This is a genomic window from Synechocystis sp. FACHB-908, assembly GCF_014698595.1.
Classification (GTDB): Bacteria; Cyanobacteriota; Cyanobacteriia; order Cyanobacteriales; family Microcystaceae; genus Synechocystis.
The window spans coordinates 1-90,848 of sequence record NZ_JACJTH010000038.1 but is presented as its reverse complement, the minus strand read 5'-3'; the positions used below and the strand labels follow the sequence as shown (position 1 = coordinate 90,848).

Annotated in this window: 75 protein-coding genes, 1 tRNA gene and 2 pseudogenes; 35 read left to right on the top strand and 43 right to left on the bottom strand. The window is 49.0% G+C overall.

Translation table 11 applies throughout. From position 1 onward, the window contains the following. Nucleotides 1-112: pseudogene (locus H6G46_RS14945) on the bottom strand (IS4 family transposase); the annotation flags it as partial. Nucleotides 113-187: 75 nt separating this feature from the next. After that, nucleotides 188-1,261, bottom strand: coding sequence for a dynamin-like GTPase family protein (locus H6G46_RS14940; RefSeq protein ID WP_010873295.1), 1,074 nt, complete (start codon nt 1,259-1,261; stop codon nt 188-190). A 234-nt stretch (nt 1,262-1,495) separates the two neighbouring features. On the opposite strand from H6G46_RS14940, the gene H6G46_RS14935 reads away from it, so the two are divergent. From H6G46_RS14935 to H6G46_RS14870, 14 genes are all read left to right on the top strand, one after another. Beyond that, nucleotides 1,496-2,080, top strand: a complete 585-nt coding sequence (locus H6G46_RS14935; RefSeq protein WP_010873294.1) for a TIGR04376 family protein — start codon at nt 1,496-1,498, stop codon at nt 2,078-2,080. A gap of 408 nt (nt 2,081-2,488) precedes the next feature. Continuing rightward, nucleotides 2,489-7,570 carry a hypothetical protein gene (locus tag H6G46_RS14930; protein WP_010873293.1) on the top strand — a complete coding sequence of 1,694 codons (5,082 nt, stop codon included), beginning with the start codon at nt 2,489-2,491 and terminating at the stop codon, nt 7,568-7,570. Beyond that, on the top strand, nt 7,498-9,114 hold the full coding sequence (cobA, locus tag H6G46_RS14925; RefSeq protein WP_010873292.1) for a uroporphyrinogen-III C-methyltransferase: 1,617 nt from the start codon (nt 7,498-7,500) through the stop codon (nt 9,112-9,114). Before H6G46_RS14930 ends, cobA begins: the two co-directional genes overlap by 73 nt. Further along, nucleotides 9,095-9,589 (top strand): hypothetical protein, encoded by a 495-nt coding sequence (locus tag H6G46_RS14920; RefSeq protein ID WP_010873291.1) that lies wholly within the window; start codon nt 9,095-9,097, stop codon nt 9,587-9,589. The genes cobA and H6G46_RS14920 overlap by 20 nt, the downstream gene beginning before the upstream one ends. 88 nt (nt 9,590-9,677) lie before the next feature. Continuing rightward, nucleotides 9,678-10,013 carry a hypothetical protein gene (locus H6G46_RS14915; protein WP_010873290.1) on the top strand — a complete coding sequence of 112 codons (336 nt, stop codon included), beginning with the start codon at nt 9,678-9,680 and terminating at the stop codon, nt 10,011-10,013. A gap of 187 nt (nt 10,014-10,200) precedes the next feature. After that, on the top strand, nt 10,201-12,345 hold the full coding sequence (locus H6G46_RS14910; protein ID WP_010873289.1) for an IMS domain-containing protein: 2,145 nt from the start codon (nt 10,201-10,203) through the stop codon (nt 12,343-12,345). Nucleotides 12,346-12,550: 205 nt separating this feature from the next. After that, nucleotides 12,551-14,461 carry a molecular chaperone DnaK gene (gene dnaK / locus H6G46_RS14905; RefSeq protein WP_010873288.1) on the top strand — a complete coding sequence of 637 codons (1,911 nt, stop codon included), beginning with the start codon at nt 12,551-12,553 and terminating at the stop codon, nt 14,459-14,461. Nucleotides 14,462-14,629: 168 nt separating this feature from the next. Next, nucleotides 14,630-15,748: a glycine cleavage system aminomethyltransferase GcvT gene (gene gcvT, locus H6G46_RS14900; RefSeq protein ID WP_010873287.1), complete on the top strand. Its 1,119-nt coding sequence runs from the start codon at nt 14,630-14,632 to the stop codon at nt 15,746-15,748. Nucleotides 15,749-16,133: 385 nt separating this feature from the next. Further along, the gene (locus H6G46_RS14895; protein WP_010873286.1) at nt 16,134-16,592 is read left to right on the top strand and encodes a hypothetical protein; all 459 of its coding nucleotides are present in this window, start codon (nt 16,134-16,136) and stop codon (nt 16,590-16,592) included. A 61-nt stretch (nt 16,593-16,653) separates the two neighbouring features. Next, nucleotides 16,654-17,712 (top strand): virginiamycin B hydrolase Vgb, encoded by a 1,059-nt coding sequence (locus tag H6G46_RS14890; RefSeq protein WP_010873285.1) that lies wholly within the window; start codon nt 16,654-16,656, stop codon nt 17,710-17,712. Between the two features lie 41 nt (nt 17,713-17,753). Next, nucleotides 17,754-18,608 (top strand): ABC transporter substrate-binding protein, encoded by an 855-nt coding sequence (locus H6G46_RS14885; protein WP_010873284.1) that lies wholly within the window; start codon nt 17,754-17,756, stop codon nt 18,606-18,608. A gap of 44 nt (nt 18,609-18,652) precedes the next feature. Then, nucleotides 18,653-20,275: an NAD(P)/FAD-dependent oxidoreductase gene (locus tag H6G46_RS14880; RefSeq protein WP_010873283.1), complete on the top strand. Its 1,623-nt coding sequence runs from the start codon at nt 18,653-18,655 to the stop codon at nt 20,273-20,275. A gap of 619 nt (nt 20,276-20,894) precedes the next feature. Then, nucleotides 20,895-21,218 (top strand): metal-sensitive transcriptional regulator, encoded by a 324-nt coding sequence (locus H6G46_RS18515; protein ID WP_020862211.1) that lies wholly within the window; start codon nt 20,895-20,897, stop codon nt 21,216-21,218. Nucleotides 21,219-21,238: 20 nt separating this feature from the next. Then, on the top strand, nt 21,239-22,567 hold the full coding sequence (locus H6G46_RS14870; protein WP_010873280.1) for a recombinase family protein: 1,329 nt from the start codon (nt 21,239-21,241) through the stop codon (nt 22,565-22,567). Here the strand turns inward: H6G46_RS14870 and H6G46_RS14865 are convergent. The 3 genes from H6G46_RS14865 to H6G46_RS14855 form a co-directional block, all read right to left on the bottom strand. Beyond that, the gene (locus H6G46_RS14865; RefSeq protein WP_010873279.1) at nt 22,564-23,031 is read right to left on the bottom strand and encodes a CBS domain-containing protein; all 468 of its coding nucleotides are present in this window, start codon (nt 23,029-23,031) and stop codon (nt 22,564-22,566) included. The two genes, H6G46_RS14870 and H6G46_RS14865, sit on opposite strands and share 4 nt — an antisense overlap. A gap of 59 nt (nt 23,032-23,090) precedes the next feature. Then, the gene (locus H6G46_RS14860) at nt 23,091-23,618 is read right to left on the bottom strand and encodes a tetratricopeptide repeat protein (RefSeq protein WP_010873278.1); all 528 of its coding nucleotides are present in this window, start codon (nt 23,616-23,618) and stop codon (nt 23,091-23,093) included. A gap of 227 nt (nt 23,619-23,845) precedes the next feature. Continuing rightward, the gene (locus H6G46_RS14855; RefSeq protein WP_010873277.1) at nt 23,846-24,487 is read right to left on the bottom strand and encodes a hypothetical protein; all 642 of its coding nucleotides are present in this window, start codon (nt 24,485-24,487) and stop codon (nt 23,846-23,848) included. On the opposite strand from H6G46_RS14855, the gene H6G46_RS14850 reads away from it, so the two are divergent. Continuing rightward, entirely contained in the window at nt 24,486-24,668 is a 183-nt protein-coding gene (locus H6G46_RS14850; RefSeq protein WP_020862212.1) for a hypothetical protein, read from the top strand. The genes H6G46_RS14855 and H6G46_RS14850 overlap by 2 nt on opposite strands. Nucleotides 24,669-24,678: 10 nt before the next feature. Here H6G46_RS14850 and H6G46_RS14845 read toward each other — a convergent pair whose 3' ends face one another. Both H6G46_RS14845 and H6G46_RS14840 read right to left on the bottom strand, forming a co-directional pair. Continuing rightward, complete coding sequence (locus tag H6G46_RS14845; RefSeq protein ID WP_014407129.1) at nt 24,679-26,610, bottom strand: DUF4114 domain-containing protein; 1,932 nt, start codon at nt 26,608-26,610, stop codon at nt 24,679-24,681. Nucleotides 26,611-26,683: 73 nt separating this feature from the next. Beyond that, entirely contained in the window at nt 26,684-27,754 is a 1,071-nt protein-coding gene (locus tag H6G46_RS14840; RefSeq protein WP_020862213.1) for a Gfo/Idh/MocA family oxidoreductase, read from the bottom strand. Nucleotides 27,755-28,006: 252 nt separating this feature from the next. On the opposite strand from H6G46_RS14840, the gene H6G46_RS14835 reads away from it, so the two are divergent. Together H6G46_RS14835 and H6G46_RS14830 are read left to right on the top strand one after the other, a co-directional pair. Next, nucleotides 28,007-28,519, top strand: coding sequence for a hypothetical protein (locus H6G46_RS14835; protein WP_010873274.1), 513 nt, complete (start codon nt 28,007-28,009; stop codon nt 28,517-28,519). Nucleotides 28,520-28,554: 35 nt separating this feature from the next. Next, nucleotides 28,555-29,757, top strand: coding sequence for a DNA double-strand break repair nuclease NurA (locus tag H6G46_RS14830; RefSeq protein WP_010873273.1), 1,203 nt, complete (start codon nt 28,555-28,557; stop codon nt 29,755-29,757). A 26-nt stretch (nt 29,758-29,783) separates the two neighbouring features. On the opposite strand, the gene H6G46_RS14825 is transcribed toward H6G46_RS14830, so the two are convergent. Both H6G46_RS14825 and H6G46_RS14820 read right to left on the bottom strand, forming a co-directional pair. Then, a complete protein-coding gene (locus tag H6G46_RS14825; RefSeq protein WP_010873272.1) occupies nt 29,784-31,973 on the bottom strand; it encodes a hypothetical protein in 2,190 nt (729 codons plus the stop codon). A 273-nt stretch (nt 31,974-32,246) separates the two neighbouring features. Then, complete coding sequence (locus H6G46_RS14820) at nt 32,247-34,937, bottom strand: phycobilisome rod-core linker polypeptide (protein ID WP_010873271.1); 2,691 nt, start codon at nt 34,935-34,937, stop codon at nt 32,247-32,249. A 308-nt stretch (nt 34,938-35,245) separates the two neighbouring features. Here H6G46_RS14820 and H6G46_RS14815 point away from each other — a divergent pair, with 308 nt between their 5' ends. Beyond that, entirely contained in the window at nt 35,246-36,034 is a 789-nt protein-coding gene (locus H6G46_RS14815) for a hypothetical protein (protein WP_223211276.1), read from the top strand. Nucleotides 36,035-36,165: 131 nt separating this feature from the next. Here H6G46_RS14815 and H6G46_RS14810 read toward each other — a convergent pair whose 3' ends face one another. From H6G46_RS14810 to H6G46_RS14795, 4 genes are all read right to left on the bottom strand, one after another. Then, complete coding sequence (locus tag H6G46_RS14810; RefSeq protein ID WP_010873269.1) at nt 36,166-36,420, bottom strand: hypothetical protein; 255 nt, start codon at nt 36,418-36,420, stop codon at nt 36,166-36,168. Nucleotides 36,421-36,703: 283 nt separating this feature from the next. Further along, nucleotides 36,704-37,036, bottom strand: a complete 333-nt coding sequence (locus H6G46_RS14805) for a hypothetical protein (protein ID WP_010873268.1) — start codon at nt 37,034-37,036, stop codon at nt 36,704-36,706. Between the two features lie 64 nt (nt 37,037-37,100). Beyond that, complete coding sequence (locus H6G46_RS14800; protein ID WP_010873267.1) at nt 37,101-37,421, bottom strand: SH3 domain-containing protein; 321 nt, start codon at nt 37,419-37,421, stop codon at nt 37,101-37,103. A gap of 178 nt (nt 37,422-37,599) precedes the next feature. Continuing rightward, nucleotides 37,600-39,177, bottom strand: a complete 1,578-nt coding sequence (locus tag H6G46_RS14795) for an NAD(P)H-quinone oxidoreductase subunit 4 (protein ID WP_010873266.1) — start codon at nt 39,175-39,177, stop codon at nt 37,600-37,602. 368 nt (nt 39,178-39,545) lie between these two features. Here H6G46_RS14795 and psaC point away from each other — a divergent pair, with 368 nt between their 5' ends. The 5 genes from psaC (at nt 39,546) to H6G46_RS14770 (ending at nt 42,334) form a co-directional block, all read left to right on the top strand. Beyond that, nucleotides 39,546-39,791 (top strand): photosystem I iron-sulfur center protein PsaC, encoded by a 246-nt coding sequence (psaC, locus tag H6G46_RS14790; RefSeq protein ID WP_002764973.1) that lies wholly within the window; start codon nt 39,546-39,548, stop codon nt 39,789-39,791. A 266-nt stretch (nt 39,792-40,057) separates the two neighbouring features. Further along, nucleotides 40,058-40,327, top strand: coding sequence for a helix-turn-helix transcriptional regulator (locus tag H6G46_RS14785; protein ID WP_010873265.1), 270 nt, complete (start codon nt 40,058-40,060; stop codon nt 40,325-40,327). Between the two features lie 51 nt (nt 40,328-40,378). Then, nucleotides 40,379-40,939 carry a Uma2 family endonuclease gene (locus H6G46_RS14780; RefSeq protein WP_010873264.1) on the top strand — a complete coding sequence of 187 codons (561 nt, stop codon included), beginning with the start codon at nt 40,379-40,381 and terminating at the stop codon, nt 40,937-40,939. A gap of 188 nt (nt 40,940-41,127) precedes the next feature. Further along, a complete protein-coding gene (locus tag H6G46_RS14775; protein ID WP_010873263.1) occupies nt 41,128-41,715 on the top strand; it encodes an NYN domain-containing protein in 588 nt (195 codons plus the stop codon). Between the two features lie 115 nt (nt 41,716-41,830). Beyond that, a complete protein-coding gene (locus H6G46_RS14770; protein WP_223211275.1) occupies nt 41,831-42,334 on the top strand; it encodes a DUF2062 domain-containing protein in 504 nt (167 codons plus the stop codon). A 13-nt stretch (nt 42,335-42,347) separates the two neighbouring features. Here the strand turns inward: H6G46_RS14770 and H6G46_RS14765 are convergent, their stop codons facing one another. The 4 genes from H6G46_RS14765 to H6G46_RS18300 form a co-directional block, all read right to left on the bottom strand. Beyond that, on the bottom strand, nt 42,348-43,331 hold the full coding sequence (locus H6G46_RS14765; protein ID WP_010873261.1) for an ROK family protein: 984 nt from the start codon (nt 43,329-43,331) through the stop codon (nt 42,348-42,350). 88 nt (nt 43,332-43,419) lie between these two features. Then, nucleotides 43,420-43,893: a low molecular weight protein-tyrosine-phosphatase gene (locus H6G46_RS14760; protein WP_010873260.1), complete on the bottom strand. Its 474-nt coding sequence runs from the start codon at nt 43,891-43,893 to the stop codon at nt 43,420-43,422. A 49-nt stretch (nt 43,894-43,942) separates the two neighbouring features. Then, nucleotides 43,943-45,616, bottom strand: coding sequence for an ABC transporter permease subunit (locus H6G46_RS14755; protein ID WP_010873259.1), 1,674 nt, complete (start codon nt 45,614-45,616; stop codon nt 43,943-43,945). Nucleotides 45,617-45,683: 67 nt separating this feature from the next. After that, the gene (locus H6G46_RS18300) at nt 45,684-45,986 is read right to left on the bottom strand and encodes a hypothetical protein (RefSeq protein ID WP_242018645.1); all 303 of its coding nucleotides are present in this window, start codon (nt 45,984-45,986) and stop codon (nt 45,684-45,686) included. A 191-nt stretch (nt 45,987-46,177) separates the two neighbouring features. Between H6G46_RS18300 and ribE the strand changes: the two genes are divergently transcribed. Together ribE and H6G46_RS14740 are read left to right on the top strand one after the other, a co-directional pair. Beyond that, the gene (gene ribE, locus H6G46_RS14745; protein ID WP_010873257.1) at nt 46,178-46,858 is read left to right on the top strand and encodes a riboflavin synthase; all 681 of its coding nucleotides are present in this window, start codon (nt 46,178-46,180) and stop codon (nt 46,856-46,858) included. A 260-nt stretch (nt 46,859-47,118) separates the two neighbouring features. Next, nucleotides 47,119-47,628, top strand: a complete 510-nt coding sequence (locus tag H6G46_RS14740; protein WP_010873256.1) for a pentapeptide repeat-containing protein — start codon at nt 47,119-47,121, stop codon at nt 47,626-47,628. A 90-nt stretch (nt 47,629-47,718) separates the two neighbouring features. Here the strand turns inward: H6G46_RS14740 and H6G46_RS14735 are convergent, their stop codons facing one another. The 5 genes from H6G46_RS14735 to era are packed head-to-tail and all read right to left on the bottom strand — an operon-like array spanning nt 47,719 to nt 56,501. Beyond that, on the bottom strand, nt 47,719-48,204 hold the full coding sequence (locus tag H6G46_RS14735; RefSeq protein WP_010873255.1) for an MEKHLA domain-containing protein: 486 nt from the start codon (nt 48,202-48,204) through the stop codon (nt 47,719-47,721). A 47-nt stretch (nt 48,205-48,251) separates the two neighbouring features. Beyond that, the gene (locus H6G46_RS14730) at nt 48,252-49,136 is read right to left on the bottom strand and encodes an ABC transporter permease (protein WP_010873254.1); all 885 of its coding nucleotides are present in this window, start codon (nt 49,134-49,136) and stop codon (nt 48,252-48,254) included. Further along, nucleotides 49,129-52,257 carry an alpha-mannosidase gene (locus H6G46_RS14725; protein ID WP_010873253.1) on the bottom strand — a complete coding sequence of 1,043 codons (3,129 nt, stop codon included), beginning with the start codon at nt 52,255-52,257 and terminating at the stop codon, nt 49,129-49,131. Before H6G46_RS14725 ends, H6G46_RS14730 begins: the two co-directional genes overlap by 8 nt. Beyond that, nucleotides 52,257-55,544 carry a hybrid sensor histidine kinase/response regulator gene (locus H6G46_RS14720; protein WP_010873252.1) on the bottom strand — a complete coding sequence of 1,096 codons (3,288 nt, stop codon included), beginning with the start codon at nt 55,542-55,544 and terminating at the stop codon, nt 52,257-52,259. The genes H6G46_RS14725 and H6G46_RS14720 overlap by 1 nt, the downstream gene beginning before the upstream one ends. A 9-nt stretch (nt 55,545-55,553) precedes the next feature. Continuing rightward, a complete protein-coding gene (gene era, locus H6G46_RS14715) occupies nt 55,554-56,501 on the bottom strand; it encodes a GTPase Era (RefSeq protein ID WP_010873251.1) in 948 nt (315 codons plus the stop codon). 460 nt (nt 56,502-56,961) lie between these two features. Between era and H6G46_RS14710 the strand changes: the two genes are divergently transcribed. Further along, nucleotides 56,962-57,999, top strand: coding sequence for an RNA polymerase sigma factor, RpoD/SigA family (locus tag H6G46_RS14710; RefSeq protein WP_010873250.1), 1,038 nt, complete (start codon nt 56,962-56,964; stop codon nt 57,997-57,999). 40 nt (nt 58,000-58,039) lie between these two features. On the opposite strand, the gene H6G46_RS14705 is transcribed toward H6G46_RS14710, so the two are convergent. After that, nucleotides 58,040-59,635: a photosystem II high light acclimation radical SAM protein gene (locus H6G46_RS14705; protein ID WP_010873249.1), complete on the bottom strand. Its 1,596-nt coding sequence runs from the start codon at nt 59,633-59,635 to the stop codon at nt 58,040-58,042. A 145-nt stretch (nt 59,636-59,780) separates the two neighbouring features. On the opposite strand from H6G46_RS14705, the gene H6G46_RS14700 reads away from it, so the two are divergent. From H6G46_RS14700 to H6G46_RS14685, 4 genes are all read left to right on the top strand, one after another. Beyond that, the gene (locus H6G46_RS14700; RefSeq protein WP_010873248.1) at nt 59,781-60,275 is read left to right on the top strand and encodes a DUF1830 domain-containing protein; all 495 of its coding nucleotides are present in this window, start codon (nt 59,781-59,783) and stop codon (nt 60,273-60,275) included. Nucleotides 60,276-60,478: 203 nt separating this feature from the next. Further along, nucleotides 60,479-61,912 (top strand): glycogen synthase GlgA, encoded by a 1,434-nt coding sequence (gene glgA, locus H6G46_RS14695; RefSeq protein ID WP_010873247.1) that lies wholly within the window; start codon nt 60,479-60,481, stop codon nt 61,910-61,912. Between the two features lie 159 nt (nt 61,913-62,071). Further along, nucleotides 62,072-62,143, top strand: a tRNA-Lys gene (locus H6G46_RS14690). A 200-nt stretch (nt 62,144-62,343) separates the two neighbouring features. Continuing rightward, nucleotides 62,344-62,634, top strand: coding sequence for a hypothetical protein (locus tag H6G46_RS14685; protein WP_010873246.1), 291 nt, complete (start codon nt 62,344-62,346; stop codon nt 62,632-62,634). Here H6G46_RS14685 and lipB read toward each other — a convergent pair. Beyond that, nucleotides 62,615-63,298 carry a lipoyl(octanoyl) transferase LipB gene (gene lipB / locus H6G46_RS14680; RefSeq protein ID WP_010873245.1) on the bottom strand — a complete coding sequence of 228 codons (684 nt, stop codon included), beginning with the start codon at nt 63,296-63,298 and terminating at the stop codon, nt 62,615-62,617. The genes H6G46_RS14685 and lipB overlap by 20 nt on opposite strands. A 446-nt stretch (nt 63,299-63,744) precedes the next feature. On the opposite strand from lipB, the gene raiA reads away from it, so the two are divergent. Beyond that, complete coding sequence (gene raiA / locus H6G46_RS14675) at nt 63,745-64,320, top strand: ribosome-associated translation inhibitor RaiA (protein ID WP_010873244.1); 576 nt, start codon at nt 63,745-63,747, stop codon at nt 64,318-64,320. A 228-nt stretch (nt 64,321-64,548) separates the two neighbouring features. Here the strand turns inward: raiA and H6G46_RS18760 are convergent, their stop codons facing one another. From H6G46_RS18760 to H6G46_RS14640, 7 genes are all read right to left on the bottom strand, one after another. After that, complete coding sequence (locus H6G46_RS18760) at nt 64,549-66,696, bottom strand: peptidoglycan DD-metalloendopeptidase family protein (RefSeq protein ID WP_010873243.1); 2,148 nt, start codon at nt 66,694-66,696, stop codon at nt 64,549-64,551. Nucleotides 66,697-67,261: 565 nt separating this feature from the next. After that, a complete protein-coding gene (trmL, locus tag H6G46_RS14665; RefSeq protein WP_010873242.1) occupies nt 67,262-67,723 on the bottom strand; it encodes a tRNA (uridine(34)/cytosine(34)/5-carboxymethylaminomethyluridine(34)-2'-O)-methyltransferase TrmL in 462 nt (153 codons plus the stop codon). Nucleotides 67,724-67,881: 158 nt separating this feature from the next. Next, on the bottom strand, nt 67,882-69,051 hold the full coding sequence (gene gshA, locus H6G46_RS14660) for a glutamate--cysteine ligase (RefSeq protein ID WP_010873241.1): 1,170 nt from the start codon (nt 69,049-69,051) through the stop codon (nt 67,882-67,884). Nucleotides 69,052-69,160: 109 nt separating this feature from the next. Beyond that, a complete protein-coding gene (locus H6G46_RS14655) occupies nt 69,161-69,922 on the bottom strand; it encodes a YebC/PmpR family DNA-binding transcriptional regulator (RefSeq protein ID WP_010873240.1) in 762 nt (253 codons plus the stop codon). 32 nt (nt 69,923-69,954) lie between these two features. Then, nucleotides 69,955-70,428: an FHA domain-containing protein gene (locus H6G46_RS14650; RefSeq protein WP_010873239.1), complete on the bottom strand. Its 474-nt coding sequence runs from the start codon at nt 70,426-70,428 to the stop codon at nt 69,955-69,957. A 242-nt stretch (nt 70,429-70,670) separates the two neighbouring features. After that, the gene (locus H6G46_RS14645; RefSeq protein WP_010873238.1) at nt 70,671-73,013 is read right to left on the bottom strand and encodes a cation-translocating P-type ATPase; all 2,343 of its coding nucleotides are present in this window, start codon (nt 73,011-73,013) and stop codon (nt 70,671-70,673) included. A 304-nt stretch (nt 73,014-73,317) separates the two neighbouring features. Then, nucleotides 73,318-73,956 (bottom strand): DUF3318 domain-containing protein, encoded by a 639-nt coding sequence (locus H6G46_RS14640; protein ID WP_010873237.1) that lies wholly within the window; start codon nt 73,954-73,956, stop codon nt 73,318-73,320. A gap of 210 nt (nt 73,957-74,166) precedes the next feature. On the opposite strand from H6G46_RS14640, the gene H6G46_RS14635 reads away from it, so the two are divergent. Further along, entirely contained in the window at nt 74,167-75,468 is a 1,302-nt protein-coding gene (locus H6G46_RS14635; RefSeq protein WP_010873236.1) for a dihydrolipoamide acetyltransferase family protein, read from the top strand. Nucleotides 75,469-75,628: 160 nt separating this feature from the next. Here H6G46_RS14635 and H6G46_RS14630 read toward each other — a convergent pair whose 3' ends face one another. From H6G46_RS14630 to kaiC, 7 genes are all read right to left on the bottom strand, one after another. After that, nucleotides 75,629-76,414: a matrixin family metalloprotease gene (locus H6G46_RS14630; protein ID WP_010873235.1), complete on the bottom strand. Its 786-nt coding sequence runs from the start codon at nt 76,412-76,414 to the stop codon at nt 75,629-75,631. Between the two features lie 236 nt (nt 76,415-76,650). After that, entirely contained in the window at nt 76,651-76,884 is a 234-nt protein-coding gene (gene secG, locus H6G46_RS14625; protein WP_010873234.1) for a preprotein translocase subunit SecG, read from the bottom strand. A gap of 64 nt (nt 76,885-76,948) precedes the next feature. After that, nucleotides 76,949-78,547, bottom strand: coding sequence for a 2,3-bisphosphoglycerate-independent phosphoglycerate mutase (gpmI, locus tag H6G46_RS14620; protein WP_010873233.1), 1,599 nt, complete (start codon nt 78,545-78,547; stop codon nt 76,949-76,951). Nucleotides 78,548-78,641: 94 nt separating this feature from the next. After that, entirely contained in the window at nt 78,642-80,258 is a 1,617-nt protein-coding gene (locus H6G46_RS14615; protein WP_010873232.1) for an alpha/beta hydrolase, read from the bottom strand. A 235-nt stretch (nt 80,259-80,493) separates the two neighbouring features. Next, nucleotides 80,494-81,489: a glycosyltransferase gene (locus H6G46_RS14610; RefSeq protein WP_010873231.1), complete on the bottom strand. Its 996-nt coding sequence runs from the start codon at nt 81,487-81,489 to the stop codon at nt 80,494-80,496. Nucleotides 81,490-81,541: 52 nt separating this feature from the next. Then, a complete protein-coding gene (locus H6G46_RS14605) occupies nt 81,542-81,718 on the bottom strand; it encodes a PCP reductase family protein (RefSeq protein WP_010873230.1) in 177 nt (58 codons plus the stop codon). A gap of 38 nt (nt 81,719-81,756) precedes the next feature. Further along, entirely contained in the window at nt 81,757-83,274 is a 1,518-nt protein-coding gene (gene kaiC / locus H6G46_RS14600) for a circadian clock protein KaiC (RefSeq protein ID WP_010873229.1), read from the bottom strand. 121 nt (nt 83,275-83,395) lie between these two features. Here kaiC and H6G46_RS14595 point away from each other — a divergent pair, with 121 nt between their 5' ends. After that, on the top strand, nt 83,396-83,875 hold the full coding sequence (locus H6G46_RS14595) for a TspO/MBR family protein (protein ID WP_010873228.1): 480 nt from the start codon (nt 83,396-83,398) through the stop codon (nt 83,873-83,875). A gap of 112 nt (nt 83,876-83,987) precedes the next feature. Here the strand turns inward: H6G46_RS14595 and H6G46_RS14590 are convergent. The 3 genes and pseudogenes from H6G46_RS14590 to H6G46_RS14580 form a co-directional block, all read right to left on the bottom strand. Continuing rightward, nucleotides 83,988-84,287, bottom strand: a pseudogene (locus tag H6G46_RS14590) (family 10 glycosylhydrolase); the annotation flags it as partial. A 49-nt stretch (nt 84,288-84,336) separates the two neighbouring features. Beyond that, on the bottom strand, nt 84,337-85,770 hold the full coding sequence (locus H6G46_RS14585; protein ID WP_048908414.1) for a collagen-like protein: 1,434 nt from the start codon (nt 85,768-85,770) through the stop codon (nt 84,337-84,339). A gap of 106 nt (nt 85,771-85,876) precedes the next feature. Further along, a complete protein-coding gene (locus tag H6G46_RS14580; protein ID WP_010873225.1) occupies nt 85,877-87,886 on the bottom strand; it encodes a M48 family metallopeptidase in 2,010 nt (669 codons plus the stop codon). 284 nt (nt 87,887-88,170) lie between these two features. Here H6G46_RS14580 and H6G46_RS14575 point away from each other — a divergent pair, with 284 nt between their 5' ends. Further along, nucleotides 88,171-88,848 carry a lysophospholipid acyltransferase family protein gene (locus tag H6G46_RS14575; protein ID WP_010873224.1) on the top strand — a complete coding sequence of 226 codons (678 nt, stop codon included), beginning with the start codon at nt 88,171-88,173 and terminating at the stop codon, nt 88,846-88,848. An 87-nt stretch (nt 88,849-88,935) separates the two neighbouring features. Here the strand turns inward: H6G46_RS14575 and mtnA are convergent, their stop codons facing one another. Further along, complete coding sequence (gene mtnA, locus H6G46_RS14570) at nt 88,936-89,991, bottom strand: S-methyl-5-thioribose-1-phosphate isomerase (protein WP_010873223.1); 1,056 nt, start codon at nt 89,989-89,991, stop codon at nt 88,936-88,938. Nucleotides 89,992-90,070: 79 nt separating this feature from the next. Between mtnA and H6G46_RS14565 the strand changes: the two genes are divergently transcribed. Beyond that, the gene (locus tag H6G46_RS14565; RefSeq protein ID WP_010873222.1) at nt 90,071-90,706 is read left to right on the top strand and encodes an aromatic ring-hydroxylating dioxygenase subunit alpha; all 636 of its coding nucleotides are present in this window, start codon (nt 90,071-90,073) and stop codon (nt 90,704-90,706) included. A gap of 10 nt (nt 90,707-90,716) precedes the next feature. Here H6G46_RS14565 and H6G46_RS14560 read toward each other — a convergent pair. Next, nucleotides 90,717-90,848: transposase (locus H6G46_RS14560; RefSeq protein ID WP_190759818.1), on the bottom strand; the 132-nt coding region annotated here is incomplete at its 5' end.

The following is a 90,848-nucleotide window of genomic DNA, read 5'->3' as shown; positions in this document are numbered from 1 at the left end:
ACACTAATCCTAACCAGATACTCACAAACTTAAATGTGTCTAATACTGGGTAGTCATCTTTAGGAAAATTAGATAGATAAGTTTTGACAATATGTCCAAAATTTGATATCATCTCTTCAATTATTCTAATATTTCTGCCCTTTATTCTATCATTTTAAAGGGCTTTTTTTCTCTTTATAACTATCGTTCAACACTTCTGCTTCTGAGCAAATGATAAACTAAGATGTGTAAACCACGAAAAAAGCTTAATATCTTCACTTTCCAGGGCTTTTATTTGTATGATTTCAGAACTTTTTATTAAAAGATTTTTTATAAAGTCAGATTTAAATTTCTCATGACAATTTAAAGAATTATCAGTAAAATTATATCCCCAAGCACATTGAGCATTATATAAAAGAAGAGCATTTAACGGCATAATATATGGCTTACTAGACAGTTTTAAAGTTGATTTAATTTCATCTTTCAATAGATTTACGCGTTTATTTAGTGGAAAATCATCAGAGCTTCGACGATCAATTCGATTAAGTATAAAAATCATTGATTCAGTAGAGCCATGTAGATATTCAACAACGTCTTTTAGCTCATTTAATAAAACTTGCCTATGCTCCTCATCTACATGAGAATAATCAAGAGCAACAAGACAGAAAGCATTTCCAACTAAAGACTGGATTACTTTAAGATTTTTGCTATCTTTGATAGATTTTAATCCTGGTAAATCAACAAATTCAATAGCTAGTTCTTCAGGTAAACCTGATAATGCTCTGTCATAACCAGGTAAAAGTGGTAATCTAACTTCGATTTGAGGTGAAATGTAAATTTTCCTTTTTTTAGTCTCATGGTACTTCTGCATGACTTGATGGATGCGGTTATAAATTTCCTCATCGCTCAAACCTGACCATTCTCCCGTTTCCCAGACTGCGCCCTCCGTTTCCTCAATCTTTAAGTGACTGCCTTCACCATGTTTAATCCGTAAAACACCGCCGCTCATCTCCCCCGCTTCAATAGGCGCAATCCGTCGGCCAATTAAAGCGTTAACAATCGTTGACTTTCCCGAAGAAGTTGTGCCGATCATAGCAATACGTAAACTCGGATTAGCCAAATCCAGCACTGCCTGATCATAGGCTCGGCGAAAATCTGCCAAATCCTGCTTGAGCTTCTCATCCTCAAATACTTCTGACGCAACCCCCACCAGATCAGAAATGGCATTACCCAATTCATCCAGCCAGGAGCGAGCTTGACTTAGCTTAGCTTCAATATTCATCGTGTACCTGTTCTAACGCCGGAAAGCTCAGACTTAACCGAGTTTGCCTATCAGGATAATTCAGATTTTAGGGAAAAGTATCTTTGGTACATGAATTTTTATGAAGTTTGGCGATCGCCAAAAAAGAGTCAGGAGCTTGGTTAATTCCCAGCGATGGGGGAAGAAAAAACAAGGTATCTTGGAGTAGGACAAAGCTTTTAAGGCACCTACTAGATTTTTGGGAAGATTGTAGCAATGGGCTTGTTTGACGATGTCGGCCGTTTTTTAGAAGACCGTCTGGAAGAGTTTTTACAGAACAACCCCCATTTGGAGTTGGAAGCTCTGTTGGAACAGTTGAAAGAACAGGAAGCCGACGCTCGCCGCCTACTGACAGATTTACAGCGGAAAAAACAAGATCAAGAAGCCCAGATTCTCAACCTAGCTCAGGATATTCAGGCTTGGCATAGCCGCATTCAACAGGCTAAAGCTGCTGGCCGAGAAGATTTAGCCCAAAGGGCCCAGGAAAGGGAAGCTACCTTACTGCGTCAGGGCAATCAGGTGTGGGGACAAAGGGTGGGGACAGAACAACGGATTAGCCAAGCCCAAAGTTTGCTCCAGGAAATTCAGCAACGGCAAAAGGAAGTACAACAAAAGGCTAAACAAATGGCCGCCGAGCAAAAAGCATCCGAGGCCCAAAGAAGGGCGGCGGACACCATGGGCTGGAATCAAGGCAGTACCGGGGAAACCTATCGCCGGGAGTTAGACCCCCTGGAAGCGGAATTTAAAAAGTGGGAATTGGAAAAGGAATTGGAACGCTTAAAACGCAACGCCACTAAATAGTTTTCTTGTTCTTAGAATTGACTGTGGCAAATGTGACCAGAGATGGTTAGTTAGGTAGCCAAAGCCTTGGTAGTAAAGAGAAAAATATACAGCCCAGCCATTTTTGTCAGAGATGAAATGCGGAAAAAGCCGCCCGAATTTGTTTGGTAAAAACTTTGCCGCCTGGTTTGATGGCAAATTCGGGATAATGAGCCGGGTTATTAGTGGTGATTTAGTCCCCCCTATCCCCGTCCCTGGCAGTGTCAACGCTGACATATTGTCACTAGAATTGAAGCTAACGCCTAGGGCTTTCCTCGCTATTTTTGACTAGGCTTGCCCAGTCTTGTCACAGTGCCCACCGTCAATTAAGCAAAATGTTACAGGTCGAATAGGCTTTTCCCTGCCCATAATTGTACTAACTTCACACCGATGACTGTTATGTTATCTTGCCTCACCCAGCAACAAGAACTTTTGCAATCCCTCGCTGACCGGGTTGGGCAACCAGCGATCCAGGATAACCTTTACTTTTGCCTAGCTGGTCAATTCACGTGGGTGGAAGATTGGTACACAACGGCGATCGCCGGTGACGTCTTAATTTTTGATGCGGGGGAAAAGGAGCAACTGGCTAGGGTTTTGCAACAATGGGAGCAGTTTACGGGGCATGTTATCCTGATCACCGGCTTGACGGAAGAGCCCGATCCCCAAACTTTTTTAACCCAATTAGCCCTGGGAAAACAACAACGGTGCGGAGAAAGACATTTCCATTGGATCGTACTAGTTGACCCCACCATTGAAGAAGCTTTTCGCGGCCTACAGACTTTCTTGGACGGCAAAAGCCATTGGTTAGATCTGCGCCTGGGGGTGGGGGATCTGGAGCAGTGCACCGATGAACTCTGGCAGTGTGTGTGGTTAGAACCATCACCATTGGCTCCGGAGAAACGCCAGGAAATGCTGGTCAATTTACCCCATTGGTTGGCCGAAATTGTTGACCAAAAACAAAACCTCGAACTAGAACCGATTAGCCTTCTGCAGGCGAAATTATCCCTTCTCCAGGGTTTAGCGCGGGAAAGCCGGGGAGAAATGGGCCGAAAACAGGCCCAGTGCCACTATCGGGAGAGTTTGGATGTCTGGGAACTGCTGGGAGATACGGAGGCAATTATTTGGCTGAGTCTGCGGCTGGGCTATCTTTTCCTACTCCAAGCCTACGGAGAAAAAAGTCGCGGCCATCAACTTTGGCAACAAACCCGCAATTATGCCCAAACGGCGATCGCCGCCCTGGAAAACCAGCAATGGCACTTCACCCATGGGGAAACCCTCAACCTATTAGGAGAAATCCTGCGAGGACTAGAAGACTGGGAGCAACTGCGGCAGGCCGCCGAAAACAGCCTGATTTTTTTCTATCAACTTTCCCCCTTTGCCGCCACAGACACCACCCCGGAGCGCAATCAGGAAAAGCTTTGGACCGAATTGGAATTACAGGGGCTAATTTCCCTAGCCCACAGTTACCTTTGTGAAGCCTTGGTGGAGCAATGGAAATTTGATGAGGGCAAGGAAGCTTTAAAAAGAGCCTTTGAAACCAGGCCTAAGCAGGTTGAAGAGCGGGATTATCGCCCCTGCTTGGCAAATTTGCATTACCTTGCCGGTCGGGTACAGTTAGCCAATGACCAGATTAGGGAATCCTTAATGACTCTGCGCCAGGCCCAAACCCTGGTGTCCTTTGAAGATAATCCCCGGCTATACTTAGCCATTCTGGTGGAATTAAGGGAGTGTTACTTGCAGTTGGAAGATTGGCTGGCGGCCCTGGCCATTGACCAGGAATATCAAGCCAGGGAATACCGTTTAGGTCAGCGGGCCTTCATTGGTCCAAAGCCCCTTCCCTGTTGGCCAGAACAACGCATTTGCCGCCATCCCCTAGCACCAGAAAAAATGTTGGGAGGTGGGGCGGAGGCTCGGTCTGCTGTGCAGTCAAAAACGATGGTTTCCCTTACTTGGCAGGACCTGCAAAAGGTCTGGGAACAAAAGCCCACGCCAGTTTTGGTGCTAACGGGGGAGCCGGGGGTGGGCAAAACTTCTTGGTTGGCGGGGGAAGTGTTGCAACAAATGTCCCCGGAGCGGGTGCTTTTGGTGGATTTTACTCCCCACTGGGCAGAAAAGTTATGGGTCCACCTAGGGGAAAGCTTTAGTCTGCCTTCCTTGGGGCAAGCTACAACCCCGGAGTTGGTGTCTGCCCTGCAAGCTCTACCAATTTTGGACTTGCTGTTGGTATTGGACGGAGAAAACGGCTCCCTACCTTGGCAAAAAAGTCCTTCCCTACGTCAGCAGGAATTGGCCCAAGTACTGTGGCAATGGCTATTGACCACCAGTCCGTCCCAGGGTGTGCGTTTGTTAATTTCTGTGCCCCCAACGGCGATCGCCGACCTCTATGAAGAGTTGAAGGGACAACTGGGGGAAGAACATTCCCTGCCCCCCCTGCAATACCAAACTCTCTCTCCCCCCACCCTAGGGCAGGCCGAGAATTGGCTAACCCAAGCCATGGCCCAATGCCGCCATCCGTGGCCCCCAAGCCTACAGTCCCAGTTTTTGGGAGATCTAGCCATGGAAGGCAATGGAGAACAGCAGCCCTGGCTCCATCCCATTGATTTGCAACTGTTGGGAACCGTTTTGGAACAGGAGCAGGTAACTAAGTCAGCGGATTACCAGGGTAAAAAGTTAGATGAATGGTTGACCTTGGCTGTGCAAACCTATTTGGCTTTTTTACCCCCCCATCTGCTCAAAAAGGCCTTGCAGTTACTCAAAAGCCTGGCCGATGGACAGCAAGCTCTTTGTCTCAAAACCGAATATCAGTTACTAGCCGCGCTCTATTCTGCCCCTGAACCGGCCGCGGATAACCCGCCGGAGTTTGCCCAAGAAGACATTCAGCAATTGCAGTTACTGCTGACCCTATTGCTCCGGGGCAGATTAATCATTGTGATTTCCCAGGCCACATTACCCTATTACCGTCTCAGTACGACTCATTTAGCCCATGCTCTCCAGGGGAAAAGTGCCGTTATTTCTACCCCCGCACTGATTAATGCTGGCCGCCGCGGTAGTAAATCCAATCCTAATTTAATCGCCCCATCCCCTGGCGATCGCCAACAGGGCAACGAGGATTTGATCGCAGAGTTGGAGGCCGGCTCCAGTGCAGAGGAACAGGTGGTCGCCCAAAAATTGAAAGCGGCCCAATTGCAATACCAAAAATTAGTGGCTGGGATCAACCTGGAAAAGCAATGCCAGTTTATTCTCAAACAATTTCTCGTCTATCCCCTAGAGGCTCTGCTGGCGGCGGTCAAAACTGGGCAGGATTTACAAAAATTAGTCACACCGGAAACCCCTCTGGTGCAATATCCCAGCCTGGCTCCCTGGCTTTCTCTCCACAGCATTTTGGCTCGGATTAATGAATGTAACCGTTGCCACCATGAGGGGCCTGTTACGGTTCTGCGCATTAGCCCTTCCATGGAAAACACTCCCCCCTTAGTGCTCACCGCCACCACCAATGGCATCGCTTACCTTTGGTCTTTTCACGGCGAACTGATTAACGTTTTGCGGGGACATCAAGAAGCCATTACGGCATTGGACTGGAGTGCCGATGGTCAATACTTTGCCACCGCTTCTGCCGACCACACCGTTAAACTTTGGCAACGCCATGGGGAAGAAGTTGCAACCCTCAGGGGCCACGAAGACTGGGTGAGGAGTGTGCATTTTAGTCCCCATCATCAGTTTTTAGTTACTAGTGGTCAAGATAACACTGCACGCATTTGGAATTTTGCTGGGGAACAACTCACCCTCTGCCAGGGCCACGCCGACTGGGTCCGCAATGCTGAATTCAATTGCCATGGACAGATTTTACTCACTGCCTCGCGGGATGGCACGGCTCGGTTATGGGATCTAGAAGGTCGGGAAATTGGCCTCTGCCAGGGGCATACCAGTTGGGTCCGCAATGCCCAATTTAGCCCCGATGGCCAATGGATTGTGACCTGTTCTGCCGATGGCACTGCCCGGTTGTGGGATCTGAGTAGTCAATGTTTTGCTGTTTTAAAAGGGCACCAAAACTGGGTTAACAATGCCCTTTGGAGTCCCGATGGCCAGCACATCATCACGTCTTCTAGTGACGGCACCGCTAGGGTTTGGAGTCGCCATGGCAAATGCTTGGGCACCCTCCGGGGCCATGACCACAATATCCATGGAGCCCGTTTCAGTCTTGACGGCCAAAAAATTGTCACCTATTCCACCGACAATACGGCCCGACTTTGGACTAAGGAAGGCACTTTGCTCACCATTCTGCGGGGCCACCAAAAAGAAGTTTACGACGCTGATTTTAGTGCTGATGGTCGCTTTGTTTTCACCGTCTCCGCCGACCAAACCGCCCGTCAATGGGACATTTCCCAAAAAGATACCATCACCCTCACTGGCCACAGCCATTGGGTACGCAATGCCCATTTCAATCCCAAAGGCGATCGCCTGTTGACTGTTTCCAGGGATAAAACGGCCCGTCTCTGGACCACAGAGGGGGAATGCGTTGCCGTGTTAGCAGATCACCAAGGCTGGGTGCGGGAAGGTCAATTTAGCCCGGACGGCCAATGGATTGTCACTGGATCGGCGGATAAAACTGCCCAACTTTGGAATGTACTGGGCAAAAAATTGACTGTTCTGCGGGGGCACCAGGACGCGGTGTTGAATGTGAGATTTAGTCCCGATAGCCAATACATTGTCACCGCCAGCAAAGACGGCACCGCACGGGTTTGGAATAATACCGGCCGGGAATTAGCGGTGTTGAGGCACTACGAAAAAAATATTTTTGCGGCGGAGTTTAGTGCCGACGGCCAATTCATTGTTACCGCGTCGGATGACAATACTGCAGGCATCTGGGAAATTGTCGGCCGGGAGGTGGGCATATGCCGGGGCCATGAAGGACCAGTGTATTTTGCTCAATTTAGTGCCGACAGTCGTTACATACTGACAGCCTCCGTGGATAACACCGCCCGGATCTGGGATTTCCTTGGTCGCCCCCTATTAACCTTAGCTGGCCATCAAAGTATTGTTTACCAGGCCAGATTTAGCCCCGAGGGAAATTTGATCGCCACCGTCTCCGCCGACCATACCGCTAGGCTTTGGGACCGCAGTGGTAAAACGGTAGCGGTACTATACGGCCATCAAGGTTTGGTGGGTACTGTGGATTGGAGTCCTGACGGACAAATGCTCGTCACGGCTTCCAACGATGGCACTGCGAGGCTTTGGGACCTTTCGGGAAGGGAGTTGCTCACCCTGGAGGGCCATGGCAATTGGGTCCGGTCAGCAGAATTTAGTCCTGATGGTCGCTGGGTTTTAACGTCCTCCGCCGATGGTACGGCCAAGCTTTGGCCGGTGAAAACGTTGCCCCAACTCCTGAGCCAGGGTGGACAATGGCTGAAAAACTACCTCACCCACAATGCCTTGGTGTCCCCGGCCGATCGCCCCGGCGCGAAAGTAACCTAATTTTTACAATGCTAAGTACAGATTCCAGAGCCAAAGTTTATCTGATGGGGGCTGGCTTGGGGCCCGTGGCCTACCTGACTCAAAGGGCGATCGCCGTGTTGGGTAGGGCAAATGTGGTAATTTATGACGCCTTGGTGTCCCAGGAGCTTTTTGATCTCCTGCCGCCAGATTGTGAGCGAATTTTCGTCGGCAAACGGGGGGGACAACCCAGCACTCCCCAGGCCAAAATTAATCAGTTATTGGTGGACCATTACCGACGGGGCAAACAGGTAGTACGGCTGAAAAGCGGTGATCCCTGGATTTTTGGCCGCATTATGCCGGAATTGGCAACCCTAGTGACCCACCATTGTGCCTATGAAGTAGTACCAGGAATTTCCTCGGCGATCGCCGGGGCAGGACTAGCAAGCATTCCCCTCACAGCCAAAGATAGCGGGGCGGGTTTTTTTGTCATGGACGGCCATGATCCCCACCGTTGGCCTTGGCCTGCCCTGGCCCAATTGCCCACTTTGGTAATTCTCATGGGGACCAAAAATTTGTCGTTGTTGGTCAATGAGTTAGTCCGAGCAGGTAAATCTCCCCACACCCCCATGGCAGTGATTAAAAATGCCGGCAGACCGGAACAGCAAACCTGGGAAGGAACCCTAGCTGATATGGTGGAAAAAACCCAAGGACAGTCCCTCGCCCCAGCGGTAATTGTCATTGGAGATGTTGTTAGTCAAAGGATTATTCCCGCCTTGCCTCCCCTGCCCCTGACCGAAAAAACTATTCTGGTTACCAGGGCCGCCGACCAAGCGAGCCAGTTTACCGAGCTTTTGCACCAGCAAGGGGCCACCGTCTTAGCCATGGCTGCCCTGGAAATTGTGCCCCCCAAGGACTGGCAACCCCTCGACCAGGCGATCGCCAAGTTGGGGGATTTTGACTGGCTAATTCTGACTTCCGCCAATGGGGTGGAGTTCTTTTTTCAAAGATTGCAACACCACGGTTTGGACAGTAGGGCCCTGGCGGGATTAAAGTTGGCGGTAGTGGGCAAAAAGACCGCCCAAAGCCTAGAAAAATTTGGTCTCAAGCCAGATTTCATTCCCCCGGATTTCATTGCCGATGCCCTGGTGGAACATTTTCCCCACTCCCCAGCAGGACTAAAAATACTTTTTCCCCGGGTGGAAAGTGGTGGCCGGGCCCAATTAGTCCAAGAATTGAGCCAAAAACAAGCCTTGGTTACGGAAGTCCCCTCCTATCAATCCGCCTGCCCTGGCCATATGCCCGAAGAAGTGTGGCAAAGTATCGTTAATCAAACGGTGGATGTGATCACCTTTGCCAGTTCCAAAACCGTCAGCCATTTTCGGCAACTGTTGGCCCAGACTAGCCAAGCTAACGGTTACCAAGATTGGCGTTCCCTAATTAACCATTGCCAAATCGCTTCCATTGGCCCCCAAACTTCCGAACGCTGTTTACGGGAATTGGGTCGGGTGGACATTGAAGCAACGGAGTACACCCTAGAAGGCCTAACCGGGGCCATTACTAATTATGTTTACCAAAATCCGTGACCTTGCCTCTCCATTGCCATTGATGGCGGCCATGGCCGCCTTGGGGGGGATGCTGTTTGCCCCCGTCGTCCGTAGCCAAGAGACAATTTTTCAAGAAAGTGTCCAAAGCCAAACCACCTTTGCAGCTCAGCAATGTTCAGTCAAACTCACCGATCCCAGTGAAGAAATGGCCATGGACTGTAATCAGCTTTCCATCACGGAGGGGGACGGCACTATTAATTTCCACTACGACGATGGCGATGTCATGGGTTTTTCTTTCGTGCTGGAATACAATGACGACCCCATACTGGTCAATGGCAAAATCAATAGCAATCAGTACAATGTCATTGGTACTTTTCTCTGGACTGCGGAAGATGGCATTGTTGACGAAACTTTAACGGAGGCCACAGGGAACTGTCGGGCCACCCCAGCCCAGGTGGTTTGTCAGGCTACCATTGACAACACCATGAAGGTGGAAGCGGTGGTGGATTTCTAGTTTGTTTAGGTTAATTTTTGAGCACCATTGAGCTTATTCCCTCTACTTTTCCCTGATCTTCCGTAGTTGCACTGTTTCCTTAGTTGAGGTGTTGATGAAATGTTGGTTAGCGGCGGCGGATTTGCTGGTGATTGCCGCTGAAGATTTGCCAGCTTACAAAAAAGGTGGTTCCATTGTTCGGAATAATTATTTTTGGGCCCTCCAGGCGATCGCCTGTCACAGCGGGCGGGGTCGAGATTGGGAGTTCGACGAAGTGGTGTGGGTAGCCCTGGGGAGACTATTGCTGTTTTTTCTTAATTCTGGTTATCTGATGACATCCGAAACCCTGCTGGAATTTCCCTGTGATGAAGTTATTCCCCTTAGCCTGCGGTCGGTGGCCACCTGGCAAGCTCCCGGGGACGATGGAGGACTAGAATCGTTTTGAGGGCGCGATTTAGGCTGGCAAAGCAGGTTTTTGGTTTTTTTTGGAATTATTAGTCACAAAAAAGCTGTCGTATAGTATGGTATTAGCCTTTAACATGTCTTCCGACTCCCCAGAAACCGTCAGTGCTATTCCGTGCTATTTCCCCATAAGCTTTTAAACTGAACCTGTCCTGCCAAGGCTTTTTCCGGTGTTTATCCCCCTCGACTTTTATCGTATTTTAGGCATTCCTCCCCAGAGTGGTGGGGAAACCATTGAGCAGGCCTACCAAGATCGCCTTTTACAATTACCCCGGCGAGAATTTAGTGACGCCGCAGTTACTCTCCGCAATCAATTACTGGCGATCGCCTATGAAACCCTGAGGGATCCGGAAAAACGTCAGGCATACGACCAAGAATGGTGGGGAGCCATGGATGAAGCCCTGGGGGAGGCCTTACCCCTCACTACCCCGGAGTTGGAATGTAGCCCAGAGCAAGAAATTGGAGCCCTGTTGATCCTGTTGGATTTGGGGGAATACGAACTCGTGGTTAAGTATGGTGAGCCAGTACTCCACGATCCCAACCCTCCGGCGGGAGGCCTGCCCCAGGACTATTTGCTTTCGGTAATTTTGGCCCACTGGGAACTGAGCCGGGAACGTTGGCAACAACAGCAGTATGAATTTGCCGCCACCGCCAGTCTTAAGGCCCTAGCTCGGTTGCAACAGGATAATGACTTCCCCGCCTTGGAAGCAGAAATTCGTCAGGAACTATACCGTCTGCGACCCTACCGTATCCTCGAACTTTTGGCTAAGGAGGGGCAAGGGGAGGAGCAACGTCAGCAGGGTCTAGCTCTGTTGCAAGCGATGGTGCAGGACCGGGGCGGCATTGAAGGTAAGGGGGAAGATTATTCCGGATTGGGAAATGATGACTTTCTAAAATTCATCCACCAACTACGCTGTCACCTCACAGTGGCCGAGCAAAACGCCCTATTTTTGCCCGAAAGTCAACGGCCATCTTTAGTAGCAAGCTATTTGGCAGTACATAGTCTGATGGCTGAGGGAGTGAAGGAACAGGACCCCATGGCCATTGTCGAAGCAAAATCTTTGATTATACAGTTGGAAAATTGTCAAGATTTGGCCCTAGAAAAGGTAATTTGTGAATTATTATTGGGTCAAACGGAAGTTGTTCTGGCGGCGATCGACCAGGGAGATCCGAAAATAGTAGCTGGCCTCGAATCTAAGTTAGCGACGGGGGAAGACCCCTTAACTGCTTTTTATACTTTCACTGAGCAGTGGCTAGAGGAAGAAATTGTCCCCTACTTTAGGGATCTTTCTCCGGAGACCCTTTCCCCCAAGGCCTATTTCAATAATCCCTCCGTTCAGCAGTATCTAGAACAACTAGAGCCGGATTCCTTCACCACTGACAATTCTTTTGCCTCCCCTGCCCTCCTTAGCACCGCAACGGAATCGGAAACTCCCATGGTACATAGTTCCGCCGCCCTTCCCGATCGCCCTTTGACCTCCACCGTTCCCTCACGACGGGGACGCAGTCCAAGACGTTCCCGAGACGATGTTTTCCCCAGCGCCGACAATTCCAGTGGTTTGGCCGTCACCACCCTATCTCCGGCGATCGCCTACGACACCCACTCCTTGGGCACCAACGGTATTGGCGGGGATAGCACTAGCAACGGTTTTTCCAGTAACTCCGCCCCAGAATCCACCAGTAAACATAAATCTCCCCGGCGACGCAAAAAACGGGTGACCATCAAGCCGGTGCGCTTCGGCATTTTTCTGCTTTGCCTAGCAGGCATTGTGGGGGGGGCAACTGCCCTAATTATCAATCGTACTGGCGATCCCCTAGGTGGGTTGCTAGAAGACCCCCTAGATGTTTTCCTGGACCAACCTTCAGAATTTATCCCCGATGAAGCCACGAGCCGGAATTTGATTCTCAGTCAACCCAACTTCAATCAGCAAGTGGGTCAGATGGTAGTACAAGGCTGGCTTGATAGTAAAAAGTTAGCCTTTGGCCAAAACTACGATGTCGGGGCATTGCAGAGTGTTTTAGCCCCCAATCTCCTTGCCCAACAACGGGGTCGGGCCCAACGGGATCAAGCCCAAAAGGTCTATCACCAATACGAACACAAGTTGCAGATTTTAGCCTATCAAGTTAACCCCCAAGACCCCAACCGAGCCACCGTTACTGCCCGGGTAGAAGAAATTAGCCAGCCCTTTACCCTAGGTAATCAACAGCAGAAGGGCTCCGCCACCAAAGATGACTTGACTGTGCGCTATCAGCTAGTACGACACCAAGGGGTTTGGAAAATTGACCAAATACAAGTGGTAAATGGCCCCCGTTAGTGCGTGGCGTTAACTCCCCTTTTGACCAATGGCATACGGCTAGATGCCCCCATAGGTACGGAAACCTGCACTTCCGAGAACTAAGCCCCTACCGTCACTATAAGAGTGTGAACGTGTCGGCCCCAGGCAATGGATTGGAACCATGGCTTTTCGGCCCATCGTTGTGTCTTATATTCTTACTTGTTAACGGGAGTTAATTAAAATTATGGGAAAAGTTGTTGGGATTGACCTCGGTACTACCAATTCCTGTGTGGCTGTAATGGAAGGGGGTAAACCCACTGTTATCGCCAATGCAGAAGGTTTTCGCACGACCCCATCGGTGGTTGGTTATGCCAAAAATGGCGATCGCCTAGTGGGGCAAATTGCCAAGCGTCAAGCGGTGATGAACCCGGGCAATACTTTTTATTCTGTCAAACGATTCATTGGTCGTAAATTTGATGAAATTACCAATGAAGCCACCGAAGTTGCCTACAGCGTAGTTAAAGACGGCAACGGCAATGTGAAACTAGATTGCCCAGCCCAAGGAAAACAGTTTGCCCCGGAAGAAATTTCTGCCCAAGTGCTGCGGAAATTGGTGGACGATGCCAGCAAGTACCTAGGGGAGACCGTTACCCAAGCCGTCATCACCGTTCCTGCCTACTTTAACGACTCCCAACGGCAAGCCACCAAAGATGCGGGTAAAATCGCCGGGATCGAAGTCCTGAGAATTATTAACGAGCCCACCGCTGCCTCCCTAGCCTACGGTCTGGATAAAAAGGATAACGAAACCATTCTGGTGTTTGACCTAGGGGGCGGTACTTTTGACGTCTCCATCCTCGAAGTAGGGGAAGGGGTATTTGAAGTATTAGCCACCTCTGGGGATACCCATCTGGGAGGGGACGACTTCGACAAAAAAATTGTCGATTTCCTGGCCGGTGAATTCCAGAAGGCCGAGGGCATCGACCTCCGTAAGGATAAGCAAGCTCTACAACGGTTAACCGAAGCGGCCGAAAAAGCCAAAATCGAACTTTCCGGCGTGAGCCAAACGGAAATTAACCTGCCCTTCATCACTGCCACCCAGGATGGGCCTAAACATCTAGACACCACCCTGTCCCGGGCCAAGTTTGAAGAAATTTGCTCCGACCTGATTGATCGTTGTGGTATTCCCGTGGAAAATGCCATTCGGGATGCCAAAATCGATAAATCTGCCCTGGATGAAATCGTTCTTGTTGGCGGTTCCACCCGGATTCCCGCCGTGCAAGAAGTGGTAAAGAAAATTCTTGGCAAAGATCCCAACCAAGGAGTTAACCCCGATGAAGTAGTGGCCGTCGGAGCTGCTATCCAAGGGGGTGTACTTTCTGGGGAAGTCAAAGACATTCTGCTCCTGGATGTTTCTCCCCTCTCCTTGGGCGTAGAAACCCTAGGGGGCGTCATGACCAAAATCATTCCCCGCAACACCACCATCCCCACCAAAAAATCTGAAACCTTCTCCACCGCTGTGGACGGTCAAAGCAACGTGGAAATCCATGTGCTCCAAGGGGAACGGGAAATGGCCAATGACAATAAGAGCTTGGGAACCTTCCGCTTAGATGGTATCCCCCCTGCTCCCCGGGGCGTACCTCAAATCGAAGTTACTTTCGATATTGATGCCAACGGTATTTTGAATGTCACTGCTAAAGACCGGGGTACGGGCAAGGAGCAGTCCATCAGCATCACCGGGGCTTCCACCCTGCCTGATACGGAAGTAGACCGGATGGTGAAGGAAGCTGAATCCAACGCCGCCGCTGACAAAGAACGTCGGGAGAAAATTGACCGCAAAAACCAAGCGGATTCCCTCGTTTACCAAGCGGAAAAACAAATCACCGAGTTGGGCGATAAAGTGCCCGCCGCTGATAAAATCAAAGCGGAAGGTTTAATCAAAGACCTGAAGGAAGCTGTAGCCCAGGAAGATGATGCCAAAATCCAAACGGTGATGCCGGAACTACAACAGGTTCTCTACAGCATTGGTTCCAATATGTACCAACAGGCTGGAGCAGAGGCTGGGGTAGGCGCTCCCGGTGCTGGCCCTGAAGCGGGAACTAGCAGTGGCGGTGGCGATGATGTCATCGATGCGGAATTCTCTGAGCCGGAGAAATAGGTCTGGGTTTTAAAACCTGTATTGAAAGTCCCCTAGCCCCCAATACTGGGGGAATCAGATTCGATAATCCTCCTTTAACCAGGGGGATTTTTTGTGCTTTTTTTAGGAAAAATCTATTATGCAGAAAGGACTTGCTGATTTCTTTGATTTTTGATTCCTGGAACCATTGTGGCCAATCTTTTCCCTGCCTTGCGTACTCCCCTTTACAACCTCATTACGGAACAAACTACCAAGCTCACAACCTTTGGGGGTTGGGAAATGCCGGTACAATTTGCTGGGCTAAAACAGGAACACCAAGCGGTGCGGGAAAAGGTGGGGATGTTTGATATTTCCCATATGGGGAAGTTTGTCCTGACTGGACAGAAGGTTTTGGCAGCATTGCAAAGTTTAGTGCCTTCAGATTTAGACCGTTTAACTCCCGGTAAAGCCCAGTACACTGTGTTGTTGAATGCCCAAGGGGGAATCATTGATGACATTATTGTTTATGACCAGGGCAAAAACCCAGAAGGACAAGAACGGGTAACTTTAATTGTTAATGCCGCCACGACGGTCAAGGATAAGCAGTGGTTACTGGAGCATTTACCTGAAGAGATTGATTTTCAAGATTTATCCAGGGAAAAGGTTTTAATTGCCCTCCAAGGCCCAGAGGCACTTACAATTTTGCAGCCTTTAGTGGATCAGAATTTAGGTGAATTACCCGCCTTTGGCCATTTGGAAGCAGAATTTCTCAGGGAAAAAGCCTTCATTGCCCGTACTGGTTATACCGGGGAAGATGGCTTCGAAATTATGGTTTCCCCAGAAGTGGGAAAACAACTCTGGCAAACTTTCGGGTCAAAAGGTGTTACTCCCTGCGGTTTAGGAGCCAGGGATACCTTACGGTTGGAAGCTGGCATGGGTTTGTATGGACAGGATATGAATGACGAAACAACGCCCCTGGAAGCAGGTTTGGGTTGGTTGGTACACCTTGATAGTAAAGGGGATTTCATTGGTCGTGCGGTGTTGACAGAACAAAAAGCCAATGGAGTGGAAAAACGTTTAGTGGGCTTGGAGATGTTGGCAAAACAAATTGCCCGCCATGATTATCCTATTCTCCACAACGGCGAAATTATGGGCATTGTCACCAGTGGCACCCTTTCTCCTACCCTGCAAAAGGCGATCGCCTTGGGTTACGTCCCCACGGAACTGGCCAAAGTGGGCCAGGAATTGGAAGTGGAAGTTCGGGGTAAAACTTATGGCATAAAAGTTGTGAAAAAGCTCTTTTATCGTTCCGAGCAAAAACCTCGTTAACCTGAGTTTTGGGTAAGGCTAAAAATGAGAAAGCTCAGTAAATCAAAGACTTTGTTTGATCCCTAAATTTATTTAGTTCGCCTTGAACCCATGGTGGGAGCGTGTACGAATAAAATTGACAATGTTGGGATTTGCTGGCTCTATTTCGGTTGCCCCGAGAAAGCGTTTAAAAAGTTGAGTTTTGGCTGTTTAATCCCCCCTAGCCCCTCTTGGAAAGGGGGGAACTGTGACAAAGGTCCCCCTTTTTAAGTGGGATTTAGGGGGATAAATACCTAGTCTTGCGCTTTTCAAACACGTTCTGAGAGGAAAACCTTGATTAAAGACAAGGCTTTCAGTAAGTCCTAATCTCGAACTCACGTCAATTTAAGGTACATTATTTCTTTCAATGAAAATTAATTTAATTTTTATGATCTGCGCTGTATTATTTGCTGGTACAGCCGCCGCCGAAACCTGTGCACCACTTCCTCCCCAGGTATCTTCCACTGCGGGCAACACCGTTCGAGTGACCATCGGCCCTGAGCTTGGTTTTAGCTCCCATGGCAACACCTATTTTCTGATTACTCGCCCAATATCTACCGTTACGATCAAGCTCACCCCTGTGACAACCGATGGGGCTAGTTATCCAACCCAGTTAATTGCTCGATATTCAGACGACACCATTTTTGAGTCCGGTGCCCCAATTTTCGTCCCAGACTCCACCAATCCAATTGTCTGGGGGCCGTTACAAGTTAATCAGCCTGGGAAAGTTCTGGATGTGTTTAATGTCAAGATTCTGGAAAATTATCGCCTTTATCCCCAGTCCAAAGGGTTTACCTACGACCTAGAAGCCATTGGCTGCGGTTAGTTTGCCCATCGTTTCCCGCCCATCGTTCATAACAACCATTACAGTAACTGAGATAACTGCCATGAGTCCCTTTCCAGCTAAATCCCTACTAATTGCCCTAGTTCTTTCTTGGCCTGCTAGTTTTGATGCCGCCCTAGCGGCTCCCGTGCCGGCCTCAACCTACAAAACATCTGGGATTCCAGCACCAGAGGCGATCGGCAATGATGCCAGTCGTTATAAAGTTACCATTTATCCCACTGTTCCCGGCATTGGTACCCGGGATGTTGCCCCAGATCCCGATGGGTCGGTTTGGTTTAATGGGCAATGGTCTGGTGTCATTGGGCATCTCAATCCTAAAACCGGCGAAGTAAAACTTTATCCATTGGGGACTGGTTCCCATCCCCATGGTGTAGTTATGGGCCCGGATGGAGGACTTTGGATCTGTGATGAATCCAATGCCATTCGTCGGTTTGACCGCAAAACCCATGAAGTTAAGACTTTTCAACTCCCTCCCTTCTCCGGCAGTATGGGTTACGGCAATTTAAATACCCCAGTATTCGATGGCGAGGGGATTCTCTGGTTTACGGCTCAAAATGGCTATTACGGACGCTTAGATCCGAGTACTGGAGATATGAAAATTTTCCCTGCTCCCCAGGGATTTGGTCCCTATGGAATGACTGCAACTCCCAAGGGGGAAGTTTGGTACACTAGTTTGGCGGGGAATTACATTGCTCGGATTGATACGAAAACCTATCTCCCGGAAGTTTTTCCGATTCCGGATGATAAGGCCAATGGCTCCCGCCGAATTTGGTCTGATTCTCAAGGTCATATTTGGATCACAACTTGGGGAAATGGGGCTTTGATGCGCTTTAACCCCCAAAATAAGAGTTGGGATTCTTATAAACTGCCAGGCTTAGGGCCCCGGGGCTATTCGACCTATGTGGATAACCAAGACCGGGTCTGGAGTTCTGATTTTGGAACGAATTCAATCCATCAATTTAATCCAGAGACGATGTCATTTACGGTTTTTCCTGGCAATAAACAGAATGTACAGACTCTACAGATGAACGGTGTTGGAGACAAAATTTGGGCTGGACAGCAGGGTGTTGATCAAATCGTTTTATTTGAACGTATTCCCTAAACATTCACCGCTGCTCATCACTTATGCCAAGGTGATCGCCTATGAATTTATTTCGGAAATGTTTACTAATCCTTGGCCTAGCCAGTCCGCTCTATCTTGGTTTGGGGCAAACCTCTGCCCATGCTGAGGCTGTCCCTCCCCTTGCGCCGACGACTTGCCAAGCAACCAATTTGCCTCAGCCATCTACTGCGGCCATTCGGGAGCTAACTCCCACAGGGACACTCCGGGTTGCCATTAATACTGGCAACTATGTTCTTGCAACCGAAGCTGATGACTTTGGCCCTTTTGGTATCTCCGTTGATATTGCCCATTTACTGGCAAAAGGGCTAGGGGTTCCCAGTGAATTTACCGTAGTCCAAGCTGCGGCTGTTTCCTTTGAAAGGGTAAGTAAAAATTTATCTGATATTGGCTTCTTTGGGGTGGATCCTTGGCGGGCTGAAAGTGTAGATTACACCAACCCCTACATTCAAATTGAAGGTGCTTATATCGTCAGACAAGATTCCCCAATCCTAACCCTGGCTGATGTGGATCGTGCCGGCATTCAGATAGTTGTTGGCAAGAACAGTGTTTATAACCTTTTCTTGGATCGGAATATTCACCATGCCCACCTCGTCCAGGCCCCGACATCTCCCGAGGTAACAGGTTTTATGCTCGCCCACAAATTTCCAGTTGGGGCAGGAATTCGCAACCAGTTGGTGGCGGACATGAAGCGCTATGGTGGATTAAGGATTTTATCAACATCTTTTATGATTATTCATCAGGCCATGGCCACAGGAAAAGGCCGCCCCCAAGGGCTAAGCTATCTCCAGTCTTTTATCAGTGAACTAAAAAAAAGTGGATGTATCCAGGAATTGATCACAAAGTATGCGGTCGATGATGCGGTTGTTTCTCCATAAACAGACTGAGTTCAAAAAAAATGCCTATTCAGTAAGTTTCTTAAATGTTACGCATTAGTGAAATCAAACTACCCCTAGACCATGACGATATAGCTTTGGAAGAGGCTATCTTAAAAAAGTTAGGTGTTAGCAGCAAAGAATTAACCAGTTACACCATTTTTAAACGTAGTTATGATGCCCGCAAACGGGGGCAAATTCTTTTGGTTTACATTGTTGATGTAGTAACGCCCCTAGAGCAAAAACTACTGAACAAATTGGCCGGCGATCGCCAAATAATCCCCAGTCCTGATACAACCTATAAACTTGTTGCCCAGGTTAAGCCCGATCAAAAATTTGAGGGAAAACGGCCCATTGTGATTGGCACGGGACCCTGTGGCATGTTTGCCGGTTTACTACTGGCCCAGATGGGTCTGAAACCGATTATTTTGGAGCGGGGCAAATCGGTACGGGACCGCAGTGTGGACACATTTCGCTTTTGGGTGAAAGGAAAACTCCATGCTGAATCCAACGTGCAGTTTGGGGAGGGGGGAGCAGGAACTTTTTCCGATGGCAAACTTTACAGTCAGGTGCGGGACCCAAACCATTACGGTCGCAAAGTGTTGGAGGAATTTGTTAAGGCCGGAGCCGATCCAGAAATTCTTTATATTAATCGTCCCCACATTGGCACCTATCGCCTCGTTAAAATTGTGCAAAATTTGCGCTCCACCATAGAAGAGTTGGGGGGAGAAATTCATTTTCAAAGCCATGTTACTGACATAAATATCAAAGATAATCAAGTGCAGGGAGTAACCCTAGAAAATGGCGATTATATTGCCACTAACCATGTGGTGCTAGCGGTGGGACATAGTGCCAGGGACACTTTTAAAATGTTATTTGAACGGGGAGTTTATATCGAAGCAAAACCCTTTTCCATTGGTTTTCGCATTGAGCATCCTCAATCTTTAATAGATCAATGTCGTTTTGGGACGCAAGCTGGCCATCCCCGCCTTGGTTCCGCCGATTATAAATTAGTTCACCATTGCCAAAACGGGCGATCGGTTTACAGCTTTTGCATGTGTCCGGGGGGAAAAGTGGTGGCTGCCGCCTCGGAACCAGGTCGATTAGTCACCAACGGCATGAGTGAATACGCCCGGGATGAAGCCAATGCTAACAGCGCCATTGTGGTGGGCATCACTCCGGAAGTGGATTATCCAGATCATCCCTTAGCGGGCATTGCTTTGCAGAGATTTTGGGAGGAGCGGGCTTTCCAGTTGGGGGGAGAAAACTACCAAGCACCGGGGCAACTGGTGGGGGATTTCCTAGCCAATCGGCCTTCCACTAAATTTGGCTTCGTTCTACCTTCCTATAAACCGGGGGTAAAACTAGTCAACCTAGGGGAAAGTTTGCCCGATTATGCGATCGCCGCTTTGCGGGAAGCCATTCCTGCTTTTGATAAAAAAATCCGGGGTTTTGCCATGGATGATGCTGTGTTAACTGGGGTGGAAACTAGAACATCTTCTCCCATTCGCATTAAACGGGGAGATGATTTCCAAAGCATTAACACCGTTGGCCTTTACCCTGCTGGGGAAGGGGCTGGTTACGCTGGGGGCATTTTATCCGCTGGCATTGATGGCATTAAGGTAGCAGAGGCGATCGCCTTGGATTTTTTTGCTAAAGTTGACGTCTGAGTAGAATAATCTTGTAACGCCAAACCTAGCTAGGGTATTGATAAATTTGATGAGTAACTTAGAACAAATTGAAAGACAAGTTAAACAGCTAAGTCCCTCGGATTTCGCCAAATTCCGCGTATGGTTCCACGAGTACGATTGGCATGCATGGGATCGTCAAATTGAGCAAGACTCTAAGTCTGGTAAGCTAAAAGCCTTAGCGGAAAAGGCATTGGCAGACCATAACGCTGGTCGGACAAAAGTGCTTTGAACCACCACACTAACTCTGATTTCTGGTTTTGTTATCGGCATCTGCCAGAAGAAATTCAGAGACGGGCAGATAAGGCTTATCAATTACTCAACCAAAATCCTCGCCATCCCTCACTCCATTTCAAAAAAGTGGGAGAATTATGGTCTGTTCGAGTCACCTTAGATTATCGAGCATTGTCGGTTGAAACCGATGACGGCTATGTGTGGTTTTGGATTGGTACACACGAAGACTACGATAAGCTATTGGGCTAAAGGTGTCCTCCCGAAAATAAGCCATCAGCGACGCAAAATTCTCCCCCCCGCTAACATCAAGAAAAATTGTCTAATTGGGCAATGGTTTTATCGGCAAATATCGACAAATATTGAACGTATGACTTCCCAACCCGTACCCCATCCTTCTGCCCGCCATAGTCACGCCCATCCCCATGTCCACAGCCAAGAATCCTTACAAAAGTTAGTTAATCGCCTCTCCCGCATTGAAGGCCATATTCGGGGAGTGAAAACCATGGTGCAGGAAAATCGTCCCTGCCCAGAGGTGTTAATTCAGGTGGCGGCAGTCCGGGGGGCATTAGACCGGGTGGCTAGATTAATTTTGGATGACCACATGAATGAGTGCATCACCAGGGCGGCGGCGGAAGGCAATATTGAGCAGGAGTTGGCGGAGTTGAAGGAAGCCCTAGACCGGTTTTTATAGGGTTTTTACAACCTGTCGCCATGCGTATTGTTGCCTACGTTTATTCTGATCGCCTGTTGGAACCAGCACCGGATCCTCAGATTTGGGGAGTGGAGGTGGACCAAGTTTATGTGGATCTAGGGGAAAGGTCAGCCCTGGGGCAACTGTTGGAGCATTGCCAAAATCAGAGCATTGATTATTGTCTGGTTAGAAATCTCAATGAATTGGGCCAGTCCACCGCCGAAGTCAGCCAAACTTTGACCCAATTGGAAAATTATGGCATCACGGTCATCGCCCTAGAGCAGGATTATCAGAACCATGGCAAGGCCGAAATGGCGATCGCCAGACAACAATGGTCAGAACTGTGGGCCAACCTAGAGCAAGAACAACGCAAAGATAGTCTCCGCCGAGGCCACGCCCGTAATCGTTTAGCTTTAGCTCCTCCCCCTGGTAAAGCGCCCTATGGTTATCGTCGTAGTTCTGGCCATTATGTGGTGGACCGGGCGACAGCTCCGGTAGTGAAAGCATTTTTTGAAAAATTTATCCTCTCTGGTTGCCTGCGGAGCTCTGTCCGCTATTTGGAACAGACCTATGGCAAGAAAATTGCCGTGGCCACCGGACGACGTTGGTTAAGCCATCCCGTGTATCGGGGGGATTTGCTCTACCAAAATCAAACCGTCATTGCCGATACCCATGCCCCTTTATTAAGCCGCACTGAAGCAGCCCAAATTGACCGCCTCCTACGCCGTAACGCTCCTCTACCACGCCGCACCGCCAGTGCCCCCCGTTCCTTAGCTGGTTTAGTGAGTTGTGGCCGTTGCCAGACCCCCTGGGTGGTGGCCCATGTGACATCCCGTCATCAAAGCAAGGCCTATCTTTATCTCCGGCCCCGCCATTGTCCCGAACAACCACAATGCCAGGCGATCGCCTATGGACAATTGTTAGAACAGGTAATTAAGCAAATTTGTCAGCAGTTGCCCCTGGCTGTGGCCCAGTTATCCCCGTCTTCCCTGGGCACCGAGTATCAGCATTTACAACAGGCGATCGTTGAAAAACAGAGTTTACTCGAGCAACTACCCACCTGGGAACAGCGGGGCGTACTGGACAGCCACACTCATCAACTGCGCCGGTACCAACTGAAACAAGACCTGGCCCAGCTACAACAACAGTTGGACCAAATGCCCCCGGACGAATTGCAACGCATCATTCCTGCCGTTTCCCTACCGCAATTTTGGCGAGACCTGTCGGAAACGGAACGCCGTTTTTACTTCCGGGAGTTTATTCGTAGTATCCAATTGGAACGAAAACCCCAGGGATGGGATTTTTGCCTCACCTTCGTCTTTGGAGCCAAGGGAAACCCAGCGACCTAGGCTTCTCCCCGGGCCATGGCGCGGATAATATCCCCTTGGGTCAAAATACCGATCAGTTGCCTACTTTCCACATTCAACACTGGCAGACGGCGAATTTTTTTCTCATTCATCAAATGGGCCGCTTCCCGTAAAGTTTGGGTGGGCAAAATGCTAATAGGAACATCGTTCATCACTTCCCCCACCGTTTGTCCCAGGGCTTTGTGCAATTCCCGTTCGTGGCGGGCGGGATTTTGTAGGTAAATAATACTGTCTAGCAACATCACATAGGGAGGCGTATCCACCCCAGACTCCTGCCACATCAAGTCGGTGTCGGAAATGACCCCCACCAATTTTTCCTGGTCATCCAGCACCGGCATGCCACTGATGCGATTCTCCGCCAAAAGACGAATGGCATCCTGTAGGGGGGTATCTGGTTTGACTGTGATGGGATTCGGGGTCATCACTTCCCCAACCGTTCTGCTCATAAAACCTATGCTGAATTTGGAACTTTGACCTAACTTTTTTTTGTTATACCCAATCTATTCTAAGTCTCGACAAGCCGTTTTTTCAAGGAATTGGCCCGCCGTTGAGCTACTTTATTGTTGGGTTCTATTGCTAAAGTTTCTTGGTAGGTTTCCAACGCCTTGTTAACCATTTGTTTTTTTTCATAAACATTGGCTAAGTTATTTAAAGCAATGACATAATCTGGGTATAGTTTCAAGGCATCTTTGTAATGGCGAATGGCCAGATCAAATTGCTCCTGAGCGAAACAGGCATAGCCCATAGCATTGTAAATCAAAGCTTGGTTTTCTGGCTCCACTTGCTCGGCCATTTTGAGGGCTTTTTGAAATAAATTAATCGATTGGGAATATAATTTTTTGTCTAAATAAATGCTACCCAATTGATAATATTCCTGGGCGGTACCTTTGGTGTTTTGTAGCTTCTTTTGTAGTTTGCTAAAGGTATTTTCTAGGCGACGGGCCTTTAACACCTGACTGAAGACAAATATGCCCAGTCCCCCCAAAATAATCAATAAGACGGAAAGATAAACAATGGGTAGAGACTCAGTCATGGGAACAGTGAACTTAATACTTCGGTGAAAGAATTAACGGGCGACAAAATAGGCAACGGCCCCGACGGCCAACATCTTTGGCGATCGCTAACCCCAGAAGCCCATTGTACGTGGTTACGCTTCCATCTCACTAGGAAAATGCTCTGGCCTAGGTTGTTAACGTTTCTTCGGCGATCGAGAGGGATAGAGAAGCAGCCTACGGTGAAATGTATTGTGACGAGCCTCCATTATTCATTTTTACCTTCCAGGGTGGGCACTTTGCCTGGGGCATTCTCGATCGCCGCAATGGCTGCCCGCGCCCCCGCCTTAATATCCCTTTCTTCCCCTCCCAGGTAAAGTCGACCAAAACTACCGATGGAACTAACCTGCAAAATATTGATAGAGGCAGACTTTTCCGCCTCATTGGCCGCCAGGGAAGCATAGGCCGCCGGTTGCACTTCCAATACAAACAGGGTTTGCCCCGCCAACAGCATATGGCCCCGCCGATTACGGTTAATTAACTGGGTTTGATAGGCATCGATGTTGCGAATAATTTGACTAGACACCACCTTGGGCTTGATGCAGTCACTGGCTTTGGCACCGATATATGCCAAAATCGCTTGCCCTGCCGCCCGCACTTCCCCCTGATTACTGGCATGGATTTCCAACAAACCGTAGAGCCGTTCCACAAATAATACCCCCGGCCGCACCACCGCTGCCTTAAGAGCAATATCGGTAATGCGGTTAATTTCAATGCCTGGGGAAACTTCCACCCAGAGGGAACAATCCCCCGGTAGCGGCAAAAAGCCGGAGGCCACCGTCCCAATGTAGGCTGCATGTTGGGACTGGAGACTATCCAGGTAAACGTAACTACGGAGTTCGATGCCCATGGCAGTGGAAATGCAAAACTATGGCGGCGGGCTGACGGTGGGGCAGTCCCTCCTCCAAACAAAACAATTAATCGCAGTGGGGAAAACTATTACCGTCAGTGGAGACAATGGGGTTAAAGCTAATGGATCAACCCACAAAAGCACCGCCCCATCTTACCTGAATATCGGCTTGCTCCGATAATGCCCCTGAGCTAAGTCAGCGTAAATCTGACAATGATGTCGTCGAAATCTAGGTCTCCTCCGCCGAGAAAATCTTCAAAACCAATCACGTTGGGTCCCAAGTTTGTGCTGTGGCTGATGCCATCTGGGTTGGCCGACCCAAAGGCAAAATAAGTCTGATTAATACCGGAAAGACTGTCATTAACCGTTAAAAATGGCGCATACAACTCGCCACCCAAAATATTGAAGGAAAATGCTCTGGTTTCTAGGTCTTCTGCCGTTAGGGTGGAGCCAGTGGCTTGCAAACGATTGCTATCTGCCAAAGCTGCTTCTTGATAACCTACCTGTCCTGGGTTGATTACACCACCTGTTAAGGGATCTAGCACTGCACCGTTATCGTCCAGAAGTCGATAAAAACCCATGGATCCATCAAAAAAGGCTTCCCGACTGTAGGAACCCGATACGGTGACGGAACTACCCGCCGTAAATCCCCTGGCGTTAATTAAATCGATGGCCGTGGGATTGGCGATCGCCGTGGTTAAATCCGTGGCTTGGTCATCAGCGGCAGCAAAGGAAGCATAAAATACCTTCCCATCTGGGTCAGTGTACTGATAAATTTCATGACCTGTGGCCAGATCTTTAACCGCTAAACCCACCTCTTGCCCAATGGGAGTACCACTGAAGGGATTACGCAATACGGGGCCATCCACTTCCACATAGGAGACTTTGGTGGGCTGGCCGATGGTATCCGTTACCTCAATTACCTGGGGACTACTGGACACAGTAAAGGGCCCTGGGGGACCATTCTCTGGATCATTGCCGGGGCCACCGGGATTATAAACCGCCGAATAATCCCCTTCGGAGGGCAAAGCAACCCTCTTAATTTGGCGAACTGCGGCTTCGTCCCCTTTGAGGATAATGTCGTAATAGTTGTCATGATCTTCGATGTAAGTCAGGTCATAGCTGTCCTGAACCCCGGCCAAATCCGCCAGCCCCAACACCTGCACCAGACCAAAGCCGGGAATTTCATAATCAACACCAGTTTGGGTTAGGATAACTGTCCGTCCCGTAATATCTTCCGCTTGGAGTTGAAAATACCGTTCAAATTCTGTGGGTAGTAAACTGGCAATGCCATCGGGGGAAAAACCGGCGCTGGTGTAAATTCGCAAACGAAATTGGGCTTGGTCTCCATATAAATCCCCGCCACTGTTATTTTGATTGGTGGCTAACCAGAGGGGAGCCCCTTCCCCCAGGTCACTGAAGCGGTCTAACTTAGCGGCGACAATTTTGGGACCATTGCCGGCCACGTAGGGGTTGAGACTATCAATGGTAATACCCACCGCACTGACCGGGCCGTTGGGTCCCACCATTTCCAAAGGAGTACTGTCCAACACTGTGCCTACGGAAACGGGATAAATCGCTCCCTCCGTGCCTGGGGTTAAACGATTACCAAAATTGCCCGTAATTACTACCGTTTGCCGTTCGTTGTATTCACTGTTGGGAATCAAAGAGGCGATCACCGGGGTGACAATTTCCCCCGTGTTAAGCATTACCTGAAAATCTGTGGGATTAAGGGTGGTGGGAAAAATGGGCCACGCAAAAACAATGGGAATGTTATCGTTTTTTTCCAGATTAACGCCATAAACACTCTGCACTGTGTCTGTGCTAATAGCCGAAGTGTAGGCCCGTTGGGTGGTGGTGGACAAATCCCCCAGGTTATTCCAGGCCACATTGTTGTCAAAGGCAATCTGTTGGGATTCCGCATCGGTGCCATCCATACCGGGAATTCCCATATAACCATCAAAGCCATAGTTGGCTGTTACAATTCCCCCTTCCTGATTGAATAGGTCACTGCTGAGCAGAATACTGGTGTTGAGGGAACTACTCTTGGCGCTGAGATTTAGGCGATCGGCGGCGAGGTAGGCCAACAGGCGATCGGCTAGGGGGGTGTATTGAATAGTCATAGATTAATTCAACAGTAATATTTCACAAAGTTATCGAGTTTGAACTCGCAATAATTGCATTAATTAAGTTGATTTAAACACTCGCACTGAGGGCCAGGGTGGCATCTTGATATTCTGTCACAACTTCCCCCCCATGCCATTCCTGACTGTCCAGGGCCATTTCTTCAATTAAACTGGCTAACTTCAGGGCCTTGAGGGCCTGTTCTCCCCCCACTGAGGGTTGATCACCTCCCCTAACACAATGAATAAAATGTTCTAATTCAGCGTGGAGAGGTTCAATATTACTGGTGTAAACCTTTTCGATTAGACCATCCTGGCGATACAATACCTGGCCATAGTCCGCGCTCCAATCAGCGGTGGTTTGGCGATGGATCAAAATTTCGTTATTGAGAAAATCCGCTTCGGTGAGGGAATTTTTGCAGTGGGCGGCGATGGAACGAATTTTACGATGGGTGACCTTACTGGCGGTGAGGGTGGCCACAATGCCGGAGGAGAAGCCTAACGTAGCGGTGACATAATCCAAATATCCTGACCCAGAAGCCCGACTGCCACTGGCGGACAGTTTAACCACTTCCGAACCCACCAATTCCAGCAACAGGTCAATGTCATGGATCATCAAATCCAATACCACGGAGACATCATTGGCCCGCTGGGAATAGGGACTCATGCGATGGGCTTCGATCGCCAATAACTCTTCCGTTTTGAGAATTTTGGTTAGCTCTAAAAATGCCGGGTTGAAGCGTTCAATGTGCCCCACTTGGAGAATGCAATTGGCATCGGCGGCGGCATTAACCAGGGATTCCGCTTCAGCAATGCTAGCGGCAATGGGTTTTTCAATCAGAGTATGGACATTATTTTGCAAACAATTCATGCCCACATCGTGATGGAGCCTAGTGGGAACCGCCACACAAACCGCATCCACATGGGGCAACATCTCCTGATAATCTTCAAAAAAATGCACCCGATACTTACTGGCGGTGTCTAGGCCCCGTTCCACATTGACATCGGCAATACCCACAAACTCCACATCCTTCATCAGGCTCAGGACTCTGGTATGGTGCTGTCCCATATTGCCCACCCCAATCACCCCGATGCGGATCGGCTGAAGGTAACTCCGTTGCCCGTTGAGCTGATGGCTCGTCATGATGCTGTTGCCACTCCTAAACACCTAGCCAGCCGCAAAATACTGACTGTTATAATTAACTTCACGAAAATTCATGCCTTAGATACTAGCACAGGCCGTGTTTCTCTTCTTTCCCCAGTCAAAAACCGACCCAGGGGAGATTATCGCCGATTTTCTGGACCGGGGTTAAAACTGACCCCAATAATTGTGCTGGAACTGATTTTGGTGATTTGATCGAAAAACTTTACCAAACTTACATCAAGGAATTTATCTATGCCGAATATTCGTCCTCTGACCGCTTCCCTTTCTTTACTGACCACGGCCTTTGTTGGTCTAACTCCAGCCCTTTACGCCACCATAGCCGAAGCCCAGGATCCCCCTGCCACCACCTATCAGCCGGGCTTTTGGCAGCCCGTCGGTAGATTTGACCCCAAAAAGCCGGTCAAGGTTAAGTTGGTTAATAAAACAGATGTGGCTTTGGACTATGACATTTCTAACTTGGAATCATTCCCCCCGGCTTCGGTAGCCCCAGGGGAAACAGTTCTGCTCGAAAACTTTGGCGATAATGCCTACATCATGGTCTATCCCGAAAATGCCACCCCCAGCACTCCAGAACAATCCTTTTTGCTTAAATTTACTGTTCCCGTCGATGCCCGCACCCAAATGGTAGGGGCTGATAATGTGGCAGTGATCACTGTAACCAAAGGTGATGTCAATATAGAGGAACGTTTTTACGGCCACCGCTCCATTAACTTGCAACCCACGGGAGCAATTTTCTTCTACTAAATCTAGACCCCATAGATCCTAATTTTGCCTCCTCTATGCTTGATATCACCAAGTTAGCTGGCCAAATGCCGGCCCTGGGGCAACATTTCCGTCAGGAAGCCACTGCTGGCCATCAACGGCTAGAAAGGGCTAAGGAATTATTTTTCCAAGCTCAACAGCGTCAATCCTATTTGCTCAACACCCTGACAGAATGGGGCGATCGCCTCTTTTTTGCAGTGGCTAGGCCTCTGGAACCATTGGATACAAGGGTCAACATTGGGGAGGCTCCGGTTAACCACAGTGTGTTTGCCACGGACGGTTCCCAAATTGCGCCCTCCCACCATGAAATCGCTTACTGTTACCTGCTCAACATTGGCCGGGTGATGCTCCACTATGGGCAAAATTTACATCCTCTGTTGGACAGTGTGCCGGAGGTTTATTACCGTCCTGAAGATTTATACGCTTCCCGCCGTTGGGGTATTCGCACCGAGGAATGGTTGGGTCATCGCCGCACTGTGTTGGAAGCGGAAAGGTTAGCCGCCCTAGCCTGTCGTTGGGTTAGCCCCCCAGGGCCCCACAGCGACCCTAACTTAGCCATGGTGGATGGTTCGCTAATTTATTGGTTTTTGGAAAATTTACCCCAGGAAGCAAGGAACCAAATTCTGGAACCGATTTTGGCCGCCTGGGAAACGCTACGTCAGGCCCGCATTCCCCTGATGAGTTACATCAGTGCCCCCAGGAGTGTGGAATCGATTAATCTTTTGCGGCTCCAGGCTTGTCCCCACGAAAGCCCCAATTGCGTCAGCCATTGCGAAGGTTGTCAGGCGGAGGAACGGAAAACCCCCTGTCAAATTTTTGACCCGCTGCGGGATAGCAATCTGTGGAAGGAGTTTCTATCCCCTGGACAACGGGGGCCGATTTGGCATAGTAATGCCCGCATTTTGGAAGCCTATGCCCCAGAACAACGGGTTTGTTTTTGCTATGTCCAAGGCAGTTCGGAGGTAGCGAGGGTGGAATTTCCCGTTTGGCTAGCGGAGGATTCGGAGTTGCTTGATCAATCCTTAGCCATTGTCCTTAGTCAGATAGAAAAGGGTTTTGGTTATCCCGTGGCCCTAGCGGAAGCCCATAATCAGGCCGTGGTGCGGGGCGGCGATCGCCGTCGTTTTTTTGCCCTGTTGGAACAACAATTGGTCAGGACGGGGCTGAGGAGCATTGGCACTTCCTATAAGGAAGCCAGGAAAAGGAATACGGTGGTTTAGATGTGATGGTGGTCAGCAAAAATCAGCTAATGCAAACGCCATTGCACCAGATTGTCCCCGGATAAATTAGCCCAAAATTCCCCTTGCTGGGCTAGCAACAATAATAAGTCGAGGCTCTCTGGCCTAGGTGTGGTCAAAGCGGCCATGGGAATTACCATCACTAGGGTTTGTCCTTGATGGACTAATTGGGGCCGTTGGGGATGGGGTTGCCAACGGTTGGGCCCCACGGCAATGTCGTGGTGACTTTGGAGATGGTGCAGATTAATGCGGCAGTGGTGATGGAAATAGTAATTTAACGGCCCTTGGTCTGGCAAAGAGGCGATCGCCAGGGGGGCATGGCCATGGGGCAGATAGGGATAGTACCAAGCTAAATGGAGTTCATCTGGGATCAATTCCGGCAACAGTCGCTGGAAATCAAACCGCAGGATCAACCGTTGGCGATCGTGGCCATAGTAAATTGTTTGCACGAATTCCTTGCCCTCTTGCACCGCCAGACCATTAGCCACCTGCCAAGGAATCAAATTAGTTAAATTATCCCAGTGGGGATAGAGATAACCGCCCAACGGGCGATCGCCATTTTGATCAATTAAGGGATGGTGCAAATAACCGGGCGGAGTTTCGTTAAGGGCGTGGTAGAGCCGGATCAAATGTTGGCGGAATAGGGCTTCAGAATTGAGGGTTTGGGGAGAATGACCTTGGCCAAAAGCCTCAAACCAATCGGAGCTTTCTGCCCCGTAGAGAGCCTGCCAAGCTTCAGGATTATTTTCCTCTGTGGCTTCAGGATGACTTGCTAAGGCTTGCCTGGCGTCAATTAAGTAATCCCAAGCCTGGTTTTGGCTGGGTTGACCGATCCATTTACTGAAATTGCCCCGATTCCAGGAGCCTATCAGAGGAATAGGGATGCCATTCTGTTGGGCCAGAACTTGGGTAGGGGGAAATTGGTCTATAAACTTGGACACTGTCACCAATTGCAGTAGGCCTTGGCGACCCAATTGTTCACACTGTTGATAGAACTGTTGCAAAAAGCCAAAGCCATTATTTTCATAGCCATTCCAGGTTCGATCCCCCTCCAAAGCAATAGTTACCAATCTCGGTTGGCCATTTTCCGCCTGGGGGCGGCGGGCTAAAAGTCTGGCCATCAAATCCTCGGCTGCCTGGGCTGGGGAATAGCGCCCATAATGAAAACTGATCAAATCCGACAGTTGTTGGTCCCGAAACACCATGGCCAACTCCCCGTCCTCCGTGGGCACTCGATAGACCGAGTTCAACCAGACAGACCTTTCAGCACTGGTACTCAAACTCTGGGCCAGGACGGATTCATCGGCACATAACCATTCAAAACGGAGTTGGGCCACTGTTTGCAACATGGCAGGACTAACTGCCAGTCCGGGCGGCCATAAACCCCGGGATTCCCGGCCAAAGGTGCTCCGATAGTATTGCTTACCCTGTTGCAATTGCCTGATTCCGTCCTCCGACCAACAAAAACGGGGGTCCGGTAGGGCGAGGGCCGCTTGTATAGTGCGGGCAATGTTGGTATCCGCTAAAAGGGGCAAAATTGGGTGGCCGTAGGGACTAGTGATAATTTCCAGTTGCCCAGATTCTTGTAGCTGGCGATGGAGGGGAATAATTCCCTGGATAATTTGCCGTTGCTTACTAATAATTCTTTGGCGATCGCCGAGGGTAAAGGATTTTTGCCGAAAATACCAATCCCGCACATCTCGATCTTCTGCGATGGTGAGGGCATCAAACCAAATCAGATTATGCCAGGCCAACAGATCACTAAAATCCTGGGGTTGCCAATGGGATATACACCAGTCTATCCCTTGCCTTTGACGTTGCTCGTATAACTGTTGATACCGATGCTGGGGAAAAATTTGTGTGCGGGGATTAGCCTCAAAAAAAGTGGTCAGAATTTCCACCTTTTGCTCTAGGCTTAACTTTTCCACTGGGCTCAGGGTGAGGGCTAAATGGCGATCGATGGCCAAACCCTGGGCATAATCCTCCAATTGGGCTAGCAAACAAGGAGTGAAGCTAACTGTCTGATGCAGGGAAGGGTAACGGGCCCATAACTTAATCAACCCTCCGTAATCCCTAGTGCCATGTAACCGCACCCAGGGTAATTGATAATATCCATGGCCATTGCCCACCATGCCATAGGACTGATAGCAAGGCTGGTGTTGATGCCAAACAAAAGCGACATACAACGGGTGGGCCATAGAAAATAAGGCAATGGGGAAAACCAAACCGGCGATCGATAAGCATGACCGCTCCTCTCAGCATAGCCAATGGCATTGCCCTAAAAATTAACTTCTGAGAATTTTTGTCAGGTTTTGTCCACTTCTCCCATCTTCGGCTGGAGTCAAAAACCTACCAAATATAGGAATTATTGTCCTCTCCACAACAAAAAACCTAGCCAGTGTTGAATACTAGCTAGGTTCAGAACAATCAATCAACCAATCAGGAATAGCTAAGCTTTAAACAACCGCAACCTAACCGCCCACTTTTACTACTGGGGTAAAGCTGGGAACCACTAACTCCTTATCCTGTTTGGTGAGCTTGTTATAAAGCCGTTCCGTATTGGGGAAGTTAGCCGCCGGTAGGGTGGGGAAACGACGGTAGGGCACCGTATCTTCACCAAAGGTTTGCAGATATTCCATGCCGTTGACCATAGCCCCGATGAAGGCCTTTAGCCCTTGGCTGGCCAAAATTTGGTTATACTGCTGGATTTCCTTTTGATTGAGGGGAGCCCGACCGAGGAAGTGCTTGGTACCCATTTCAATCACTTTGGTGTTGGGATAGGGGGCATAGAACTCCTTCATATAGAGCTCGGAAGTGCCTAAACCTTCAATGAATTCCTTAACGTTAATTTCATTGTTGCTGAGCTTACTTTCCAGGGCAGTGAACTCGGAATTGATGATGTAAGGTTCCAAATCCCGCTCAAACACCTGACGGTAGGCGGCCCGGATGGCATTTTTAACCGCAACCTTATCGTAGGTGGACACCAGCTTAAAGACTTTGGTTTGTTGCCGTTGACGGGTAACCCCTTGGTTGCTGCGGTAGGCAATTTCCGGCTCAGTGCGGATGGCCGAAACCTGGCCCAATTCCACAAAGCGGGGAGTAACTTCCTTATCCACCCGTTGACCAATGTCTTCCCGCAGGGAACCAACCCGGGCGGAACGCATTTGTAGACCACCGGGGGTGAGGTAACGCTCGTAGGGAACGGTGTCTTCCCCAAAGGCATCGCTGTATTCTTTGCTATCAATCATCGCTTCCACCACAGCATAGAAACCCTGTTTAGAAGCAATGTCGAAATATTGATTCATTTCCTGGCGGCCGTAGGTGGGACGACCCAGCAGGCGACGGTGCATATATTCGATCGCCTTACAGACGTAGTGGGGAGCCCAGTAAAGCTTGAGGAACAGTTCCGATTTAGCTAGACGCTTGATAAATTCCCGCACGCTAATGTCGCCATTTTCCAGTTGAATTTCCGCCACGGAGAGCCGTTGCCCTTCGTACAGATCCCGACCAAACACTTGACGGTAGGCAGCCCGAATCAAAGCCTGGGTGGAGCTTTCACCAAATTTGACGCTGGTGCCGGTATTTTTGCCCACTTTGGCACCGGGTAAACCGCCATTGAGACGGAACACTTTCGCCCCCAAACTACCGGGAAATTCGCCCACAGCACTGGGATTGCCTACTTGGTTATTAACCGCCGGGCCCCGGTGGATGAGAATCCGTTTGGTGTCTTTGTTAAAGGGAGCAGGTCGTTTGCTAGGATTGCGGGTTTCTTTCGGGAAAATGGCCCCAAATTGAATTTCCAGGGGGTCGTTGCCGGAACCATAGACGTGTTGATCCGGTAACGGGCGATCGTACTGGGCAAAGGTGGTGATGAACTGGGGAACTTTGCGGAAAGGAGCGCTGTAGCTAAAGAGATCTTGTTGCATCCCCCAGTTGCGGCATTCCTGGGCTTCTACCCCTAGACCCCGCAGATAGGGCACTGTTTCTTCCCCAAAGTAATCGGCATATTCCTGGGAATCGACCAACGCATCCACCAGGGCGGGAAGGCCACCACTAGAAACGATGGAAAAGTATTTTTGCACTTCTTCCCGGGAGCTGGGTCCCCGACCAAGGATATGGCGGAAAGCCAATTCTAGAGCCCTGCTGTTGATGAAGGGTTCAAAGAATTGCTTGCGGTAGAGGGGAGATTTAGCCAAACGACGGACAAATTCCTTCATGGAAATGTCGCCATTGCGTACCTGGGATTCCAGATAAGAAATGGATTGGCTGTAGGCTTTGGTAATGTCCCGCTCAAAAATTTGCCGGTAGGCTGCCTTGATGACCGCATTTTTTTCCAGGGCGGACAAACCGGGCTTCATGGCGTATTTCTGCCGTTTAGCGGCGGCATTGAAATAGCTCTGGGGTAGCTCTAAACCTTGGATATCATTGGAAGGGCCCTGGCGAACTTTATTGGCTGGGGTGGGGGCTTTAAATTCGCTCAGGAGAATGTCGAAGTATTGCAGAACAATCTCTTTAGCCTGGGCATTGTTGCGGAAATAATCGGCGGAAGCAGCCCGCATTTCCTGGATGGCGACAATGGTGGCATCGATGGAACAGGCATTTTCAATGACTTCCTTCAAACCCCTGGTATTGACCACAATGATGTTGGGGTCCCCGGCCACAATGGCATAGGTGGTGTAGCGCAAAAACCAGGACATGTCCCGGAGAGATTTTTGCATGTTGCTGGGACCGTACCGGGCAATGTTAATGGGACGGAAACCAGGGGGAATGGGGCCAGTACTGCTAAAAACAGAACGGAGTCCCCCAAAGAGACCACCGCTTCCATTGCTTTCGGCATAGGTAACACTGCCATTGCGACTATCACTGGAGGCACCCACCAATGCAGGTTGACGCTCAACGGGCTTTTCCAGGTAGGAGAGGGGGGAACCGCCGGTGAAAATTCGATTGGCGGCCCTAGAGACGATCAAGTCGGCATTTTGGGTTAGGGTCTCTGCAATCTCTAGACGCAGGGCACCGGACTGAAAATACGCTGTTAACTCGTTTAGTTCTGACCCTTCTAGGAAGCGATCCTGTTGCTCTGCTTGGCTGATAGCGGAGACGGGAACGGTTTGGTAGAGTTGGGGTCGCGCTAGTGAGCTGCCACCACTTGCCTTAACACTCATTGGATTTCATTATCTCCCATTAACAAAATTGCGATCGCCTTAAAACGAGGGAAAAAGCCGCCCGGCCAAGGCTTATTTAAAGGTTCATCATAAAAAAGTGAATCAGCATCTAGGGTAGAACGTTTCGGAACGCTACAGGGGCTTTGTTAACTTTTATGTAGGAGAACTTGATTGAATGGCCCTGTTTGGCAGTCCCTTAGGCATTCCCAAGGCTAAGCAAAATGGACTGTATCAAAAAAATCGGGATTGATACCAGGACCGGAAAAACATGACTGATAATGCAGTTTTAAATGTCACCCTTTGAATCTATGGAAAAATTTCCCCATTTGCTAGTCCTGGATTTTGATGGTGTGCTCTGCGACGGTTTGCAGGAATATTTTCAAACTAGTTGTCAAGTTTGTCGACAAATTTGGCCAGATCTACCGCGGGAGAAGCTCGATCGCCAAAGGGATAACTTTTATTTCCTTAGGCCGGTGATTGAAACGGGGTGGGAAATGCCCCTACTACTCAAAGCTTTGGCTACGGGGGTAGAACCAGCCGCTATTGAAGCAGCATGGCCCGCCGTTGCCCAGACTCTACAACGCCAAGAACAAATCGGCAAATCCCAACTAGCTCCAGTCCTAGACCAGGTGCGGGATAACTACATTCACAACGATTTGGCCTATTGGCTAGGACTTCATCATTTTTATCCGGGGGTAATTGGGCAGTTAAATCATTGGCTACAATCCCCCTACCCTCAATGGCTTTACGTTGTCACCACCAAGGAAGGCCGCTTCGTACAACAGTTGCTCAAAAATCAGAAAGTAGATTTCCCTCTAGGACAAATTATTGGCAAGGAAATTAAGCAACCTAAATTCAAAACCCTGGAACAGTTGCGAGTCAAGCATCAATGTGACGGCGATCGCCTTTGGTTTGTGGAGGATATGTTGACCACTCTGGAGACCGTTGCGAACCAGCCTGCCCTAGAGCAAACCAGTTTATTTCTGGCAGATTGGGGCTACAACACACCAGATAGCCGAGGGTTAGCCAAACAAAAAAAACGTTTTCACTTACTGTCTTTGCAACAATTCTCTGCTCCCTTTTCCGAATGGTTTTAGAGAACACCAAGAAAATACCCATAGTATTGCCTGAGCTTTACTGGGGTTGACCTAAGAAAAAAAGTAAAGTTTTGCCAACGGCTTTCTAGACCAAAGGAAAATAAATTGCTTTCACAAAAACTTCTGCAATTTTACTGTTCCACTTCGATAATTTCCGTATATTCGTTGCCTTCCTCATCTTCCACAATGGTGACTTGATTGCCTTCTTCATCCGTGACACTGACGGCGGTATTACCATCATCATCAGTGCAAACCGCAACGCCCATGCCATCTTCTTCATAGGCTTCGCATTCTACTTCCTGGGCCATACCGGGCATAGCTCCGCTAAAAAGAGCAAAAGAGCCAACTATCAAGCTGCCACCAATCATTGCGGGGAAGTTTTTCATAGGTTTAGGTTTGTTGTGAAGGGGTCCAAAAAATTCGGAAAACTGGCTGAAAACGCTTAACTAATCTGCGCCCAGTCTAACATAAACTTGATTCAAGGAGTGCAAATGCAAAACTATCATAGACAGGAAAAATAAGAGTCGGCAGCGACCTTAACTGTTCATTACATTTTTCGGAGTACAAGAACCCCCAGTCTAGCTCAGCAGTTTCTATTTCTAAAATCGGCAAAACCCAACTGCACCAAATTAGAAACAGTCAGGTCTTAAATTTTTTTGTGTATGGTTTCTAGTCTTCTTTGACAGTGCAAATGCCGTTAGCACCTCTTTTACCTGTATAGCTAATCGTTACCGTGTCGTCCTCATTAATAGCCACCGAAACGACAACGTCAGAATTAGCACCTTGGGACAATTTCGCCTCATAATATGCAGGCTTTTTAACAATTAACTGAGCTTTTTTACCGTTGATAAAAATAGGTCCGCCCTGATCAGCATGAACCTCAATTTCTCCGGGGCAAGTGGCATTAAACAGGGGAATAGCTGCAAAACTTGGTAAACACCAGGCGATCGCCCCTGATATAGATAGAATCAGTGCAGAAACAGTTCTAGAGAATTTTTTCATTGTTGTTTTGCAGTGCAAAATTTTGTGAATTATGACAAGTGTTTAAGGTATATCTTCTGCGAAGCTATTCGCCTCCGTCAGCAAAAATAATAAAGTCACTGCGTATCCAACCGACAGCTTTCGATTTAACAAATTTAACTTCACACCAATTCAAATCACTATTTTGGGTGTCCTTATCTTGAACACACTTGATGACTTCAACTTTGTCACCGGGTAGTCCATACTGAGGAGCACTGGATTTGATAGTAGGCTGAGTTCTCACATTAATACGAGTATTGGGATCTGCTGCCCTGAGGGTAGAAATTCCCCGGGCAAGGGCAGGAACGCCCAAGCTCGCCAAAGCAATACCTAGCAAAAAGGCCGACCCAAGCTTGTCCAAAGTCATTGGATATAGGTTGATGGTTAATTATTTTTCAACTGTAACAGTATTTATTTTTACGGTGAGTTATCTTAATAAAATCTTAACTAACTTCAATCGAATACAAACTCAACTAGAAGAGGGTAGATAAATACCAACAATTAAGTGAGTTAACTGTGTTTAACTACCCTTTTTCTTGGTCGACTTAAAAACCAATGGTGGGGGGCCGTAAAGCAGTGACTTCCAAGGGTGAAAGGTTAGCCTGTTGGACCAAACTCGGCACAGATCGCCGGGCGGTTTGCACCAATTGATTAATGGTGGGATCGTAAATCTGGGTAATGAGCTTGGGATAGAAACCAATGCCAATAATGGGCACGAGCAGACAACCAATAATGAAAACTTCCCGAGGTTCCACGTCCACTAGATTAGTGTGATTTACCAACTCCTCGTTTTCGGGACCGTAAAGCATTTCCCGGAGCATGGAGAGTAGATAAATGGGGGTCAAAATTACCCCAACTCCCATAAGGACAACCACAATGGTGCGGAAAACTAGGTTATAAGCATCGCTGGTGGCAAAACCCACAAACACCATTAATTCCGCCACAAAGCCACTCATCCCCGGTAGAGCCAGGGACGCCAGGGAACAAGCTGTCCACATGGCAAAACCTTTTTTCATCTTTTGGCCAATGCCCCCCATTTCATCCAGCATCAGGGTATGGGTCCGGTCATAGGTAGCTCCCACCATAAAGAACAGACTGGCCCCAATCAAACCGTGGGAAATCATTTGTAACATGGCCCCACTCATGCCCAGGTCAGTGAAAGATGCTAAACCGATCAGGACAAAACCCATGTGGGAAATGGAAGAATAGGCAATTTTTCGCTTCAGATTTCGTTGGGCAAAGGAGGTGAAAGCAGCATAAATAATGTTCACCACCCCAAGAATCACCAAAACCGGGGCAAATACGGCATGGGCATCGGGGAGCATCCCCACATTCATCCGCAGCAGGGCATAACCTCCCATTTTCAACAGAATGCCCGCCAGCAACATGTGGGCCGGCGCAGTGGCTTCCCCGTGGGCATCGGGTAACCAGGTATGGAGGGGAAAAATGGGCAACTTAACGCCGTAGGCAATTAAAAAGCCAGCGTATAGCAATAATTGCAGGTTAACGGGAATGTCCTTAGCGGCGATCGCCGACATATCAAAGGTATTAACGTCACCGTAGAAAGCCAGAGTCAGCCCTGCCAGCAGGATGAATAAAGACCCCCCCGCAGTGTAGAGAATAAATTTCGTTGCGGCGTAGAGGCGTTTTTTGCCGCCCCAGATGGAGAGAATTAGATACACTGGCACCAACTCCAATTCCCAGACTAGGAAAAAGAGCAAAATATCCTGCACCGCAAACACGGCAATTTGCCCACCGTACATGAGCAACATCAGGAAATAAAATAGCTTTGGCTTCAGAGTCACCGGCCAGGCGGCCATGGTGGCCAAGGTGGTGATAAAACCGGTGAGAATGATCAACGGCATGGAAAGGCCATCGGCCCCCACCGACCATTTGAGATCAATCTGGGGTAGCCAGGTGTAGCTTTCCACCAATTGCAATCCCGGTTCGCTCAGGTCAAAACCACTGTAGAAGGCATAAACGATCAGGGCAAAGTCTACTAGCCCCACCGCCAGGGAATACCATCTAACAGTTTTACCGTCCTTGTCGGGGATAATGGGAATGAATAAAGCCGCCACAATCGGCAAAAGGATGATCGTGGTCAGCCAGGGAAAAGTGTTCATACTACCCAGATAGTCTTTACAGACAATAATCTAGCAGGGATTTTTCCGGTCGGGCCCGCAGAAAAGATTAATTTTTCCTAACTTTTTCTAAGTTGCGGGTAGGCCAGTGGCGATCGCCGCCAGTCTAACTTTTGTTCACACCCAGGTTTTTTTCTATGGTTTAGATTCGCTTTACCTTTGCTTTAAGCTCTGTTGAAGCGGTTTTTCTTGGTTACAAGCTCAAAGTCACTCTAAAGATGTAACAGAATTTGAAGTTATGGCGTTTTTTCCGAAAGGAAATTCAGGTGTGGGGTAAACTAGCCCATAATCCTGACAATATTATTTTTTTCGACTTTACGGAGAACCCTCGGTTAAGGAGCCGATAGTCAATGTCCCATAGTGTAAAAATTTACGATACCTGTATTGGTTGTACCCAATGCGTCCGGGCTTGCCCCCTCGATGTTCTAGAAATGGTGCCCTGGGATGGTTGTAAAGCCGCTCAGATCGCCTCCTCCCCTAGAACCGAGGATTGTGTTGGCTGCAAACGTTGTGAGACCGCCTGTCCCACAGACTTTTTAAGTATCCGAGTTTATTTGGGTGCCGAAACCACCCGCAGTATGGGTTTAGCTTACTAAATCGTATAGATCTGGTAACTGGCCCCGCCATTATTCCAATTTTTGATCAAACTTTGACAGCTTTCGAGCTGGGAAGGCCCCTGGGGTCTTCTTTTTTATTTGTTTGTTTGTCAACATTCAATCTAAGTTTGTTCACCTGCACGAAATAATCCGAAAGTTAATGTTTTTACCAGAGCGGCGATTTTCGACCAAAGCTAGGCTTGACGGGGGGATTACCATAGAATATAGTCTACCGACTGAGTAAATATACCTGAGGATAATCACCCATGCTGGCCGGGAACTATCAACCCCCTGCGTCCCTATCGGATCGTGAATTGGAAATTTTAGACCTAGTGGCGATTGGTCTGACCAACCAGGAGGTGTCAGAACGTTTGGAGATTAGTAAAAGAACAGTGGATAACCATGTCAGTAATATTTTGACCAAGACCAACACGGAAAACCGGGTGGAATTGGTGCGCTGGGCCCTGCAATGGGGCAAGGTTTGTCTCAATGATGTCAACTGCTGTATATTACCGGGCCAAGGCAGTGGGTCTTAGATTGGTATGGTGAATTGGATGGATTGGCCATTTTCCTGAAGAAGCCTAGCTATGGTTACTACTCCAGTAAAGACACTATCCTTAGCAGAATTCATGGCATTGCCGGAGACTAAACCTGCCCAGGAATACATTAATGGTACTATTCGAAAAAAGCCGATGCCCAAAGGTAAGCATAGCCTCCTGCAAACCTTATTATCGGCAAATTTAAATCGAGTCTTCAGTCCCCAAAGGCGGGCATTAGCTCTTTCGGAACTGCGCTGTACCTTTGGCGATCGCTCCATTGTGCCGGACATTGCTGTGTTTACCCAAGACCGCATTCCCCGTGATCATTCAGGAGAAATTGCGGACCTATTTGACTTGGCCCCTGATTGGACTATTGAAATTCTTTCCCCTGACCAAAGTCCAGTACGAGTAATTAAAAATATTTTGTACTGTCTGGAGCATGGAACCCAGATGGGCTGGCTCGTAGATCCAAAGGAGCAAACCCTACTGGTTTATCGGCCCGATAAGCAGGTCCAGATCGTTGATGAAGCACCTGAAGTTATACCAGTTCCAGCCTTTGCTGAAGATTTCCAAGTCACCGTTGGTGAGCTTTTTGCCTGGCTAATGTGATTGGCTGAGTTATGGGAGAAAAATTTAATTTTTGTAAATTTTGTTAAAATTTAGATTCGTTCATTTTTGACCGATCACAACGCTAAGGCGATCGCCAGGGAACTTTTTCTGGGTCAGAGCCCGGCTTTGGTGTGTCGATTATTTTGATTTTTCCGCATATCCGCAATCTATGATCTTCTCCTTGCACCATGAAGCCCCCCACTTACAACGCACTACTACTGGTAGATGGTTACAACATCATCGGCCAATGGAATCACCTGAAACAAACCCGTGAACGCTTTGGGCTGGAGATGGCCCGGCAAACCCTAATTGATGAACTGATTAGCTACAGCAGTCACCAAGGCTATCAAACCCAAGTGGTTTTCGATGCTCAGTACCAACAAAGCCCTGCTAGCCAAGAGCATCCCAGCCCCCACCTTTCCATCCACTACACTGCCTGGCTCCAGACTGCCGATACGTTCATTGAAAAGCGTTGTGCCCATTATCGCCGTCACACCTATGAGTATCCCGGTCGGGTAATTGTCGCCACCTCCGATCGCGCTCAGCAATTAACCGTGGTGGGTTACGGTGCAGAATGGATGTCGGCCCATCTTCTGGCCCAGGAGGTGGATCAAAGTCGAGCTCAAGTTCGCCAACAGGCTAAACAGTACGGCAAAAAGAGTCAACGGCGATCGCCAAAGGGTAAACCCTTGGGGGAAAAGCAACGGGGCTGGGTGCACAAATTAGACCCATCAGTGCGGGAAAAGCTTAGTCAATGGCGTTATGGCGTCGATTAGTGGGGCAATGGAAGATTGGGTTTCTGCCCCGGACCGGTTTAGGAATGGGGAATTTAGCAACATCTTAGTTAAAATAACTGATAATCTTCCCCACTCCTTACCCCCCTCAAGCACCTTGGTTAACTTGACTCCCCCCCGTAAAGCCGGCCACTGGCGCCTGTGGCAAAGACAAATCCGCTATCTATACGTCAAGCTATTACGACTACAGAGTACTCCCCATGCCTTGGCCCGGGGTTTGGCCGTGGGTTCCTTTGCTGGGATGTTTCCCTTTTTCGGTCTGCAAACGGCGATCGCCTTGGTGCTGGCCATTCCCCTACGAGGCAATAAAATTGTGGCAGCGGGGGCCACTTGGATCAGTAATCCTTTGACCTATGTGCCGATTTATTGGTTTAACTATCGTCTGGGGCTATTGCTGTTGCAACGGGAAGGCATCCCCTTCAGCGAATTAGATTGGCAGTCAACCGAGTTACTAAAGTATGGTGGCGATGCGGCGATCGCCCTGTTTGTGGGATCGTTGGTGGCAGGGGCTGGGGTGGGCTTAACAGCCTATGTCTTTGGCTTGAGAAGCTTCACTTGGCTGGCCATCCGTAAACAGAGGTCGAAGATTCGCAGTCGTTAGTTCCTCATATAGTTCAAGGGCCATCGGTGCGATAAACCAACTTTTGCCAGGCTAGGCGGGCCGCACCGATCATGCCAGCTCGGTTACCCAGTTGGGCCACCAAAATTTTTAATCCCCGACGGGAAGGTAATAGCACCCTTTCCTCAATTTCCGATGCCATGGAGGGAAAAAAGTAACTGGAGCTGGCGCTTAGCCCTCCCCCAATAATTACTGCCTCTGGGGTCAACACATAGACCAAGTTCGCAATGCCCATGCCCAACCGCTGGCCGAACTTTTCCCAGTAGGCGATCGCCTCCGCATCCCCCTTGGCGGCCAATTGGGCCAATTCCAGGCCGGTCAAATTCATTTCCCGCCGTAGGGTTTGGGCAGAAGCATGTTGCTCCAAAGAACCCCGATTGCCGCTATTGCAAGGATAGCCTTCCGTTTCAATGGAAATTAGTCCCAATTCCCCCCCGGCTCCTTGGGGCCCCGTAAACAATTTGCCATTTAAAAACACCGCCCCCCCCACCCCCGTGCCCAGGGTAAGCAAAATAAAATTACGATAATCCCTGCCCGCTCCGAGCCAAGCTTCCCCCAAGCCAGCACAATTGGCATCATTCTCCAATACCGTCGGCAACTGTCCATGGTCTTCCAACCAATCCGCCAAAGGAATGTCGTGCCACTGGGGCAAATTAATTGCCAACTGGGCCACCCGTCCTGCTGCGTCCGCTGGTCCCGGCATCCCAACACCGATCGCCACACAAGCTGAATTTTTCAACAGGTCAATACCATGGGCCAACTGAGCATAAACTGCCTTGGGTAAAGCCGGTTGGGGGGTGGGCAAAACCAAGGACTCGGTGCAATCTCCATTGCTCAGGAACCGGCCAAACTTAATGGAAGAACCACCAATGTCAATGCCGATGACTTCACGATGTATGGAAGAGGGAGAACTCATGCCATTAAGGGAAAATTGGGAAAATCTTGCTAATTCTACCCCCCAGGGGAGCCATACCAGCACGGGCTGGCAACACCACAATGGGCCTCACCCATACTCCTCCAACTGTTAAACACAGGTAAAAAGAACCCTTTGGTTCAACAACCGCTTGCTAATTAACCAATTCCTTGCCCAAGCTAGTGAGCAAATTACCGCAGGCATCTTCTAGCAAATCAATCACATGCTCAAAACCAGCCTGCCCGCCATAATAGGGGTCGGGAACTTCCCGATCGCCAAATTTTTCGGTGTAATCGCAGATCATTTTTACTTTATGGTGATATTGCCCTGCTGGATCCTGGGCTAGAATATTGCGGTAATTATCCCCGTCCATAGCTAGAATTAAGTCAAATTCTGCAAAATCTTCGGGAAAAAACTGTCTAGCTCTTCCCTGCACCCGATAACCCCGTTTTTTCAAGCTTTCTGTCATGCGGCGATCGGGGGAATCTCCCACATGGTAGCTGGAAGTACCGGCAGAGTCGCAAACAATTTTTGCCCCCAAGCCTGCTTGGTCAATCTGGGCGTTCATGATATTTTCCGCCGCTGGCGATCGACAAATGTTACCTAAACAAACAAATAACAATTTCATGGGCAAAAGGTCGAAATCAAACGGATTTTGAACGGATTATCCGGCAAATTTATCCTTCGCTGGGGCGAGAACGGGCAATTTGCACGCTCAGGAAAATCACCGGCAACATCCCCGCCAGAATAATGGTCAGGGCTGGAGCAGCGGCTTCAATCAGTCTTTCATCGGAGGCATATTGGTAAACTCGGATGGCGAGGGTGTCAAAGTTAAAGGGGCGAATTACCAAGGTAGCGGGCAATTCCTTCATGACATCCACGAATACTAACATCACAGCGGTGAGCAGACCGCCGGTCATGAGGGGAGTGTGTACTTGCCAGAGAATTTGGCTGGGGCTTTTGCCCAAACTACGGGCCGCATCGTCCAAAGTGGGTTTAATTTTGCCCAAACTGCCTTCCAAGGAACCCAGGGCCACAGCCAAAAACCTGACCAGATAGGCGTAGACCAGGATGGCAATGGTACCACTCAGCAGAAGACCAATTTTTACGCCCCACATATTTTCCCACCAATCAGCCAGCCAATTGTCAAAGTTGCCCGCTGGAATCAGCACCCCCACCGCAATGACAGAACCAGGGATGGCATAGCCCATGGAAGCAACTTTGACGGCAAAGGAAGTGAGGGGTTGACGGCTCAACCTTTGGCCATAAACCAGGATTAAACCAATTACTAAGGCGATCGCCGCGGTGAGGAAGGAGAGAATTAAACTGTGGGAAGCCAGTTGAAAGAAGTTATTGTTACGGACCTCCTGGGCATAGGAAACGGTGAGATATAAAAGATAACTGGCGGGAATTAAAAAGCCCAGTAGGAAAGGAAAAAGACAAAAAGCTAATGCCCCGATCGCCCTTAGGCCCCGGAGTTGATAACGGGGGAGATTTTGGTGGGGACTGCTAGATTGATAAAACTTGGCTTGCCGGCGGGACCAGCGTTCCAGTACTACTAACAAGAAGACAAAAATCATTAAAAAGGCGGCCAGTTGGGTGGCCCCTTGCCTTTCCCCAAAGCCGAACCAGGTGGAATAAATACCTGTGGTGAAGGTATTAACGCCAAAATATTGCACTGTGCCAAAATCGTTCAGAGTCTCCATCATCACCAACGCCAAGCCAGCGGCGATCGCCGGTCGAGCCAGGGGTAAAGCCACCCGACTGAAACTTTGCCAAGGATTACAACCCAGGGAACGACTAGCTTCTAAGGTGCAAACTCCCTGTTCTAAAAAAGCAATGCGGGCCAACAGGTAAACGTAGGGATAGGACACCAACGCCAAAATGGCGATCGCCCCCCAAAGGGAACGGATCTGGGGAAACCAATACTCAGGGGCGGATTGCCAACCGAAGATGGAGCGTAGTAGGGTCTGTACGGGGCCGTAAAAGTCCAAAAGATTGCTATAACCGTAGGCCAACAAATAGGCCGGGGCGGACAGGGGCAACAATAAAGCCCATTCTAGCCAGCGGCAACCCGGAAATCGACACATGGTCACAAGCCAAGCGGTGCCCACCCCTAACACGAAAACTCCGGCTCCCACCCCCAGCATCAGGGCTAAAGAGTTACGGATATATTCCCCCAGCACCGTTGCCCAGAGGTGACTGAAAATTTCCCCCTGCCAGGAAAAAATGCCTAGAAAAACAAAAATTACCGGCACCGCAATCCAAACGGCAATCAGCAAACTGGTCAGCACCCAAAAATTAAGCAATACCTTGGGAGGAGAGGGGAGAACGGTCAAAAAATTAAACACGGCAAATCAAACACAGGGGCAAAGCAAATTCTTCCGGGTCAGGAACACTAGGCCGTAACAGGGAAAATTAACTGCTGGGGGGATCAGTGGGTTTAAACGGGTCTCCCCCAATGCCCAATTCCTTTTTGCTTTCCTTAAGACTCTTCCAAAGTTGCTTAATGCGCTCGTAAGCTTCCATCGTCTCGATTTTACCCGCTGTCTCTAGGTTACAAATAACGCTCACCTTTTGGGCAAATTCTTGCAAATTTGCGTTGAAAACCAGCTTCTCCGGTTTGAAATCCCCATAATATTTGCTTTTGGGATACAGAAATGCGTCTTTTTCCGGATTATCAGTCATATCATCTCTTCGACGGACAAGAACAGTACCCATTGTAAAGGTATTGACCGTTTTCCGGGGTTGACCGAAGGCAAAGGTATGCTTAATTGAGACCAGATAATGCCAAGGGAACTCTAGACTCGTTTCCCTAACCTTGACCACCCCGAGCTGCAACTCTCCCTCCAGCCATGGCATTGGCCCCCAACTGGCACAATTGTAATTAATCTTCTAAGGTTTGTCCCATTGTGTTCACTGGCATTATCCAATCCCTCGGTTATCTTTCTGCTCAGCGGGCCGATCGCCTGGAAATTTCCCTTAGCCCCAACGATGCCCAACGGGTTTTGGGGGATATGGCCCTAGGGGACAGCATTGCTGTAGATGGGGTTTGCCTCACCGTAGAGGCGATCGCCCACCAGGGATTTTTTGCCGACGTTTCCCCCGAAACCTTACAACGCACTACCTTAGGACGGGCTAAGGAAAGGCGCACAGCGGTCAACATTGAAACTTCCCTCCGGGTGGGGGGAAAAGTGGGGGGGCATTTTGTTTCCGGCCACGTGGACGGGGTAGGGCAATTATTGAGCAATGAACAAATCAATAACGCCTGGTTGCTCAGCTTCGGCTCAGTGGGCAGTTTACAGAAGCAATGGCAGGAATATTTAGCTCCCTATTTGGTGCCCAAGGGTAGTATTGCCGTCAATGGCATCAGTTTAACCGTGGCGGATTGCGGCGAAGACTGGTTTAACGTGGCCGTGATTCCCCATACCTACAGCGAAACTAATTTGCAGTTATTGCAGCCGGGGGATTGGGTCAATTTAGAGGGGGATATTTTGGGTAAATATGCGGCCCGATTTTTGTCCCGGGGTCGGGCCATGGGTCAAACAAAGGACATCGATCTAGCCTTTTTGGCGGAACATGGCTACGGCTAAGAAAGTGTTTGAAAAGTGCAAGGCTAGGTATTTATCCCCCTAAATCGACCCACTAAAGCTCCGGCAATACTGGGGGAGTTTCACTCAGTTTCCCCCCAAATTTGGGGGGTCAGGGGGGCTTTTGAAACATGCTCTAAGAATTTTGGGATCAGAAATTGCCTTTTAAATTCAAATTTAATCAAATTAAATTGCCTTTGCTCCACCCAATTGTTTTGCTAGGCTGGGGAAAAATATTGCAAAATTTGCCTAGACTTGCTCCTATGTCTTCTTTCCTCGTTTTTAGCTGGCGGCGATGGTTACAAATACTCATCCTGGCGATCGCCTTGGTGTTGCTCTGGGCGCCATCGGCCTTGGCCCAAGCCAATACGGTGAACTATACCTACGGAGATCTGGCCCGATCAGATTTTTCCCACCAGGATTTGAATAAGGCGGTATTTGCGGCGGCGGATTTACGGGAAAGCAATTTTGAGGGCAGTGATCTCAGCTTTTCCATCCTCACCGATGCAGTTTTTCTCCATGCCAGTTTACGGGGAGCGAATCTAAGTGGTTCCCTCGTAGACCGGGTTACCCTGGATTTTGCCGACCTGCGGGACACTATTTTCACCGAGGCGATCGCCACCCGCACCCGTTTTTACGACACCGATATCACCGGGGCCGACTTCAGCGATGCGGTGATTGATGCTTACCAAGTCAAGCTGATGTGTGAACGGGCGGAGGGAGTTAATCCAGTGACAGGGGTAGCTACCAGGGATAGTTTGGGTTGCAGATAGTTAAAAGTGTATAAAAATTGTTAATTTAAGTTGAAAATCCTGGAGTAAAATTGCCAATATTTTGGCAAATTGTCTGGGCTATTTTAAATTTTAAAGCTTTTCAACAATATTCTCCCAATCACTATAAATTGCCCCCTGACCCCGATAAATCCCTTCGCCGTCGTAGAGATTCCAAACGGTAACATTTTTAATCCAAAAGCGGCCACCACCCTTGGCAATGCGTATACCTTGGTAATTTTCAATAAAACCTTGGCGGCTGACGGTATCTAACAATTGTTGCCTTTCCGTTTGATTAGGAAGTTCTGCGGACTGACGGGATGGCAATTGACAAAATTCTACCCAGGGAAATTCAAATAATTTTTGGGCAGTAAGATTAGCATAATTAAAAATTGGGTCAGGCTCTATGCCATGGGAAACTACTACGTAGGGAGCTTCATAGACGGCCTGGGCTAGGGCCACCCCGGTTAATCCGCTGGGCCCAAAGGTTTTACCAGTTAAGCGCTCATAACTTTGACGTAGTAAATTAATATGGTCTAAATAAAACTGATTACTAGCATCGGGAACTGGACGAATCATGAAATTTATTTTGAGCTTAACTAAGATTGATCAATAGGGTTGCATCATTAACTATTTTTTATGCCAATGCCGTCCCCCAAATAATTAACACTTAAAACGGTAATAAAAATAGCTAAGCCCGGAAAAACTGCCATCAATGGTGCCGTTTCCAAATAATCCTTGGCGGTGTAAAGCATCTGGCCCCAGGTGGGCACATCGGGGGGAAATCCTAAGCCTAAAAAGCTCAAAGTTGATTCGGTAATAATGGCATTGCCGACGGCCAAACTAGCGGCCACAATGATTAAATTCAACACATTGGGTAACAAATGTCGCCAAATAATATGGTTAGAACCTGCCCCCATGGCGATCGCCGCTTTGACAAATTCCATTTCCCGTAGGCGCAAAATATTGCCCCGTACCAACCGAGCCACACTCATCCAATTGAGCAAACCAATCAGTAAAACCACCAAGATGAAAATACCTTTTTCGGGGGAAGTAGCCCTGGTGACCGGCTCCCGAAATAAATAGACCACCAGTAGCACTAAAGGTAATTGGGGCAGGGCTAAGAATAAGTCCGTAATCCGCATTAAAATCACGTCCCACCACCCCCCAAAATAACCGGCGATCGCCCCGATTAAGGTGCCTAAGGTGAGAGACACGGCCATGGCACTGAGGCCCACTGCTAGAGAAATCCGGCCACCAATAAGTAACCGAGCCAATTGATCCTGTCCTAAATCATTAGTTCCTAGGGGATGTTGCCAACTAGGGGGCACCGCTGTTTGGCTAAAATCAATTTGGTCAATGGGAACTCGATAAAAGATTGGACCAAAAACCACCGATAAAACAATTATGATCAGGGTGATTAGGCTCAAGGAAGCTAGTGGCTTTTGGAAAATTTTTCTTTGTAAGTTAATGGCCACACTTTGACCGGAAAGGGGAAAAGTTTTAGTCATAGGCTAAGCAGACGCTAACAATTTGCCAGGGATTAACATGGTTATTATTTTCCTCTGGTTGGGCTTCCTCCAACAAATTTAGCCTTGTTTTAACCCTATGGTCAAAAGCTGTGATTACTTCTAATTGGGCTGATTCTCCTGACATTTCGTAACATCGCAATACCCATTGATCAGGATAATCTTCCCTTAACTTCAGAGCCATTAAACAAAGATTATCGCTGCCAAGGTTTAACCAGGGCTCTCCCGGAGATAATAATTTTTGACTTGATAAGGGGTTGAAATTTTCAGGAAAATAGGTCCGCAAAGGACGATGGATACCATAACCCACGGCTACCGTTTTTGCCGATTGCCAATTTCCTTGATGGGGATAAAAGTAATAACTAAATTTATGTTTACCCCGGTCAGCGCTTGGATCTGGCCACACGCTACTACGCAGAAGAGTTAAGCGCATTAAATTATCTTTCACATCACAACCATATTTACAATTATTAAGCAAACTAACCCCATAATTTTCCGTTTGATCAGTTAAGGAAAACCAATGTTGGTGGGGTACTTCCCATTGGGCTTTTTCTGTCTCAGTTTGGGGATTAGTTGGGCGATCAACCACAGCACAAGGAGCTTCCGTAGTAAAAAATTCACTTTGCAAAGCGATCGGAAAAGCTGCTTTCACCATCACGTGGGTTTCTTGCCAATCCACTTCAGTTTTAATTTCTAGTAATGGAGAATCTTTGGTTAAGCAATAGTCCTGGGTAAAAACCGATTGCTGAAATTTTTTGACCACCCTTAAGCGCCAATGCAGGGGACCTTGTTCCAGCCATTGGTAATTGATCAATTTTGCAGAAGATAAAGGATATTGCTCGTAATTGGGATCAATATTCCAGGCATCCCAATATTGCCCTTGGTCGCGGAAAAATTGTAGCTGATTGCCATGGCCAGCCAAAACTTGGCGTTGGTTAGCTAAGTCATAAATGCTGGCTATTTCCCCATTATCCAAACTAATTTCAACTTTGAGTAAACCATTATTCAAAATAGGGTCTTGACTGAAAGATTCAAGTTGCTGACTGTTGGATAAAGGCTCTTTTGTTTTTAACCAATAGTACTTACAAGTCAAAGGTGGCGAGTCAACTAAAAATATTAGACTACCTTCCGCTGTAATTTGACTATTAACCAACGTTTTTGTTTGACCATCATAAACTTGATAATGCTTGCCTTCTTGAATGGGAATTTCCACAAGCTGACTTTGTGACCAATGGAGAGGATTAAAAACTAATAGTGGTGTCTCTCGTTCGGTTGAATCATGGTGATAACTAGGATAATTAATCTGATCACTGAGATGTTTTAGTGCTTGATTAATGATTTTATTAGTAGTTTGGTAAACTTCTTGCCAAGCTTGATTAGCAGTAACAAAAACCTCAGGAATAGAAGTCCCTGGCAAAATATCGTGGAACTGGTTTAGTAAAACTTTTTTCCAAGCTAGTTCTAGTTTTTCTTTGGGGTAGCTATAGCCGCCTAACCAATTAGCAAAACTACTCCAAAGTTCTGCTTCATAGAGTAAATGTTCACACTGGCGATTATAAAGTTTTTGGTCAGCATGAACAGTAAAACAGCCCCGATGCAATTCCAAATATAATTCCCTTTCCCAAATAGGAAAAGACTGATCTGATTGTAACTTCTGTTTAATGCCAGCTAAAAAATGTTCAGCCTTGGCTGTGTTAATAGTTGGGAAAAATTCCGAATTTTGCCACCGTTCCTTCATCTCCCACATATCCCGACTGGGGCCACCGCCATGGTCTCCCACCCCCGGCAACCAAAGACATTCCTTAAGTCCGGTTTGCTCTTGCCAACGATTAGCATAATTAGCCATAGGTAAGGGTTGATTATCCATTACTCCAGCTAGGTTGGGGGGAGACATTACTGTGAAAATTTCTGTCCCATCCGGCGATCGCCAGTGGAAAGCCCCATGGGGAAAGGAATTAGTATCGTTCCAGTGGAGTTTCCCAGTAACAAAATAATCGATCCCACTTTGATGAAAAATTTGGGGCAACTGACCACAAAAACCAAAACTATCGGGAAGCCAAGCAACTTTGCTAATTTGACCAAACTTTGCTTCAAAATACCTCTGGCCATAAAGAAATTGACGGGCTAAGGATTCACCGCTAATAATATTTACTTCTGGTTCAACCCACATGCCTCCTAAAAGTTCCCAGTTTCCTTTTTTAATTGCTACTTGAATTTGCTCAAATAATGCCGGTAGATGCTCTTCAATCCATTGGTATAAAACCGGACTGGTGTGGCCAAACACTAAATCAGCAAACTCTGTTTGTAAATTAATGACTGATTGAAAAGTTCTTTCTCCTACTTCCCAAGTCTCCTCCAACTGCCATAACCAAGCCATATCTAGATGGGCATGCCCTAGTAAATTTATTTGTTGTTGTTTTAGTCCTTCAGTTAACAGTAGTAACCGCTGGCGAAGTTGCAGTAATGATTGATCAAATTGTTCTTGATCTGAAATTTTATTCCAAGTAATTGCTTCTAAAGTTTTACTTAATTGAGCTAGTCTTTCTGATTCAAATTGAGCTAAATATAAGCTTAGAACTTCAATTTCGTCAGCAATAAAACCCGGATCTAGGTCAGGATATTTCCGCTCAAAAATTAATTGGGACTGCATCAATCCACCAATGTCATGGCCGGAACTAGTTAACTTTAAAGCTACGGTAAATGTTCGACCAATTTGGGAGTTATCAGTTAACAAAACTCTAGCTTTAGAATCAAATAAATCCCCAGCTTGAACTAACTCGCCATTAACAAAAATTTGAGCATCCTTGGCCCACCAAGTTAAAGCTAACCGCAATGTCAAACCATCTAAAGGATAGTCCGCCAAAGCTTTAGGCACGGTAAAAGTTTGGGCAAACCATTGGGTTTTTTCGCCTTTTTCCCAAATTAAATAACCCTTCTCGTTAACTTTACCCAATGGATAAGTTTGCCAATCAGAAATCTCCCAAGGCGCACCAGGTAAGCAATACCAATGGCTTTGACAATTTTGCCGACATAAACGCCTTAGTTGTTCCAGCACCAGGGCGATACTAATTTCCGGCAGTAAGGGACTCAACGATTCTGTCATTACTCGTCTGCACTTAGAGCGGCCAAATCTAGCAACACTTCTCCCCTTATCAACCTTTGACTGGCTTCCAATAAAGTTTCCTCAATGTAGGGCTTCACAAAGTATCCCTTGGCGCCTTTTTCTGCTGCCATGCGCTGCATTTTTTGTGCTCCCCGGGAGGTAATCATGGCCACTGGAATACGGGAAAGGTTGGGATCTTCTTGAATGCGCTCCAATAATTCCAGACCGTTCATGCGGGGCATTTCAATGTCACAGAGAATCAAATCACAGGGTAAGCCAGACTTGAGTTTTTCCCAGGCATCCTGGCCATCCCGAGCAGTTTCTGTATGGTAATCGGCTTTTTTAAAGGTCATAGAAAGCATTTCCCGCACCATCACCGAGTCATCAATAATTAACACCGTCGAACGTAGGGTACCTGGATTACTTCTCACAATGGTGGGAGCTTCTTCGGAGAAGTTGCCTCGGGCTTTTTTGAAGCGAGAAAGAATGGAATTAGTTTTGCGGGTACTGCCGGGGAGTAACACCTCCCCATTCAACATCCGGTTGGCCGCGTCCAAAATGTCTTTTTCTGTATAGGGCTTGGTGAAATAGCCCGTTGCCCCCAGCTTGGCCGCCACTTTACGATGGCGATCGGCTCCCCTGGAAGTGAGTAAGGCCACTGGAATGGAAGATAGTTCTTCGTCTGCTTGCAGTTCCGATAACAATTCCAAGCCATTTTTGCGGGGCATTTCAATGTCACAGAAGACCAAGTCACAGGGCAGACCAGACTTGAGTTGATCCCAGGCTTCCTGTCCATCCCTAGCCTGTTCTACCCGGAAACCAGCTTTTTTGAAACTGAGGGAGAGCAATTCCCGCACCGTGATGGAGTCGTCCACAATTAGCACAGTGGGGTCCATGTGGACTTCATTGACCGTGGGGGTCAGGGTTTTGCGCCATAGTCCACCACTGCTGTCAGTGCGGAGACGACCCTGGGCAATTTCGATCAGTTCCAAAACATCGGCAATGGGCATGATGCTACCATCCCCCCGCACGGTAGCCCCGGCAATGCCTGGAGGTTTGGGAATGGGCCCTTCAATTTGCTTGATAACAATTTCTTCTTCCCCTAATACCTGGTCTATCTGGAGGGCTAACAGGTTACCAGAACTCCCCCGGGCAATGATGACCCGCACCACATCTTCCTCTTGCTTGCCCCCATACACACTACCCCGGCTTAATTGCCGGTTATAGTTGAGCAAATCTTTGAGGGGATAGAGCGGTAAAAGCAGGGCTTCCTTGCCGTATTTAACGCACTTTTGACCATCCTCATCGGTAACAATGTCTTTGGGCAAATAGTCCCTGGTATCTTCCACCCCGTCCATGGGAAAGGCGATGCGAGCCCGATCGCTCAGGCAACAAAGGGCTTTGCAAATGCTCAGGGTGAGGGGCAAACGAATGGTAAAAGTGGTGCCCTTGCCCACAGTGGATTCAATGTTGATGGCTCCGCGAATATCGATCAGACTGGTGCGTACCACGTCAAGACCTACTCCCCTACCGGCAAAGTCGTCCGCTGTGTCCTTGGTGCTAAAACCAGCATGGAACAGGAGGTCATAAACCTCTGACTGGGATAGGCTCTGGGCCTCCATACGGCTAATGAGCCCTTTTTCCACTGCTTTTTGTTTAACCATTTCCGTGTTGATCCCTGCTCCATCATCGGAGACGGTGATCAGGGTTTGGTTGCCCTGGAGAAAGGCCCGCACTGCTAGATGCCCTTCGGGGGATTTGCCTAATTTTTGTCGTTCTGCTGGGGTTTCAATACCGTGGGTGATGGCATTGTTAACCAAATGGGTCATGGGATTGTAGAGGTGCTCCAAAATCATTTTGTCGATGAGCACGTCGCCCCCTTCCACCTCTAGGTTGACTTTTTTATTCAATTTCATGGACACTTCCCGGATGGCCCGTGGCAGGCGATCGGCGGTTTGGGTAAAGGGCACCATGCGAGATTTGGTCATTCCCTCCTGTAACTGCGTAGTCACCTGCCGGAGGGTTCGGGCCACCTGATCTGTCTCGTCCACCAAGTACTGAATATCCGACGCAGATTCCCGCACCCGCACAATTAACTCGATCATCTCCTGGGAAAGCAGGTGAAATCCGGTAAATCGATCCATTTCCAGCGCATCCAAAGGCTGGTCATTCATGGTCGAGGAACTAGAGGCCGTGATCCTGGCATCGGGGTAGGTGGTTTTCGAGGAGTGGTGACGGCTGTTGGTGCTGCGGCTGGCTAAAAGGGCCCCTTCCAACAAAGTTCTTTCGTATAAATCCTGCATCCGCCCCCCCACATCGCTGAGGTTTTGGGCTTGGTTGAGCAGATTATCCAAAAACTGTCGTAAACGCTCCTGATCCTGTTCAAGGCGATTCCGTTTGACCACTAGCTCCCCGATCAGGTTACTGAGGTTGTCAAGTTGTTTGATGGGCACCCGCATAGTTTGCTCAAAACTACGGGATTTAACCTGCCTAGGTCGAGCGGGCAGCCGAGCCCCTCCCATGCCGGCTATGCCCCCCCCCAGACTGCTATCCGCTTGCTCTAATAATGCTTCTAAGTCTTTGAATTCATCCTCGTCTTCCTCCATAGCCACCGGTAAACGAAAAGGATGGCTGATGGTGGCAAAAGATTTTGGGGCTGGGGTATCGATTAAAGTCTCTAGTTCGGTAAAGGAAAATTCTTCGTCCAGGACAGGGGCATTAATCAATCCGTCTAAGTCATCGATCGCCGCAAAAAGCAGGACCTCATTTGTCAATGGAGTTACCCGATCAGCCCCAGCAAAGGAGTGCAAACCAGGGTTGGTAATGGCGGGCTCGACGTCCCCTACTCCTAGTAAATCCTGCAATTCGGCTAGGTCATTGTCATCTAGGCCACCAGCGGTCTGGTAAGCGGGGGCATTGGTCTCAGGAATGGAAGCCAGGGGATCAGCTTCCATCATCTGGTCGATTTCTAGCCAACTGGAGCTTTCAAAGGGATCGATCGCCGTTGTGGGGGCATCCTCATCGGTAAAGAGAGCGTCTAGTTCCGCTTCCGGGGAATTAAAATCTAGGGTCATGCGGACCGGCGGATCTTCCTCTCCAGAGGACGGCGAGCCAAACCCTTCACCCTGGATGACGGTGGGTTCTCCCTCAAATAAATCGCCAAAATCCAGTTCTTCAATCCCACTGTTAGTCTCCTCACCGGCAATGAGGGAAGTAAAGGCGTCATCCCCCTCTTCCTCCTCAAACCAATTTTCAAATGCCTGGGCTGGATTGGGATCGCTAGTCATTGCTTCTTGCTACTCTTCCACACGGTATCCAAATTCTAACAACTGCTGGCGAGACTGCCGCCATTTTGGTTCAACTTTCACAAATAGTTTTAAATAAACATCCCCGGAAATTAATTTTTGAATTTGTTGCCGGGCCGCAGTGCCGATCGCCTGAAGCATACTACCTTTTTGGCCAATGATAATGCCCTTTTGGGAACCTCTTTCCACTGTGATGGCGGCAAAAACATTGGTGCGTTCGGGCGTTTCTTCCACCTTCTCAATGGCGATCGCCACGGAGTGAGGCACCTCCTGGCGGGTGAGCAACAAAATCTGCTCCCGAATTAACTCGGCCATAATGAACCGTTCCGGCTGGTCGGTGACCAAATCCGGCGGATAGTAATAGGGGCCAGGATCCAGTCTTGCCTCCAAGGCACTCTGAAAATTGCTTAAACCTTCCCCCGTCAAAGCAGAAAATTTAAAGCAGGGCCAACCATGGTTTTCTGTCAGGGTTTCATAGCTAGCGTTAAGTTCTTCCCGCTGGTCTGGGGGCTGTTGGTCCTGTTTATTGAGTCCTACCACCACCGGCCCGTCAGTTTTTTGCAGCAAATCCACCACAAACCGGTCTCCCCGTCCCAAAGTTGCACTGCTGTCCACAAGAAAAACGACTAGATCAACGCTATGGATAGCTTGGATCGCATTTTTTACCAGCACCCTTCCCAACTCATGGTGGGGTTTGTGAATACCAGGGGTATCGAGCAAAATTATCTGACTGCTGGGGGTGGTGATAATGCCCTGTAAGCGGTTGCGAGTGGTTTGGGCTACGGGGGAAGTGATGGCAATTTTTTGTCCGACCAATTGGTTCATCAAAGTTGATTTACCCACATTGGGACGGCCGACAATGGCCACAAAGCCGGAACGAAAACCCGCAGGAGCCTGGGGAATAGTTGCAATGGTTGCGGTGGTGTTGGGAATATCCATTGAAAAAATCAAGCCTAAAAATTCCTTAGTTTATGGAGGGTCAAGCGGAAAAACGTTAAAAACTCCACTGAGTTAATCAACCAGAGGAAAAAGTCAAGGAGGTAAACTATCCGCCTGGAAAACGGCTTGCCAGCTTGACAAAAAAATATGTTGGGTTAACCCCACTGTGCCATTCGGTAATCCTTCATCTTGGCCCTTGTGGAATCCCTTAATGATTCGTCATCATGGTGATATTGATTTTTTGGGTATCTTTTTAGCTATGCGGCTGTAGGAGCGTGGTATTGGTTTCGGCGGTAACGCCCCAGCCTAGAACCACAAAAATTATTATTTATTCCCGAACCTTGTCACCATTTGCGGCGTCTAAAGGCCCACTCGTTAGGACACGGTGTAAAAAAAATTGACGACTGCACTACCCTATTCTCCACCATCAATGACTTAGTCTAAGACATTTTTGGGAAAGATGGTAACAGTGACAGTTATTCTGTTGCTCTTCATTAAGGAGTCATTCCGAATGCCCACCGCCAATCTCTCCTCCCCTACCTCCCCCCCCACTTTCACCGCCGATATGGTGAGGTCCTATCTCCATGAAATTGGTCGGGTACCCCTGTTAACCCATGAGCAAGAAATTATCCTCGGTAAACAAGTCCAACAAATGATGGCCCTGCTGGAGCACAAGAAAGCCCTGGCTGACAGATTGGGCCGAGAGCCCTCCGACCCGGAATGGGCGGAAGCGGCGGATTTGTCGGTGACGAAATTACACCGCTATCTGGGCCAAGGGGAACGGGCCAAACGGAAAATGATTGAAGCTAACCTCCGGTTGGTGGTGGCGATCGCCAAGAAATATCAGAAGCGCAATATGGAGTTTTTGGATTTGATCCAAGAAGGTAGCCTGGGTTTAGAACGGGGGGTGGAAAAATTCGACCCCACCAAGGGTTATAAATTCTCCACCTATGCCTACTGGTGGATTCGCCAAGCCATCACCCGGGCGATCGCCCAACAGGGCCGGACTATCCGTTTGCCCATTCATATCACTGAAAAGTTAAACAAAATCAAAAAAACCCAACGGGAACTTTCCCAACAATTGGGCCGCAGTGCCACCCCCGCCGAAGTAGCCAAGGCTCTGGAAATTGACCCTAGTCAAATTCGCGAGTACCTCAGTCTGTCGCGCCAACCCATCTCCCTCGATGTGCGGGTGGGGGATAATCAGGACACAGAATTGTCCGAACTCTTGGAGGACGAAGGGGTTTCCCCCGATGCTTACATCACCCAGGAGTCCATGCGTCAAGACCTGCAAAATTTACTGGCGGAATTAACACCCCAGCAACAGGCTGTGCTGACCATGCGTTTTGGTCTTAACGATGGCCAAGAGCTATCTTTGGCTAAAATCGGCCAGCATCTCAACATCAGCCGGGAAAGGGTCCGCCAATTAGAAAACCAAGCCCTTGCGCAACTGAAGCGTCGGCGGGCTAATATGGCAGAGTATATTATCGCCAGTTAGTTGCCCAACTACGGTGCCACTCGGCCAGCATCTGGCCAAGCTAAATAGGACTGAGTTTTTTTCCCTCTGCCATGGTAGGGGGAAATTTTTTTTTGTCGGGCAGGGGGGAGTGGAGGGCTGTTTCGAGATCAGCTTTGCCCAGCCGTTGCTCGAGAATATTCATCACTTCTCGACCGAAATCATTGGGATTTTGTTGCCAAGCCTGGAGGCAAACTTCGCCGAAAAACGAGCCGAGGGGTTCTGGATTCCAGAGTAATTTTTTGGCGGTCCAGGGCATCATGCTCATGGGGTCATAGCCTGGTTTGAGAATTTCCTTGTCCAGGGCATAGGTTTCCAGATGGGTGTGGGGCTGTAGCCCAATGAAGAAAATGGCTGGTTCTACTTTGTCTGCCCCAAAAATAGCTTCTAACTCCCGATGGTAGGCAATGGTTTGGCGGATGGTGTCTAGGGTTTCATCAATAACATTGAAGGAATAATTGACGGAAACCAAATCATTAAAGCCTGCCCCCTTTAGATCCCGACAATTCTGTAACACGGTGCGGAGATTGTAACCCATGCGCATTTTGCGTACCAATTCCTGGGAACCACTGGTGATACCAATTTCAAAGTAGTTCATCCCCGTTTGTACCATCAGTTCACACAACCGAGGGGTTAAATTGTCAGCTCGGATATAGGCAGCCCAATGGATATCCTCCATGCCCGACGCGGCGATCGCCTCCAGCAATTCCACCACATCATCTATAAAAACCCTAGCCGGAATAAATTGAGCATCGGTGAACCAAAAATTGCGAATGCCCCGGTCATAAAGTTGCCGCATTTCCTTGACCACTTCGGCGGCGGGATTAATTCTGACCTGTTTCCCTTCCACCACGGTGTAAACGCAGTAACAGCAATTGTGGGGACAACCCCGCTTAGTTTGTACCCCTAGGTAAAAATCATCCTCCTGGAGGTAATAGTCAAAGGCCGGCCAAATTTGCTCGATGTAGTCATAATCACAGGCAGTTTTTACCATGGGGGAGGGCTGTTCATGGATTAACCGGGGCCGGGGCTGACTGCGGCCGACTATGTAACACCGTTCGTCTTCAATGGTTTGCCCCCGTAGATATTTTTCTAACAGGGTTTCCCCTTCTCCCACAGACACAATGGTGCCCGCTGGCAACTTGGTTTTTAACTGTTCGTAAAAAACACTAACTGCTCCGCCCCCGACAATGATTTGGGGATCACTGCAATAACGCTTTGCCCTCCGCAATCCCCGGTTTATTAGTCTTAAATTACGCCATAATTCGCCGTAATAGGCACTGGTAACTTTCAAACCACCTAAGGCTCCCCTCAGCTTCACCAAGGGATTTTTTCCGTAGTAAAACTCAAACGCGTTCTGCAGGGGATTACCACCCCTACCCCCCACCGGAGCATAGATTTGAATGTCCCGCCAGGAAAAAACCAAAATTGTCGGCTGAAATTCATCAATACATTCATCAAGGGCCCGGTTGAAATCCAGGGGAGGAATGGTGCCTAAATCGAAAATCCGCTGGGCGGTCGCCGGAAAACATTTATGGACATGGTCCGCCAGATAAATCACCCCAATGGGGAAAATCGGGTTACAGGGAAGACGAACGTACAAAAGGCGATCGATCATGGCGTTGGGGCACTGGTAGGGTGAGATCAGCAACGGGAGGGACTACCCCCACTTACTCACAATTGTAATATATCTTAACGATTGCTCGGAGCCGCCACCCTCAGCATTCTGACCGTTCTAGCCCCAAGTAATCACCAACGCCAAAGTGCAATGCCTCGGAAAAATTTTCTTGAGTCCAGGGACAAAGCCAGAGTCAAAAAATTTGATTGTAATTATCTTTACAGCGGATCGGGATCAGCGGGTGTTAGCTTTGTCCAGAATAGTTAAAAGACCTTTTTTTAATAAAAATCCCATGCCTGCCATGTCCCAAATTCTTGATCCCATCCCCAACAACCAGCCATCAGCCTTATTCTGTTGCTACGTCAATGCCACCAATCAAATCCAAGTGGCCCGCATTACCAATGTCCCTAATTGGTATTTTGAAAGAGTTGTGTTCCCTGGTCAACGGTTAGTATTTGAGGCAGTGCCCAGCGCTCAGTTAGAAATTCATACTGGCATGATGGCCAGCTCGATTATTTCGGACACCATTCCCTGCGAACAACTGAGTATTGATCCCGACGGATTAGCAGCGGGCGGTTTCATCTCTCCAGAAAAAGAACACGAGTCCGAGGATATGACTTCCCAATCCTTAGTGGCTTAGCAATGAATTAATGAATTGGAATACTTAGGCCATGCCACCGGCCGGCAATGGATAGTCCACGGACAAAGCACTAAGAAAAAGGTATAGGGATGGAAAGCAGAAACTGTTAATTACTCTCTCCGATGGGTAACCACCACCGTCATATAATTGAGCGGAAAGTATGGCAACCAGGCCCTGAACTCAATTAGTGGAATAACGACGGTATGAAGATTTTATTTGTGGCGGCGGAAGTATCCCCCCTAGCAAAGGTAGGTGGCATGGGGGATGTGGTGGGTTCCCTGCCTAAAGTTCTGCATCAGTTGGGCCATGATGTCCGTGTCTTCATGCCCTACTACGGTTTCATCGGCGACAAGATTGATGTGCCCAAGGAGCCGGTCTGGAAAGGGGAAGCCATGTTCCAGCAGTTTGCTGTTTACCAGTCCTATCTACCGGACACCAAAATTCCTCTCTACTTGTTCGGCCATCCAGCTTTCGACTCCCGAAGGATCTATGGCGGAGATGACGAGGCGTGGCGGTTCACTTTTTTTTCTAACGGGGCAGCTGAATTTGCCTGGAACCATTGGAAGCCGGAAATTATCCATTGCCATGATTGGCACACTGGCATGATCCCTGTTTGGATGCATCAGTCCCCAGACATCGCCACCGTTTTCACCATCCATAATCTTGCTTACCAAGGGCCCTGGCGGGGCTTGCTTGAAACTATGACTTGGTGTCCTTGGTACATGCAGGGAGACAATGTGATGGCGGCGGCGATTCAATTTGCCAATCGGGTGACTACCGTTTCTCCCACCTATGCCCAACAGATCCAAACCCCGGCCTATGGGGAAAAGCTGGAAGGGTTATTGTCCTACCTGAGTGGTAATTTAGTCGGTATTCTCAACGGTATTGATACGGAGATTTACAACCCGGCGGAAGACCGCTTTATCAGCAATGTTTTCGATGCGGACAGTTTGGACAAGCGGGTGAAAAATAAAATTGCCATCCAGGAGGAAACGGGGTTAGAAATTAATCGTAATGCCATGGTGGTGGGTATAGTGGCTCGCTTGGTGGAACAAAAGGGGATTGATTTGGTGATTCAGATCCTTGACCGCTTCATGTCCTACACCGATTCCCAGTTAATTATCCTCGGCACTGGCGATCGCCATTACGAAACCCAACTTTGGCAGATGGCTTCCCGATTTCCTGGGCGGATGGCGGTGCAATTACTCCACAACGATGCCCTTTCCCGTCGAGTCTATGCCGGGGCGGATGTGTTTTTAATGCCTTCTCGCTTTGAGCCCTGTGGGCTGAGTCAATTGATGGCCATGCGTTATGGCTGTATCCCCATTGTGCGGCGGACAGGGGGTTTGGTGGATACGGTATCCTTCTACGATCCTATCAATGAAGCCGGCACCGGCTATTGCTTTGACCGTTATGAACCCCTGGATTGCTTTACGGCCATGGTGCGGGCCTGGGAGGGTTTCCGTTTCAAGGCAGATTGGCAAAAATTACAGCAACGGGCCATGCGGGCAGACTTTAGTTGGTACCGTTCCGCCGGGGAATATATCAAAGTTTATAAGGGCGTGGTGGGGAAACCGGAGGAATTAAGCCCCATGGAAGAGGAAAAAATCGCTGAGTTAACTGCTTCCTATCGCTAACAATCTCCCGGCAGTGAAGTAAAATCCTGAACCCTAATCCCGCTCCACTGCCGACCCCAATTCTCCTTGCCTAGGCAAATTTGAAAATTTTTTCTGATCAATGCTTGTGGTGAAGCAAAAGCTATGTTAACGTTATAAATCGTGCCAATGAAGCACAACGGGTCGCTAGCTCAGCGGTAGAGCACTCGGCTTTTAACCGATTGGTCTTGGGTTCGAATCCCAGGCGACCCATTTTTTCCAAAACTCCAAACATGTTACCAAAAGCTCCCTAATGGTGGTCTTGATCGCTCGCCCTTAGAATTTTGCTTTTGCCAAGCCCTTCCTCCTTGGTTACTGCCAGCTTAACCATCCCGTTCACAGCCGAGAGAAATTACAAATAAAGGCTATATTGTAGTTGAGCTTCCCCCAGAGGGTTTTGGAACCATTTAGGAATGAATTTTTACTGGCCCCGTTTTGTCAAAGTTTTTTATCGCCGTGAGCCGATTTCCAGCTTCATTCTAATTGTGGCGGCGGTGGATATGGTCATGGGTGGAGTAGATGGTAAATGGAGTTTATTTTCCCTGGGCTTAATGGTAGCCATGTTAGGGGTGGGCATACGCTGGTGGCAGTCAGAAAAAACTAAGGCGATCGCCGTGAAACAATCTCCCCGCCGTTATTTGCCCCCCAGTGGTAGTACCCAGCGACAACCTCTGCCCATGTTAACTAAGCAACATCGTCGCTAAGCCAGCAGGGCATTTCTCCAGTGGCGATCCAGGTAACCGGAAATACTTCGGCAAAGGCTTGAATAACTAGAGGTTGAACTATCTCCACAGTGAGACCAGGCAAGAACTGGTTTAGGCTTCCTACAGGCCGATCGCCAATGCCACAGGGCACAATGTGACTAAATCCCTCTAGGTCGGGGCAAATATTCAAAGCAAAACCATGGCACGTAACCCAGCCACTAACCTTAATGGCGATCGCCGCTACCTTATGACCTTCCAACCAAACCCCCGTTAAACCAGCAATGCGTTCCCCCTGCAGGTCCAATTTCTCCAGGGTGATGATCAGCACCTCTTCCAGTTGTCGTAAATACCAGTGCAGATCCTTCTGGAAATGGTTTAAATCCAGGATCGGATAGCCTACCAATTGCCCCGGACAATGGTAAGTGACTTCCCCACCCCGTTCCGTGCGCCACAATTCCGCTGGGGGATATGCCGGGTCGAACTTCAGATATTTGGTTTGGGAGCCAGTGCCCAGGGTGTAGACCGGGGGATGCTCCAACAACATTAGTCCGTCCTCCCGTTGGCGATCGCGCTGTTTGGCTCTGACCCATCGCCGCTGATATTGCCAAGCTTGGCAGTAGGGCACAAGTCCGAACGATAATAAACGACAGGAAGGATTGGCCATGGCGCTACAAAGGAAACGGAATCAAACTAAAGTTCAAAGTTGGCAGAAATTAAGAAACGTAAAGAGATGCAAAGGAAAGTCAAAATCACCTGACCGATTAGGTCTTATTCAATACATAGTGCTAATCTGAAGATAGTCTTAGGAGTTAATTATTTACCACCACAATTTTCTGGAAAACTTTACCTCTACCCTAGGGATGATTAAAAGTAAACTAGAGAATAACAAGGTTGGGTTTATAATTCATCACCAAGCTCAAATTTATGGTGTTTTTTCAATGATCCATGCTTTTGATATCTTTAGCAGAAAGGCATTTTAAGTAATGATTCCACCTCACTGTTTCTCGGAAAAATTGCCCAATCTAACTTAGTTTTTATAACTTAAGTTTAGATCTGCGGAAAACCAACCATTGCTCATTTTTTATTAATTTTACGAAGGGAGAATTCAGTATGAAACTGTTAATTCAGGGCAATAATATCACAGTTACTGAAGCGATTCATGATTACGTGGAAGAAAAAGTCGAAAGAGCAGTTAAACACTTTCAAAATCTGACCACCAAAGTTGATGTTCATCTTTCCGTGGCCCGCAACGCCCGCATTACTAACAAACATAAGGCGGAAGTAACGGTTTATGCCAATGGCACAGTGATCAGGGCCCAGGAAGGCAGTGAAAATCTTTACGCCAGCATCGACCTAGTTGCCGACAAAATTGCCCGTCAGTTGCGGAAATATAAAGAACGCATCCAAGATAAGCAACATGGCAATGTCAAAACAAGCGAAATTGTTGAAGACAAGCCAGTGGAAGAAAATCTCATCGGCGATCGGGCTCCCGAGCTACCTTCGGAGGTATTGCGGATGAAATATTTTGCTATGCCCCCCATGGCCATTGAAGACGCTCTGGAACAGCTACAGTTGGTGGACCATGACTTTTATATGTTCCGTAACAAGGACACAGATGAAATCAACGTCATCTACATTCGTAACCATGGCGGCTATGGCGTTATTCAACCCCACCAAGCCAGCTAGTTAATTACTGAAGTGAAGTCTAATCTAACCTAGTGTCATAACCTCAAAATAAAGCAAGGATGGGTCCTAAGGATCCATCTTTTTTGTTGCCAAAAACTTTATTCCGTCGCCCCCTCAAACAAAAGCCCCCAGGCTTTCATGCTGTAAGTAACAGCAAAGCTAACCCAGGGGAATAAACACACTTAAGAGGTACGATTACGATGCAGTAGTATGGCGACGCAATAGAATTTAGCGACTACGGGGCAACAGGGCCACTGGATTAACGGCATTAGTCCCGCCTACCCGAATTTCAAAGTGGAGGTGAGGCCCAGTACTGCGGCCAGTACTTCCCATTTCAGCAATTTGTTGACCTTGTTCAACGTATTCTCCCCGGCGCACCAACAAGCGATTGTTATGGGCATAGTAGGTAACACTGCCATCACCATGGCGAATTTTGACCAAATTACCAAAACCGCCGGAGTTCCAACCAGAAAACACCACCTCCCCGGAAGCCGCTGCCATAATGGGAGTACCAATGGGAGCAGCAATGTCAATGCCTCGGTGCATGCGACCCCAACGGGGACCAAAACCAGAAGTGAAGACCCCCTTAGCAGGCCAGATGTAACCGTTAAACTGACCCGGGCTACGGGGAAAGTCGGGGGTACTCAAGCCCGGCAGCTCAGGGCTAACTTCTTGGATGACAGGGATTTGAATGGTGTCGTTGTAGCCCTGGACAGGACTGGGGGCCGCCCCGACGATTTGGGACTGGCCGACGGAGGTGGAAAACTGACTTCTTTGTGCCTGGGGAGAATATTGCCGTTGCAACTGGGCTAGATCCTGCCGGGGCTGGTTGAACTTGGCCGGTAGGGCTTGGGGGGAACGGGCTTGCCAATCAGGAACTGGTTCGTTATTAACTTGGCGGGCAACGGTCAGGGCACTTCGAGGTACCATAGGAGTCCTGATCGGTTGAGTTTGATTGAGTTGGGTTACCTCTGCCCTTAGTTGAGTCTGGTACTGGGCCTCGGGTTCTGCCTGGGCCCTGGCTACGATTGTTGAGGCCGTTGGCTGGGTAGAAACAAAGCTGGGCAAGCTGGGGGGGGTGGGTTCCGGCACTGCCGCCACAGTGTTGGGAGGAGGAATCACTAAAATCTGCTCTGCCTTAATCTCGTCAGGATTACTCAAACCATTGGCTTGTTGGATTTTCTCCGGCTGAATGTCATGGCTGCGGGCAATCTGACTGAGGGTGTCCCCTGGCTTCACTTGGTAGGATATTTGTTCGGCACTAGCGGGAGCAACATTGGAGGGAGAGGGCAAGGCCGCAACGGCCGGGCCGGTTTCCAGGACTACCGGAGCACTGGGTAATGGGGATCTGGTAATAATCTCCGGTTCAGTTTCGGGAGGGATAACGGCGATCGCCACGGGCTGGTCAAGATTTAATGCAGTTTCCACTGGTTGGACCGGCTGGGCCATGCCATTCTGACGGAGATTATCTAAGGAAATATCCTCTCCGGAAGCCAAAGACTCATCTTGTCGTTGGGCTCTCGTGGGCGCTGGGGCCACAGCAGGGAGAGCCGGTACGGGCAAAGACTGGGGATTGGCTGGGCTGGAGCTGGGCTGAACTTCAATGGCAGTGAACTCTTCCGGGCCCACTACGGCAATGGGAATGGGGCGATCGCCATGGGCGGCGGCAGCCACCTCTACGGGGCTGGGCAGGGAAGCTTTTGTATCGAGCTTGATGCCCGCATCTTCAGCAGTACTTTTAATTCTTTGGGAAGTTAACTTCTCTTCCAACGGTTCAATGACGGTGCCCTGCATGGGGCGACTCACATCGGCAACTAAAGTTTGGGCTTTGGGCTTAACAGCAGTGGTATTAGCGGTGCTGGAAGACTGACCGGGAGCTAAGGATGAAGAGACAACCATGGAATCAGTCTGCTCCAGGGGAGCCAGGGGCGGGATGGTGGCGGCGGGGACTTGGTCTTGAACTGCTTTTGCAGAAGAACTAGGTCTGGGAATATTCAGTACTTGTCCCGCTTGTAGTTCCGTATCAGTGCTGATGCTGTTGGCCAGGGCAATGGCCTTGGCGTCCACTTGAAAAGCTTGGCTAATTTGCCAAAGGGACTCTCCTTCTTTGACTTGGTGCTTCAGGGAAGGGGAAGCCAGCATCGGCTCAGTGGAGGAGCCATGGGATTGGTCTAGGGATAAATTACTCACCGCAACCAAGGGGGAGTTGCCAGAACTGGCGGCGGCGGTGGCGGTTTGGGAAAACAACATACTCGTTGCTCCCATGGAAACGGCTAAACCCACCATTGCAGCAGAGCGGCGAACCCGACGGTATCCTTCGCCCAGGGGCACAGTACCCTCCTGTTTAGTGCTTCCATCATAGGAATTAATCTCCATAGGCGGAGATGGACACGAGGGAAAAAATGTCGCCGGTTGATTGAGTACGTCTTTCAAGAAGAACCTCCTTGTGTGTGAATGAGCCTAAAACCTAGAACTAGATTGTTAGACCGCCCCAGTCATTTCAGGTTTAATGGGAGATTAAATTCCACGACTGAATCTGACTGAGCCAATATACCTAATGAAGAATGAAGACTGCTAAGAAAGATTAACCTGCTTTCAATGATTCGACAAGCTGGTGGAAATTCCCGCTTTTACAGAGTTGTGAAAAATAGTAACGAATCTAGATCAGTGGTTAACTGACCCCCTAGACGTAGCCCTCCGGTTTTTGTTTCTGGCAAATTTCCTTGCCCTGCCAAGCTTTTTCCCTGGCTGCTTTGTCCTCTTTTCTGAAAAAAAATCCCCTGGCGATCGCCGAGAATCATCAGTCCTAAGTTTATTTTTAATCAGAAATTTTAATTGAATCGACCCCTTGGCTAATTCGCTCCGGCCATCACAATTTCTTATCAGTTCACTAGTTCGATTTTGTCCTTCTTGCCCAACTCGATGGTAGTGACGGGGTTTCCTAGCCAAGACTGCGTAACTGTCGTCCGGCCTCAAACAGAGCAATGGCGGCGCTGGAGGCCAAATTCAAGCTCCTTACCTCGGAGTGGGGCATGGGAATGCAAAGTAACTGGGTAGATAAATCCCGCATCATCTGGGGTAAACCATCTGTTTCACTGCCCATCATCAGCCAATCCGTGGATTGGTAGGTGTAGTCCCAGAAATTAACCGTGCCAGTGACACTAAAACCGAGCAGGTTACCCCCTTGACCACGCCAATGGGTAATAAATTCTTCACAACTGTTGTGGTAATGGAGGTCAACATAGGGCCAATAGTCTAATCCTGCCCGTTTGAGATAACGATCACCCAATTCAAAACCTAGGGGGCCGACCAGATGCAATTCTGTCCCAGTGGCGGCACAAGTTCGGGCGATATTACCAGTATTAGGGGGGATTTGGGGATTAACTAGGACTAATTTGACCATAAAGACTATTTTTGAACAATTTAATTGATATTTACCGCAAAAATGGGCAAAAATATTTTGTCATGCCGGTGACGGAGATCACAAACTATCGATAACCAACAGTTATTAAACTGTCCCCTCGGCAAAAGTTTATGATTTTTTATCGGCTACCGAAGCCATCACACCAAACTTAGTATTTCATCCCGGGCTTTGCTCAGGGGTAAGCAGAGGTCCTGGGCCAGGATGGCTTCCTCCATCTCCGTTTGCAGAATCGCTTCCTGGACAATGGTTTGGGGCGTTTTCCCCTGTTCATATTGGGTAAGCCATTGTTGGGCCTGGTTGCCTTCCCGCAAAATTTTTCGCAATGGTGGCAAAAAGCAAGCAAAGCCCTGGTATTTAGCTTCCAGCTGTACTGACTGGTATAACTCCTCAATCCATTCTCTGGCGGCGATCGCCCGACCATCCCGCCAATGGTGCAGGGTGCTGTCCAGGCTACTAACGGCGGCGGAGATTTCATTTTGATCCGCTAGGGCTAGCAATTCCGAGGGGGTAAGTTGACTTTGTTGGAGGGGGTCCAGGGTGGGATCGGCCAGCATTTGTTGTAACCGGGCTTCCAGTAGGGCCACGATCGCCAGGAGGGAGAGGGGGTTAGTGACCAAATCGCAGATCCGTAATTCCAAACGGTTCAGGTTATGGGGTCGATTATCGCCGTTGGGACGCACCGCTGACCAAAGATGGCGGACATTTTGCATAGTGCCCAAGGTCAATTGCTCCTCTGTCCATTGCACAAAATGGCCATGGCTTGTAAACAGGGGCACCTCCTGGGGGGTTTTGGGGAACATCTGCCAACGGCTGGAATGGTAGCCTGTTACCTGGCCATTCAGAAAAGGGGAAGATGCACTGAGGGCAAGATATAACGGGGCTTCCATCCTCACTAAACGACAGGCCCGGATCAACTCCTCCACATCAGGAATACCTATATTGATGTGAATGCTGGCGGTGACCACCTGGGTACTGTAGGTTTGTTCGATGTAGGTATGGTAAGGATTTTGGGGGTCAGAACGGTAAAAGGTATCCGTCCCCCCCAGGGCCAAGCAACTGCCCGGTATTAATGTGTAGTCTTCCCCTAGTTGACTGAGGTAATGGCGTAATTGACGACGGGGCTGAAGAATTCCACACAACAGGCGATCGTAACTATTTAGCGGAGGTGTAGTGTATTCCACATTGCGGCTGTCCGGCTCCCGCACAAAGCCACTCAAATCCCGCACAATGCGATCGGAAAGCCCCACAATCTCACCGGTTTTCTTGCCGGTATAGATTTCGACTTCTAACCCTTTAGTCAATTGCACTGCACTCGCCTCTTTAAAAATTAGTTGGGGGAAAGACCACCAGGAAACAGTGGATAGGGGAGGATGCTGAAAAATGGATCAACATTCCGCTTCCCCAGTATCTCACCGCCTACCCCGCCAGGGCTAACAACTCTTCCGTTAACTCAAAGTTGCTGGTGACCGATTGCACATCGTCCAAGGATTCCAATGTGTCGATCATTTGCATAAGGGCCTTGGCTTGGTCTGGCTCGGCAATTTCAATGGTATTTTCCGGTAACCAACGCAGTTCCGTCTCTGCAATGGTGAAGCCGTGGTTCTGTAACACTTGGTTGAGGTTTTCCAGTTGATTCACTGCACTGAAAACTTCCACCCCACCCCCATCTTCCTCGTCCAGCCATTCGTAGCTTTCCCCTTCCCCTTCCAGCAAGGCTTCCAGTAACTTTTCTTCCTCCAGTTCCCCTACTAAGCGAATTACCCCTTTTTGGCTAAACATCCAACTGACACAACCGGTTTCCCCCAAATTTCCACCTTTTTTGCTAAATGCCGCCCGTAGATCTGCCGCCGTGCGGTTGCGGTTATCGGTGAGGGCTTCAATTAACACTGCTACTCCCCCTGGGCCATAGCCTTCGTAGCGCATTTCCTCGTAATTACTTTCCCCATCCTCATAGGTGCCTGCCCCCTTGGCGATCGCCCGGTCGATGCTGTCATTGGGAACCCCTGCGGCCCTGGCTTTTTCGATGGCTGTCCGCAGTTGGAAGTTGCCCGCCGGATCGGGAATGCCCTGGCGAGCGGCCACAATAATGGCCCGGGAAAGTTGGGTGGTGGTTTTACCTTTCTGGGCATCCACCCGTGCTTTTTGTCGTTTAATACTCTGCCATTTACGGCCGCCCATTGGTCATTACCGTCTAACAAACACACCAATAATTATTCCATTTCTGGGGGAGAGGAAGAAACAGAGGTAGGAATTTCCTCCTCATCGTCAATCATGCCAGGGTCAATGAGGGTGATATCAAATTGTTCGTTGCCCGGCATAGTACCAAATTGGTCCCGGCGACGGTACTCGTAGCGCACAGACACCTGGGGACCCATGACAATTTCGTCTCCGGTTTGGATGATATGCTCTTGCACTTTTTTGCCATTAATCATCAGTCCATTGACACTACTCTGTCCATCTTCATCGCCGTCAATAATTCGGTAAGCGGCTTGTACATCGTCGGAGGATTTACGCACCAGCACCGCATGGATACGGGAAACAAATTGGGATTTGATGCGGATATCAGCCCTCGGCGATCGCCCGATGGTGTAGAAGGTTTCAGTGAGTAAAACTTCTCGACGGCCAGCGTCATCTAAGATGATCAAAATGTGCTCTTGCAGGGGTTTTGCCGAGGGATCAGACATGGCCGGGGGAGAAAAAAAGCGGATGGTAACGGACAAATAGACTGGACGAAGTTTAGTTCCCAATCGATCCAATGGGCAAACGATCAAAAATTTACCCTCATCAATCTTAACCAAACTAACCAAGCAATCCTTAAATCAGGGGCTAAATTGACGGTAAATCAACCTAATTCCGCCTAAAAAAGCCTCCAGCTTCGCCAGAGATTTAAATAGCTTAGGTAGTTCACTTCTTTGCCCGCCGAACCTTAACCGGGATCTTGACCAAGGGAACGGGAAAATTGATACCGCAAAGCTAGGGCATTCAACACCACCACAATGGAACTACTGGCCATCATAGCCGCGGCGATCGCCGGAGTCAGCACAATGGCAAAACTAGGCAAGAATGCCCCAGCGGCCAGGGGAATGGCAAGGAGATTGTAGCCCAAAGCCCAGAGGAGATTTTGCTTGATTTTAGCCACTGTGCTACGACTTAGGGTCAAAGCTTTGAGCACATCGGAAAGATGGGAGCGCATTAACACCACATCGGCTGTTTCCATGGCCACCGCTGTCGCCCCGGAGAGGGAAATGCCTACATCGGCCTGGGCCAGGGCTGGAGCATCATTAATGCCGTCCCCTACCATCGCTATCACTGATACAGGGTTAAACCCTTGCATTGCCTTGATTTTGGCCACCTTGGCCTGGGGGGTCATCTGGGCTTGAAATTCCTCGATACCTACTTCCATGGCGATCGCCTGGGCAATGGCGGGATGGTCGCCGGTTAACAGCAAGGGAGCAATACCCCATTGTTTCAGTTGGGCAATGGTGGCCTTGGCTTCCGGTCGGAGAGTATCCCGCAAGGCTAAAAATCCCTGTAATTGCTGATTGCGAGCGACAAAAATAACGGTTTTCCCCTGGTCAAGCAGTTGATCCACCGCTGTTTGCCATTGAGGTTCCCCCATTACCCCCTGTTCCATGAGCCATTGTTGATTTCCCACCAACAGGCGATCGCCTTGGTACCAACCCTGAACCCCTTGCCCCGCTTCCGTTTCGATATTTTCCACCGGCAATAGTTCCAGACCCTGGGCACTGGAGATTAAGCCTTGGGCGAGGGGATGGCGAGTTCCCTGTTCCACAGAAGCCGCTAGGGTTAATAATTCAATCCCAGTAATATCAGCCACTGGCACCGCATCGGTTAACTGCAAATTACCCTGGGTGAGGGTGCCCGTTTTGTCGAAGGCCATCACCGTGGTGCGTTGAAGAATTTCGAGAATGTTACCCCCTTTGATCAGAATGCCCTGTTCTGCTCCCAAACTGGTGCCCACCAAAATCGCTGTGGGGGTGGCTAAACCTAAAGCACAGGGACAAGCCACCACCAAGACGGAAACACTCAATTTGAGAGCTAGCAAAAGGGGAGAAAGTCCGGTATCCGCCACCATTTCGGGAAATAAGGATTGCCCCACCATGGCCCAGAAGCCTAACGTTACCAAGGCGATCGCCAACACCCCATAGGCAAACCAGCCCGCCACTTGATCAGCCAATCGTTGCATGGGAGCTTTTTGGGTTTGGGCCGTTTCCACCAGTTGGATAATGCGAGCCAAAGTGGTTTCTGCTCCAATGTGGGTAGCGGCAATAATAATGGCTCCGGACTGATTCCAAGCTCCCGCAATGACGGCATCATCAACATTTTTCGCCACTGGTAGGGATTCACCGGTTAACAAGGACTCGTCCACCAGGGTTTTTCCCGCCACCAGAATGCCATCCACCGGGATTTTTTCCCCGGGGAGCACCTGTACCCATTCCCCCACCCGCACCTGTTCCACAGGAATTTCAATGCCAGTTTCTCCTTGGTCCTCTCCCCGCCCCACTAACCGAGCTAGGGATGGTTGCAAAGCCAATAATTCTGTCAACGCAGATTTGGCTTTTTGCCTTGCTTTACTCTCCAGGGTTCTGCCCAGTAGTAACATCCCCAACAACATCACCGGCTCATCAAAAAAGCATTCCCAGCCAAGTCCAGGCCAAGCCCAGGCAATGCAACTGGTGAGGTACGCACTGCCAGTCCCCAAAGCCACCAGAGTGTTCATGTTGGCATGGCCAAATCTCAAACCTCGCCAACCATCAAGAAAAATTTCCCGCCCCGGTATGGCGATCGCCAGGGTTGCCAAGCTCCAATGAAATATGGGGTGATGGAAAAAGGGAATCATGGGGCCACCAAAATGGCTTAGATGCCCCAACCCCGATAGGAGCAGTAACACCAGGGCAATGGTCAAACCCCAGTTAACGTTTTCCCTTGTCTCTTTTTCCCCTATCGTCGCAGGGATAGCGCCATGGCCATGACGAATCTGACTGGGAAATCCCCGCTGACTCAAATGTTCGGCGATCGCCTGGGGTTGAATCTTTTCCGGTTCATAACGCACCACCGCCACCGCTGTGACCAAATTGACGCAACTGTCCGTCACTCCCGTTAGTTGATCCAATTGTCTTTCCACCGCCGCCACACAACCGGCACATTTCATGCCCCCCACGTCGAGGGTCAAGCTAGCAGTACGATTTTGCCCATTTGCGTCTTTGTAAGTCAGGGTTGATGCAGGGGTCGGGGAAAGTTGAACCATGGTGGGGTTAATAAAGTAAACAGGGCATCAGTCCAAATGACATGGAGACAGCTTTTTCCACATTACCAACTGGTTTTGTTATCCTGTCCAGAATTAGCGATCGAACCAGCATTCCCGTTCCTTCTGGAAGGTTTCCATCTTGCCAATGCCTTCAATTGATGGATAGTCACAGGTCATTTACCAAACCAGTTCTACCAGCCTGCAATTCGCCGTAGTGACGATGGTTGTGGAAAAATGCACAGTGGCGGCAAACTCAGCCCATGCCGAGACAAGGGACTTTGACTAACTAGACAATCAACTATGTTTAGAGAGCCTTGGCCTTTTGGGTTTTAGCTTTCATTTTGGCTGCACTTTGGCGCAGGGCTTGGAGACGGGTTTCATACTGTTTGCGTTGACGACGGTTGGGGGTTTGTTCGATTAATGTTTTGAAAGCACTGCCAAGACTTTTGTAGGCATTAGGCAAGGTATAGCCGAAACGGGTAGCCAGGGTAATGGCCTTTTCATCCGCCTCGATCGCCTCTTTGATCCGTTTTTCACCGTTATTTTTTTGCCAGAGCCGGTAGCCAGAAATGCCACATAATCCCAGGGCTAAAAGTAAGAGCAATCCATCTTGCACCCACAGTTCCCCCACTGCACCCCCCAAACCGATCGCCAAGGCAGCCATTTCCCAACCTTCCCGGGGAATGGTATCACTCTGAATGCGGGCCACTTCGTGCCAAAAGAGTAAATTCCGCTGGTCAATGGCCAGGTTTTCCCATTTGGCCAAATCCACCTGAATTTCAATCTCATCCCGCCCCAATTCTTCCGAACGGATCAGAGGGGGATTAACTTCGGTACTGCCTTCCACCATTACCCAACTTTGGAGTTCCGGCGGCAGTAAACTTTTCAAGCGCCGCAGTTCACTCATTTCAGCGCGGGCCGTTGCAGAGGAATAGGAGGTCATGGCAGTTTGCTATTTTCTTGACTGATCAACAATGGATCTGGATAATCCTAACCCATTTTGACATTTTCCTTTGGGCGATCGCCTAGATGGTCGAAAAGTGCTCCTTAACTAACCCCCCGGCAGAAATCTGATAGAATTTGAACGGTCTTCCGCAGTCCTAATCCGCTGTATTCCAAGGGATCTACAAGAGATTTAAGAGATAAAACCACCATGATTTACGACATTTTCATGCCCGCCCTGAGTTCCACCATGACCGAGGGGAAAATTGTTTCTTGGACTAAGTCCCCCGGCGACAAAGTGGAAAAAGGTGAAACTGTCTTGGTGGTGGAATCGGACAAAGCAGATATGGACGTGGAGTCCTTTAACGAAGGTTACCTAGCCGCCATTCTAGTTCCAGCAGGGGAAGAAGCTCCCGTGGGGGCAACCCTTGGCCTAGTGGTGGAAACGGAAGCGGAAATTGCCGAAGCCCAAGCTAAAGCTGGCTCTGGTGGTGGTTCTAGTGCGGCTCCGACTGCAACCCCAGCCCCCCAACAACCTGAACCAGTGGCGATCGCCAGTGCAACTGCCATAGAGACAACTCCGGCCCCTAGCAGTAACGGCAATGGCAAAGGCAGTGGGCGAATTATTGCTTCCCCCCGGGCGAAAAAACTAGCCAAAGAGTTAAAAGTTGATTTAGCTACCATTGCTGGCACTGGCCCCCACGGCAGAATTGTGGCCGCAGATATTGAAAGTGCCGCTGGTAAACCCGTCACTGCTTCCATCGCTGCCCCCAGTGCCCCAGCTCCTAAAACATCCCCTGCCCCTACTCCAAGGGTAACCTCTACCCCCAGTGTTCCCGTCGGCCAGACAGTACCCCTGACCACTTTCCAAAAAGCTTTGGTGCAAAATATGGTGGCCGCCATGGCCGCTCCTACATTCCGAGTGGGCTACACCATCACCACCGATGGACTGGATCAACTTTATAAACAAATCAAAGGCAAAGGGGTGACTATGACGGCCCTGTTGGCTAAAGCTGTGGCTCTGGCCTTGAAAAAACATCCCATTGTCAACGCCAGCTACACTGACCAAGGCATCATCTACCACAAGGATGTCAACATTGCTCTGGCCGTAGCCATGCCCGATGGCGGTTTAATTACTCCGGTGTTGCAAAATGCAGACCAAGTAGATATCTACTCCCTCTCCCGCCGATGGAAAGAATTGGTGGAACGGGCCCGGGCTAAGCAGTTACAGCCTGAAGAATACAGCACTGGCACTTTCACTATTTCTAACCTGGGTATGTTTGGGGTAGACCGATTTGATGCCATTCTACCGCCGGGTCAAGGGGGAATTTTAGCGGTGGGTGCTTCCCGTCCCCAAGTAGTGGCCAATGAGGAAGGTTTGATTGGTACCAAACGACAAATGGCGGTTAATGTAACCTGTGACCATCGGGTAATTTATGGGGCCCATGCCGCCGCTTTCCTGAAGGATTTGGCTGTCATTATTGAAGAGAATGCCCAGTCTTTGACTATGTAATTCTTTGCAAACTAAGTCAGTTTGTTTGGAAAAGTCCCCCAACTCGTTCGGTTTTGGGGGATTTCCTTTCGGGAGCCTTCTCATCTACTACGGCAGTTTTAAGACAACGTTGATCCTGTCCAGATGAGTTCACAAAAAAATCAAAATTTTCTCAAGTTTTCTAATTGCTGACTAGTACCGACCAACCTAGGCGAGTGGGTTGTTGATAAAGCCGATATAAAGTTCTTAGATCCCGAGGAGAAATGGCCGGTACATCCGCAGTCTGGGCTGGGTATAAAGCATCTTCTTTGTGGTCACTGTGGCCCCAAATGCCTAGGGCGTGGCCTAGTTCGTGGCGGGCAGTGCCTTGGAGGGAAAGGGGAGCTAGGCCAGGTTTGATGGCGATCGCCATGCGGTGACGCAGTTGGGGCGGGGATGTGTCAGTCCAATAAAATTCATAGTTAGCCTGGGCGGTGCGGGCTCGACCAAAACTCACCAATCCTGTTTCTGGGTCCACAATGCGGGGTAGGGGCGGTTCTCGGTAAAAAATAGTGATATCCGCCTCGGTAGTATTCTCAACGATGGTGAGGGGAAAAAATTCTTGCCAGTCGGCGATCGCCGTTTTAATGGCCTGTTGCCAAGTGTAGTAACGTTTTTGAGCAGCACTGCCGGGGGTTAACCCAGGGGGATAGTCCACCGCCACAGTGACGGGAAATTTAGACCAGAGTAAATAACCTAGGGGAGAAGGTTGAACTTGGGAGAAATAATCAGTGCCGTCATCTCCGAGTAAACTGCGGTTTTCCAGACTGATGCCTAAATCTACCAACTCGGGGGGGAGGGGATGGATTTGCAACTCCGGTAAGGCTTGCTTGCTCCCATTGTTGGCGATCGCCGGCAGACTAACCAGTAATAAAGTCAACAAGAATAGGGCTAAGCACCAACCCCAGAGCTTGATTTTTTTGTTCACAAATTCTCCCCCCAGGGCCAATGCCTGACTCTCCAACGACGGAGAGAAGGAAATCTGAATATGTTGGAGCCTAGAAGTTATATTTATTTTATGATCGGTGTGATTAACCCAAGAGCTTGTCTAAAAGGCTATGACCCGCCCCCTAAATCTCCTCACTAAAGCTCCGGCAAGTTTGGGGGACTTTGAACACCATTCCCCCCAGAATTGGGGGGCTAGGGGAGCATTTAAAACACGTTCTAATTCGCTAGCCAGCCAGCGCTCAAAATAATAGTCAGACCAATAAAAATAATGCTCAGGGTCCAGGTCACTTGGTTGAGGGTTTTCTCTGCACTTTTGGCACTGGTGAATAATTGGGCTTGGCCACCGATGCCGGCAATGCCATCCCCTTTGGGGCTATGAAGCAACACCAGTACGGTCAACAGAGCGGCGGAAGCCATCCAAATAATTCGTAGAACAGTAATCAAAGTCATAACAATTCAGCGCCCCTCGGCGATCATACAGGCTTTTTATTTTAGCGCTTTTCCATCCCCCTACCTAACGGGAGAGATTGACCGGAGTGCGATTGGCCTTGATTTCTACCAACGGCTGATCGATTAAGGTTTTACCAGTCATTTCCGCCGGAACGGGCAACTGCAAAATATCCAAAATAGTCGGGGCGATGTCCGCCAGTTTTCCCCCTTCCCGTAGCTTGACTTCACCGCCGTGGCCAGGAATTTTACGTCCTTCCCCTTCCACCAAAATAAACGGCACCGGATTAGTGGTGTGGGCGGTCCAGGGATTGCCGGATTCATCGCTCATATATTCCGCATTGCCATGGTCCGCGGTGATCAACACGGTGCCCCCCACTTTAGCGGCGCTGGCCAGAAGGCGGCCCAAATTGAGGTCGACGGTTTCGATCGCCTGAATGGCTTCTTTGAGCTTGCCGGTGTGTCCCACCATATCGGGGTTGGCATAGTTGACCACCACCAGGGAATAAATGCCTTTTTCCATGGCCCGACAAACCGCATCGGTAACGGCTTTGGCAGACATCTGGGGCGCTTTGTCATAGGTGGAAACCATGGGGCTTTGAATTAGCTCCCGGTCTTCCCCGGCAAAGGGTTGTTCCAAACCACCATTGAAAAAATAGGTGACATGGGGATATTTTTCCGTTTCTGCGGTGCGGAATTGCTTCATTCCCTGGCGGGAGATAATTTCCCCCAAAATGTTATTCAAGTTTTGCGGCTCGAAGGCCACAACCACTGGCAGGGCAGGATCGTACTGGGTAAAGGTGACAAAATCCAGAGGCTGAATCCTTTCCCTGGGAAAACCATCAAAGCTAGGATTAACCAAGGCGTAGCAAAGTTGTCTGGCCCGGTCGGGACGGAAGTTGTAGAAAATTACCCCATCCCCAGAGGCGATCGCCCCGGCACCAATTCTAGTAGGGGGAATAAATTCATCGGTGATGTCGCTGGCGTAATAATCCTTGATCACCTGGGCGGCACTGCGGCCATCCCCTACCCCGTCTTCGGTCATGACTCGATAGGCTTTTTCCACCCGGTCCCAACGGCGATCGCGGTCTAAGGCGTAGTAGCGGCCACTGACACTGACAATGCGGCCCAGGCCAATTTTCTCTAGATGGGCTTGGATTTGTTGGACAAAATGGGCCCCTTCATTGGTGGGAGTATCCCGGCCATCGGTAATGGCGTGGATGCAAAGTTGACTGATGCCCTGGAGTTTAGCCAAGTCAATCAGTCCCAAAAGATGGTCAATGTGGGAATGAACTCCTCCGTCGGAACAAAGACCGATTAAATGCAATTTTCCTCGGCGATCGCGCACCCGTTGGCAGACTTCAATCAGCGCTTGGTTGTCAAAAAAAGTTCCGTCCTCAATGGCATCACTAATACGCACCAACTCCTGGGGTACCACTCGCCCAGCACCCAAATTGAGGTGACCAACTTCGGAATTACCCATTTGACCTTTGGGCAAACCCACATCTTTCCCTGAAGTATTCACCAGGGTATTGGGATAAGCGGCGATCAGACTATCCATAATGGGGGTGTTAGCCTGGGCAATTGCATTTGCGCGGGTATCTGGGCGATAGCCCCAGCCATCTAGGATGACCAGAACCACCGGGGCGATCGGTGCCTCTGCCATGGTTATTGCCTCACTACAGTTATAAAGTCTGCAAAAGATGCCCTTGATAATACCATCAAAAACATCCGGGGCAACTCCTGCCCTAGACCGAGTACTAGTTATTAATATCCATAGCCTGTTGGAGTTGGGCTGGGGTGAGGCTGGGCACCAATTGCAAAGGTAAAGGCTCCTGACTCATTTGTTGCACCACGCTATCCGTTAGATATGGTTTAAAACTACTATCTTGCTGAAGATAAAGATCAAAGAAAGCCAAACCTAAACTTTTCATGTAGGTGTAGGCTAAATCTTGTCCTGGGCCAACAATTTTTTCCGGTAAATTGTCCGTATCTTCTAGAAAGGATAGATGGGTGCCATTTTGCACTAGAAGCAGATACTTATTCACCCCTTCAATTAGGGAAAAAGGAATGATTTGTTCCGGTACCGGTGGAGCAAAAATGTCTTTACTACCCGCCACAATCAGGGTGGGTACAGCTAGGTTCTTCATGCCATCGGGGCCAAAAATGGGGTTAGTAACTGGATTGATGGCCAGCACCGCTTTAATCCGGGACTCCCTGAGGTTAGACGCAGGCGGGGCACTGCCAACCCCCTGACATTGCCAGAGTAGGGCCGGGTTGAGATTAATTTGATTGGGTTTATTTAGTTGTTCGCACTGTTGCAGTAACTCCGGCCATTCCAGGGTTGCTCCTCCACTGGCGATCGCCGTGTAGCCACCGAGGGAGTGGCCCAAGATTCCCACATTATTGATGTCAAATTTGCCCTGCCAAGCTGGATCTGTGGCTGCTTTTTGGGCTAGGGTATCGAGCACTAAGGTGACATCCTTGGGTTGTTCTAGCCAGGCATTGGGATCGGGAAACGCATCTAAGCCCTGGAGAGAATCCTGCATCCGAGCCGCATCACTTTCGGGAAAATCAATGCCGGCGATCGTAAAGCCATAGGACGCCAAATGATCGGCAATGTAGGTGAAGGCCTGAAAATTAGAGTTTAAGCCAGGGGCAATCACTACTAGAGGGGCTGGCGAACTATTGCCTTGGGGCAGATAAACAAAAACATTGACTGGTTGCCCATTGGGGCGGGGAATGGTGAGATTTTGCGTTGTCCATTTTTGTGGTCCAGGTTCAGCCAAAGCCAAGGGTTTTAGGTTAGGGGGCACGGGGTTAGATGGAATTTCCTGCTTACCCAACCAGGTAAAAATTCGATCGGTGGCTTGATATAGGGTATCCGCTTGGTCAATGGTATTTTTAAAAGTATCTAAGTTTAAAACTAAATCTGAGCCACCATAGGCATTAATAACATCGATAATTTTAAAGCCGTCAGGGTTTTGGGCCGCTGTCACAATCGCCCCTTCTAAAAAAGGTTGGCTTTGATCGGTCGGGGCCGCAATAATGTAGCTCAATTGTTGGGCAATTTCTTTGCCAAAAGTTGTATTAAAAAATCGAAAAGCTTCTACGGAGTTAAACTTAAAAGAATGGTTCAGCAAGCCCCTTAGTTTCTCTAGTTCTTCTGGCTTGAGATGCTGAGTATAAAATTTAAAATCCGGGTCGATGGTACCAGTTTCAGCAAAATCTGTCAGACTTTTCACAGAAATGTCAAACTGTCCCAGGGGCATAATGGAAAAAGTAATGGTTTCGGCCCCTTTGATTACGCTTGGTGAAGCTAAAACTAATAGGCTAGAAGTAAGGGCAATTCCTAACAAACGTTTGAAGTCAATCATGGTATTGGAAAAATAGTTGGAAAAATTAGTTGTTGACCAATCTGATGTCAGGGTGAAGAGTTGATTGGGTGAGGATAGTTTTTATTGCTAAAAATTGCGTTTTAAGGGCAGTTTTCAAAGGTTGTATTTACCGTTATCTAATCCCCTTTGAAAAGGGTTGGGTTTAAGAATTTTTCTCCTTTCCAAGGTAAATCATGGGGGTAGTGAGACAATTTTTAGACTTTTTAAACAGACTCTAAAGAAGTTGTTCAAAGCCAGCCATCTCTGCCAAAGTATACAGAGGCCTCCCTTTGACTTCATCGTAAATTCTGCCAATGTATTCCCCTAAAATGCCAATGCAAATTAGCTGAACTGCACCAAAAAATAGATTAGCGATGACCACTGTGGCAAACCCATCCAAAGGGGAATTGGTTTCCGATAAGCGCCAGTATAAAACTAATATCATCATAGCTATGGCTAGGAGAGCGGCTAAAAGTCCTAGGTAGGTGGCCAAACGCAGGGGCACAATGGAAAAGGAAACCAGACTGTTAATGGCTAAACGGAGAGATTTACGAAAAGTGTATTTCACTTCCCCGGCATGGCGAGGATCCCGTTCAAATTTAACGCCGGTTTGGGGAAAGCCAACCCAGGCCCTTAATCCCCGAATATAACGATTTCTTTCCGGCATGGTGTTGAGCAAATCCACCACTTGGCGGTCCATCAGGCAAAAATCCCCCGTGTCCGCCGGAATTCTTACATCTGCTAACCGTTGCAATAGTCGGTAGAACCCATAGGCCGTTAGCCGCTTAAACCAGCTTTCCTGCCGACGTTTAACCCGTTGGGCATAGACCACGCTGTAGCCTGCTTGCCACCTTTCCACCAATTGGGGCACCAATTCGGGGGGATCTTGCAAATCCGCATCGAGAATAATCACCGCCTGGCCCCGGGCGAAGTTTAGCCCCGCCGTCACCGCCACTTGATGACCAAAGTTACGGGCAAAACTAAGGTAACAGACCCGTTTATCCTGATCATGCAAAGCCCGAATCATTTCTAAGGATCGATCGCCGCTGCCATCATTAATCAGCACTAGTTCCGTACTTGCCAATTGATCCATGACTGCCTTGAGCCGCTCATATAACACGGGAATATTATCTTCTTCGTTATAAATGGGCACAATCAGAGAATACATTGGCCCCTGGCGATCGCCATTGTAAACACTGATGTCAGACCGGCTTGGTGAATTTGTAACCATGCATGGTGAAATGGGATTTACCTGTGAGTTTAGCCCCAAAAGTCAGACCAACTCATTGGCCAAACTCCAGACGGGCTTGTTCTACCAAATCCACAGTGACCTCATCTAGATCGGCCTGCCGAGCTAACTGCTCAATGCGCTGACGGGCTTGCACCCGGGCAAAATAGGGAATATTCTTCAACTTTTGCCGAGCTTCGGGGGTCCAGGGTAAAGATTCTTGCCACTGCATGGATTGATTGCCTCCAGGTTTACAAAGGGAAGAATTGACTATATTTTCTCATCGAATAAACCGCTCAATCTTTCCACCTCACTCTGGGCTGTGTACATGGGGGTCCCGGCCAGAATGCCGGTGACATTACGGAAAGGTTTACCAATGTGCATCCCTTGATGGTCAATGGAAAATTCCCGGATATCTTTGTCGTGCATAGAACCCCGCATCTTTAGCACCGTAATTCCCCGGCGCATTTCGCCATACATTTCCACGTAACGCAAAAGAATAATCGAATCGGTAATGGTGGAAATATGGGCATCGGTAATGGAAGCTCCCCCTAGTAAATTGGGGGTAGTGGAAGTGAATAAACCACCAATTTCCTGTTGTTTAATAAAGGAAGTTAAGCCAATAATAAATTCGCGAAAACTTTTTAGGGTGGAAACCCGTTCTAGGGCAGAAAGACTGTCCACCGCCACCCGATTGGGCTTAAATTCTTGGATAATATCCTTCATCATGATCAGGTGGTTTTCCAAGTTGGTGGTTTCTGGATAGCGACAAACCACTTTTAGTTTGCCTTCCTTTTCCATTTGTTTGAAATCTACCCCCCAGCCGGTGGCATTGCGAATTAATTGTTCTCGACTTTCCTCAAAGGCAAAAACTAAACAGCGCTCTCCATTGGCCACGCCGCCGTCCATAAACTCCGTCACCATCAGGGTTTTACCAGTACCCGTTGCCCCGGAGACTAAAATAATCGAATCCCGGAAGAAGCCACTGCCACACATGCGGTCTAATTCTTCACTGCCGGAGGTGATGCGGATGTCGGAGGATTTTTGCTCCAGCTCGATCGCCGACAGGGGAATGATGACGATGCCTTTTTTATTAATGATAGTGAAGGGAAATTCGCCCTTTTGGTGGTCGGTGCCACGGTATTTAAGGATCTCGATGGTGCGACGACGTTTTTCATCGGCGAGGACGTTGCGGACAATGACCACGTTATCAGCAACAAATTCTTCCACTCCGTAACGGCTAATTTCACCGTATTCTTCCACCCGTTCGGCGGTCATAATGGCGGTGACTCCCAGTTCCCGGAGGGCAGAGGCCAAGCGGAATAGGTCACTGCGCACCTGGGCACTGTCACTGAGGTGACTAAAAATTGCCCCCAGGGAATCGAGGGAAATGCGACTGGCTTTATATTTACGGACAGCGTGTTCAATGCGGGCAATCAAGGCCCCTAGGTCATATTCACCGCTGACAATGGGGCGATCGCCTGGTTGGGGGGAAGCATCGACAAAAACCCATTTACCTTCGTTTTCCCATTGTTGAATATCCCAACCAAAACCCCGCATATTTTTCCGTAGGGCCTTGGGGGGTTCCTCAAAAGTGACAAAAACACCGTTTTCCCCCCGCTGAATACCTTCGACTAAAAATTGGGAAGCAAAAATAGTTTTAGCACTACCTGCTGTGCCGGCAATTAGGGTGGCGCGGCCGAGGGGGAGACCACCGTCGGACAGAAAATCAAAGCCTGGAATACCCGTCTCCAACTTCTCAATGCCATCTGTCTCTTGGTCGATCATCCTTTCACTGCCCCATACTCGTATTCGGAACCAACGGGAATTATACCAGTGTTGATAATGCCACCGATATCACCGATCTCAGCCAGGGGGCGATGATAGAATTTGCACAAGTTAATGGAAAGTGTTTATGATTCCAGCTTGGCTATGGATTGGGTTGATCGCTTTTGCCCTAGCCTTTGTGTGTAACCGTTTATCCCCCAGGGATTTGCGTTGGTTCAATCGCCTGCGTCGCCCTTCTTGGCTAACTTTTGAGTGGGCCATCCCCTTCATCTGGATTGCCATTTTCATTGCTGGAGCCATTTCCGCTACCCTAGCCTGGAATGCCACGGCGGACCCGGGACATCGCTGGGGATTAATGGTCGGCTATCTTCTGCTGGAATTGACTGTCATGGCCTACACCCCCGTGATGTGTAAACTCCGGAGTTTAAGGGTGGGCAGTATTATTGGTGCGACAGGTTTCTTTGTGGGGCTCGCCCTGGTGATCGCCGTTAGTCAAGTTTCCACCACTGCTTTTGGTTTCTTAGTACCGTTTTTGCTTTGGAGCCCCATTGGCACCTATGTCACCTGGGCCATGATTCCCCTCAATCCAGGGGAAATTTAGGGACTAAAGAGAAAAAAATAACGAAGGAAAGCTTGGGAAAAAAAAGGCTGGAGTCTAACACTAGCTATGGCTCCTTTGCCCAGGGGAGTTTCTCACAATTTTTATAGAACCCTTACAGAACATTGAGATGGGCGTTGATTGTTCTCAACACTAAAAATTCCCAGACAAAAAGAGAATGACCTAGATTTTGCTCTTTCACAGCCTTAACCTGGTTTTGGACGGCTTGCAAATTAAATGGTTTAGCTTTAATGCCGGTGTAGAGGCCAATGCCCACGGGCACGTAACGGGAGGCAGTATGAATACCAGAATTGGCAACGGTTTGTTGCACTTCCGCCGGAGTAGAACCGTAAACCTGCACCACCACTTCGTCAATAATGCCCTGCCTAACCCAAGCGAGCCAATCTTGGTTGTACTGACTGCGGGAAAATTGCTAGGGATTGGGGGAAAGGCTTAATTCCAGGTTAATTTCTACCTCGAATTAAATCTCGAATGATCAGCTTTTGTTCAGCGGTGTTACCGGAAAAAGTTCTTTCCGCCACCAGCTCAATTTCTACTCCAGTACCGGATTCCAAATCTTTAGGGGGAATTGGTAACTGACCAATATCAATGGTGAATTGATTGCCATTAACCGTGACCAAACTATCTTCGATTTCCCCTTCATAACGCAGAGTATAGGTAGAGGGAGGGCGAAACCTGGGGTCTTCATTAGTAACTCGATATCTGAGCCTAAACTTGGTGGCCATTAAATTGGATTGATTGGCTTCATCTACCAAAGAAAGCTTTAAATTATTCCCACTACCGGATAAGGTTAAACGCCCTAAACTAGTGGCATCCCCTTCCCACATGGCATTATAAACCACAAATTCGGTGACATTATTTCTCTGCTGGGTGGTACCTTCCAACCAAAGATTGCTTGGCAACTCCGGCGCAATTTGATTATCTTCCGTTAGGGTTAAACTCACATTGGTATTGGCAAAACGCTCAAAAGGTTGGGGGGCATTCCACACCACCAAAAAAGATCTTTCTATCCGGTCTAATAAAATTAAATACTCGTCGGCAATGACGGAACCTGGGGCCAACAATTGGGCTGCCCCTGGGCGAGTTTCCCAAATATTTTTGGACAGATTGAAGCCCTGATTTTTCAACACATCTAAGCTCACCGTAGTACCAGGTCGATCCGGCTCCAAGGGTCGGTCTAGATTCAGCACTGTCAACCGCCCAGTTAAACCGTCCTGCCCGGCAATACCTGATCGCCCATCCCGGCCATTAAGACCATTAAAACAACGAAATTCTTCGGTGGAACAACGGTAGCCACTATCCCCCGGACGGCCAGAACAACTTTCCACAGTCCAATAGGGCTGGCTACATTGGCAGGCTTGGCCTCCGCCCCCTCCCATACCCGGAGCGCCCCCTTTACCGCCAGCGGCCCCGACAAAAATTTGGTTGAGACTGTCGAGGTTGCGAGTGTAGATAGTGATAGAACCGCCATTGCCACCGTTCCCCCCATCACCGCCATCCCCACCGTCACTGCCATTGGCCATTTGCACGTCTTGCCGCTGGCTGGTATCCAAAGCAGGACAATTGGCTGGAGAGCCCTCTGCGCCAGGAGTCCCCGGAGCCCCATCCCTACCGGCTAGGTTAAGGGTCATGGGGGAACCGTCACTGAAAACCGTTAGGTCATCGGTGTTGGCACCGTCCTGGCCATCCACGCCCCTTGCCCCCGGTGCGCCGATGGAGCCAACATTTCTCCGTTGGCTTGCTTGGGCCAGAAGTAGGCATTCTCCATTGGTCAAAGGAGCGGCGGTTAGGCTAGAGGCAACTAGGTTGAGGGGAATAGCCAGGGCCAAAATGGAGGCAAAACGCAAATTAATTCTCCTTACAATGCAAAAACCCATGGGAAATTGTGGCACAGGTTTAAAGGGAAACCAAACTAATTTCCCTGACTGGGGGAAGTTGGGGGTTGGTTCCGTTCTAAATCATCTGGCAGTGAGCAATCTCAGTTTACCCTGGGATCAAAATCCCCAATAAGACCAATAACAATCCCCCTGCCCAGGCAAGGAAAAGGGGATAACCAATCAACATTTGGCCTTCTTCGTTGGCGATCGTGGCAAGTTGTAACTGGGGCGATAAACCCCGCACCACCATGCCGCTGACTTTTACTGACCCCAAGGCGATCGCCTCTAGGCGGATCTGGGGAGAACGAAAAGGAGGCAACAGTCTAGTCCAGAAAGGATAACGCACAGGAATTACCCCGGTGCGGTCATGAAAATACAATTTGGGCGCTCTCCAAACACTAGCTTGCACCAGGCGGAATTTACCTTGCCAATTAACCTGGGTACCCCAGATGGGACTTAAATTAGGGTCGCTGAGCACACTCACTACGGTGGGGGCCGCCACTTTCCTTTGCCCCAAACTTTGCCAGGCAGTACGCAGTAAGATGCCCGCCCCTAGACCCACCAGTATGGCTTGGTGTAGATGCAGTTTAAGAACGGGGTTTTCCTGTTGGGTCCACCAGCCCAAGCCCAGGGCAAACCAGAGGGGCAGCAGCCAAATAAGTACCTCAAGATAAAAGGATAAAGCTCTTTTTTTTGCTTCTTCCAGGGAGATTTGTCGACGGCTGAGCACTAGGTTATATTCCGTGTCCAGGTCTAACTGTTCGGCGTAATGACTCAACACCTGGAGCCTCTTACCTAAAAGGGGATGGGAACTACACCAGGTAATAATGCCCCGCCAGGGACTGCCCCAGTCCCAGAGGAGTAGATTGCCCACCATCTTCGGATCAAATCTTTCTCCCCGTTCACAGGCCGACGCTGTGTAGGCATCATAGTTAGCAAAGTTGCGCATACCTTCCAGAAATAAGGCTGGTTTCTCTGCTTGTCTTTCCCGTTTTACCAAAGCCCTGGTCATTTTCACTAGGGCACGAGTTAAGGCGTTGGGGTTACCAGTGTAGTTGACGGAAAAGTGGTCAGCGTAATATTCCCTTGTGCGGGCAAAGTAACGGTTGGACCCCTGGTTAATGCGAAACATGGCCAAGCAAATCCACACCAACGGGGTGATCAATATCTTGGCGATCGCCGGCTGGGAAGTCCGGGCCATTTGTAGCTCACAGTATAACCAGTAAAATACCTGTCCCCAACCGCTCATACAGGTCAATAGGGCGCAATCCCGGCGGACAATGTGGGCCAATTCATGACCCAGGAGGGTGGCAATTTCTTCGGCGCTTAGATAACGAAAAATCCCCTGACTGAGCACAACACGACTATTGTTTTGTTGCACGCCATAGGTAAACATAACGGGACGATTATCGGGAATAATCCCCAGCTTAGGAATGGGAAAAGTCTTTGCCCTGGCCACCCGCAACATTAATTCCCCGGCTTCGGGGCTATATTTTTGCACTGCGCCAAGGTTGACCCATTGGGTGCCATAAATACGTCGATTGATCAAATCAATTATGGGGACGTTGTAAAACAAGGCCAGGAAATTAACCACAATGCCCAGCCCCAGACTAATGGCCAGCAACTTTTGCCACTGTCCCTGGGCCAGCCACCAAGCCAGCGGTGTAAACAATACAGAAGTGGTTAAAAGGGGAACCAAGAGGCCCATACCGAAGATAAAAGGCAAACTATCCGCTACCCTGGGCAAAGCCACCTTAACCCGATTATTTTCCGCTCGACCGGCTTTCAAATTAGTGGACAGTACATCCTCATCCGCTTCCCCTTCAGCCCCATTCTCCTGTTTAAGGAGCATCAGCATCATCGTTTTAGCCCAATTTTGTACCTCTGGGTTTGGGTTCCGGGTTAAGTATTCGCAGATTTCCCGGGACTGATCAAATCTCCCTATGGCTCTGTAGGCCCTCACTAAGGCCATCTGAGCTTTGAGAAATTCGGGGGATTCCTGCTGGGGCACCCGGCGGCAAACCATTTCTAAAGCCTCGATCGCCGACTGATATTCTTGATTTTGCAGGGCTTTAAGTCCCTTTTGCAGGGTCAGGGCAATTTCATGGGCATTCATGGAAGTAAAAGCGGAGAAACGAGAACAGAGGAGCCGGAACTAGTATGGAGGCAAAAATTCCATTCTCCCACCCCCAATATGAGTTATGGAAAAGCGTTTTGCTTAATTTTCCTTGCCATCATCTGCACGACTTGGGGCGGAAGTATCCAGTTAGTCCAGTTTTCGGCGGGCAATGCTGGCTCCTCCCATGGATTCCAAAGATAGAAGCTGCCGCCATTGGCACGGGGATTTACTCGCCATGGTTTTGATAAAGTGTTGAGGCAAGTATTTTCCGGGAAAGCTCAGTGGATTCCGAGATTAATCATCGTGGTGGTTTGAGTGCTCCCCGCCCAAGGGAAACGTCACTTAATTTAGCTCTCTACCGGGGCTTGAAATGGGGGGTGGTGCGGCCACTGCTCCATGGATTGTTCCAGGCCCAGGTATATGGTCAGGAATTGGTGCCAACCCGGGGGCCGGCCTTGGTGGTGAGCAACCATGCCAGTTATTTTGACCCCCCATTTTTGTCCTGTGCCATGGCCCGGCCGGTGGCCTTTATGGCCAAGGAAGAGTTATTTAATGTGCCCCTGCTGGGTCCAGCCATTCGCCTCTATGGGGCCTATCCAGTCAAACGGGGCAGTGGCGATCGGGGAGCATTGCGGGCCGCCTTGACGGCGCTGGGGGATGGTTGGTTAGTGGGGGTCTTTCTGGAGGGAACCAGAACAAAGGATGGCCGCATTCACCAGCCAAAATTGGGGGCTGCCATGATTGCAGCTAAAGCCCAAGTGCCCATTATTCCCGTCAGCCTAGGGGGAGTAGAGCAAATTTTTCAGCCCGGTTCCCCCTGGCCCCATCCTGTGCCTTTAACTATTCGCATTGGTAAGGCGATCGCCCCTCCAGTAAAGAATAGGAAACCCGAATTGGAAGCGGTTACTAAAGCTTGCCAAGCCCAAATTCACGAGATGCTGGATTTAGGCAGGGATTAGTGATGGCATCCTTAGGGGAATTTTCTGTGGAAAACTATCGCTAAAAATGTGGAAAAAGTTACTTTTGTGGGGAAATAGACAGCAAAACTAAGCCTGTAGATCTGCCAACTTTTCCGGAGCAATGGCACCCTGTTCCGTAATGATGGCGGTGATCAAACTGGCGGGGGTAACATCAAAAGCCGGGTTATAAAATTCTGCTCCCTCTGGGGTAATGCGGTTCCCTTCTGGTTGGTAAATTTCCACCGGGTCCCGTTCTTCAATGGGAATCTGACTACCATCATCCAAAGCAAAATCCACCGTAGATAATGGGGCGGCCACAAAAAAGGGAATGGCATGCATTTTCGCCAACACCGCTAAGCCATAGGTGCCAATCTTATTGGCTATATCGCCATTTCTCGCAATGCGATCGGCCCCCACCACCACGGCGTCAATGCGTTGTTGTTGCATGCAATGGGCGGCCATGTTATCGGTAATCAGGGTGACGGGAATCCCTGCCTGCACACATTCCCACACGGTTAATTTCGCCCCCTGCAATCTAGGTCTGGTTTCATCGGCATAGACCCTGGCCAAGCGGCCCGCAGACCAGGCCGCCCGGATAACCCCGATCGCCGTACCGTAACCAGCAGTGGCCAAAGCGCCGGCATTGCAATGGGTGAGAATAGTCAACTGATGGGGTTCCCTTGGTAATACTTCAAGTCCTGCCGCCCCGATCGCCTGACAAGTACGCAGGTCATCGAGTTGAATTTGTTGGGCTTGGGAAAGGAGATTGGCCTTAATCTGCTCCACATTTTCGCCACTGTGGTAAGCCACATTCAACATCTGGTCAATGGCCCAGAATAGATTTACCGCCGTGGGTCGGGTTTGGCGTAGCTGATCCGCCACAAATTCCAACTGCACCACAAATTCCCTTAATTCCGTAGTTTGAATCCTCCTGGCCCCCAAATACATACCGTAGGCCGCCGCAACTCCAATGGCCGGTGCTCCCCGCACTACCATGGATTTAATCGCATGGCCCATGGCCTCATAGTCGGCGATCGCCACCTCTTTATATTCCAAAGGTAAACGGGTCTGGTCAATCAGAATTACTTGATCATCTCGCCACTGTACTGGATAAACATCATCAAAATTTGTAGATTGGGTCATGTTAAAAGTAACTTCTTAGCAGAGTGATAAATAGAAAATTGTTTCCCTTGCCAATATTAGCCCCTCGTCTTACTTAACCATGGAAATCTTTAATAATTGGCAAATTATTGCGAAGGGTTGGTATATCGTTTGTCCTAGCCGGACATTACGGCGGGGTCAAGCTAAATCCCTGGCCCTTTGTGGGCAAAAAATTGTCGTGTTTCGGGGAGAAGATGGAAAGGCTCGGGCCCTCCACGGCTACTGTCCCCACCTTGGCACAGACCTAGGTTTAGGGCAAGTTGAAGACAGCTGGATTCGTTGTAACTTTCATCGTTGGGCCTTTGATGAAACGGGTAAATGTCGCCATATTCCCTGTCAGTCGGAAATTCCCCCCAAAGCACAATTAGCGCCCTATGCCACCGCCGAAAAATATGGCTTTATTTGGATTTTTCCAGAGGAAATTGCCCCCAATGATTTACCAGAATTTGATGAACTCCAGGGTCAGAAACTGGTCACCCAAGCGGATAAAGCCTTTGAAAGAAAATGTCACCATCATATTTGCATGATGAACGGCATTGATGCCCAACATTTGAAGACAGTTCATCATCTTGACATCAAAATGGACTTATCCCTCCGACAAAACGCATCAGGAACCCAGATTGATTTCACCATGAAAGGCAATGTTCCAAACACCACCTTAAGAGAGAGCTTCATACATTATAGTAGTTTCAAATAAAGCTGAGACGCTAAACGCCACAGTAAGAACGGATAATTTCATCAAGAGACGTGTCAATAGGAGCGTACATTCTAGCTCGTTTCAAGGCACTAAAGTCATGCTCAATATCATTTAAATCAGGAGAATATTTCGGCAAAAAAAG

Coding starts and splice junctions, on each gene's coding strand:
- H6G46_RS14940 (WP_010873295.1), bottom strand. CDS start 1,261: ATGAATATTGAAGCTAAGCTAAGTCAAGCTCGCTCCTGGCTGGATGAA.
- H6G46_RS14935 (WP_010873294.1), top strand. CDS start 1,496: ATGGGCTTGTTTGACGATGTCGGCCGTTTTTTAGAAGACCGTCTGGAA.
- H6G46_RS14930 (WP_010873293.1), top strand. CDS start 2,489: ATGACTGTTATGTTATCTTGCCTCACCCAGCAACAAGAACTTTTGCAA.
- cobA (WP_010873292.1), top strand. CDS start 7,498: ATGGCTGAAAAACTACCTCACCCACAATGCCTTGGTGTCCCCGGCCGA.
- H6G46_RS14920 (WP_010873291.1), top strand. CDS start 9,095: ATGTTTACCAAAATCCGTGACCTTGCCTCTCCATTGCCATTGATGGCG.
- dnaK (WP_010873288.1), top strand. CDS start 12,551: ATGGGAAAAGTTGTTGGGATTGACCTCGGTACTACCAATTCCTGTGTG.
- H6G46_RS14895 (WP_010873286.1), top strand. CDS start 16,134: ATGAAAATTAATTTAATTTTTATGATCTGCGCTGTATTATTTGCTGGT.
- H6G46_RS14890 (WP_010873285.1), top strand. CDS start 16,654: ATGAGTCCCTTTCCAGCTAAATCCCTACTAATTGCCCTAGTTCTTTCT.
- H6G46_RS14885 (WP_010873284.1), top strand. CDS start 17,754: ATGAATTTATTTCGGAAATGTTTACTAATCCTTGGCCTAGCCAGTCCG.
- H6G46_RS14880 (WP_010873283.1), top strand. CDS start 18,653: ATGTTACGCATTAGTGAAATCAAACTACCCCTAGACCATGACGATATA.
- H6G46_RS18515 (WP_020862211.1), top strand. CDS start 20,895: ATGACTTCCCAACCCGTACCCCATCCTTCTGCCCGCCATAGTCACGCC.
- H6G46_RS14870 (WP_010873280.1), top strand. CDS start 21,239: ATGCGTATTGTTGCCTACGTTTATTCTGATCGCCTGTTGGAACCAGCA.
- H6G46_RS14865 (WP_010873279.1), bottom strand. CDS start 23,031: ATGAGCAGAACGGTTGGGGAAGTGATGACCCCGAATCCCATCACAGTC.
- H6G46_RS14860 (WP_010873278.1), bottom strand. CDS start 23,618: ATGACTGAGTCTCTACCCATTGTTTATCTTTCCGTCTTATTGATTATT.
- H6G46_RS14850 (WP_020862212.1), top strand. CDS start 24,486: ATGGCAGTGGAAATGCAAAACTATGGCGGCGGGCTGACGGTGGGGCAG.
- H6G46_RS14855 (WP_010873277.1), bottom strand. CDS start 24,487: ATGGGCATCGAACTCCGTAGTTACGTTTACCTGGATAGTCTCCAGTCC.
- H6G46_RS14845 (WP_014407129.1), bottom strand. CDS start 26,610: ATGACTATTCAATACACCCCCCTAGCCGATCGCCTGTTGGCCTACCTC.
- H6G46_RS14840 (WP_020862213.1), bottom strand. CDS start 27,754: ATGACGAGCCATCAGCTCAACGGGCAACGGAGTTACCTTCAGCCGATC.
- H6G46_RS14835 (WP_010873274.1), top strand. CDS start 28,007: ATGCCGAATATTCGTCCTCTGACCGCTTCCCTTTCTTTACTGACCACG.
- H6G46_RS14830 (WP_010873273.1), top strand. CDS start 28,555: ATGCTTGATATCACCAAGTTAGCTGGCCAAATGCCGGCCCTGGGGCAA.
- H6G46_RS14825 (WP_010873272.1), bottom strand. CDS start 31,973: ATGGCCCACCCGTTGTATGTCGCTTTTGTTTGGCATCAACACCAGCCT.
- H6G46_RS14820 (WP_010873271.1), bottom strand. CDS start 34,937: ATGAGTGTTAAGGCAAGTGGTGGCAGCTCACTAGCGCGACCCCAACTC.
- H6G46_RS14815 (WP_223211276.1), top strand. CDS start 35,246: ATGGAAAAATTTCCCCATTTGCTAGTCCTGGATTTTGATGGTGTGCTC.
- H6G46_RS14810 (WP_010873269.1), bottom strand. CDS start 36,420: ATGAAAAACTTCCCCGCAATGATTGGTGGCAGCTTGATAGTTGGCTCT.
- H6G46_RS14805 (WP_010873268.1), bottom strand. CDS start 37,036: ATGAAAAAATTCTCTAGAACTGTTTCTGCACTGATTCTATCTATATCA.
- H6G46_RS14800 (WP_010873267.1), bottom strand. CDS start 37,421: ATGACTTTGGACAAGCTTGGGTCGGCCTTTTTGCTAGGTATTGCTTTG.
- H6G46_RS14795 (WP_010873266.1), bottom strand. CDS start 39,177: ATGAACACTTTTCCCTGGCTGACCACGATCATCCTTTTGCCGATTGTG.
- psaC (WP_002764973.1), top strand. CDS start 39,546: ATGTCCCATAGTGTAAAAATTTACGATACCTGTATTGGTTGTACCCAA.
- H6G46_RS14785 (WP_010873265.1), top strand. CDS start 40,058: ATGCTGGCCGGGAACTATCAACCCCCTGCGTCCCTATCGGATCGTGAA.
- H6G46_RS14780 (WP_010873264.1), top strand. CDS start 40,379: ATGGTTACTACTCCAGTAAAGACACTATCCTTAGCAGAATTCATGGCA.
- H6G46_RS14775 (WP_010873263.1), top strand. CDS start 41,128: ATGAAGCCCCCCACTTACAACGCACTACTACTGGTAGATGGTTACAAC.
- H6G46_RS14760 (WP_010873260.1), bottom strand. CDS start 43,893: ATGAAATTGTTATTTGTTTGTTTAGGTAACATTTGTCGATCGCCAGCG.
- H6G46_RS18300 (WP_242018645.1), bottom strand. CDS start 45,986: ATGGGTACTGTTCTTGTCCGTCGAAGAGATGATATGACTGATAATCCG.
- H6G46_RS14740 (WP_010873256.1), top strand. CDS start 47,119: ATGTCTTCTTTCCTCGTTTTTAGCTGGCGGCGATGGTTACAAATACTC.
- H6G46_RS14735 (WP_010873255.1), bottom strand. CDS start 48,204: ATGATTCGTCCAGTTCCCGATGCTAGTAATCAGTTTTATTTAGACCAT.
- H6G46_RS14730 (WP_010873254.1), bottom strand. CDS start 49,136: ATGACTAAAACTTTTCCCCTTTCCGGTCAAAGTGTGGCCATTAACTTA.
- H6G46_RS14725 (WP_010873253.1), bottom strand. CDS start 52,257: ATGACAGAATCGTTGAGTCCCTTACTGCCGGAAATTAGTATCGCCCTG.
- H6G46_RS14720 (WP_010873252.1), bottom strand. CDS start 55,544: ATGACTAGCGATCCCAATCCAGCCCAGGCATTTGAAAATTGGTTTGAG.
- era (WP_010873251.1), bottom strand. CDS start 56,501: ATGGATATTCCCAACACCACCGCAACCATTGCAACTATTCCCCAGGCT.
- H6G46_RS14710 (WP_010873250.1), top strand. CDS start 56,962: ATGGTAACAGTGACAGTTATTCTGTTGCTCTTCATTAAGGAGTCATTC.
- H6G46_RS14705 (WP_010873249.1), bottom strand. CDS start 59,635: ATGATCGATCGCCTTTTGTACGTTCGTCTTCCCTGTAACCCGATTTTC.
- glgA (WP_010873247.1), top strand. CDS start 60,479: ATGAAGATTTTATTTGTGGCGGCGGAAGTATCCCCCCTAGCAAAGGTA.
- H6G46_RS14685 (WP_010873246.1), top strand. CDS start 62,344: ATGAATTTTTACTGGCCCCGTTTTGTCAAAGTTTTTTATCGCCGTGAG.
- lipB (WP_010873245.1), bottom strand. CDS start 63,298: ATGGCCAATCCTTCCTGTCGTTTATTATCGTTCGGACTTGTGCCCTAC.
- raiA (WP_010873244.1), top strand. CDS start 63,745: ATGAAACTGTTAATTCAGGGCAATAATATCACAGTTACTGAAGCGATT.
- H6G46_RS18760 (WP_010873243.1), bottom strand. CDS start 66,696: ATGGAGATTAATTCCTATGATGGAAGCACTAAACAGGAGGGTACTGTG.
- trmL (WP_010873242.1), bottom strand. CDS start 67,723: ATGGTCAAATTAGTCCTAGTTAATCCCCAAATCCCCCCTAATACTGGT.
- H6G46_RS14655 (WP_010873240.1), bottom strand. CDS start 69,922: ATGGGCGGCCGTAAATGGCAGAGTATTAAACGACAAAAAGCACGGGTG.
- H6G46_RS14650 (WP_010873239.1), bottom strand. CDS start 70,428: ATGTCTGATCCCTCGGCAAAACCCCTGCAAGAGCACATTTTGATCATC.
- H6G46_RS14645 (WP_010873238.1), bottom strand. CDS start 73,013: ATGGTTCAACTTTCCCCGACCCCTGCATCAACCCTGACTTACAAAGAC.
- H6G46_RS14640 (WP_010873237.1), bottom strand. CDS start 73,956: ATGACCTCCTATTCCTCTGCAACGGCCCGCGCTGAAATGAGTGAACTG.
- H6G46_RS14635 (WP_010873236.1), top strand. CDS start 74,167: ATGATTTACGACATTTTCATGCCCGCCCTGAGTTCCACCATGACCGAG.
- secG (WP_010873234.1), bottom strand. CDS start 76,884: ATGACTTTGATTACTGTTCTACGAATTATTTGGATGGCTTCCGCCGCT.
- gpmI (WP_010873233.1), bottom strand. CDS start 78,547: ATGGCAGAGGCACCGATCGCCCCGGTGGTTCTGGTCATCCTAGATGGC.
- H6G46_RS14615 (WP_010873232.1), bottom strand. CDS start 80,258: ATGATTGACTTCAAACGTTTGTTAGGAATTGCCCTTACTTCTAGCCTA.
- H6G46_RS14610 (WP_010873231.1), bottom strand. CDS start 81,489: ATGGTTACAAATTCACCAAGCCGGTCTGACATCAGTGTTTACAATGGC.
- H6G46_RS14605 (WP_010873230.1), bottom strand. CDS start 81,718: ATGCAGTGGCAAGAATCTTTACCCTGGACCCCCGAAGCTCGGCAAAAG.
- kaiC (WP_010873229.1), bottom strand. CDS start 83,274: ATGATCGACCAAGAGACAGATGGCATTGAGAAGTTGGAGACGGGTATT.
- H6G46_RS14585 (WP_048908414.1), bottom strand. CDS start 85,770: ATGGGTTTTTGCATTGTAAGGAGAATTAATTTGCGTTTTGCCTCCATT.
- H6G46_RS14580 (WP_010873225.1), bottom strand. CDS start 87,886: ATGAATGCCCATGAAATTGCCCTGACCCTGCAAAAGGGACTTAAAGCC.
- mtnA (WP_010873223.1), bottom strand. CDS start 89,991: ATGACCCAATCTACAAATTTTGATGATGTTTATCCAGTACAGTGGCGA.
- H6G46_RS14565 (WP_010873222.1), top strand. CDS start 90,071: ATGGAAATCTTTAATAATTGGCAAATTATTGCGAAGGGTTGGTATATC.